Genomic DNA, 113,642 nt, shown 5'->3' on the forward strand with positions numbered 1-113,642 from the left:
ACCGACCTTCTGCTGGATGAACGAGCGGACGATGTCGGCCTGGGCGGCGGCATCCGCCGACGTCGGCCCCTGGTACAGCCAGGTGAAGCCGAGGTCCTTGGCAGCCTTCTGGCCGCCGGTGTTCATCGCCTCGAAGTAGGGAATGCCCTGCAGCTTCGGGACGAACGCGACCGAAACCTCGCCGCCGCCGTTGCCGGTGCTGGCGGAAGCACCGGGATTGTCACCGCTGCTTCGCTGCGTGCACCCCGTCAGCGTCATGGCCACGACCGCTGCGGCCGCGGCCATGACGGAGATCGTCTTCACGATTTTCACATCAACCTCCTTGTCGTCGTGCACCGTCGCTCACCATGGGCTGGTCTTCGGCCGGCCGGTCCGCGCGGCATATCCGCGGCGAATCAGCGTCGATACGTCGTCATACTAACGACGGGTTCCGGCGAGCCCAGCATGGATCCGCGTCACAGCATTGTAACGATTCAATTCACCGTTTCACCCGGAGGTCGTCTGCCGCTTCACCAGTTCCGGCCGGAACCGCACGTGCTCCTCGTGTCGTGGATCGCCGGACTGGATTGCCCGCAGCAGCAGCTCGACCGCCGTCCGGCCGATCAACTGCGCCGGCTGACGAATCGATGTCAGGGGAACGACGGTGGCCGCGGCGAAGTCGATGTCGTCGTAGCCGATCAGCGCAATGTCGTCCGGAACCTTGAGTGGTCCCATGATCGTCAGCGCCTGCAACAGCCCGACGGCCAGCAGATCGTTCGCCGCGAAGATGGCATCGGGGCGTTCGCCCGGCGCGCGCGCGAGGATGCGCTCGCCCGCCTCCCGGCCGTGCAGCACAGTCAGCGCCGGCATCTCGATGACCTCGAGCGTGGCATCGCCGACCCCGGAGACCGCGGCGCGGGCCCCCTGCAGGCGGTACGCCACCTGCGGGATGGCGAGGGGGCCCCCGATGAAGCACAGCCGCCGGCGCCCGGTCTGCAGCAGGTGGGCGGCGGCCAGTGAGCCGCCTTCGACGTCGTCGACGGACACCGAGCTGTAGGGGCCGTGCGGAAGCTCGGCGTCTACCAGCACGACCGGAACACCGGCATCCTGCAGCCGGCGCAGGCGGCGGTCATCCGCGGCCGCGGGCGTGATCAGGACGCCGTTGACGCGCTGCTCGCGGAAAAGATCGAGGTAGCGGCCTTCGCGTCGCGCGTCTTCGTCGCTGTTGCCGAGCAGCAGCGACAGCTCCTCGGCCGCCGCCCGCTCCTCGGCCCCGCGGGCGACGTCCGCGAAGAACGGGTTGGCGGCGTCGAGCACGACCATCCCAATCGTGCGACTGCGCCCGGCGCGCAGCTGCCGCGCGGCATCGTTGCGCACGAAGCCCAGGCGGTCGATGGCCGCCTGCACCCGGGCCACCGTCGACGGCGCCACCTTCTCGGGGCGGTTCAAGACATTCGACACGGTCCCCACCGACACCCCCGCCGCATCCGCGACATCCCGTACGCTTACCGCCATGTCTTCCTCTCGTTGACGCCAGCGTATCGACGCCCTTATAGTTTGAAACGATTCATCGCCGTCCGCCATCGACCCGTGCACGAGGAAGTGAGATGACGCGCATCTGCTTCGAGCTGCAGGTCCGCCCCGAGCTCGTCGGGGAGTACATCGTCCGGCACCGTTCGGTGTGGCCGGAGATGCTCGCCGAGATCGCCGCCGCGGGCCGGCGCAACTACTCGCTGTTCCTCGGCGACGGCGGCCGGCTGATCGGCTACTACGAGACCGATGACGACGCGGCCGCTCGGGCATATCTTGCGGCATCCCCCGTCGCTGCCCGGTGGGAGGCCGAGATGGGCCGCTTCTTCGCCGGCCTGGACGGCCGCGCCGACGAGGCAGCATCGCTTCCCGAGGTCTTCCACCTCGCGGGCCGACACGTGACATCCCACACCGACACCGACACCGACACCGCAGAAGGCTCCGCATCATGACCACGCTTACTCCCGACACCCTCGCCGCGCTCCAGCAGCAGGCGATCGAACTGCCCAGCTGGGCGTTCGGCAACTCCGGGACGCGGTTCAGGGTCTTCGGCACGCCGGGCACGCCGCGCGACCCGTTCGAGAAGATCGCGGACGCCGCTCAGGTCCACAAGCACACGGGCCTGGCTCCCACGGTCGCCCTGCATATCCCGTGGGACGTCGTCGACGACTTCGCCGCACTGCGCCGCCACGCCGAGGACCTCGGGGTGGCGCTCGGGACGGTCAACTCCAACACGTTCCAGGACGAGGACTACAAGTTCGGCGCCCTCACGCACGAGGATGACACGATCCGCCGGAAGGCGATTGACCACCACCTCGCGTGCATCGACGTGATGGATGCCACCGGCTCGCGTGATCTGAAGATCTGGCTCGCCGAGGGGTCGAACTACCCGGGACAGAACGACATGCGGGCGCGGCAGGAGCGCCTGCACGACTCCCTCTCGACGATCTACGCGCGGCTGGGTGAGAACCAGCGCCTCGTCCTGGAGTACAAGTTCTTCGAGCCGTCGTTCTACCACACCGACGTCCCGGACTGGGGCACCTCGTACGTGCAGGTCGCCGCGCTCGGCGAGCGCGCGATGGTGTGCCTGGACACCGGCCACCACGCCCCGGGCACGAACATCGAGTTCATCGTCATGCAGCTGCTGCGGCTCGGCAAGCTCGGGTCGTTCGACTTCAACTCGCGCTTCTACGCCGATGACGACCTCATCGTGGGCGCCGCCGATCCGTTCCAGCTGTTCCGGATCCTGGTCGAGGTCGTCCGCGGCGGCGGACTGAACAGCCCCGACGTGGCGTTCATGCTCGATCAGTGCCACAACATCGAGAAGAAGATCCCCGGGCAGATCCGTTCGGTGCTGAACGTCCAGGAGATGACGGCCCGGGCGCTGCTGCTCGACCGGGCGGCGCTGACCCGCGCGCAGACCGAGAACGACGTGCTCACGGCGAACGCGATCATGATGGACGCGTTCTACACCGACGTGCGCCCGGCGCTGGCGCAGTGGCGCGAGTCGCGCGGACTGCCGGCCGACCCGATGGCCGCCTACGCGGCGTCCGGATACCAGGAGAAGATCGAGGCCGACCGCGTCGGCGGCGTGCAGGCCGGATGGGGCGCCTGAGCGGCATCCGAGACTCTGGAGAACACCATGACCAACCCCACCGTTGATGACCTCATCGCCCGCAGCAACCGTCTGGGCGCCGATCCGAAGAACACGAACTACGCCGGCGGTAACACGTCCGTCAAGGGCACCGAGACCGACCCGGTCACCGGAAAGCCGGTCGAACTGCTGTGGGTGAAGGGGTCGGGCGGCGACCTCGGCACGCTGACGCCCCAAGGGCTGGCGGTGCTGCGGCTGGACCGGATGCGCGCCCTCGTGAACGTGTACCCGGGCGTCGACCGCGAGGACGAAATGGTCGCCGCGTTCGACTACTGCCTGCACGGAAGGGGCGGGGCTGCGCCGTCCATCGACACCGCGATGCACGGGCTCGTGGATGCCGCACACGTCGACCACCTGCATCCGGACGCCGGCATCGCCATCGCCACGGCCGCCGACGGCGAGCGCCTCACGCCGGAGATCTTCGGCGACAGGGTCGTGTGGGTGCCGTGGCGCCGGCCGGGATTCCAGCTGGGCCTGGACATCGCCGCCATCAAGGAGAGCAACCCGCAGGCCGTGGGCTGCATCCTCGGCGGGCACGGCATCACCGCGTGGGGGGACAGTTCCGACGAGGCCGAAGCGAACTCGCTGTGGATCATCGCCACCGCGCAGGCCTACATCGACGAGCACGGCGCCGCCGATCCCTTCGGCCCGATCCGGCCCGGGTTCGAGGCCCTCCGCGCGCCGGCGCGGCGCGCGAAGGCGGCCGCGCTGGCCGCCACGATCCGCGGCCTCGCGTCCACCGACAAGCGGATGGTCGGCCACTTCACCGACGACCCGGTCGTGCTGGATTTCCTCGCCGCAGCGAAGGCCCCTGCCCTGGCGGCGCTCGGCACCAGCTGCCCCGATCACTTCCTGCGCACCAAGGTCATGCCGATGCTGCTGGACCTGCCCGCGGACGCGACCGTCGAGGCATCCATCACCCGGCTGCGCGAGCTGCACGGGACGTACCGCGCCGATTACGCCGCGTATTACGAGCGACACGCCGACGCCGACTCGCCCGCGATGCGCGGCGCCGACCCGCTGATAGTGCTGGTGCCGGGGGTGGGCATGTTCAGCTATGGCGCGAACAAGCAGACCGCGCGCGTGGCCGGCGAGTTCTATGTCAACGCCATCAACGTGATGCGCGGCGCCGAGGCGCTGTCCACGTACGCACCGATCCCCGAGGCGGAGAAGTTCCGCATCGAGTACTGGGCGCTCGAAGAGGCGAAGCTGCGCAGGATGCCGCAGCCGAAGACCCACCAGGGGCGCATAGCGTTCGTCACCGGGGCCGCCTCCGGCATCGGCAAGGCCATCGCGACGCGCCTGGCCGCCGAGGGCGCCTGCGTCGTGGTCGCCGATCTGGACCTCGCAAAGGCGCAGGACGTCGCCGCCGGTCTCGGGTCGACGGATGTCGCTATCGGCGTCGCCGCGAACGTCGCCGACGCCGGCGGCGTGCAGGCGGCGATCGACGCCACCGTGCTCGCGTTCGGCGGCATCGACCTGGTCGTCAACAACGCGGGATTGTCGCTGTCCAAGCCGCTGCTGGAGACCACCGAGAAGGACTGGGATCTTCAGCACGATGTCATGGCGAAGGGCTCGTTCCTGGTCTCGAAGGCGGCCGCGAAGCCGCTGATCGAACAGGGCATGGGCGGCGACATCGTCTACATCTCGTCGAAGAACAGCGTGTTCGCGGGTCCCGCGAACATCGCCTACTCCGCCACGAAGGCCGACCAGGCGCACCAGGTGCGGCTGCTCGCGGTCGAGCTCGGCGAGCACGGCGTGCGCGTGAACGGCATCAACCCGGACGGGGTGGTGCGCGGGTCGGGCATCTTCGCCGGCGGGTGGGGGGCGCAGCGCGCCGCGACGTACGGGGTCAAGGAGGAGGACCTCGGTCAGTTCTACGCGAACCGGACGATCCTCAAGCGCGAGGTGGTGCCGGAGAACGTCGCGGACGCCGTCTATGTGCTGACCGGACCGGAGCTCAGCCGCACGACCGGCCTGCACATCCCCGTGGATTCGGGTGTCGCGGCGGCATTCCTGCGATGAGTCCCGGGGAGGTCGCCGCTATCGACCTGGGCGCCACCAGCGGCCGGGTGATCGTGGGCCGGGTCGGGACCGACACCCTCGACGCCACGACGACAGCACGCTTCCCGAACGCTCCGGTGCGGGCGGGCGACGGGCTGCACACCGACATCCTGTCCCTGTACGGCGCGGCGCAGGACGGGCTGCGCACAGCGCTGCGCGACCACCCCGGCATCGTGAGCATCGGCGTGGACTCCTGGGCCGTGGACTACGCCCTGTTGCGCGGCGGGCGTATGCTCGGCTCCCCGTTCCACTATCGCGACGAGCGCACCGCGCGCGGCGTCGCGGCGGTCCATGCCCGGATGCCGCACCCGGCCCTCTTCGCCCGCAACGGCCTGCAGTTCCTGCCGTTCACCACGCTGTACCAGTTCGCCGGCGAAGACCCTGACGTGCTCGCTTTCGCGGACACCGCGCTGCTCATCCCGGACCTCGTCGGCTACTGGCTCACGGGACGCGCCGTTGCGGAGCGCACGAACGCGTCGACCACCGGCCTGCTGCGCGGCGGCGCCTGGGACGACGAGCTCATCCGGGCACTGGGCTTCCCCCGCGGCATCCTCCCCGAGCTCGTCTCGCCCGGGGATCGGATCGGGATGCTGCGCCCCGACGTGACGGCGTCCCTGGGCGCGGGTCCCCGGTTGGCCGTGACGGCGGTGGGGTCCCACGACACGGCGTCCGCCGTAGTGGCGGTGCCGATGCGCGCGGGCGAGGCCGCCTACATATCATGCGGGACGTGGGGGCTGGTCGGGGTGGAGGTAGAGCGGCCCGTGCTCACCGACGCTGTGCTCGCCGCGAACTTCACTAACGAGGGCGGCGTCGACGGACGGGTCCGCCTGCTGCACAACGTGATGGGGATGTGGGTGCTCAACGAGAGCGTGCGGGTGTGGGAGCGGGACGGCGAGCGCGTGGATCTGCCGTCGCTGCTGCGCGCCGCCGCGGCCGTCGACGCGGCGACGGTGCCCGTCTTCGGTGTGGACGACCCGCGCTTCCTGCCGCCCGGCGACATGCCCGCGCGCATCGACGCGTGGTGCGCGGAGCACGGTGTCCAGGCCCCGCACACGCGCGCCGAGTACGCGCGGTCGATCATCGAGTCGCTCGCGCAGGCCTTCACGGATGCCGTGGCCACGGCATCCCGTGTCTCCGGCGTCGCGGTGCGCACCATCCACATCGTGGGCGGCGGGGCGCACAATGACCTGCTCTGCCAGCGCACGGCCGACCGCTCCGGGCTGCCCGTGCAGGCCGGTCCGATCGAGGCGACCGCGCTCGGCAACATCCTGGTCCAGGGGCGCGCGACCGGGCTCGTGACGGGAACGCTCGAGGCGCTGCGCGACCTTGTGGCCCGCACCCATCCGCCGCGGCGGTTCCACCCGCGCTAGAACGCGACCGGCTCCAGGCGCACCAGGCGCGGCCGGCCGTCGAGCAGGCCCGCCAGGCCCGGCACCGCGCCGGCCGGGGACATCCGGAAGTCGCGGTACGCCTGCTCGGCGTCCCACGAGGACCACTCCTCGTACAGCAGCCACAGCGTCGGGTCGTCCCGATCGACGAGCCAGTCCAGGCGCAGGCACCCCTCGAACGCGCGCGACGTGTCGAGCATCGCGGCGAACACCGGCTTCGCCTCGTCGTGCCGATCGGCGCGAATCCGGAACTCCACGATGGCCCTGTGCGTCATCCCCATCCCTCCGTCGGTCATCAGCCAAGCACGCCGGCGCGCCCGCGGCGCGCGGATCTCTCACAGGGTGGAACACGCGGGATCACGCGTCGGCGCCCGTTTCCGGCATCCGCTGCGCCGATCGATGGCGCGGATGCCGCGAACTGGCGCAGTCACGGGATCGATGCGCGCGCACAGCGAACCCACACACCGCGCGCGCCCGCGCGGACGTAGGCTCGCACCGTGAACGGGTCGATACGATGGCGCGCGGCGCTGGCCGGGATCGCCGCGGTCGTGCTGGGAGTCGGCGCCGGGGAGCTCGTGGCCGCGTTCGCCGCCGCGGCCGGACCCGTCACGGCGATCGGCGGCGCGCTCATCGACCTCGCGCCGGGATGGGCGAAGGAGACGGCGATAGCCCTGTTCGGCCGGTCCGACAAGGCCGCCCTGATCACCGGGATCCTCGTGGTCCTCGTCGCCGTCGCGGCGGGGCTCGGCATCCTCGAACGCCGATACCGGCGCATGGGCGCCCTGCTGTGCGCGGCGCTCGGGATCGTCGGCATGGTCGCGGCGACCACGCGGGCGGATGCCGGCGCCCTCGCGCTGCTTCCCTCCGCCGTCGCAGGTGCCGCGGCGGCGTTGACGATCGGCCCGCTCGTGACGCTCGCGGGCCCGACGAGCACCACCCCGACGCGGACCACCCCGACGAGCATCACCCCGGTGAGCGACGACCGCGTCGCCGATCCCGGCCGCCGCCGGTTCTTCGCGTGGACCGGCGCGGCCGTCCTGATCGGCGCCGCGGCGGCCCTGGGCGGCACGCTCCTACAGGGCGGGGCGCGCGCGGCCGAGGCGGTGCGGCGCTCCCTGCACCTGCCCGTGCCCGCGCGCACGGCGCCCCCGATCCCCGCGGGAGCGGATCTGCGCATCACGGGACTTGCGCCCCTGATCACCCCGAACGACCGGTTCTACCGCATCGACACCGCACTGCTGGTCCCGCAGGTCGACCCCACCACGTGGGCGCTGCGCATCCACGGCATGGTCGACCGCGAGGTGACGCTGACCTGGGACCGGCTGCTCGCGCTGCCCCTCCAGGAGAGCTACACGACCCTCACCTGCGTCTCCAACGAGGTGGGCGGCGACCTCATCGGCAACGCCAAGTGGCTGGGCTATCCGATCCGGCACCTGCTCGCGCGGGCCGGCCCCCACCCGGATGCCGACATGGTGCTCTCGCGCTCGGCCGACGGGTTCACGGCATCCACTCCCCTGCCGGTGCTCACCGACGAGCGGGATGCGATCCTCGCGGTGGGGATGAACGGCGCTCCTCTGCCGGCCGAGCACGGGTTCCCGGTGCGGATGGTGGTCCCCGGGCTGTACGGCTACGTGTCGGCGACGAAATGGGTCGTCGACCTCGAGGTCACCCGGTTCGACCGCGCCACCGGGTACTGGACGACGCAGGGCTGGGCGCCGCGCGGACCGGTCAAGCTCCAGTCGCGCATCGACGTGCCCTCTGCGGGCCGCACCGTCGCCGCTGGCGACACCGTGATCGCCGGCGTGGCCTGGCAGCAGCACGTCGGGGTGTCCCGCGTCGAGGTGTCCGTGGACGACGGGCCGTGGCAGGACGCGCAGCTCGCGCCGGCGATCTCGGTGGACACATGGGTGCAGTGGCACCTGCCGTGGCGGGCCACCGGCGGCGACCACGTCATCCGATGCCGTGCCACGAGCCGGGCCGGTCAGGTGCAGACCTCGCGGGAGGCGCCGCCCGCGCCGGACGGCGCCACCGGGTGGCCGCAGGTCTCCGTCCACGTGGCATGAGAACGGCGCCGTCCTCCCGAAGGAGGACGGCGCCGTTTCCGATCGGTTTCAGTGCTCGGCGGGCAGGATGACGCGTTCCACGGTGACCGCGGTGCTCTCCAGCGCCGACGCCATGATGGCCTGCATCACGGGCGGCGGGACCAGACAGTCCGCGCACGCTCCCTCGGTCGCGTCGATCTTCACGACGATCGCGTCAGGCCCGGAGGGCTCCCATCCCAGGACGTAGCCGTCCGCGCGCATCATCGTGCGGAAGTCTGCGAGCGCCGCGTCGATGGCCGCGGCGTCCGCCGTCCCGGTCATGCTGTCCCGCCGATCTTCGCGGTCGAGTACGGGATGGCCCGCGGCGGGTTGAGCGTGAACACCTCGACCACGGACGACACACCCGCGTTGTTGGCGCCGGCGACCATGACCTGCACGGACGTCGGGTGGCTCATCAGGTGCACGGTGTCCGGGGTGGCCGACCCGGCGGCCGAGTCGGGCATCGAGTCCGGGTGGTCGGAGGGCAGACGCCAGCGGGTCTTGTGCGAGACAGCGTCCTTGCCGGATGCGGCCAGCTCAGCCCGCGTGCGCACGACCCGCTCGAACACGGCGTTGCGCACGTCGTCCTTGCTCCACCCGGCGTCCGCGAACAGGTCCGCGTGCTCGGGCACGAGCACCAGCAGCGCGCTCGTGTACTCGTGGATCAGGCCCCCGGTACGACGGATGCTGTCGGCGAAGTCCTCGATCAGCTGCTCCGGCACCATCGTGTGACGGGCCTCGATGTGCATGACCGACCGGATCACGTACGCGGTGACCACGTTGTCGGACGCCTCGAAGCCGTTGTCCACATGGAACGGCGGCCACGGGCTCTGCTCCTCGTTCTCGCCGATGCACGCGGAGTACTTCGCGGGGGTGCCCTGCGTGGCCTGGTCGAGGGCGTGCGGGTGCAGCCCGAACACGTTGATGCAGCCGAGCCGGATGGCGCGTCCGATCGTCGCGTTCGCACGGAAGCCGGAGCCGTAGATGTTGCCCTGGCTGTTCAGCTCGATCTGGTTGCGGATCGGCCCGTTCACGACGAGGAACGGGGCCGTCCCGGTCGTGGACTGCCAGATGCCGCGGTGCGGGTGCGGCTCCTTCGCGATGGCCTCCCACGCGGCGACGACCACGGGGAAGTACTCCGGCTTGCAGCCGGCCATCGCGGCGTTGATGGCCGCCAGGCGCACCGTCATCGAACGGTTCAGGTGCGGGATGTGGAACAGCACATCCTCCGGGTCGCGCTCGGTCGCGGCAAGGAACGCCGCCAGCGACGACTCGGTCACGGGGACGACGGGAAGCCCATCGGTCCAGCCGCGGTCGTAATAGGACTCCATCGCCTCGGCGACGACGTCGGCATCCACCGACAGGTCACGGGTCAAGGTCGCAGCATCCATCTCAGCCCTCCACTCCCAGAATGCGCAGCACGTCGGGCAGCGCCGTCATGGCGCGCTCGCGGACTTCGTCGGCGTCCAGGCTCGCGAACGGGTGCTGGACGGCGTAGAAGTCGAAGCCGGGGAAGCCCTGCACCTGCGCCATCGCACGGCCGGACGCGTAGAACGAGTCCGACGTGATGGCGACGGTCGGGATGCCGGCGCGCTCGAACTGGATGCCGTCGGCCACCGTCGCGGCGCTGCACGACCCGCAGTCGCCCACGCCGGTGATCAGGACATCCACCTCGGCCACGATCTTGTCACGCAGCTCGGGCTTGGCCGGAGTGCCGAAGTAGTCCTTCGTGTACAGCCGGGAGCCGGCCGCCCCGTACGTGCGCTGCAGCTCGTCGCCGATGGCCTGCAGCAGGTCGGTCGTGTTGGGCTTCGTGTTGTCCAGCAGCCCCACCGTCAGTCCCCGCAGGGACGCGGTACGCCTCGACAGCGTCGCGTCAGCGGAGTCCTCGGACATGCCCGTGGGATCCAGTACCAATTCTCGTACCATCGAAAGACCTCCTCGTCTCAAAGTCATTTGTGCCCTCTCAGACTGGCAGTGGGACCCGTTCGGCACACCCGGATTTTCGGCGTGCGAAAGACGGCGGGGATCCCGGGCGTGTCAGGAGGCGGCCGGGTCGGCCTGCGCGGCGCGCGCGACGATGGTGACGGTGCCGGCGTCTCCGTCCACCCGCACGATGTCGCCGGTGCGGATGGTGTGCACGGGGTCGGGCGAGGCGGCGATCACGGTCGGCACACGGGTGACGATGGCGCCGAGGGCGGCCTTCGTGGTCATCACGCTGATCACCATCGCGGCGGGCGCCGTGCCCATCAGTCGGGTGGCCTGGAAGTGGCCGGACCAGCCGGACGAGCCCTTCGCGCTCGGGAACACGAGCACCTTGCCGGTGAAGCACTGCCCCACCAGCTGATGCCGGCGCTCGACGATGGTGCCGTTGGAGGAGTCGATGCCGCCCCAGCCGGAGATGCCCTCGTCCGTCACGAGGGCTTCGGCCTCGACGACGCCCGGCACGATGCCGCGGCCGTGCATCACGGCGCTCATGCCGCCGCCAGCTCGCCGCGCCAGCGACCGGTCACCGCGGCCGAGATGCACTCGTCGAGGGTGCCGAACCAGGCCTCGATGCCGAGGATCGCCGGCAGGTAGTGCGCCTGTTTGGCGGAGTCCGTCGCGAACACCCGCGTGCCCGCCGGGGCCGTGCGCGACATCGCCGGGCACGAGTCGGTGAGCAGGTGCCCGCCGGCCTTCTCGATCACCTCGGTGTACCCGTTGCGGTCGGCGACCGAGCGCAACGCGCGCGGCGTCATGATCCACAGTTCGGTGCCGCTGTTGAGCTTCTTGCCGTCCAGGAGCCGGGCGATGTCGGCCAGTTGCGTGAGCGACGCGTGCGGGCACCCGAGCAGGATGAAGTCGACGTCGTCGGACGTGCCCTGCGAGTTCAGCTCCTCGTACACCCGCCGGCGCTCGGCGGGCCCGTACGTGATCGCCTCGGGAATCCGCGCACCGCCGAACGCGGCCTCCAGGGTCGGCGCCTCCGGGGTGAGGCCGGGGATGTGGTAGATCTCGACGCCGCCGGAGGTGGCGGTCGCCGCGCCGAAGTGCTTGAGCTCGTCGATGATCGGCTGGCCGAGCGACCCGACGACGGCCGGGCGCTCCTCCTGCACAGCTTCGCCGACGAAGTAGCCGAGCATGCCCCAGTCCTGCATGGACTGGATGGGTGTCTCCGCGCGCACCAGCCGGTTCGCGTACCGGTTCTCGGGGACGTGGTTGCCCCAGTAGGGGATCTTCCCGGTGAGGCTGGCGGCGCCGGTGGATGCCGCGCCCTCGCAGTTCGTGCGCGCACCGAGCACGGAGTTGCAGTAGACGACCGCGGAGGACTCCATCCACGCGCAGTGCTCGCCGCGCACCGGCAGGTTGCCCACCTGGTACGGCGTGCAGGTGGCCAGCACGTTCACGCCGCGCTCGCTGAAGAACGACTCGGCGTCGCCCTGCAGCTCGATGTTCTTCGTGGGGTAGGCCGACAGCGTCGCGATCTCTTCGCCGAAGCCGTGCTGCAGCTGGCAGGTGGGGACCTTCATCCGCGGGATCTCGATGTCGTCGTCGCAGTCGAGGTTGATCACGGCGTAGGACTTGGCCCAGCCGCCTTCCGCGAACAGCTTCGCCTTCGCCGGGGAGGGCTGCGTCATGGTGCCCGCGACGTTGCGCGTCTCGCACAGCCGTTCCGCGCCGAGCGCCTCGCCGTAGCGAATCAGGAGGTCCATCGCGGCGGCGACGGCATCGCCCTCGTCGCCGGCGTGCATGCTCTTCTCTTCATCGGTCAGGAACATCTGTGCACTCACCCTTGCGCGTCACGCCGCCCACGGCTCGTGGAAGGACGCGTCCACGATAAAGCCTCCCATCGCGCGGCCCGCGCGCGCGATGGCTTTTCATTCCACGGAAACTCAGCGGGTCGAGAACGGGTCCTGCGGGCGGCCGGTGGATTTCAGCAGCAGCGAGATCCGCCGTGCCGTGACCCGGACGAGGTCCACCTGGGTGAGCGGATTGACATCCCGGTCCGTGAAGGCGACCGACAGCGCGGCCACGACGGCGCCGCTCTGTCCGTAGATCGGCGCGGCGACGCTGCAGTGCAGCTCGTCGACGTGCCGGTCGCAGATGGCGTAGCCGACGTGGCGGACCCGCTCGATGACGCCCTCGATGTCGGCGCGCGTGGTCAGGCTCCGACTCGTGAAGCGCTCGAACGGGCCCTTGAGGACCTCTTCGCGCACCTTGAACGGCGCGTACGCCAGCAGCACGTGGCCGATCGCGGTGGCGTGCATCGGGTAGCGTCCGCCGACGATGGGCCGGGGCACGGGACGTCGCCCACCGTGGAACCGCTCGACGGAGACCAGCTCGAGCCCGTCCCGGATCGCGAGATGCGTGGCGTGGCCGGTGGCCTCGAACAGGTCCTGCATGAACGAGCGCGCCACGCGCTGCAGCCGCGACGGCTGCGGCGCGAGGGCGGCGACCTCCCAGAGGCGCAGGCCTATGTAGTAGCGCCCGTCCTCGCCCTTCTCCAGCGCCCCCCACTCGGTGAGGCGCTGCACGATGCGGTAGCACGTCGCGATCGGCAGCCCCGTGGACCGGCTGATCTCCGACAGCGTCTGCCGGCGCTGCCGGTTCTGGAACGTCCCGAGGATCAGCAGCGTCCGATCCACCATGGACTTGGGAAGACCGCGTTCTTCCGTCGAATCGTCCGCGCGGTCGTCGGCGACCTCGCTCATGAACATATTCTATTCGCCACCCTTCGCCTCCTCCCCCCGTATGACGAAGGGAGCGAGCTCATACGATCTCGCTGACCAGATCCTCGCTGGACGTGTCCTCGGTCAGCACGTAGCGCTGCGCCATCAGCCACGACGGGAAAGTCGCGACCTTCGCGTCGATGACCAGGGGCCGGTCGCGAGGGCCGTCGATCCAGCTCTGCACCGCCGCGACATCGTCCATGCTGCGCACCGTGATGCCCTCGGCGCCGAACCCGCGGGCTATCCGCGCGATGTCGGTGTCCGGGAAGCGGACGATGTCCAGGTCGTCGGTGTACGGCTGGAACAGGTTCACCTCGGCCCCGTAGGCCGAGTCGTTGTAGACGATGACGACCATGCCCAGGCGCTCGCGCACGGCGGTGTCCAGCTCTGCCAGCGACATCATGAACGCGCCGTCGCCGGTGCCGACCACCGCCATCCGGTCGGGCTGGGCGATGCCGGCGCCGATGCCGGCGGCAAGCCCCATCCCGATCGCCTGGAACGCCAGCGGGAAGCAGAAGCCCCGCTCGTCGGGCACCCGCAGGTGCGCCGCGGGGTAGCAGTTCACGTTCCCGCCGTCGGGGATCACGACCCGCTCCAGCGGCAGCATCTCGTCCAGAAGATTCGTCAGCGACCGCGGATCCACGCAGCCGGTCTCGCGGAGCGCCTCGAACGGCTGGTCGCGCCAGTACCGCGCCGCCGCGACCCGGCGACGCACGTCGGGGGTGCGGTATCCGCGGGCGGGGCCCCGCTTCTCGAGTGCCTCGGCGGCCTGCGCGGCCACGATGGCGGCATCCCCGATCACGGCGAGGTCCACGGGGCGGTGCTTGCCGATCGCCGCCGAGCGGTCGTCGACGTGCACGACGGTCGCCGCGCGCACCAGCGCGCCGTCGCGGGCGGTCCACTTGTTCAGCGACGCCCCGAAGCCGACGATCACGTCGGCGGTGGCGATGAGCTCGGCGGCACCCTCGGTCGAGAAGCCGCCCATGATGTCCAGCGCCCAGTCCTGGTCGGCGAACAGCCCGCGGGCACCCGCCGAGGTGACCAGGAGCGCGCCGACGGTCTCCGCGAGCCGCACCAGCTCGTCCTTCGCGTGCACGGCGCCGCGGCCGCCCACGATGACGGGCCGGCGAGCGCCGTCGAGCACGCGCACGAGCTCGGCGAGCGCGTGCGGCGCGGGGCCGGAGCGCAGCGGCTGCGGGCGCTCGAGCGTCGACTCGTCGAACTCGACGAAGTGGTCCTGGATGTCGACGGGCACCGAGAGCACGACGGTCTCCCGCTCGGTCACCGCGCGGGCCAGCGCGCGGGCCGCGTCGGCCACCGCCGTCTCCGGCGAGTACACCCGCATCGGGGTCGCGCCCATCGCGGCCACCGCGGCGTCCTGGTCGACCTGGAAGTTGGAGTTCTCATCGCCGGCTGCCGTGTCGCCGGTGATCACGAGGATCGGCGTGTGGCACTTGGCGGCCTCCGCAATGCCGGTCAGCGCGTTGCTGAGCCCGCATCCCTGGTGCAGGGACACGGCGGACACGCGGCCCGACGTGCGGGTGAAGGCATCGGCCATCACGGTCGCGCCCATTTCGTGACGGGATGCCGTGAACGGCACCCCCGCGTCGATCATGGCGTTCGTCAGGTGGAAATTCCCGCTGCCGACCACGCCGAACACGTGGCCCACCCCCAACGCGGCCAAGGCCCGGCCGATCGCCACGGATACCGGCATCATGCTCATCGTGCGCTCCTCCACAACTCCCGTGTCGCGGTTCCGGCAACGCTACTGACAGCGTCACCGGGCCCGCATGTCTTTTTCGCTCACCGGAAGAATCCGCGTCCGCACCGTCCGATCAAGCGTGCGCGTCCTGCTGCAGTTCGTCGGCGACCTCGGCGCGCAGCCGCGCCATGTCGACCTTGCCGCTGACCCCGCGGGGGATGCTCGCGCGGAACACCACGGCCCGCGGCTTCTTGTACGCCGCTATCCGCTCGCCGACGTAACCGGCGAGGTCTGCCTGGGTGGCCTCCTGCCCGTCGCGGAGCACGACGAGGGCGGCGACGATCTCACCGAACCGCTCGTCGGGCACTCCCACCACTATCGCGTCCTGGACCGCGGGGTGCGAGAGCAGCGCATCCTCCACCTCGTCGGGATACACCTTCTCGCCGCCGGTGTTGATGACCGCGCTGCCGCGGCCGAGGAATTCGACGTGCCGGTCGTCCTCGACGATGACCCAGTCGCCCGGCATCACGTAGCGCACGCCGCCGATCGTGGGGAACGCCGCCGCGGTCTTCTCCTCGTCCCGGAAGTACCCGAGCGGGATGGCCCCGGCGCGGGCGAGCATGCCGCGGGTGCCGGGCTCGTCGGCGACGGGCCTGCCGGTCTCGTCGATCACGACGGCGTCCGGGTAGAGCCGTGCGCGTCCGGGCACCTCGTCGGCGCTGCGGGTGACGGTCACGGCGAATCCGCCCCCCTCGGAAGACGCGATGATGTCCTGGATCACGAGGTCACCCAGGCGGTGCAGCCGCCGCTTCGTGGGGGCGCTGAAGCGCATCCCGGAGCTGACCACGCTGGTCAGCAGCGGCAGCGCCGCGTTCATCCGCTCGGCGGCGTCCACGAGCGGGATCGCCACCGCGTCGCCGGCGACGACGATCTGCGTGGCGTCCTCACGGATCGCCAGTCGGACCGCGGCCTCCGGGTCGAACCGCGGCGACGACGTGATGAGCACGAGCCCGCCCACGGCGAGGGCGTTGATCGCCAGCGACAGGGCGGTGCCGTGCATGAACGGCGCCAGCGGCAGATTCACCAGCTGGGTGCGCTGATACCGCACCGCCGCGGCGACGGCCTCATCGACGTCCGCGGGCTGCTCGAGCCCGTTCATGTCGTAGATGCTGAACAGCTTCGAGCGGAACATGTCCACGACGCGCCAGCGCACGGCCTTGGGGCGACCGGTCGTCCCGCCGGTGTAGATCCACATCTCGCCGTCGGCGGGCGCGCGCTCGGGCATCGTCCCATCACCCGCGACGGCATCGTCCCACCCGACCGCCGCGGGTGAGGCGACGCCCTCGTCGGCGACCTCGATGAGGGCCGTGGCGCTGTGCGCAATCTCCACGGCGTCGTCGACGAGGGGCCGGAACGACCGTGTGTACACGAGCGCCCGCGGCTCGGAGTCCATCAGCAGCCCGGCCAGCTCGATGCTGCGGTAGCGGAAGTTCATCGGCACCGGCGTGAACCCGTACGCGAGGCACGCGAACATCGTGACGAGGAACTCGGGCCGGTTGTACAGCACGATGCCGACCCGGTCCCCCGGTCGCAGCCCCTGCTCGGTCAGGTACGCGCCGAGCCCGCGCGCTTCGCGCGCGAACCGGCCGTACGTCCAGCGGTGGCCCGACGGGGTCGCCAGCGCCTCCCGGTCGGGGGCGACGCGGGCGATCCCCTGCCAGACGTCCGAGAAGCCGCCGTCGAACACCGGTCTCATGCTTCCTGCAACGCGTACACCGACTCGTGCCACGGGATGAACAGGCGCTTGGACTCGTTGACGATGACGTACAGGATCAGGCCGATCAACGACAGCAGCAGGATCAGCGCGAACGTCCTGGCCGCGTTCAGCGAGCTCATCGCGCTGACCACCATGGCGCCGAGGCCGGAGCTGCCGCCGAGGAACTCCCCGACGATGGCGCCGGTGGTGGCGAGCACGATGGCGACCTCCATGCCGGCGAAGAGGTACGGCAGGACGCTGCGCAGCTCGAGCTGACCGAAGGTCTGCATCCGCGTCGCGTTCAGGCTCTGCATGAGCTCGCGCTGGCCGAGGGCGACGGACCTCACTCCCAGCAGCGCGTTCAGCATCACCGGGAAGAACGCGAGGATCGCGGCCAGCACGACCTTCGAGGTCATCCCGAACCCGAACCAGATCACGAACAGGGGGATGAAGGCGACCTTCGGGGCGACCTGCGCGATGATGATCAGCGGTCGCATGCTGGTCTCCAGCCACGCTACCTTGCCGAGCACGATACCCACGGCCAGGCCCGAGACCACGCCGATCACGAAGCCCATCAGGACCTCGCTGACGGTGATCAGGGTCTGCGCCCAGGTGTTCGGTTCGGTCAGCAGTACGCCGAACTCCTTCCCGAGTGCGATCGGGCTCGGCATGATGAACGGGTTCACGTCCATCAGCGTGACCCAGGCCTGCCAGACGATAAGGATGACGATGATGGTCGCCGGGGCGACGATCCACGGAAGTGCTTTTGTGCGGTTCATCTGTCTGCTTCTCTCATCCGTCCTGGTCCAGCGCTGTGCGCAGGTCCCGCACTATCTCGTTGAATTCCTGCCCGGTCTGCACGATCACCTCGCGCGGCTTCGGGATGTCCACCGACACTGTCTGGTGGACCCGTCCCGGGCGAGGGGTCATGTGCACGATGCGGTCGCCGAGGAACACGGCCTCCGGGATGTCGTGCGTGACGAAGACGACGGTCGACTCGGTCTCGCCGACGATGCGCTGCAGCTCGAGGTTCATGCGCTCGCGGGTGAGGGCGTCCAGCGCCCCGAACGGCTCGTCCATGAGCAGGAGGTCGGGCTCGGTGCTGAGCGCCCGCGCGATCGCCACGCGCTGGCGCATGCCGCCGGAGAGCTGACGCGGGTAGGAGTGCTCGAACCCGGCCAGGCCCACCAGGCCCGCCAGGGTCGTCGCCCGTTCGCGGCGCTCGGCCTTCGACACGCCGCGCAGCTTCAGCGGCAGCGCGATGTTGTCGATCACGGTGAACCACGGCAGCAGGTTGCTGTCCTGGAACACGAAGCCCAGCCGGGCGATGGCGGCGCTGTCTACGCGACCGTTGCGCCACAGCTCCTTGCCGTCGACGTGCACGGTGCCGCTGGTGGGGGCAAGCAGGCCCCCGATCATGCGCAGCAGCGTGGTCTTGCCGCAGCCGGAGCGGCCTACGAGCGTGACGAATTCGCCGCGCTGGATGTCCAGGCTCACGTTCTGGACGGCGTTGGTCACGCCCTTGCTGGTGCGGAAGTCCTTGCAGAGATTCTCGATTTTGACGCGAACGGTGGGGGTGCTGTTCGCTATCGGGGCTGAGGCATCCACGATGTCCCCTTGGATCTGGTTCATGCTCACTGTCCTTCTGGTGTTCGTTGCCGGCACCGCGCCCCGGGGGTCCCGAGGCGCGGTGCCGGCACCCGACTCAGTTGGCGGGGATGAAATCGTTCGTCAGCCAGGTCATGGGGTCGTTCTTCCCCGTGACAAGACCGCTGGACGTGTACAGCTGGTACGCCTTCTTCCAGGTGTCATCGGCGTTCGTGAGGATCTCGCCGCTCGAGTTGACCCATCCGTGGGCGATGTACTCGTCCAGGACGCTCGGCGCGATCGGCTTGTCACCCTCGATGGACGGGAACGACCACTTCTTCTTCATGATGTCGAGGACGTTCTTGTAGCCGTTCTTCGCATCGTCGCGAACGAACGCGATGGCGTCGTGCACCGCCGCCATCACACGCTTGAGCTCATCGGCCTTGGTCTTGTCCTTGATGGAGTCGTCCATGGCGATCCACACCTGCATGTCGGGCGCGCTCAGCAGGTCGGTGCCGCCGATGACGGCGTCCTTGTTCTGCTCCTTGATCGCGGCCGCGGTGTCCATGCTCACGATGTAGCCGTCGAGCTTGCCCTGGCGGACGAGTTCCAGCGTCGCGGCGCTGACCGGGACGACCTCGCGCTTGACGGACTCGCGGGGGATGCCCGCGCTGTCCAGCGTCAGATCGAGCGTGCGCTCGCTGGTGCCGCCGGTCGAGCCCATGCCGATCGTGGCGCCCTTGAGGTCCGCGGCGGTGCGCAGCGGCTTCTTGTCCACCGACACCAGGCGCAGCGTGGTGCCGTACGACATCGTGCCGATGCCCTTGACCTTCTGGCCCTGGTCCATCGCCGGCTGGATGTCGATGCTGCTCACCCGGGTGGTGAGCGCGGCGCCGCCGAGCACGGACTGCACCGCGGCGGGGGCGCCCTGCACCGGCTGGACGGTGACGTCCAGGCCGTGCTTCTCGAAGAAGCCTCCGGCGGAGGCGACCATCTCGGGCGTGAACGTCAGCGACTCCAGCGGGAGGAACGTCGTGATGGTCACCGCCTTCAGCGGCTCGTTCGCGGAGCCGGTCTTCCCACCGTCTCCGCCGGTGTTGCCGCCGGCGGCGCATCCGGTGAGCGCGAGCGCTCCGGCCGCGGCGATCACCGCGATCCGACGGGCGATGCGTGTGCGCCGTGGCTGCCACGGTGTCGAATTCTCTGGCCTCATTGCTCGCTCCTTTGCGGTCTTTCTTGCGTCATCGCAATCGCGGGGCCCGCCGATCCACCCGGGGAGTGAAAAGACGGCAGCGATGTCATTCGATCGTGCGCGGCCGCCAACATCCCGTGTTCACCTTTTTCGATGGCCGGAAACCAGTTGTCCCGACGATACCGGAACGACGTCATCGACCGCCCGCCGGAAACACGCAGACGGCGCCCCACCCGAAGGTGGGACGCCGTCTGGCGGCGGGGGCGGTCGGCGTCTCAGGCCACGGCCGCGTCCTCGGCGGCGCCGGCACCGCGCTTGGCCCGCTGGATCTGCTCGTACACGTCGTGGCGCAGTTCGATGAACCGCGGCATCGACCTTGTCTCCAGTTGGTCGCGCTCGTCCGGCAGATCGATCGCGAGGTCCTTCTGCACCACGGTCGGCGACGCGGACAGCATGATCACGCGCTGCGCGAGATACACCGACTCGTCGATGTCGTGGGTGACGAACAGGACGGTGATGCCCAGTCGTCGCCACACCTGGCGCACGAGGTCCTCCAGGTCGGCACGCGTCTGCGCATCGACGGCGGCGAACGGCTCGTCCATCAGCAGGATCTCCGGCTGGTACGCGATGGCGCGCGCTATCGCGACACGCTGCTGCATTCCGCCGGACAGCTGCCAGGGGTACGACCGCGGCACATGCGCGAGTCCGACGGCATCCAGTGCCTCGGCGACCAGGCGCGCGCGCTCGGCCTTCGGCACGCCCGCGTTCTTCAGCGGCACCTCGACGTTCTCGTACACGCGCATCCACGGGAACAGGGACCGCCCGTACTCCTGGAACACCACCGCCATTTTCTTCGGCGGCCCGGAGACGGCCTTCCCGTCCAGTGTCACGCGGCCGGAGGTCGGCGTGAGAAGGCCGGCGATGCATTTGAGCAGCGTCGTCTTTCCGCACCCGGATGGTCCGACCAGGCACACGAACTCTCCGCGGGCCAGCTCGAACGTCAGATCCCGCACCGCCTCCACGGCGTTGCCGTCGGTCGTGTAGACCTTGCGGACGTGTTCCACCGACAGCAGCGGCGCTTCGGTGCTCGTCGTGTCAGGCACCACGGTTCTCCACTTCTCGCTGGCCTCGATACCAGCGCAGTACGACTTTCTCCACCTGCGCGAACAGGAATGCGAGCACCAGACCGATGATCGCCAGCAGCACGATGCCCGACCACATCTCGGGGATCTTGAACGTGCGCTGGAACACCACGATCTGATAGCCCAGTCCCGACACCGCAGCGAACATCTCCGAGATCACCACGAGGATGATCGCTATCGACAGCGCCTGCCGCACTCCGGTCATGATCCGGGGCATCGCACCCGGCAGCACCAGATACCGGAACCGCGACATCCCCGTGAACCCATAACTGCGGGCGGTCTCGGTGAGTACGGAATCCGTGGCGCGCACGCCGTCGACGGTGTTGAGCAGGATCGGCCACATGCAGCCGATGATGATGACGGTGACCTTCATCTCGTCGCCGATGCCGATCAGCAGCATCAGCACCGGGATGAGCACCGGCGCGGGCAGCGCCCGGAAGAACTCCAGCACCGGCTCCAGTAGATCGCGCAGCACGCGGCTGGAGCCCACGGCCAGGCCCAGGGCGATGCCGACCACTATCGCCCCACCCAGACCCAACGCGAGCCGGATGAGGGACGGCACGACCTGCTCCGTGAACGCCGGCCCGACCCAGACGTCGCCGAACGTCTTGACGAGACTCAGCGGCTCGGGCACGAAGACACTGGTCTCCTGCCGGGTCGCGGCGAACCAGATGGCGATCAGGATCACCGGCAGCGCGAGCGTGGACAGCAGCACGGAACCCATGCGCTTCATACGATCGCCTCCCCTCTCACGGACGAGTGCCAGGACAGGATCCGGGTCTCCGCCGCCCGCATGAGCATGTTGATGATGAGCCCGATGAGTCCGGTGGCGACCGTCAGCGCGTACACCGTGGTCACCCGTGCACCGTTCTGCGCGAGCGTGATCGAGGTGCCCAGGCCCGGGACGCCGATCACCAGCTCGGCCGTGATGGCCAGCACGAGCGCTATCGTCGCGGACAGCCGCAGCCCCGTCATCAGATACGGCAGCGCCGACGGCCACACCACGTACCGCAGTCGGGCGAACCAGCCGAGCCCGAACGTGCGGGCGGTGTCGACGGCGACCGGATCCACGTCACGCACGCCGTACAGCATCTGGATCAGCATCTGCCAGAAGCAGGCGTACACGATCAGCAGCAGCGCCGACTCCACCCGTACGCCGAACACCAGCACCGCGAGCGGAATCAGCGCCACGGACGGGATCGGCCGCAGGAACTCGATGGTGGATGTCGTATAGCGGCGCAGGAACGGGCTCAGCCCGATCACGAACCCGAACACGACGCCGGCGACCGTCACAATGGCCAGGCCGATCACCCATGTCCGCATCGTCAGCCCCAGAGCGGTCCAGAAGGACACCGAGCCGAGCTGATGCACGAACTCGCCGGCCACCTCGGTGGGCGGCGGCAGGTACCGCGCGTCGACCAGGCCCAGTCGCGCCGTCGCCTCCCAGACCACCAGCAGGCCGACGATGCCGACGATGCCGAGCACCATCCGCTGGCGACGCCGCCACGCGCTCACCCGCGGGCGCAGGGGGCTCTGTGCCCCTGCGCCCGCGGTGACACGAGCAGCGTTGGATGTCGAGGTCTCACTCACGTCGACCACTCACCGCTCCTCTCGAATCCGCCGATGTCACGGCTTCCAGATCAGCGACGGCAGGTCCGGCTCCTTGGCCAGCAGGCCCGTGCGCACCGCCGCGGTCGCCATCGGCTGGAGCGTGTCCAGCGTGAGCGGCGTCGCGTAGTTGCTGAGCCGGATCGAGTCGGCGATCTTCGGATCGATGCCGGCGAAGTCCGGGATGATCTTGCGCAGCTGGTCCTCGTGCTCGACCGAGTACTTCAGCGAGTTGTTGATCGCGCGCTGGATCTTCTCGAACAGCTGCGGGTTCTTCTCCGCGGCGGCGCGGCTGGCGAACCACGTGCCCAGCAGCCATTCCTTCGGCGACACGTCGTAGAGCGTGTTGGTCAGCGTCACCTCGCCGTCCTCGCGGGCCAGGGTGCCGAACGGCTCGCCGGCCACGAAGCCCTGGATGCGCCCGGACTGCAGCGCGGGAAGCTGGTCGGGGAACCCGAGCTGGACCCACTGCACCTTGGCCGGGTCGCCGCCGGCCTGGATGACGGCGTTCTTGCCGAGCATCTCCGCGAACCCGCCGGCCGCGTTGACCGCGACCTGCTTGCCCTCCAGGTCCTTCGCGCTCTTCAGGCCGAGGTCGGGCGAGGTGATCAGGTCATTCGTGCCCTTCGCGGGATCGTCGAACGATCCCGACGCCGGGGCGATCATCGTGAGGTCGTTGCCGCCGGCGACGGCCTGGAAGACCGACAGCGTCGCGCTGTAGCCGACCTCGTACTCGCCGGCGATCACCGCGGCGACGACGGACGAGCCGCCGGCGGCCGGGTTGCCGAACTCGACGGTGAGCCCTTCATCTTTGAAGAATCCCTGCTTGTCGCCGAGCACCACGACTGCGGCGTCGGTGACCGGGATCGAGCCGATCTTGATGGCGGTGAGCGCGCCGGGGCCCGCGGTGGAGTCCGGGTTGGTGCCGCCGTCGGCGGCGCAGCCGGCGAGCGTTGCCGCCGCGACCAGTGCGATGGACGCCAGCGCCACGGGGCGCCTCAGTCGAGTTGATGTCACGTCTTCCTCCGTTGCAAGGGTGGTGAATGCTGTGTTCTGCCGCCCGGAGACGCCCCAGAGGCCGCACCCAGACCGCGCTCTCCCCGCCCGGGTGGACGACAGCGTCGCGCGCGGGAGGTGCGCTGTCCCCAAGGATTGTGAGCGTCGCCCACGCGGCAACATCGCTTTTCACACAGTGAAAGGAATAACAAACGCCCTGGCGACCCTTTTCACCAGTCGAAATGCCGCTGACCGGGGCATTGACGGACATGGTCGGCTGGGCGCACCCGTCACCTCGACCGGCTGCGGCCGGCTCGAACGGTGGACGCGTGCGCATTTCCCTTTTCCCCAACAACGAAGTTCGGAGGCACTCATGAGAAGTCGTACCGCCCGTGGAACGGCCGTCGTCATCGCGACGGCGGCGGCCCTGGCCCTGGCCGGCTGCGCCGGCGAGGCATCCCCCGGTGACACGAAAGGCCCGGCCGAGACCATCACGATCGAGGTCGGCACGCTGCCGGTCATCGAGACGGCACTGCTCATGGTCGGCGAGGAGCAGGGGTTCTTCTCCAAGCACAACATGAAGCTGAACTACAACTACGCGCAGGGCGGCGCGGCCATTGTGCCGGCCGTGGTCAGCGGACAGTATCAGCTCGGCTACAGCAACTCGATCTCGGTGTTCCAGGCGATGGAGCGGGGCCTTCCGCTGAGCCTGCTGAACGTGTCGGCGGCCAGCAACGGCAACGAGGCGACCGGCACGAACGACCTCGTGATCCGCGATGACGGCAGCGTCACGTCGGTGAAGGATCTGGAGGGCAAGAAGGTCGCCGTGAACACGCTCGGCAACCTGTCCGACGCCCTCGCGCGCAACGCCGTGGACGCCGGCGGCGGCGACTCCAGCAAGGTGAAGTTCGTCGAGCTCGGCTTCGGCGACATGGTGCCGGCCCTGAAGTCCGGCGACATCGACGCGTTCCTGGCCGGTGAGCCGTTCGGGACGATAGCGAAGAGCCAGGGCTACAAGACGCTCGTGAACACGCACCAGGCGCTCTCGCCGAACGACAAGTTCATCTTCGGCGTCTGGTTCGTCAACACGGACAAGGCGGACAAGGACCCCGCGCTGTACGAGAACCTGCGGCAGGCCATCGAGGCGTCCAACAAGTACGCCAACGAGCACCTGGACGAGGTCCGCAACAAGGTGCCGGCGGTCACCCCGATGGATGCCAAGGTCCTGGCGGCGATCCACATGAACGGGTACGAGGCGACGCTGACGCCGGCCGGCCTGAAGCCGCTCGCCGCGGCGGCCGTGAAGTACGGGCTGCTCAAGACCGAGCCCGACTACCAGAACGACATCTGGAAGAAGCCCTGACACAGGGCCGCTGACAGACATGCCGCTGGATCGCGCGACGCGTGACCACCTCGAGCGCTCGGGGAGCCTGACCGCCCCCCGAGTGCACGAGGTGGGCGCGGCGCCCGCGCGGGCGGGGATGACCGCCCGCCAGCTCAGCGATCCGCCCGGTCCTGCCGTCGCACGGGTGGTCGACACGACCACCCGTGTCGACGGCGGCCGGATCACGCTGCGCTGGCTGCTTCCCCGCCGGGCCCAGGGCGCGCCGGCCCCCGCCGTGCTGGTCTACCTGCACGGCGGCGGGTGGGTGCTCGGCGAGCTGACCGGGTTCGAAGGAACCGCACGTCGGCTGGCCGTCGGCTGCGACTGCGAGGTCGTGGTCGTCGACTACCGGCTCGCCCCCGAGCATCCGTATCCGGCCGCGGTCGACGACGCATGGCGGGCGCTGCTGGCCGTCCGCCAGGCGCGGCCGGGCCGGCGTCTCATCGTCGCCGGCGACAGCGCCGGCGGCAACCTTGCCGCCGCGCTCGCGCTGCGAGCGAAGGCCGCCGGGATCGAGCTGGCAGCCCAGGTCCTGATCTATCCGGTGGTGGACGCTGATTTCCATCGGCCGAGCTACCGGGATCCGCAGAACCAGCTGATGCTGGATGCCGCCGCGATGCGGTGGTTCTGGGACCAGTACGTCCCCGACGAGGCCGCACGCCGGCATCCCGACGCGGCGCCGCTGCACGCCGCCGACCACCGCGGCCTCGCCCCGGCGATAGTGCTGACCGCCGAACACGACGTCCTCGTCGACGAGGGCGAGGCGTACGTCGCCGTGCTGCGGGCCGCCGGCGTGCCGGTGGCGCACCGGCGCTTCGCGGGACAGATGCACGGCTTCCTCGGGATGCCGAACCTGCCCGGCAGCGCCCGGGCCCTGGCCTTCATCGGCGAGCAGATCACCGCACTGCTCGCCGGCCGGCCTCTTGACGACGCGGGACAGGAAGGACACACACCGTGAGCGAGCACACTGCGACGACGTCGTGGGCGACGGCATCCGTGGCGGAGCAGTCGGCGGCGCTGCGCGCCGGACAGATCACCGCACGGGACCTGGTGGACGTGTACCTGGAGCGGATCGACCGCCTGAACCCGCAACTGAACGCCGTGGTCACCGTGGACGTCGACGGCGCCCGGCGCGCCGCGGACACCGCCGACGCCCGCCGTCGCGACGGCGGAGAGCACTCACCTCTGCTGGGCATCCCGTTCACGGTGAAGGACGCCATTGCCACCGCCGGCGTGCGCACGACCGCCGGTTCCGTGGCGCTGCGCGAGAACGTCCCGGCCGAGGACGCACCCGCCATCGGCCGGCTCCGCGATGCCGGCGCTGTTCTGCTCGGCAAGTCGAACCTGCCCCAGTGGTCGAGCAACATCCAGACCCGCAACGACCTGTTCGGCACGACGAGCAACCCGTGGGATCCCGCGCGCACGTCCGGTGGCTCGTCCGGCGGTGCCGCCGCGGCCGTCGCCGCGGGCCTGTCCGGATTCGACATCGGCAGCGACCTGGGCGGCTCCATCCGCATCCCCTCCCACTTCTGCGGCATCGGCGGGCACCGCCCGAGCGTCGGCCTGGTCCCGCAGCGCGGGTACATCGACCACATCGGCGGCGGCACCACCGGCACCGACCTGAACGTGCTGGGCCCGATGGCCCGCAGCGTCGCGGACCTGCGGCTTATCCTGCTGGCTCTGGCAGGACCCGACCCGCACGATGCCCCGGCGTGGCGGGTGGAGCTCCCCGCCGCGCGCCACCGCGACCCGCGCGAGTGGCGAGTCGGCGTGTGGCTCGACGACACCCCGGGCACGGTGCTCGACGACGACGTCCGGCTGCTCGTCGACCAGGCGGCAGCGGCGCTGGCGGCGGCGGGACCCCGCGTCACCACGCTGCGCCCGGCCGTGGACATCGACGCGAGCCGCGCGGTGTGCGCGGAGCTGATAGCGGCGGCGATCCTGCCCTCGCGCGATGCATCCGCCGTCGGAAGCGCGGCGGACAGCCACCTGCGGTGGTTGCGCAACCGCGAGCGCGTCGCGCAGCTGCGGGCTGCGTGGCGGGCCTGGTTCGCCGAGTACGACGTGCTCATCTGCCCGGTGATGAGCGTGCCGGCGTTCCCGCACGACGACGGCGGCGGCATCGGCGAGCTGTCGCTGCGAGTGGGCGACCGCGACGTGTCGCACCGCGACTTGGCTCACGCGTGGAACGCGCCGTCGGGGGTGGTCGGCCTTCCCTCGACGACGGTTCCGGTGGGCCTGACCCCGGACGGACTGCCCGTCGGGGTGCAGGTGATCGGCCCGTATCTGGAGGATCTGACGGCGCTGGCCGTCGCGGAACTGCTCGAGACGGCGACCGGTGGATACCGGGTGCCGCCGCTCGCGGTGTGACAGGTGGCATCCACCCTCCGGCGGTTTCCCCGATAGCGTGACGGGCATGGTCCGACCCGCGCCTGATCCGCGCACGCACCCCTTGGGGGATCCGACGGCGGTGGTCCGCGAGCCGCTGCCCACCCGCTTCCCGCCGGAGGAGCACATCCCCGCGCTGGTCACGCTGCTGAACGGGATGCTGCTGTGGGGCGGATCGCGCATCTACCGCGCCCGCTTCGGGATCGGCGTGAACGAGTGGCGCATCCTCGGCGAGCTCAGCAACATCCCCGGCGCGACCGCCGCCCGGGCCGGGCGCGACCTCGGCGTCAACAAGGCCATCGTCTCGCGCAGCATAGCGACGCTGCTGGAGAAGGGTCTGATCGTGCAGGAGGCGGCCGGGCGGGCGCGCCGCCTGTACCTGACCGGGGCCGGTGCGGCGCTGTTCGACGCGGTCAAGCCGGTCGCGGGCACACGCGAACAGCTCCTGCTCGACGGGTTCACCGAGCAGGAGGTGGCGCAGCTGCGGGCCGCGCTGGTGCGGATGGTCGCGAACGGGCAGGGCCTGCGCGCTTTCGACGACGGCATGATCGTCGGCGGCACAGGCCCCGGCCCGGACGCGCAGGGCTAGGAGCGCGGGATCACGGCGAGGCGCGCCGCGGCCCCCATCCCGCCGTCGATGCGGTAGGTGGCGCCGGTGATGTAGCCGGCCTCGTCCGACAGCAGGAACGTGACGAGGTTCGAGATCTCGTCGGCCTCCGCGGGACGGCCCAGCGGAATGGCGGCGGCCATGCGGCGCCCGTCCGCGTCGGGGTCGGCGGGGTTGCGCTGCCGGCGGATCTCCGTCATCATCCCGGTGTCCACCGGACCGGGATGGATCGAGTTGACGCGGACGCCGCGGGCCGACGATTCGAGGGCGGCGACCTTGGTCAGGCCCGCCACGCCGTGCTTGGAGCTGTCGTACGCGGCGGTGCCGAGCGTGGACTCCAGGCCCGCGATCGACGAGGTGTTCACGACGGCGCCGCGACCCTTCGCGTACAGCACCGGCAGCACGTGCTTGAGGCCGAGGAACGAGCCGACGAGGTTCACGTCGATCACGCGCCGGAACTCCTCCTCCGACAGGTCCACGAGCGGCGTCATCGTCCCCACGATGCCGGCGTTGTTGAAGAAGGCGTCAATCGTCCCGAAGCGCGCGAGCGCCTCGGCGACGTAGGCGGCGACCTCGGTCTCGTTCGTAGTGTCGGCGGCGAAGGCGTGGACGTTCTCGCCCGACGGGTCCGTCTCGCGGGCGACGCGCGCGACGGCATCCGCGGCGCGGTCGACCGCGAGCACCCGCATGCCCTCGGCGGCCAGGCGTCTGACGACCGCGGATCCGATCCCACCGGCCGCGCCGGTGACGATGGCGACTCTGCTGCGAAGCTCCGGATACGGCATGTGCGTCCTCCTCGACGCTCTTCCGCGACGCGGTGCGCGCCGTGGAAACTAATGTTGATATATCAACATTACCGCTCTATGCTCGCAATGGCACCGCCCGATGCGCGTGTTCCGCGTCTTCGAAGGAGAAGCATGTCTGCACCCGACGGCTCCGCCGACCCCCAGTCCCCGCTCGACGTCGTCGTGATCGGCGCCGGATTCGGCGGGCTGTACGCGACCTATCGGCTGGCGGCGTCGGGACGCCGGTTCCGCGTGTTCGAGAAGGCCCCGGATGTCGGCGGCACGTGGTTCTACAACCGCTACCCCGGCGCCCGGTGCGACGTGGACAGCCTCCAGTACTCGTATTCGTTCTCGGACGACCTGCAGCAGGAGTGGGAGTGGACGGAGCGGTTCGCGGGGCAGCCCGAGATCCTGCGGTACATCCGCCATGTCGCACAGCGCTTCGACCTGTACCGGCACATCTCGTTCGACACCCGCGTGACGTCGGTGGTGTGGGATGACGCGGCCCGGTGCTGGGAGGTGTCCACCGATCGGGGCGACACGGTCCGGGCGACGTGGGTGGTCACCGCGGTCGGATGCCTGTCGACGCCGAAGGAGCCCGAGATCGACGGGCTCGCCGACTTCGCCGGCGAGAGCTACTACACGAACAGCTGGCCGCACGACGAACCCGACTTCCGCGGCAAGCGCGTGGGCGTGATCGGCACGGGATCCTCCGGCATCCAGTCCATCCCGCTGATCGCCGAGACCGCGGCCGAAGTCACCGTCTACCAGCGCACTCCCGCGTACACGATGCCGGCGATGAACCGTCCGCTCGAACCGGACGAGGTCGTCGCGCACAAGGCGCAGTACGCGCAGCACCGGGCGCAGGAGCGCGGATCGCGCAGCGGCACGCTCGTCGTGGGGCACACCGATCCCGCGCTCGCGGCGAGCGACCAGGAGCGCCGCCGCCGCTTCGAGGAGTGCTGGCGCGCGGGAAGCTTCGGCTGCGCGCTCGTGTCGTTCTCCGACATCGTCACGCACCGCGACGCCAACGACCATCTCGTGGACTTCCTGCAGGAGAAAGTGCACGCGATCGTCGAGGACCAGGAGGTGGCGTCCGCCCTCGCGTCGTGGGAGTACCCGTTCGGGTCGCGCCGCGTGTGCCTGGACACGGACTACTACGCGACGTTCAACGCGCCGCACGTGCACCTGGTCGACGTGAAGCGGGATCCGATCATCGCGGTGACCCCGGGCGGCGTGCGGACGCAGTCCGGCGAGCGCGCGCACGACGTGATCGTGTACGCGACCGGGTTCGACGCCTTCACCGGGACGCTGTTCCGGCTCGGGATCCGCGGTCGCGACGGCGTGCGCCTGGCGGATGCGTGGGCGGACGGGCCGCGCACCTACCTGGGCCTTCAGACGGCCGGGTTCCCGAACCTCTTCGTCGTCGTCGGCCCGCAGAGCCCGTCGCTGGTGGTGAATGTCGTGCGCGCGATCGAACAGCACGTGGACTGGATCATGGACGCGCTCGACCACGCCGACGCGCACGGCATCGGCGTGGTCGAGGCGGACCCCGCGGCGCAGGACGACTGGGTCGACCACGTCGCCGAGGTAGGGCACGCGACGCTGTACCCGGTGGCGGACTCGTACATGACGAACGCGAACATCCCCGGCAAGCCGCGCGTGTTCATGCCGTACCTGGGCGGCTTCGGCGCGTACGGCGAGCGCATAGCGCAGGTCGCCGCCCAGGGGTATCCCGGGTTCGTTCTCTCCGCGTGAGCGCGGACGCGGAGCCCGGCTATACCAGCCGGTTCTTGAACGACATCGACTCGGTGAGCTCGGGATCGTCCACGACCACCCCGGAGAGGATGTCGTCGATCGCCTGACGGGTCTGGGCGTCCAGCGTCACACCCGACGCCTTCACCGTGTCGCTGAGCTGTTCCGGGCGTGAGGCGCCCACGATGGCGGAGGCGACGCCGGGATTCTGCAGCACCCAGGCGATGGCCAGCTGCGGCATGGTTAGGCCCACGCGCTCGGCGACGGGTCGCAGCGCCTGCACGGCCGTCAGCGTCCGCTCCCCCATGAACCGCTCCAGGAACCGCGCGCCCTCCTGGGACTCCGCAGCGCGAGACCCCGCCGGGACAGGTCGCCCTGGGACATACTTTCCGCTGAGGACGCCCTGCGCCATCGGCGAGAAGACGAGCTGGGAGACGCCGATCTCCGCGCTGGTCGGGATGATCCTCCCCTCGATCACCCGCCACAGCATCGAGTACTGGGTCTGGCTGGAGATGAGCCGGACGCCGAGCTCCTTCGCCAGCGCATGGCCCTCGCGAAGCTGCTCGGCCGTCCACTCGGACACCCCGACATAGAGCACTTTTCCCTGCCGGACGAGGTCCGCGAACGCCTGCATCGTCTCCTCCAGCGGCGTCCCGTAGTCGAACCGGTGCGCCTGGTAGAGGTCCACGTAGTCCGTGCCCAGTCGCCGCAACGACCCGGCGATCGACTCCATGATGTGTTTCCGGCTCAGGCCGGTGTCGTTGGGCCCGAGGCGACCGGTCGGGAAATAGACCTTCGTGAAGATCTCCAGGGATTCCCGCCGCCGGCCGGCCAAGGCGCCTCCCAGCACCGCCTCCGCGCGACCGTTCGCATAGTTGTCGGAGGTGTCGAACGTGGTGATCCCCGCATCGAGCGCCGCATGCACGGTGCGGGTGGCGACCTCGTCACCGACCTGCGAGCCATGCGTGATCCAGTTGCCGTAAGTGATCTCGGAGACCTTGAGTCCGGAATCGCCGAGGTATCGATAAGTGACCATGAGAACGCCGAGGGGCGATCACATCCTTTCCGTGGGGAGTTGCATCGGCGCAGATGCCGGTGGGTGCCCGGGCTGTGGCACCCGGGCACCCACCGTTACGCCGATGCGTCAGCGGCGCGTGAGGTAGACCCCGCCGAGCTCCAGCTGGTTGGCGGGCGAGAACGACCATCCCTGGACGGCATCGCTGAGGGCGAACCGCCCGATCTTCGTGTACAGACCGGTCATCCACGAGTTGTCGATGAGCGCCGCGCTGAATCCGGCGTTGGCCGACGAGATCTCGTCCGGGGTGAGCGCGTCGCGTGCGGCGTCCAGCGCCGCGCGGTAGTCCGCGGGAACGCCCTTGCCGAACCACCAATAGTTGTTCTCTCCGCCGCTGAATCCGCGGTTCGTCGCGAGGCTCGCGACGCTGCGGAACGGGTTCACCGTCGGGAACATCGCGACCTGCGCCTTTCCGTCACGCAGCAGCGTGGCGAACGTGGCCTGGTCCATGTTCTCCAGCTTGAGGTCGAAGCCGACGGCGGCCAGATCCGCCTGGATGATCGTCAGACCCTGCGCGACACCCGTCGACGGGGTCGAGGGCGCCACAGCCGTCGTCGTCGCGCAGGATGCGGCGATGCCCTTTGCTGCGGCATCGGCGTCGTACCCGACCTTCTTGAAGAGCGCTTCGTCGAACGCGGGGGAAGAGGGCGGGAAGGGCCCCGGGACGACCTGTCCGGACTCGCCCTGGATGCTGCGCAGCACCTTCTCGCGGTCGATGGCACGGATCACGGCCTGGCGGCAGTCGACGTCGTCGAAGGGCGCCATCGTGGGATTGACGTAGAAGAGCATCGTCTCCGCCGACGGCGACGCATCGATCAGCTGGAACGAGTCCTTCAGCTGAGCGTCGTAGCGCAGCTCCTGCCAGACGGTTCCGTCGAGGTCTCCGGACTGCAGCGCGGAGACCATGCCGTCCTGGTCGCTGAAGAACCGGTAGACGACCTCGTCCAGATACGGCTGCTTCGGATCGTAGTAGTTCGGGTTCGGCACCAGGGTCAGTTCGGTGCCCGGGGTGTAGGACTTGACCATGAAGGGACCCGAGCCGGCCGCCCGGGTCTTCAGGGCGTCGGGGTTGTTCTTTGCCGCCTCCACGACGGGGAAGTAGAACATCCAGTCCAGGACGCGATCCTCGTTGGTGGGTTCGGTGAAGTCGACGCGCACGGTGCGCTCGTCCACTGCCGTCGCGGAGTCGATGAACGACGCCACACCGGCCTGCGTGAGGGCGATCTTCGGATCCTTCGCCCGCGCCACGCCGGCGACGACATCCCCGGCCGTGACGGGCGTGCCGTCGGCGAAGCCGGCCTCGCGCAGCGTGACCGTCACCGATCGGTGATCCTCGGCGATCTTCCATTCGGTTGCCAGGTCGGGCTCGGGCTTCAGGTCCGGCGTGTACCGGATCAGATTCGAGTAGAGCGCCTTCGTGACGATGTAGTTCTGGTTGGTGCCGTTGAACGGATCGAAGTCAAGGAGCTGGAGTCCGACGCCGAGGGTGAGCGTGCCGCCCTTGACCGGATCTCCGGTTGCCGCCGGTTCGCTCGGGCCGGCGGTCCCGCACGCGGTGAGGACGACGGCGACCGCTGCGGCCAGGGCGATGCCGGCGAGGTGTCGGGCCCGCCGTGCGCGTGGCACGCGGATTGTCGGTGGCGCTGTGTGCATGGTGTTCTCCTATCGGTGGGTGGTGCGCGGGTGCTTCGCCGCACATCGCGGGGACGACGACGTCATTTCAGGCGGATCCGTGGATCCAGAACCGCGTAGAGGACGTCGATGACGAGATTGATGACGAGGAAGACGACGACGACGAACATGATCGTCGCCTGCAGGATCGCGTAATCCCGCTCGGCGACGGCGTTGAACAGCAGACGCCCGATTCCCGAGTAGGAGAACAGCACCTCGATGACCACGGCGCCGCCCAGCAACGACCCCAGCTGCAGTCCGCCGACCGTCAGGGCGGGCAGGAGCGAGTTGCGCATCGCATGCCGGACCACCACACGCGTCGGGGAGGCACCCTTCGAGCGCGCGGTCCGGATGTAGTCGCTTTCCATCACCTCGGACAGCGATGCAGCGACGAAGCGGGCGAGCACACCCCCGGAGTAGACGCCGAGCGCGAGCGCCGGCAGGATCATGTTGCGCAGAGCACCCGCTGGGTCCTCCCACACGGGGACGAAACGTGATGCCGCCGGGAGGGCGCGCAGGCCGACGCTGAACGCGATGACCAGGAGCAGGCCCATCCAGAACGGCGGTGTGGCAAGGCTCAGCGAGAGCCATCCCTTCACGATCCGGCCTCCGGCGGCGCGTGGGGCGAGCGCGGCGATCATGCCCAGGGGAATCGCCACGGCGACGGTGATCAGCATGGCGAGCACCGCGAGCTGGGCGGTGGCGGGGATCGCACCGGCGAGGATCTGCGTCACCGGGAATCCCGATGTGCTCGATGTTCCGAGGTCCCCTTGAAGCGTGTGCGTGAGCCACGTGAGGAACTGGAGGTGCACCGGTTGATCCAGCCCGAGTCGTTCGCGGATCGCGGCGATCTGCTCCGGTGTCGCATCAAGCCCGCCCAGCACCGTCGTCGGATCGCCGGGGAGCGCGTAGACGACGGCCCACACCGCGATGGCCGCCAGGGCGAGCACCGGCAGGAACTGGCCGAGTCGACGCAGCAGGAACCCGGTCATCGCGCCGCCTTTGCGGTCTCGGTGGTCTGGATGCCCATGGCCACGCGCAGACTGTTGCCCAGGCGATCCAGGCAGAGCACGGTGAGCATCAGGGCGACGCCGGGGAACACCGCGTACCACGGGTTCTGATAGAGGTACGACTTGGCCGTCTGGAGCATGCCGCCCCAGGAGGGCGCGGGGGCCGCGGGGCCGAGGCCGAGGAAGCCGAGTGCGGCGGACACCACGATGGCGACGGCGGCGGTGATGGCGAACTGGACGATGACGGGGCCGAGGACGTTCGGCAGGATCGTGCGGAACATCGTGTCGGTGCTGCCGGCGCCCATCGCCTTCGAGGCCTGGACGTAGGCGCGCTCGCGGACGGTGAGGACGGCGGCGCGGGTGACCCGGGCGAAGATCGGGATGAAGGCGATTCCTATCGCGATGACCAGGTTGAGGTTCGTGTTGCCCAGCGCGGCGACGATCACGAGCGCCAGGACGACATCGGGCAGGGCGAGCGCCACATCCATGATCCGCATCGGCACGGCGTCCCACCAGCCGCCGAGGTATCCGGCCACCAGGCCCGTGGTCACGCCGATCACGGCCGCGAACACCGCCGACCCGAAGCCCACTTCCAGGCTCACGCGCGCACCCACGATCAGTCGGGTGCCGAGGTCCCGGCCGAATTCGTCGGTCCCCAGCCAGTGCTGCAGCGACGGCCCCCGAAGCACGTCTGCCGACTGGGCCGCGGCATCCAGCGGAAGAACCCAGGTCGCCGACAGCGTCGCCACCAGCAGAGCCGATAGAAAGATGATCCCGGCCAGGGCTGCCTTGTCGCGCAGCAGGTTGTGCATGACCGCGAACCGCTCGGCACGGGAGGAGAGATCCACGGTGCCCGGCCGCGGGAATCGGCGGCGCGCGAGTCGACGCCCGTTCGCGTCCCGGCTCATCGGGCCACCTCCATGAGCATCGGCTCGGCGTGATGGCACGCCGTGAGGTCGGCGGCGTCGTCTCCGGCCGCACGCAGGAGCGGCTCGACCTCGGCGCACTCGGACGTGGCGATCGGGCAGCGCGAGCGGAAGCCGCACCCGCGGGGCGGGTCGATGGGGCTCGGCGGGTCGCCCTGCAGCGGGGCGCGCCGCGTGCGCCCTCCGTCTGCGGGGATCTCCGGCGAAGGCACCGATGCCCGCAGCGCCTTCGTGTATGGATGCCGGGGCGCGGCGAAGATCCGGTCCGCCGACGCCGTTTCCACGATCCGTCCGAGGTACATCACCGCGACCCGATCGCTGACGTGCCGGACGACGCTGAGATCGTGGCTCACGAACAGGTACGCGAGCCCGAGCTCCCGCTTCAGATCGTCGAGGAGGTTCAGCACCTGCGCCTGGACGGAGACGTCGAGTGCGGAGACCGGTTCGTCCATCACGAGGAGCTTCGGCCGCAGCGCGAGGGCTCGGGCGATGGCGACGCGCTGACGCTGCCCGCCGGACAGCTCGCCGGGCCTGCGGTGCAGGTGCGCCTCCCGCAGCCCGACCTGGTCGAACAGCTCGCGGACGCGCCGATCACGGTCGACGCGGGTCCACCCCGCGATCCGCAGCGGCTCCGCCGCATTCTCGCCGACCGACAGCCGGGGGTTCAGCGAGTCCTTCGGATCCTGGAACACCATGGCGATCTGCCTGCGCAGCTCTTGCAGCCGGCGGCCGGAGGCGCGTCCCAGATCCTCCCCGTCGAATCGGATCGTCCCGGCGGTCGGCGTCTCCAAGCGCATCAGCAGGCGGGCGGTCGTGGACTTCCCGCATCCCGACTCGCCGACCAGCCCAAGCGTCTGGCCGCGGTGGATCGTCAGGTCCACTCCCTGGACGGCTCTCAACACGGACCTCGAGCCGCCGGGCCCGGCGATGCGGAAGTCCTTCACGAGTCCCTTCACCTCGAGCAGCGCAGGCTCCGGTGAAGGGTTCGTGGGTGCCGGGGCCGTCCTCACCGCCACGACCGGCAGCAGTGGCCGCCCGCCCGTTGAGGCATCCACGGGACCCCGGTCGACCTCGTCGATGAAGTGGCACGCCGCCCGCCGGCCGGACCCGGTGGAGCCCTGCAGGATCGGCACCGTCTCCACACACACTCCGCGGCCCGCCCGGACCGCACAACGGGGCGCGAAGGCGCATCCCGCACCGATCTCCTGCGGTGTCGGCGGCTGTCCCGGGATCGGAGTCAGACGAGTGAGGTCGCCGTCCAGTCGCGGGATGCATGCGAGCAGCCCGCGTGTGTAGGGATGTCGCGGCTCACGCAACACGTCGGCGGCGAGCCCCGATTCGACGACCCGCCCGCCGTACATCACGCAGATGCGATCGGCCATCTCGGCGATCACTCCCATGTCGTGGGAGATCAGCACCGTGGCGGCACCGGTTTCGGCGGCCGCGACCCGGATCACCTCGAGAATCTGCGCCTGCACGCTCACGTCGACGGCCGTCGTCGGCTCGTCGGCGATGAGCACCTTCGGACGGTTCGCGATGGCGAGGGCGATCATCGCCCGCTGACACATGCCTCCGGAGAACTCGTGCGGGAACTGGCGCGCGCGCACATCCGGCCGGGGTACGCCCACGAGGTCGAGCAGCTCGATCGCACGCGCCCACGCCGCGGCTCGGCGCACCCCCGGGGTGTGCAGCCGGATCATCTCGGTGAGCTGGTCGCCGATGCGCTGCACCGGGTTCAGCGACGAGATCGGGTCCTGGAAGATCATCGCGATGTCTGCGCCGAGCACGGCACGGCGACGCTGGTCCCCCATCGTGAGCAGATCTTGCCCGTCCAGCAGCGCCTGTCCGGTGACGGTCGCGTTCGCGCTTCCGGGCAGCAGGCCGAGCGCCGCCAGGACAGTGACGGACTTGCCCGAGCCGCTCTCCCCGACGACCCCGAGCGTCTGGCCACGATGCAGCTCGTAGTCGACTCCGGCCACGGCGACGGCCGAATCGTCCTCGGACCCGAACGTGACGCGCAGATCGCGTACGGCGAACACAGGTCGATCGGCGGAGGTCCGAGCGTCGCCGCTCGGCCGTGGTGGGTTGCCCGCCCGGGTTCGCATGACCTCAGCCATCTCCTTCAACGCCGTCGTCGATCAAAGTTTAGCTCTAAACTAGGTTTAGTTCTAAACCTGCATTATGCTCGCTGAAGGTTTCAATATCAACTGCGAGTCCGGACGATGGGAAACGAGATGTCAGCAGTCGACACAGCGCCGTTCGCGATCGCCAATCGAGTGCGTGAACGCGTCGCCGCGGGCGCGATCGCCTTGGGTATCGGCGTGCGGGCCGTGCGCTCGGGCGAGATCGCGCTGTTGGCCAAGGCCACCGGCCACGACTTCCTCTACATCGACACGCAGCATGCCGTCTTCGACGGTCAGCAGATCACTCAGATCGCCCAGGCGGCGCTGGGCGCGGGCGTCGCCCCATTCGTACGGGTCCGCTCGGCCGCCGATCCGGACATCTCGCGGTACCTGGACGCCGGCATCCTCGGCATAGTGGCACCTGACGTCGTCTCGGCAGACCAGGCTCGACAGCTCGTCGCCGCTGCGAAGTACGGCCCGATGGGGCGTCGGTCGGTCGCCGGGATGTCCGTCCACTACGACTTCCGCGCCGTCCCGGCCGACGTGCAGATGCGCGCCGAGAACGACGCCGTCATGGTGTTCTGCATGATCGAGTCCCGTGAAGGCCTCGACAGCATCGAGGAGATCGCCGCGGTGCCGGGTGTGGACGGACTCTATCTGGGGCTCGGCGACCTGCTCGCCGACATGGGCATCCCGGGCGAATTCACCAGTCCTGAAGTCGGCGACGCGCTGCGCACCCTCGTCGACGTCACGCGGCGGCACGGCCTGGTGGCGGGATCCGGTGGAGCGCCCTCGCCGCAGCTGCAGCTTCGGGCCATCGCCGCCGGGGTGCGCTTCCTCATGACATCCAGTGATCTGGGCCTCATCCGCAGCGGAGCAGACCGAGCCCGACGCGAACTGCTCGCGGGGCTCCCCGACGGCATCCTCGCGGACGTCACCGCCGGGGCGGAAGGGAGCCGCTGATGGCGAACCGGTTCCCGCAGACGATCGCCGAGAAGGTCCTCTCCCGTCAGAACCGCGCAGGAGCGGCCGTGCGCGCCGGCGAGATGATCGACGCCGACATCGACGGACTGCTCGTGGTGATGTACCAGTTCTTCCGCAACGCGTTCAAGAAGATCGGGTTCGTGGACGGTCCGCCGACGGTCTGGGACCCCGCCCGCGTCTACCTCATGAGCGAGCACGTGCAGCCGCCGCCCACGGTGCTGGAGGCCTACACGAACCTGTACGCCCGCCGTGACGCAGAGCGGCTCGGCCTCGAGCACTTCATCGACTCCGAACCGGGCGTATGCCACCAGATGATGCTGGACCACGGATTCGTCCGCCCGGGTGAGCTCATCGTCGGCTGCGACTCGCACACCATCTCATACGGCGGCATCAATGCTGTCTCCACCGGCATCGGCACGAACGAGGCCGCGTACGCCTGGAGCTTCGGTCAGCTCTACTTCACGGTTCCCGAGACGATCAAGATCGTCCTGCACGGCGAGCCGAAGAATCACCCGTTCGGCAAGGACATCATCCTCTACCTCGCGGGCCGATACGGCGAGACGTTCGCGCAGGGCCGGGCTCTCGAGTTCACGGGTCCGCTCGCCGAGAAGATGGATATAGCCACGCGTCTGACGATCGCCGACCACGCGGTCGAAGTCGGCGCCAAGTTCGGCGTGTTCGAGGCTGACGCGAAGACCCTCGAGTATGTGCGCGCGCGCACCGACGCTCCGTTCGAACCGGTGGCAGCCGACCCGGGCGCCGCGTACGCCGAGGTCATCGAGATCGACTGCGACGAGATCGGCTTCCAGGTCGCCAAGCCCTACCGCTTCGACAATGTGGTCCCGGTCGGCGAGACCGCCGGCGTGCGCATCGACCAGGCCCGGTTGGGGTCGTGCGCCAACGGCCGGTTCGAGGACATCGAGATCGCTGCACGGATGCTGGCCGGGCGCAAGGTCGCCCCGGGGGTGCGGTTCTACATCTCGCCGGCATCGATGGGCGTCTACCGGCAGTGCGTCGAGGCGGGTCTGGTCGCTGTCCTCCTCGAGGCGGGTGCACAGGTGCTCGAACCGGGATGCTCGATCTGCCAGTCACCGGGCATCGTCCTGAACGAGGAAGTCTGCATCACGGCGACCACACGCAACTATCGCGGTCGTTTCGGCGGGTCGCAGACCGCCGACGCGCAGATCTATCTGGCAGGTCCGGCAACCGTCACGGCGTCCGCGATCGAAGGATGCATCACCGATCCCACGGAGTACCTGCAATGACCGCACTCGAGACGATACTGACCGGACGCGCGTGGAAGATCGGCGACTCCGTGGACACGAACCAGCTGGCCGGTGGCGGGCTGGAGGGCGCCACCCGGGACGAGACGCTGCGGCTGAACTGCCTGCGCGGAGTGCGGCCGGACTTCCCGGACGGCGTCCGTGAGGGCGACATCGTCGTCGCGGGGCAGAACTTCGGATGCGGGTCGGCGCGGCAATCGGCCGTCGAGGCGCTGCAGCTCTCGGGCGTGGCGGCCGTGCTCGCCGAGTCGGTGGCCCGCATCCATCGGCGCAACAGCATCGCACTCGCGCTTCCCACGTATGCGATCACCGGGATCCAGGACTTCGTCGACGACGGCGACAGGATCCAGATCGACTATCCGGCGCGGGTGGTGCGCAATCTGTCGCAGCAGACCGAGCTGCCCCTGCCGCAGATGCCTGCCAGCGTCGCGGACGTTTATCGCGTGGGAGGAGTGCTCGAGCTGATCAGGGAACGGCTGGCCGAGGCAGGGATAGTGCCGCCCGACGGGGCGGACTCCACGCCGGTCAGTGGGTCGGCTCGCTGACGTCAGCGACCTCTGCGGCGCTGTCCTCCGCCGATGAGCCGAGCTGCTCCATATCGAAGCTACGCAGCGCGGGGCCCCGGCCGGCGATACGGGCGAGATAACTCCGGAACGCGGAGATCTCGTCCTCGTCGAGTGCGGCGAGCATGATCCGCTCACGCTCCTCCGCGATCGGGCGGATCCGTTGATACAGGTCGGCGCCCTTCTGCGTCAGATACATGCGCCGGGTGCGGCCTTCGTTCTCCGTGACGATGAGGCCCTTCTCGAGGAGGGCCGTCATGGCGAGCGAGACCGTGGACTTGTTCATGCCGAGGTCCGTCGTCGCGTCCGCGGCGGTGCTGCCGGGGAACGTGCTCAGCTTGCCGAGCATCCGCCACTCGTTGATGCCGATGCCGAACCGCTGTCGATAGATCTCGGACGCGCCCCAGACGAAGACGCCGTTGATGTACGAGATCGGGGCCGGAGCATACGTCGTGCGCTTCAGGTTTCCCTCGAGGGGCTCCCGGATGGGCGCCGCCTCGAGGGAGGGATCTGCACCGTGTGCGGACTCTGCCAATGCCATTCCTCCCGGCGGTGATCAGCGTCTCACAGTTTAGATCCAAACCGCTGCGAGCGCGTCAGTCGTCGAGGACGAGCTTGAGCTGCTCGATGGCCCAGTCCAGCTCGGTGGCGCGGATCGTCAGCGGCGGCGCGATCCGGATGGTCTGGCCGTGCGTGTCCTTCACGAGCACGCCGCGCGCCAGCAGGCGCTCGGCCACCTCCCGGCCGGTCCCCACCGCCGGGTCGATGTCCACCCCCGCCCAGAGCCCTGCCGCGCGCACCTCGGTGACGCCGTGCCCGATGAGCTCATCGAGCTTTGCCTTCAGGTGCTCGCCGAGCGCCACCGCGCGCTCCTGGTACTCGCCGGTGGCCAGCATCTCGACGACCTTGAGGCCGACCGCCGCGGCGAGCGGATTGCCGCCGAACGTGGACCCGTGCTCGCCCGGCTGGATGACGCCGAGGACGTCGCGGTTCGCCGCTATCGCCGAGACGGCGAGGATGCCGCCGCCCAGCGCCTTCCCCATCAGGTACACGTCGGGGACGACGCCCTCGCGATCGCACGCGAACGTCGCGCCGACGCGCCCGAGTCCGGACTGGATCTCGTCGGCGATGAACAGGACATTGTTCCGCGTGCAGATCTCCCGCACGGCCTTCAGATACCCCTCCGGCGGGATGATGACGCCGGCCTCGCCCTGGATCGGCTCGATCAGCACGGCCGCGGTGTTCTCGTCGATCGCGGCATCGATGGCTGCCGCATCCCCATACGGCACGCTGATGAAGCCGGGCGTGAACGGCCCGAAGCCGTCGCGCGCAGTCGGGTCGTCGCTGAAGCCGACGATAGTGGTGGTGCGGCCGTGGAAGTTGCCGTTCGCGACCACGATCGTCGCGGCATCCGGGGCCACGCCCTTGACCCGGTACGCCCACGCACGCGCGGTCTTGATGCCGGTCTCGACGGCCTCCGCGCCGGTGTTCATCGGCAGGACGAGGTCCTTGCCGCACAGGTCGGCGAGCGCGGCGGCGAACGCGCCGAGCTTGTCATTGTGGAACGCGCGGCTCGTGAGCGTGAGCTTGCCGAGCTGCTCGGTCACCGCGGCGACGAGCGCAGGATGACGGTGCCCGAAGTTCAGCGCCGAGTAGGCCGACAGCAGGTCGAGATACCGCTTGCCCTCGACATCCGTGACCCACACCCCCTCGCCCTGGGAGACGACGACCGGCAGCGGGTGGTAGTTGTGGGCGAGGTGCTCGTCCTCGCCGCGGATGATGCGGACCGCCGTGGTGTCCAGCGTCGGTGCGGTGGTCATCGCGTGCCCCCTCGCAGTTCGAGCGTGCAGCACTTGATGCCGCCGCCGCCCAGCAGCAGTTCGGACAGGTCGACGTGCACGGGGTTGTAGCCGCGCTCGCGCAGCTGCGCGTCGAAGCCCTTCGCGCGCGGCGAGATGAAGACGTTGCGTCCGTCGCTGGCGGAGTTCAGCCCGAACACGTCGCCGTCGGCGTCGTCGACACGGATGGCATCCGGATACCGCTCGGCGAGGATGCCGCGGCTGGTGTCGTCGAACGCGTTCGGCAGGTACGCGATGTTGGCCTTGTCCACACCGCCGGGTCCCTGGACCGGGTCCAGGACGCTGATCGCGGTGTCGAGGTGGTAGAAGCTCGGGTTCACGAGCTTCAGGGAGACGACCTCGCGTCCGAACAGGTCGGCGACCTCGCGGTGGCTGTCGATCGAGGAGCGGAAGCCGAACCCGGCCAGGATCGTGTCCCCGACGAGGAGGATGTCGCCCTCGCCCTCTTGCGCGGCGATCGGCTCGGTCACCTCGAACCCGTGCGATGCGAACCAGTCCATGAACGGGCGCTCTTCGCCACGGCGCTCGTTCACGGAGAACTTGACGCCCAGCGCCTTGCCGTCGATCACGAATCCGCCGTTGGCGGTGTACACCATGTCGGGCAGACCCGGGATGGGGTCGATCAGCTCGATCTCGTGGCCGAGCGACAGGTACGTGTCGTACAGCGTCTGCCATTGCCGCACGGCCTTCGCGGTGTCGGTGGGGATGGCCTTGTGCATCCACGGGTTGATCTCGTAGCTGACCGTGAAGTGCGCCGGCTTGCACATCAGGTATCGACGGTGCTGCTGGATGCGGTCGGATGCCGATGGCTGTGCGACGGCGGTCTCGGAAAGGGACATTCTGCTCCTCACTGAACGTGATAGGCGGACGCCGTCCTCGGGCCCGGCGGAAGTTCAACCCGACGATGGGGAAGATGCGACACGGGCACGCCACGTTCATTCTCCCACGACCGACGGCAGGAATGCTCGGCACGCGCTGAGTGTGGTGGTGCGGGCGTCGCCCGCAGATACTTTCTCCACAGGAGTCGAATCAAGGCATTGTTATTAGTATCTATTTACGGTAACCTTGATACCAGCGAACACCGACGATCGAACAGGAGGGGGACCCGATGTCAGCATCGCTCAGTGCGGGCCCGTCTCCCGCGATCTCGGAACTCGATGAGATCGTCGATCTGCTCTCCCAGTCTCGGGAGCGCGCAGCATCCGCTTTCGCGGCGGAGATGTTCTTCTTCGCTCGCGTCACCGATCTGGTCGACAGGCGTGAACGAGAACGCGCCGCGCGGACGGACGGCGCTCTCACGAACACATCGCAGCTGGGTATGCGGGAGGTGTTCGCCGAGATCGGCGCCGCCCTGCGATTGAGCGAGTGGCAGGTGGCCCGGAAGGTCTCCATCGCGTGGACGCTGACGAACCAGTTCCACGAGACGCTGTGCGACGCCAGTTGCGGACGCATCTCTCCGGAGCACGCGACCGCGATAGCGGACACCGGTGTCGCTATCGGGGACGACGCGGTCCGCCGCGAATACGAGGCCGTCGCCCTCGACATGGCAGGGGAGATGACTCCGAGCCAGCTGAAGCCGGCGCTGGAGGGACTCGTCGTGCGCCTTGACCCGGAGGGCACCGAGCGACGCGTGCGCGAAGCCGTCGAGCGCCGGAAAGTGACGGTGCGGGCGCTGGAGCCGGGACTGGCTCGGATCAGCGCCGACGTGCCGACCGCGCAGGGTGTCGGCGTGTACAACCGCCTCCGCGACATGGCCGCCGAGCTGTTCGAGCAGAACGCGGCGGAGAAGGCCGACGCAGCGGCCGCCGCTCTCGCGGACGCGACGGCGGATGACGAGGCTGTCACCGGTGCTGGCGGCGATGCCCCGGCCGACAGCGACGCGGATGCGCCGGTATTCGACGAGCGCACCCACGCGCAGATCATGGCGGACGTGCTCTGCGACCTGCTGCTGACCAGCGCTGCCGACGGGCACGGCGCGACCGACCAGGGCCGGGACGCTCTCGGCGCCATCACCGCAACCGTGCAGGTCACCGTCCCCGCAACGGCACTGACGGGGACGACCGTCGGCGGCGCGGCCGTCACCGGGTTCGGGCCCATCGACGACGACACCGCGAAGCACCTCGCGGGAATGGCCCCGACGTGGACGCGGGTGTTCACCGATCCGTGCGGCGGGGTTCCCATCAGCGTCGACCGGTACCGGCCCTCGAAGCGGCAGAAGCTGTTCCTGCAGGTCAGAGACGAACAGTGCCGATTCCCCGGATGCCGCCGCACCGCGCAGAAGTCCGACATCGACCATACGATCGCGTACGCCGACGGCGGGCCGACGTGCCTGTGCAATCTCGAGCATCTCTGCAAGAGGCATCACACTCTCAAGCACGACACGGACTGGTCCGTCGAGCAGCTGCCGGGCGGGATCCTCCGCTGGACCGCGCCCACCCGCCGCATCCACCTCACCAGGCCACCCGGCACCGTCCGATTCACCCCGGTCGCCATGATCGACCCGGGTCCCCACCGGGACCACGAGATGGCCCACGCGCTCGTGCGCGACCCCGTGCCGTTCTGACGCCGCGCCGCCGGCTCAGCCCCGCACGCGCAGCGTCGCTATCTCGAACGGGCGCAGCGTCAGCTGCACGGTCCCGTCGACGACCGGCACGCTCTCCCCCGGCCGCTCCAGCAGGTCGGCGCGGACCAAGTCCCCGGCCGGGATGGTGAGGGATGCCGCTGCCCGGCCGCCGGTCGACTCGTACACGCGCACGACCAGGTCCCCGGAACGGTCGTCGGCGAGCTTCACCGCGCTCAGCGCCGCCCCCGCCACCTCGACGAGCGGGCGGACGTCGCCGCCGAAGGCCTCGACGGCCGGCGCCGTGAAGCGGGATGCCGCAGTCGCGGCATCCCGGACATCCGCCGCCACCACGAGGCCGAACCGCATCCGCTGCGTGCCCTGGTCGGTGCGCGGATCCGGGTATCGCGGCGCGCGCAGCATCGAGAACCGCGCGTGCGAGACGATCCGGCCCTGGTGCTCGCGTCGGGTGACGTCGAAACCGTACGTGCTGTCCGAGAGGAACGCGACGCCGAAGCCCGGCTCGGCCAGCAGGAACCAGCGCTGCGCATGCTGCTCGAACTTCGCGGCGTCCCACGACGTGTTCTCATGCGTGGGCCGGCGGTGGTGTCCGAACTGCGCCTCGGCGGTCACCTCGTCCGTGAACACGTCGACCGGAACGGCGAGCTTGAGGAACCTCTCGGTCTCGCGCCAGTCGACGGTGTTGTCGATCTCGAGCGTCCGCCCGTCGTCGGACAGCGTCAGCCGCTGCGTGATCGACGACGCGCCGAACGCTGTCTCCACGACCACCGCGTCGCCGTCCAGGTGCGCACGCCCGGTGAGGTCTTCGTACCGGCCGCGGTAGTGCGCGTCCACGTCCCATGCATCCCACTGGCTCGGGAAGTCCTGGTGCAGCTGGAGGAGATTGCCGGCGAGGCCCGCCGGAATCGCCTCCCGTCCGGTCGCCAGGTCGCGGGCCGACACGATGCGTCCGGCGGCATCGACCACGACCCGCACATGGTCGCTGGACAGGACGAAGCCGTCGCCGGACGCCTCCGCGCGGCGCGCCACGGGGGCCGATCCCACGCCGACCCCGCCGGCGGGCACGCCGCGCTGCGGCACCGTCGCGGGATTCACGAGCACGGCGTCGCCGCCGATCCCGACGCCGAGGGCCGCCAGCGCGTCGCCGATCACGCCGCGCAGGGTGCGCTCGATGCGCGCATACCGCTCGCGCGCCTCGCGATGCACCCACGCTATGGACGACCCGGGCAGGATGTCGTGGAACTGCAGCAGCAGCACCTCGCGCCAGACATCGTCGAGCACCTCATACGGGTACGGACGCCCCGCCCGCAGCGCCGCCGTCGCCGCCCACAGCTCCGCCTGGCGCAGCAGTTCCTCACTGCGCCGGTTGCCCTGCTTCATCGCGTGCTGGGTCGTGTACGTGGCCCGGTGCAGCTCGAGGTACAGCTCGCCGCGCCACACCGGCGCGTCGGGCAGCTCGGCCCGCGCCCGCGCGAAGAACGCGTCGGGCGTCTCCCACGCGACGCGCGCGCTCCCCTCCAGATCGGCCAGCCGGCGCGCCCGGGCAATCGCCTCGCGGGTCGTCCCGCCACCGCCGTCGCCGTATCCGGTGGGCGCGAGGGACGAGGATGCCGCGGCCTTCTCCGCGAACTGCCGCGTGGCACGGGCGATCTCGGCCCCGGTCAGCTGGGACTCGTACGTGTCCATCGGCGGGAAGTGCGTGAACACCCGGGTGCCGTCGATGCCCTCCCACCAGAACGTGTGGTGCGGGAAGCGATTCGTCTGGTTCCACGACATCTTCTGCGTGAGGAACCACTCGAAGCCGGCACCGGCGAGGATCTGCGGCAGCGCGCCGGAATAGCCGAAGCTGTCGGGCAGCCAGGCCCCGCGGCACTCGATCCCGAACTCCTCGCGGAAGAACCGCTGACCGTACGCTATCTGCCGGATGAGGGACTCGCCGCCGGGCAGCACCGCGTCGCACTCGACCCACATCCCGCCCACCGGCAGGAACCGCCCGTCGGCGACGGCCGCCTTCACGCGCGCGAACACCTCGGGCCGCTCGTCGCGCAGCCACGCGTACTGCTGCGCGCTGGACATCGCGTACACGAATTCGGGGTGCTCGTCGAGCAGCCGCGTCATGGACGTCGCGGTGCGGGCGACCTTGCGGACCGTCTCCCGCAGCGGCCACAGCCACGCCGAGTCGATGTGCGCGTGCCCGATAGCGGTGATCCGCTGCGCGCTGTGCTCGGCCGGGGCCGCCAGCGGCTGGGCGAGCACGGCTCGCGCGGCGCCGGCGGTGCCCGCGACATCCTGCAGGTCGACGGCGTCCAGCGCGTCGTCGAGTGCGCGCAGGATGCGGGCGCGCCGGGTGGATGCATCCGGGAGCTGCTCGGCCAGCTGCAGCAGCACCTCGACGTCGTGCACGAGCTCGAACACCTCGGCCTCGAACACGCACAGGTCGGCGCGGGCGAACCGGTACAGGGGCCGGTCGCCCGCGGTGTCCCACTCGCCCTGCTCGGTCGGCCGGAACGGCGCGGCGGCGTCGAGCACGACCGGATTGGCGGCGGCCTCGACGAAGAACTCGACCTCGCCGGCCGCGTCGATCGGCACCCATTGTGCGCGCGGGTGGATCGCCCGGACCGGGGTGCCGTCGGCGAGGTACACGAGCCCCTCCGCCTGGAACCCGGGCATCGCGGCATCGAACCCGAGGTCGACGACGGCCTCGACGCGCCGGCCGGCAAAGGATGCCGGGATGCGACCGGTCACCCGGAACCACGTGGTGTCCCACGCCCGTCCCCACTCCCTGCCGATCTCGAACGGCGTGAACGGTCCGGCCAGCCCCTCCGCCACCGGGATCGGCTCCCCGCCCACCGTGTGCGCGGCGATCCCGAGCGGGTGCGGGTCGCTGTGCACGGCGGGCCGCAGGCGCTCCTCGAGCACGCGGCGCACGCGTCGGATGGTGAGGGACTGCTGCTCGTGCATCATCCCCTCCTGGCGGGGACGCTGGTCTCGCGCACGACGAGCCGGCTCGGCATCGGCGGCTCGGCCTGTTCCGGGTCGGCGTCGATGGCGTGCAGCAGATTCCGCGCGCTGCGCTGGCCCTGCACGTCGGGGTGGCGCGCGAGCGCGGTGATCGAGGGGGCGGAGATGTCGCACAGCATCGAGTCGTCCCAGCTCACGAGGGCCACGTCGGTCCGCCCGGCCACGGTCAGCGAGCGCAGGATCCCGAGTGCCATGACGTCGTTGGAGCTGATCACGGCGGTCGCCTCGCGCCAGGACGGCAGCCGGTCGGCGACGAGGCGCTCGGCGCCCGCGCGTGTGTAGTCGCCTTCCACGACCTGCACCCGGATGCCGCAGACGGCGGCCTCGGCGGCGACGGCGTCGCGCCGCTCCACCTCATGGGCGAGGTTCAGCGGGCCGGTGACGTCGACGATGTCCGTGTGCCCGAGCGACGCGAGATGGTCGACGAGCACGCGGGCGTCCGTGACGAGGTCCTCGACGACCTGGGTGCCGGTGGCCGGGTCAAGGCGCAGACCGTGCATCACGAACGGCATCCCGAGCGAGCGCAACAGGGCCGGTCGCGGATCCTCGACGAGCCGGTCCAGCACTATAACGCCGTCGACGCGGCGCTCGGCGCTCCACTGCCGGTACACGTCCAGGTCGCGGCCGGGAGCGGTCCCGACCATCCGCAGCATGAGCGACTGTCCCGCTTCGGCGAGGACGGATTCCACGCCGCTGAGCAGGCTCATGTAGTACGGCTCCTGGCCCAGCAGTTCGGGGTCGCGGCGCAGCACCATGCCTATCGTGTCGGTGCGCGAGCGGGAGAGGGCGCGTGCGGACGAGCTGGGATGCCAGTCCAGTTCGCGTGCGAGGGCGAGCACGCGCTCCCGGGTGGCCTCGCCCACTCCGGGCCGGCCGTTCAGCGCGTACGACACCGATGCGGCCGAGATCCCGAGTCTGCGGGCCATCTCGTGGATGGTCACGTGCGCCGCGGCCCTCTTCTTTCCACTGCTCATCGATGCCAACTCTTCCACGCCGCCGGTCGGTGGCGCATCAGCGTTCAGCGGATCTCGCGCACCGCCGTGCCGTACGGGCCGAGCGCGACGACGGGATCGGGGGTGCCGTCCAGGTGGTGCAGGGCGCCGGATGCCACGACCGGCGTCACGTCGGCGGCGTCGGGGTGCTGGCTGGCGAACACGGCGAACCGCCGGCCGTCGGCGTGCGCGACGGTGTCCGCGAACACGCGCGGGTCCTCCACCGTGAGCGGCCGGTCCGCCCCGGCGAGGGCGGCGAGCGCGTCGTACAGCCGCCACGTGTCCTCGGGGTTCACGCGCGCGCACCGGGCGGCGAGGTACTCCAGCGGGTAGGTGCAAAGGACGGCGTAGCCGGCGCCGTGGCGGCGGCCGACGAGGGCCGGACGGCCGTGGCCGTCCACGGCGAGCACGTCGCCGGCCGTGACATCCACCGGCAGGTACGCGCGCGCATCCGGCGTCCCGGACGCACGGAACCGCAGCCGATCGCCGGCCCGGAGGGCGCCCAGCCCGGCGGTCATCTCGATCGTCACGACGTCGTCCTCGATCGGCTCCACGAGCCCGTACGAGGTGCCGACGGTCACGCCGAACAGCTCCTCGGTGAACGCCCACCACGGTCCGCGCTGCGCGGGCGCCTCCCCCGCGCAGTACGACGCGTAGACGACGGCGCCGTCGTCGGTCAGCGTGACCAGCTGGCGCCAGGTCGGGCCGCACAGCTGCTTGACCGACGGCAGCAGGTACAGCCGGTACCCCGGCGCCACACCCCCGTCGGCGCTCTCCCGCTCCACCGTCACCGGCAGGTGCGCCTCGCGCGTGGCCGCATACGCCTGCTCGCCGACCGCGACGATGTGCTCGCGCTCGGACTCCCGGCTGAACGGGTATCCCTCCGCCAGGTGCGACGGGATGACCAGGGCGGTGTCGGCGGGCGCGCGTCGCAGCCCGGCCGCGTCCATCGCCGCCAGGTCGGCGGCGAACAGCTCCAGCTCCTTCAGGGCGGGTTTGGGGGCACCGGTGGCATCCGTGATGCCGAAGTGCATCTCGAACGGGTGGTGCGAATACGGTCGCTCGGCGACGAGGTCATCGAAATCGGTGTTGTTCCACGCAATCCACCCGCGCACGCCCGCGACGAGAGTGTTGTGCAGCTGCTGCCGGTAATACACCGCCGCGTTCGCCGCAGACACGTACGCGTCCGTCACGCCGAACTCCTCCAGCACCACCGGGAGGCCCGCGATGCCGCACAGCTGCGCGACCCACGCGGCCTTCAGGTGCTGACGGATGACGTCGGCCTCCATCCGGTACACATGCGGTCCGACGAACTGCGACAGCGGTGCGAGCTCCCGCAGCCGGAATCCGCTGTCGTGCCCCGTGGTCTCGATGCCCCACGCGCCGTCCCCGGTGGACACCGGCAGGGTCGAGCCGACGGCGCGGATGGCATCGACGAGGATCTGCGCCCACGCGGCGACGGCGTCGTGCGGCGCCTCACCTCCGTAGATAGGGACCTCGTTGCTGAGCAGCCACCCGGCGACGGCGGGATGCCGGTGGAAGCGCGCGGTCAGCTCGCGCACGTACCACGCCTGCCGGGCCACGAACCAGACGTCGCGGTACAGGTCGCGACCGTCGCGCCAGGTCGGGTCCCAGTTCTCGCCCGACATGTGCCCGACGATGAACGTCGGGATCGTGGTCATGCCGGCCTGAACATGCGCGTCGAGGAAATCGGCGAACCGCGCGACGCAGTCCTCGTCGAGCCGGTCGGGCTCGGGCTGGAAGTCCGGCCAGAAGAAGAACGACCGGGTCACCGTCAGCCCATGCGCGGCCAGCACCGCCAGCTCGTCGCGGACGACGGCGGGGTCGTAGCGGTCGGTCCACATGCGCGGACCGCCGGCGCGGGACCAGAAGTTCGCGCCAAGCCAGAGCGGGAGGGTCGCGGCATCCGTCATTTGACCGCTCCCGCTGTCAGCCCCGCGACGAAGCTGCGCTGCAGCAGCAGGAACGCGACGACGATCGGGACGCTGACCACGAGCGATGCCGCCATGATCTGGTTCCAGTACACGTTCACCTGTGTGGAGTACTGCTGCAGGCCGATGGCGAGCGTCTGGGTGGGGCCGTTCGTGAGCACCGAGGCGAACAGCAGCTCGCCCCAGCTGGTCATGAAGCTGTAGATGCCCACCGCGACCAGTCCCGGACGTGCGGCCGGCAGCAGCACGTGCCAGAGCGCGCCCATCGACCCGGTCCCGTCGACCTCCGCCGCCTCGTCGAGATCCCGCGGGATGGCGTCGAAGTAGCCGGCCAGCATCCAGATCGAGAACGGCAGCGAGAACGTGAGGTACGTGATCACCAGTCCCAGCCGGGTGCCGATCAGCGGGATGCCGGTGGCCTGCGTCACGTTGATGAAGATGAGGAACAGCGGCAGCAGGAACAGGATGCCGGGGAACATCTGCGTGGACAGCACCGTGGTGGTGAACACGCCGCGCCCCCGGAACCGCCACCGGGAGACGGCGTAGGCGGCGAACACGGCGATCACGAGGCTGACGGCCGTGGCCGCCGTGCACACGATCAGGCTGTTCGCGAAGTACTGCGCCAGCGGCACGGTCCGCCAGATGTCGATGTACGGCTGGAAGGTGATGTGCTGCGGCCACCACGTGAAGCTGTCGAGCACCTCGCCGAGGGGCTTGACCGAGGAGGTGATCATCACCCAGATCGGGAACAGCGTGAAAAGGCTCAGCACGACGACGGTGACGATGCGGAACACCCGGGCACCGGTGGTCTCACGCACGCTGGGACCTCCGGTTCACGAACAGCAGATACGCGACGGTCACCACGAGCAGGAACAGCAGCAGCAGCACCGACATCGCCGAGCCGTAGCCGAAGTTGAACGTGAGGAACGACGCGTTGTAGATGTGGAACGAGATGAGGTCGCCGGCGGGTGGCTGCGCGGTCTTCCCGAACAGCACGAACGGCGTGTTGAAGTCGTTGAACGTCCACAGGAACATCACGAGCACCAGCACGACGTTCACGGGTCGCAGCATCGGCACCGTGATCGAGCGCCACTGCCGGAACGGCTTCGCCCCGTCGACCGCGGACGCCTCGTACAGGTCCTCGGGCACCGACTGCATGCCCGCCATCAGCATCAGGAACGCGAACGGCCACAGCCGCCAGATCGCCACGATCACGAGCGACCAGAACGCGTTGCCGCCGATCAGCCAGAACGGCTTCTCGCCGGGCAGGCCGAGGTTGTCGAAGAGGAGATGGTTCAGCGCGCCGGTGTCCTTCTGCAGAATGAACTTCCACGCGATGATGCCCGCGTAGATCGGGATCGCGTACGGGACCAGGAACAGCGTGCGGAACAGCCCCCGCCCGGGGAACTTCCGCTGCAGCGCGACAGCCGCCGCCATCCCGGCGATCCAGGCGATGCCGACCACGAGCACCGTGAAGGCGCACGTGATGAGGAACGACTGCAGCAGCGCCCGCCCGACCGCGCCGTGCACGTCGAGCGACACCCGGTAGTTGCCCAGGCCCAGGAACGGCGCTTCGCTCCAGTTGCGCAGGTACTGCTGGGTGAGCTTCACGAGGCTTATCCAGATGCCCGTGACCATCGGGATGAGGTGCACGAGCAGCTCGAACACGACGGCCGGGACCAGCAGGACGTACGGCAGCCACCAGCGTGAGCGCAGGCGCCGTCGTGGCGCCGCGTTCGGTGGATCGGTGACGTGTCCGGGCGAGATGCGGGCGGGTGCTGTTGCGGACATGACGCGATCAGCCGGCGGCTTCGACCTGCTGCTGGGCGTTGTCCAGCATCGCGGAGATGTCGGCGTCGGTGACGGTCTTCCCGGTCGCTATCTGCGCGAACAGCCCGCTGATCCCCTTGCCGATGGTGCTCTCGAAGTCGCCCTCGCTGGCCACCTGCGGCAGCGGCTTGGACCGGTTCTGATAGGCGTCCATGAAGACCTTCGCCTCGTCGGCGTCGGTGGTGAACTTCGCGTCGGCGCTGCCGAGCACCGGCAGCACCGAGTACGGGACGGCGAGCTTCGCCTGCACGTCAGGGCTCGTCATGTACTTCACGAACTCCAGCGCCTGCGGCAGGTGCTTCGTGTAGTCGAAGACCGAGATGTTGATCCCGGCGGGGAAGGTCGAGATCTGCGCCTTGGCATCGCCCGGTGCGGGAAGCGGCACCACACCCCAGTCGCCGGGCTTCATGCCGTCGGCCTTCAGCGTCGAGTCGGCGTTGTTCTGGCTGAGGAACATGGCGGCCTTGCCGGAGGCGAGGTCGGCCGCCGAGGAGGACGCGTTGTCGTACTGGGCGTCGGCGGGGTTGGCCGCCTTGTGAAGCTGCATGAGGTCGAGGTAGCGCTTGATGCCTGCGACGTTCTCGGGCGTGTCGAACGTGGGCTTGCCGCTGGCGTCGTAGAACTCGCCGCCGTTCTGGGCGGAGGTCAGGAACGCGAAGTGGATGTTCTCCGTGTAGCTGCCGGCGGCGAGGGTCAGGCCCCACTGGTCGCCGTGGGTGAGCTTCTTCGCGTCGGTGACGAGCTCGTCCCACGTCGTCGGCGGCTGCAGCTGCGCGGCCGCGAACATCGCCTTGTTGTAGTACAGGCCGTACGCGAGCCCGTACAGGGGAACGGAGGTGGGGGTCTTGCCGGGGGCTCCGCCGGCGTCCAGCGCCGTCTTCACGAAGCGGTCGAGGCCCCCGATCGCGGACGCGTTCTTGCCGTCGAACTGGGTGAAAGCGCCGGTGGACTGGAACGCGGCTCCCCACGTGTTGCCGATGTTGACGACATCCGGTCCCTGTCCGCTGGTGACGGCGGTCTGGATCCGGGTCTGCAGGTCGTTCCAGCCGATCACCTCGAGGTCGACGGTGATGCCGGTCTGCTTCGTGAACTCCTGCAGGATCGGGGTGAGCACCTGCTTGTCGTTGTCGAGGCTGGTGCCCTGGTTGCTGGCCCAGTACGTGATGGTGGTCTTGCCAGTGCCGTTGTCGGCGGCCGTACCGCCGCCGCCCGCGCACCCTGCCAGCACCATCGAGAGTGCCGCCACGGCCGTAGCCGCCGCGATCGCCTTGTTCTTCGCTTCCACCTCTTGACTCCTTCGTCTCGCACTTCCCTGGCGGGAATCTGAGCGCTAGCCTAACTTAACCGGTTCGGTTCAAGATCACGATTCGGTCTCGGTCCACGACGGAAAGACGACGAGGCAGCAATGACGACATCCACCGCGGCATCCATCCCGTTCCCCGACGGCTTCCTGTTCGGCGCCGCGACGGCCGCCTACCAGATCGAAGGCGCCGTCGACGAAGACGGGCGGGGCCCGTCGATCTGGGACACGTTCAGCCACACCCCCGGCCGCGTGGCGCACGGGGATACCGGCGACGTCGCGTGCGACCACTACCACCGGCTGGACGAGGATCTGGACCTCATGGCGCGGCTCGGCCTGGACTCCTACCGGTTCTCGATAGCGTGGCCGCGCATCCAGCCCACCGGTCGCGGAGCGGCGAACCAGCAGGGCCTGGACTTCTACGCGCGTCTCGTGGACGGGCTGCGCGACCGCGGCATCCGGCCGCTGGCGACGCTCTACCACTGGGACCTGCCGCAGGCGCTGCAGGATGCCGGCGGGTGGGGCGTCCGCGAGACGTCCGAGGCGTTCGCCGACTACGCCGCGATCGTCGGCGAGGCGCTGGGCGACAGCGTCGACGGCTGGACGACGCTGAACGAGCCGTGGTGCTCGGCGTTCCTCGGACACGCCTCCGGCGTGCACGCGCCGGGGATCACGGACCCCGCCACGGCGCTGCGGGCCGCGCACCACCTGAACCTCGCGCACGGGCTGGCGCTGCAGGCGCTGCGCGGACGCGTGCGGGGGGACGCGGAGTTCTCGATCGCACTGAACCTGCATGTGGTCCGCCCGGACCGGCCCGACCACGCCGGCGACCGAGACGCCGTCCGGCGCATCGACGCGCTGGGCAACCGGGTGTTCACGGGTCCGCTGTTCGCGGGCGCGTTTCCCGACGACCTCATCGCCGACACGGCATCCGTCACGGACTGGTCGTTCGTGAAGGACGGGGACCTCGCCGACGTGAACCAGCCGCTGACCACGATCGGCGTGAACTACTACTCGACGAGCCGGGTGCGCGAGTGGGACGGCACGGGGGACCGCAACCAGAACACCGGCCACAACGCCTCGGCGGCGTCGCCGTGGCCGGGCGCCGAGTCGGTGCAGTTCATCCGCGAGCCGGGGCCGTACACGGAGATGGGCTGGAACATCGACCCCACGGGACTGTACGAGCTGCTCATGCGGATGCACCGCGAAAACCCCGGGATGTCGCTGCTGGTGACCGAGAACGGCGCCGCGTACCCCGACGCCGTGCACGATCCGGACCGGATCGACTATCTGCGCCGGCACCTCGCGCAAGTGCAGCGGGCCATCGCCGACGGCGCCGACGTGCGCGGGTACTACGCGTGGTCGCTGCTGGACAACTTCGAGTGGGCCTACGGCTACGAGAAGCGCTTCGGCCTCGTGCGCGTCGACTTCGACACGCAGGAGCGCACCCCGAAGGACAGTGCCGCCTGGTACGCGCAGCTCGCACGGACGCGCGTCCTCGCGGGCTGAGGCACGGTCAGATGACGGCCTCGCTCCACGGGTCCGGGTTGCCGAACCTGTGCGCGGTGATGGCAATCGCCTGCTCGTGCAGGAACGGCAGCAGCTCGAGGCGGCCGGCGCTCGTGGTCTCGTTGTCGTAGACGGCGAGGTCCGGGTCGCCGTGCACGGCCTCGGCCAGCGCACGGTGCAGCGCGGCCACGCTTTCCGGCCGGCCCACCAGCCGCACGCGGCCCGGGCGGGACGTCCCGCCCATCCGCTGCATCCACTGGGCATCGGTCTCCACGAACACCGGGACACCCTGCTCGTCGAGCACCCGCCGGACCGCGGCCGGCAGCCCGGTGGTCAGCGACAGTGTGAACGCCGCGCCGGAGCGCACGCCGGCGATGGCGATGCGCAGCACCTCCTGCCGCGATGCGTCAGCGGTGGCGCGGACGGCGACCGGCAGCGACCGGTAGCGGAACAGGTTCCGCTCCACGCCGAGGCCCGACACGTCCTTCACCTGGCCGAACTCGCGGTCCCACGCGACGGCGTCGGACAGCGCGGACCGGCGCAGCCACTCGAACCCCGCGTAGTCCAGGGATGGCTGTGCGGCTTCGATCACCGCGGTGATCCGCGCGTCAAGTCCCCGCAGGTGCAGCGTCTTGGATGCCGCGGCCCCCTCCGAGGCCCGCCACGACCCGAGCCCGATCAGGTAGTTTGGCCCGCCGGCCTTCGTGCCGGCGCCCACCGACGAGCGCTTCCAGCCGCCGAACGGCTGGCGCTGCACGATGGCGCCGGTGATCCCGCGGTTCACGTACAGGTTGCCCGCCTGAACGTGCTCCAGCCACTGCGCGAGGTCTTCCGGGCTCTGCGTGTACAGACCCGCGGTCAGGCCGTATGCCACGCCGTTCTGCAGCTCGATCGCCTCGGCCAGCGAGGCGGCGTGCATGACGCCCATGACCGGCCCGAAGAACTCCTCGAGGTGGAACCGCGATCCGGGGTGCACGCCGACGCGCACGCCGGGCGTCCAGTACCGACCCTCGGTCTCGGGGCCGAAGTCGCGCGGCTCCGGCTCGACGAGCCAGCTCTCCCCCTCATCGAGGGTCATCAGCGCCCAGGCGAGCTTGCCCTGCGGCTTTTCGATGACCGGGCCCACCTCGCTGGTCGGGTCGGACGGCACGCCCACCCGCAGGGAGCGGACGGAGTCGATCAGCTGCCGGCGGAACCGCTCGCTGCGCCCCACCGGGCCGACGAGGATCGCCAGGGACGCGGCCGAGCACTTCTGGCCGGCGTGCCCGAACGCGCTCTTGACGAGGTCGGATGCCGCCAGGTCGAGGTCGGCGGAGGGCATCACGATCATCGCGTTCTTGCCGCTGGTCTCCGCCAGCAGCGGCAGGTCGGGCCGCCATGAGCGGAACAGCGCCGCCGTCTCCCAGGAGCCGGTGAGGATCACGCGGTCCACGTCCGGGTGCGTGATCAGCTGCTCCCCGAGCCCGCCCTCGTCGATGTCGACAAGCGCGAGGACGTCCCGGGGAACGCCGGCATCCCACAGCGCCTCGCAGATCACGGCCGCGCAGCGGCGCGCCTGCGGCGCGGGCTTGAAGACGACTCCCGAGCCCGCCGCGAGGGCAGCCACCACGCCGCCGGTGGGGATGGCGACGGGGAAGTTCCACGGCGGAGTGACGACGGTCACGTTGGACGGCATGAACACGGCGCCCGGGACCCGATCGAGCTCGCGGGCGTTCGCCGCATAGTAGTTCGCGAAGTCGACGGCCTCGCTCACTTCGACATCGCCCTCGCTGAAGACCTTTCCGGTCTCGGATGCCGCGACCTCGATGAGCTCGCCGCGGCGCGCTTCGAGGGCGCGGGCGACGGTCTGCAGCACGGTCGACCGGTCGCCGGCGGGACGCGCGCCCCACCGGGCTCCGGCATCCCGCACCCGGGCGACGATGGCCTGCAATGCGTCCGAATCCACGACCCGCGCCTGCGCGAGGGTGGTATCCCCGGCCGTCGAGGCCTCGATGCGGGCGAGCACCGCGTCGGCCCACTGCCGGTTCGCCGGCAGCGCCGGGTCGGAGTCGGGCATGTTGCGGAACCCGGGTGCGCCGAGTGCGCGGGTGCCGGACTCGCGCGGCGCGAACACGGCGGTCTCCTCGTCCGCGTCGGCGGAGCGGGCGATGTCCAGCACGGCCTTGGTCAGACCCTCGTCGAGGTCGGACGCAGTATCCCGCCGCAGCCGCGGTCGCAGCTGGTCGCCGACCTCGTCGGTGCGATCTTGTGTCCGGAACGGGCTGGCGTGCAGAGCGGGGTCGGCGGCGCGCTCGACGGAGGCGAGGAATCGTCCGCGCTCGCGCTCGAACAGCGCCGTGTCGTCGTGCAGCTCGAACGCGGCTGAGAGGAAGTTCTCCGTCGACGCGTTCTCCTCGAGGCGGCGCACGAGGTAGCTGATGGCGACGTCGAACTCGCGCGGCTTGACGACCGGGACGTACAGCAGCACCGGGCCGACCTCCCGGGAGACGGCCTCGACCTGCCCCTGCGCCATGCCCAGCAGCATCTCGAACTCGACGTCGCCCCGGACGCCGCGCTCGCCGGCGAGCAGCCACGCGTAGGCGATGTCGAACAGGTTGTGCCCGGCGATCCCCATCCGCACCGCGCGGGAGCGCTCCGGGCGCAGCGCCGCGTCCAGGCACCGCAGGTAGTTCGCGTCGGTGTCGAGCTTGGAGCGGTAGGGCGCCTGCGGCCAGCCGTGCATTGTGGCATCGACGTGCTCCATCGCGAGGTTCGCGCCCTTGACCAGGCGCACCTTGATGCGTGCACCCCCCTCGTCGACGCGCTGGGTCGCCCACGCGGTGAGGCGGTCCAGGGCCGGTCCCGCGTCGGGCAGGTAGGCCTGCAGCACTATCCCCGCCTCGAGGCCCGTCAGCTGCGGGTCGGCGAGGATGCGCGTGAACACCGCGATCGTCAGGTCGAGGTCGCGGTACTCCTCCATGTCGAGATTGATGAACGTTCCGGTGCGCGCGGCTGTGAGATACAGCGGCTTCAGGCGCTCGACAACGGTGTGAACGACCTGCTCGAACGCCCACATCGACAGGTGGCTGACGATCGCGGAGACCTTCACCGACACGTAGTCGACGTCGGGCCGTTCGATGAGCTCGTGGATGCCGTCGAGCCGGCGCTTCGCCTCGGCCTCGCCGAGCACGGCCTCGCCGAGAAGGTTCAGGTTCAGCCGGTGGCCGCTGGCGCGCAGCGTCGAGATGGCCGGGCCCAGCTTCTCCGGCCGGGCGTCGACGATGAGGTGCGAGACCATGCCGCGCAGCACGCGGCGCGCGATCGGGACGACCGGGTACGGCAGCACGGGGGCGACAGCGCCGCCCAGGCGCACCGCCGCGCGCAAGGGCCACGGCAGGAATCCGGGCACGAGCGGGGCGACGCGACGGAGATTGGATGCCGCGGCGGCGAGCGACTCGGGCCGCATGACGCCGTCGACGAACCCGATGGTGAACGGCAGGCCGTTCTTGTCCTGCAGGACCCCGGCCAGCCGCTGCGCGGCGGGATCGACGTCGGCGGCGGCGGACTCGTCGACCCAGCGCTGGGCCAGGGCGACGGCCTCCTGGGCCGTCTGTGCGGACATCTGCACTCCCGTCTGGCTCATTCCAGACTGCACGCCATCATGATTCACCTTCCCAGCATGCGCCACCCAACTCATTATGAATAACGATGATCTATGATGGATTCCGTTCGATTTTCACGATGATTCGAGGTCAACGTGTACGATCTGCGGCGGCTGCGGATGCTGCACGAGCTCTCGCTGCGCGGCACTCTCGCGGCGGTGGCCGAGGCGCTCGCCTACAGCCCGTCGACGATCTCGCAGCAACTCGCGCTGCTGGAGCGCGAGGCGGGCGTGACGCTGTTCGAGCCGGACGGACGCGGCGTGCGGATGACCGCGCACGGGCGGCTGCTGGCGGCGCACGCGGGCCGGGCGCTCGAGCTCGACGAGCAGGCGCGCGGCGAACTGGAGCGCCTGCAGCCGGGGGCCGCGCCCGTCCGGGTCGCGGTGATGCAGACGGCCGCGCAGGCGATCCTCGCCCCCGCGCTGTCGATCGTCGCGGCCGCCGAGCCGACGCTGCGCGTCGAGGTCGCGGAGGTGCCACCCGAGGAGGGGCTGTTCGAGCTGTCCGCGCGCCGGTTCGACCTTGTGATAGCGGAGCAGTATCCGGGTTCGTCGCGTGAGCATCGCGCGGACCTGGACCGTGTCGTTGTCGGCCGCGACCCGATCCGGCTCGCGGTGGCGCCGACCGACGCCGCCGGGGGGCTGACCGACCTCGCAGGGCGCGCCTGGGTCATGGAGCCGCGGGGCACGGCCGCGCGACGCTGGGCGGTCGACCAGTGCCGGGCCGCGGGTTTCGAGCCCGATGTGCGGTTCGAGGTCGCCGACCTCACCGCGCAGGTGCGGCTTATCACCACCGGCCATGCGGTGGGGCTGCTGCCGGATCTCGTCTGGTCCGGCGCGGCGCCCACCGCGCGGCTGCTGGACCTGCCGGAGGCCTCGCACCGCGAGCTTTTCACGGCCGCGCGGCGCACGACCGCCGATCGAACGGGCATCCGCACTGTCCGCGCGGCGCTGAAGCAGGCCTTCGCGGGCCGGTGAGCCCGCAGATCAGTCCCACACGCTGGGCGCCGGACGGCGCGTGGACGGCAGGCGGGATGCCTTGGCCCAGTCGCGCATCCACGGCTCCACATCCGGCATGGTGCCGGGGCGTCCCGTGGCCGCGAACACCTCGTCGTGCGGCACGGTGCCGCCGGTGCGGCGCAGGATGCGGGCACGGACGACGACCCGCGCGTAGATCTCACCGTCCACGACAGCCCGATGCTCCAGGTAGAACGCCCGATCATCGTGCCCGAGCATCCGGGACTCGACGTCGAACCGCTGCCACAGCTGCAGCGACCTGCGGAACGCGACGGTCTCGGCCGCGACGACGGCGTACCAGCCTTCGCTGCGCATGGCATCCCACAGCCGGGTGCGCACCAGCAGATCCCACCGGCCGAGGTCGAACAGCGACAGGTACCGGCCGTTGTTCATATGACGCAGGATGTCGATGTCGGTGGGCAGCGTCGTCAGTCGCAGCCTGCTGATGCCGTCAAGCGGCAGGGTCCTGCCGCGCCGCACGCGCAGCCGTGCCTGCAGGTGCACCAGGATCGTCCGCCAGATCACGTTCACGACCCGCGATGCTACCGGATGCCGCGTTCATCGAGTGCCGTGATCACACCGCGTAACACGACGATTTCGTCCCGGCGACGGGGCCGCGTAGAGTCTCGCCATGGACGCCCAACTGCAGACTGACATCGTGGTCCGTCCGGTTCGCGACGTGGACGCCGAGGCCCTCGGCCGAGTGCACGCGACGTGCTGGCACGAGACCTACGACCACCACATCAGCGCGGCCGCGCTCGAGCGCATCTCGCCCAAGCGGCTCGCGGAACTCTGGACGCACTGGGCCTCGCAGGGCCCCGAGTACCACATGAGCGCGGCGCTCGTGGACGGCGAGATCGTCGGATTCGTCGGCTCCGGTCCCGCGCGCGACGAGGACGGGCCGCGCGAGCGCGAGCTGTACTTCATCTACCTGCTGGCGAAGTACCACGGTTCCGGCATCGGCAAGCGGTTGTTCGACGCCGCCGTCGCCGAGGGTGAGCCGCTGTACCTGTGGGTTGCCGAGAACAATCCGCGCGCGCACCGCTTCTACGTGCGCAACGGGTTCGCCCTGGACGGCGCACGGCACACCGAGCCGTTCCTCGGCGAGCAGCTCACCGAGGTCCGCTTCGTCCGCTGACCCCGTGCTGCAGATCTGGCCCCTGAGGGGCATCCCCGAGATCACCGCCGGCGCCGACCTGGTACGGATCATCGCCGACGCCGCAGACGGTGCGCTGACGGACGGCGACATCCTCGTCGTCACGTCGAAGATCGTCTCGAAGGCCGAGGGCCGCGCCGTCCCCGGGGCCGATCGCGAGGATGCCATCACCGCGGAGACCGTGCGGGTCGTGGCATCCCGGACGTCGGAGTCGGGACACACGGTGCGGATCGTCGAGAACCGTCTCGGGATCGTCGCGGCCGCCGCCGGAGTCGACGCGTCGAACACGCCGCACGGCACGGTGCTGCTGCTGCCCACGGACCCGGATGCCTCCGCCCGCGCCCTCGCGGCGGGGCTGCGCGAGCTGCTCGGTGCCACGGTGGGCGTCATCGTGTCGGACACGCTGGGCCGCCCCTGGCGGGAGGGCCAGACCGACACGGCGATCGGCGCCGGCGGGGTGCGGGTGTTCGAGGATCTGCGCGGGACGACGGATGCCGAGGGCCGGCCGCTCGCGGTCACCATGCCGTGCGTGGCCGACGAGGTGGCGGCGGCGGCCGATCTCGTCAAAGGCAAGGCGGCCGGGCTCCCGGTCGCCGTGGTGCGCGGGCGCGGCGACCTCGTCGGGAACCTCGACCTGCCCGGAGCCCGCTCGATCGTCCGTCCGGCCGAACGGGACATGTTCCGGCTCGGCGCGGACGAAGCCTACGACCTCGGCTATGCCGCCGGCGTCGAGGACGTGTGGGAGCAGGACCGCCCCGGCCGCTGACCGGCGCCGGTCAGCCGGCCGCGTCCAGGATCACCCGGCCGGCCGACACGTCGACCTCCACGGTGCTGGAGGCACCCGGCGTCGAGCCGATCCTGTTGTCGAACGAGCCGGCCGATGTGTCGGCCGTGACCGTGTAGTCCCCGCGCGGCACGCTCACCTGCATCGACCCGGCGCTTGCGGACAGCTTCACGCGCTGCGGCTGCGCACCCGTGAAGACGGCGTCCAGGTCGCCGGCGCTGACCGTCAGATCGGCGGAGCGCACGTCGGCCAGCCGCAGATTCGCCCGGCCGGCGCTCATGTCGGTCGTGATCTGGTCGGCTGACCCGCGCACCGTGAGCTGCCCGGCGCCGGCGCTGAGCTGCAGGCGTCCGAAGTCGCCGTTGGCGGTGAGCGAGCCGGCGGACAGGTCCAGCGCGGCATCCAGCCCCTGCAGGCTCTGCGGCAGCAGCAGCACGGCGCTGCCGTTGCCGTTGCCGCCCCACCAGCCCGGCCACCACCGGAACGGGCCCTCGGGCGTGCGCACAACGAGCTCGGCGCCGTCGCGGCGCATGGTCCACTGGTCGGCGCGCACGCCCGAGGTCACGGTGAGCCGGGCATCGTCCACGTCCGCGAACTCCACCCGCAGCGCGCCCGCGGACAGGTCGACATCCAGTGCGTCGACGCCGGTGACCGGCAGCGACCGGCTGGTGGTGTGCACGGACGCAGACGCGACGGTGGATGCCGCGGCCGAGACCGCGCTGCCGGTGGCCACGAGTCCGCCGAGGACTATGGCGACGATGGCTATCGCCTTCGCGGCGGAGGTCGGCTGGGTGGTGCTCATCGGATCTCTCCCGTCTGCGGCGCGTCGCCGCTGTGTGCAATGTGGACGAGTGCCGCGAGCACCCGCCGGTTGCCCGATTCGTCGGGCTCGAGGTCGAGCTTCTGGAACACCGAGGTGATGTGCTTCTCGACGCTGCCCTCGGTCACGTACAGCGTCTGTGCGATGGCCTGATTCGACTTGCCCTCGGCGATCAGGGCGAGCACGGTGGATTCGCGGTCGGTGAGCCGCTGCATCCTCTCGTCCTGCGCCCGGCGGCCGAGCAGCTGCGCGACCACCTCGGGGTCGAACACCGTGCCGCCGGCGGCGATCTGGTCGACCGTCTGCAGGAAGTCCGCGACATCCGCGACCCTGTCCTTCAGGACGTACCCGAGCGCCCCGCCGCGACCGGCGATGAGGTCCGCCGCGTAGCGCTCCTCGACGTACTGGGACAGCACGAGGATCGGCAGCTCCGGCTGCCGGCTGCGGATGCGGAGCGCGGCGCGGATGCCTTCGTCGGTCCGAGTGGGCGGGAGCCGCACGTCGAGGATGCACAGGTCGGGATGCTGCGCGGCGATGGCCTCGTCGATGCCGTCGGCATCGGGGAGGGCGGCGACCACGTCGTGGCCGGCGTCGGCGAGCAGCCGGATGAGGCCCTCCCGCAGCAGGACGGAATCCTCGCAGATCAGAATGCGCATGGGACGCTCACCTCCACGCTCGTGGGTCCGCCGACGGGGCTGTCCAGGCGGAAAGTGCCGCCGACGCCGAGCACCCGATTCGACAGGCCGTCCAGGCCTCCGCCGGGGACGATGGTCGCCCCGCCCACGCCGTTGTCCTCGATCCGCGCCCACAGCACGCCGCCCTCGCGCTGGCGCACGACGACGCGGCACTCCGCGGCCCGCGAGTGCTTGGCGGCGTTCGTGAGCGTCTCGGCGATCACGAAGTACACGGCGGCCTCAGCCTGGCGGCTGCAGCGCTGGGTGACGCGTACGTCGAGCACGACGGCCACCGGCGAGCGCGCCGCGAGGGCCGACAGGGCCGCATCCAGTCCCCGGTCGTCGAGGACGGACGTGTGGATGCCGCGGGCCAGCTGCCGCAACTCGGTGATGGCGGCCTTCGTGGAGGTGTGCGCTTCGGCGATCAGCGCCCGGGCCGCCTCCGGGTCGCTGTCGATCTTCTGCTGGGCCAGGCCCAGCGTCATCCCGACCGACACGAGCCGGGGCTGGACGCCGTCGTGAAGATCGCGTTCGATGCGGGTGCGCTCGACGTCGGCCGCGCGCACCGCGCCCACGCGCTGCGCCTGCGAGGTGCGGGCCTGCTCGGCCAGCTGCGCCTCCCGCGAGGGCACGAGGATGACGCGGGTCAGCACGCCGTGCAGCGCGGCGATGCCGACGAGCCCGGCGAGCGCGGCCAGGGTGGCGAGGATGCCGACGAGCACGGCGAACGCTATCGGGACGTCGAATCCGGTGCCCTGGAGCCGCACGGTGTCCTCGTCGCCCCGCAGCAACGGCGCGAACGCCATCGCCGCGCCGGACGCGGCCACCGAGATCAGGGACAGCGTCGCCCAGCCCAGCACCGTGGCGACGGCGGCGCTGGCGATGCCGCGCCACATCGACCCGTCGGTGAACTGCGCCCAGACCGTGCGCAGCCAGCCGGTGAAGCCGGGCCGGCCGCTGGTGCGAGGGCGCAGCGGCGCGATCCCGAAGCCGTAGAGTCCGTCCACGCGTGCGGTCTCGATCCAGGCGAAGCCGTACAGCGCGTAGACGACGGCCAGCAGCAGGAGGACGCCGACGCCGAGGGCGAAAAGGAGGCCGATGCCGGTGGCGAACAGGCCGATGATGAGGCCGAACGTCACCGCCCAGAGGACGCCGACCAGCGCGAGCTGGGCGATGGCGCCGAGGACGCGGGACGGCGTGAACAGCCGCGGCGTCGTCGCGGTCGTGGTTGTGGTCATGCCTCCACGGTAGGCGGCGGCAGCCGCGGGCACAGCCCGGAGATCCGCCCACTCTCCTTCGGGTTATCCCCCGCAGCCGGCGTCCGGCGGTCAGCGTCCGCTGACCGTGCCGAACAGTCGTGCGATGGGGGCGAGGACGAGGGGGCGGGCGGCGACCCAGCCGATGGCGACGACGAGCATCGCCCCGGCGAAGAACCAGAACCCGACCCAGCCGTCGCCGCCGTTCGCGGCGAACATGCTGTTGAGGTTGTGCAGCGCGCCGGTGGTGAGCACGAGCGTGACGTGTCCGATGATGAACAGGACGAAGAAGATCATCACCGGGAAGTGCACGGCCCGCGCCCACTCGATCGGGTACGCCCGGTTCAGCGCCTTCGCGTCCTTGGGCCACACCCCGCTCATCCGCACGCCGGTGAGGGCGGCCAGCGGCGCGGCGAGGAACACCACGGCGAAGTAGGCCAGCTGCTGCAGGCTGTTGTAGGTGATCCAGCCGTCCTCGACCGGCCAGTCCAGCGACACGTACTGCAGACCCGCGGACAGCGCGTTCGGGAACACGTCCCAGCTGGTGGGCACCAGCCGCATCCACTGCCCGGTGGTGAACAGCAGCACGACGAAGACGACCCCATTGACCAGCCACAGGATGTCCAGCCCCTGGTGGAACCACAGGGCGAGGCTGATCTTCCGCTTCGGGTTGCCGCGCCGGCTCCAGAACACGGTGGGCCGCTTCTGGTTCCGCACCGTGAGCCCGGACCGGATGATCAGCACCATGAAGAAGATGTTCAGGAAGTGCTGCCAGTTCAGCCACGCCGGGAATCCGACCGGCGCGGCCGCGGGCAGGTGGTACGCGCCGGGGTAGGCCGCCAGGAAGTCCTGCATGAACGACAGGCTGAGGAACCACCGCGTCAGCAGCACCGCCATGCCCGCCGCGAACAGGAGCCCCGCCCCCGCGACGATCACCGCCCCCGCCCATTGTCCCCGCGTGAACGGGCCGTACCGGACCGGGGCGGGTGGTGTGATCGGCTTGCGTGAGGCGATCATGCGGGCGCGGTCGGCCTCCCACCGCTGCGCGGCTGGCCCCGCGAACACGGTGGGGACGAACGGCAGCGGCGCGAGCGGCGCGGCGACCGGCGCCGGTGTCGGCGCGGCGGGTGCCGGCGCAGTCACCGTGGCCGGGGCCGTGGCGCCGGGGCGCGGCAGGCCGCGGCGCACGGCGGCGGGAGCGGGAGCGGGCGCAGCGACCGGGGCGGGCGCGGCAGCCGGGGTGGGCTCGGCGACCGGGGTGGGCTCGGCGCCGGATGTGCGGGGCAGCCCGCGGCGGATCGTGCGGTCGTTGGTGGCCACGGCTACTGTTTCCGCGCTTTCAGTGTCTGGATCAGTTGCGGCACGACCGTGAACAGGTCTCCGACCACGCCGAAGTCGGCGATCTCGAAGATCGGGGCGTCCGCGTCCTTGTTGATCGCGACGATGGTCTTCGCGGTCTGCATGCCGGCCTTGTGCTGGATCGCGCCGGAGATCCCCACCGCGACGTACAGCTGCGGCGAGACGGACACCCCGGTCTGCCCGACCTGGTACGACTGCGGCACGTAGCCGGCGTCCACCGCCGCGCGGGACGCGCCGACCGCGGCGCCCAGCACGTCGGCGAGCTCGTCGACGAGGGCGAACCTGTCGCCCGAGCCGAGCCCGCGGCCGCCCGAGACGACCTTCGCCGCGCCGCGCAGCTCCGGCCGCGACGAGGTCTCGGTGGCCTCCTGCACGGATTCGACCACCGCGGCCCGGCGGCCCGACGCGGGAACCGGCAGCGCCTGCACGGCCACCGGCTGCGCCTGCGCGCGCGCGTCGACCGCGCCCTGGCGCACCGTGATCACCGGGGCGCCGAACGTGGCGGCCGAGGACACGTCGTACGTCCCCCCGTACACGGAGTGGTGTGCGACGATGCCCTCCTCGTCCCGGGCGACGCCCACCGCGTCGATCGCGAGCGCCGTGCGGGTGCGGGCGGCGTACCGGCCCGCGACATCCCGCCCGTCGACCGAGTTCGAGATCAGGATCGCGTCCGGGGCCACCGCCTCGGCCGCCGCGGCCAACGCGTCAACGACGGGGACGGTCAGGGCGTCGCCGCCGCCCGCGACCAGGACCCGGGCAGCGCCCAGGCCCGCGGCGGCCCCGGCCAGCGTCTGGTCGCCGACGATCAGCGCGACCGGTGTCCCGATCCCGGATGCCGCACCCAAAAGGCCCGCGGCGCTCTTGGCGAGCTGGCCGGACGGGGTGACATCCAGCAGGACCAGGATCGAATCTTCAGCGTACTCAGCCATCTGCGCCCCTCAGGCCAGTCGGTTCTGGATCAGGAACTCCGCGAGCTTCACGCCCGCGTCGCCCTCGTCGACGATTTTCGTGCCCGCCGCCCGGGGCGGCTTCGCGCTGACCGCGACCATGATCGAGCGGGACGCCGCCGGGTCACCGGGGTCCACACCCAGCTCGGCGAGCGACCGCGTCTGGAACGGCTTCTTCTTGGCCGCCATGATGCCCTTGAAGTTCGGGAAGCGCGCATCCGGGAGCCGCTCCGTGATCGAGATCACCGCCGGCAGCTGCGCGCGCACCCGCGCGGTGCCGCCGTCCACGGCGCGTTCGCCGGCCACCTCCGTCTCACCGATCTCCACCGTGTTCAAGCTCGTCGCCTGCGGCACGTCCAGGAGCTCGGCGAGCATCGCCGGCAGCACCCCACCGGACCCGTCCGTGGACTGATTGCCGCAGATCACCAGGTCGAAGCCGGTCTCCCGCAGCGCCGCGGCCAGCGCCTCCGCCGTCACGCCCAGGTCAGCCCCCGGCAGCTGCTCGTCGACGATCTGCACCGCCGCGGCCGCACCCATCGCGAGCCCCTTGCGGATCGTGGCCTGCGCGGACGCGGGTCCCATCGACATCACGACCACCTCGGTGCCCGGGCTCTTGTCCGCGTGCGCGAGGGCGACCTCCAACGCACGACCGCCGATCTCATCCAGCACCGGCTCACTCGCGGCACGGTCGGCGATCCCGGTCTCCAGATCGAGTTTGCGGTCCCCATACGTGTCCGGGACCTCCTTGAGCAGCACGACGATCCTCATGGCCCTCCTCCGTCAGGGTCGAGTCTATTCGGGCGTCCGGCGCGGCACAGTCGGCAGTGGGGAACCGACTACCGTGGACAGGGAGAATCGGAGGTGGTTGTGGCTCGCGTGAAACGACTGCCCGTCGATCCGATCGCCGAGGCCAAGCGTCAGTGGCTCGCGCACGGGTGGACGGATGCCGCTCCCGGCATGACCCTGGTGACCTCGATCATGCGCGCGCAGCAGCTGCTGCTGGCTCGCGTCGACGCCGCGCTGAAGCCGTTGCGGCTCACGTTCGCCCGGTACGAGATGCTGACCCTGCTCAGCTTCACGAGGGACGGACGGATGCCGATGGCCTCGGCCACCGCGCGCCTGCAGGTGCACCCGACCAGCGTGACCAACACCGTGGACCGGCTGGAGGCGTCCGGCCACGTCCGTCGCGAGCCGCACCCCGAGGATGGCCGCGCCACGCTGGTGGTGCTCACCGACTCCGGCCGGGCCCTCGCGCAGCGCGCCACGGCGGCGCTGAACGCGCAGGTGTTCGAGCATCCGGGACTCGCCCGCGACGATGTCGAGGAGCTCGTCGGCCTGGTCGCGCGGATGCGTCGCAACGCCGGCGACTTCGAGGACCCGCGCCCCGCACCCGATCCGCTCTGACGCCGGCCCGTTCAGCGGGTGGGTGCCGCGTCCTGCAGCGGGTCGGACTGCAGCCACCGCGCCGCCCGCCCGGACTGCACGAAGGAGCGATGCATGGCGGTCTGCGACAGGGCCGACAGCAGGTAGAAGCCGGCGAGGTTCGCCCAGCCGGCGCTCCAGGTCAGCCGCATGGCGACATCCCACACCGACAGATCCGGGTCCGCGCGAAGGGCCGCTGCGACCTCGCGGGTGCGGCGCAGGTGGTGCTCGGCGGTCGTGTGCAGGCGCTGCGCGAGGCCGCGGAAGCGGTACTCGTGACCGGGTGCGACCTCGAGGTCGGCGTACGGCGCGAGCCGCTCGAGACCGCCGAGGTACTCGGCGATCGGGTTCGCGTCGGTCTGGCCGCCGAGGCCTATGCCGCCGTGGATCGTCGGCAGGACGTGGTCCCCGGTGAAAAGGAGCCCGGTGTCGGCGTCGAGGATGCAGATGTGCCCGGCGGTGTGGCCGGGAGTGTGGATGACCTCGAGGCGCCGCCCGGGGATCGGCAGCACATCGCCGTCGCCCGCCGGTGAGGTCGGCACGGACGACAGTGGACCCTCGTCGCGGTGATCGGCCGCGAGCATCGCCGCGGCACGGTCCGCGGGGACGCCCCACTGTGCGAGAGTGTCCGGGTCGGTGCGGTGCCCGCGCGCGCGGAGCGTGGCAAGGCCCTGCCGGTCGCGGTCGTGCAGCAGCACGGTGGCGCCGCTGGCGGCATGCACGTGGTCGGCGAGGCCGATGTGGTCGGGGTGCAGGTGCGTCACCGTCACGGTGGCGACATCCGCGGTGCTGCGGCCGATGCCGCGGAGGTGGCCGGCGAGCACGTCCGCATTCTGGTCGCCGGACATTCCGGTGTCGATGAGATGGATCCCGCCGCGGTCGTCCTCGACCGCGTAGCAGAAGCTGTGGGTGAGCCGGGTGCCGGAGGGCATCGGCAGCGGGAACGAGTGGACGCCGTCGCGGATGGGTCCGGCCTCCGGCACGCGCTGCTGACGCCAGGCGCGGAACTGGACGGGATCGGTGGGCTCGATCACGCGGCATCCTCCTCACAACCGGCCGGCGCCGATCCGGCACTAGCTTTCTCCTTCCCGCAGGGGATGTCGAATCGGTGCCAGGCCGTCACCCGGTACGGCGCATGTCGGCCGCGCCGTGGTCTCCGGCGGTGTCCGGCTCGACCCGCACGCCGCTGACCCAGAAGAAGTCGATCTCGGGCGCGTCGGCGTCCTGCGCGCGGTCGTATTCGGCGACGACCTCGTCGACGCGTCCGCGCAGCTCCTTGGCACGCTCCCTCGTCAGCCGCATCCGGGTATGCGCGTAGGCGGCGGGCCAGGGTCGCTCGGCGGGATCGGCGGGGGGCGGGGCGGCGACGACCTTCGTGAGCGCGGCCATCAGGTAGCGCATCATGACGCTCCCGACGAACTCGTCCGGCTGCGCAGACATCCGCAGTCCCGTGCCGCGGGCGCGCCAGGGCCGTTCGCGGCCGTCGCCCGACGTCGCGGCGCGCTCGACGAGACCCAGCTTCGCCAACTGCTGGAGGTGGTAGCTCATCGCGGACGGTGTGTAGCCGGTGAGGACGGCGGCCTGGGTGGCGGTCAGGGGGTCGCCTTCGTACAGTGCCATCAGCACCGCCCAGCGCGCAGGGTGAACCATCGCCCGCATCTGCGCGAGGTCGGTCACCTCGATGTCGCCGACGGGCTCCTGGGTCACGGGCCCAGTCTACTTGCGCGGGCGAAATCTGAAACATATCCTTCATAACCGTGAAGCGTTCCCTTCAGAGTTCGGTGTGGGCGATCCGCGATGCGCGGATCGCGCTGGCCGCGCGCGCCGTGAGCACGGCCGGGACGTCGGTGACCTCGATCGCCGCGATCCTGCTCCTGCACGACGGCGGGGTGGGCGCGCTCGGCGTCGCGGCGTTCCTCGCCGTGCTCGTGATTCCGACGGTGGCGACGATCGGGATCGCCGGCCGGGTCGCCGACACGGTGGACTCGCGCGTCGTGCTCACCGTCACGGCGCTCGTGCAGGCGGCGGCGGTGTGCGCGCTCGGCTTCGCACCCGCGCCGGTCATGATCTTCGTCACCGGGGTGCTCATCGCCCTCGCGCAGGCGTTCGCGCAGCCGACATGGCAAGCCCTGGTCCCCCGCATCGTCGGCGAGGAGCGCATCGGGCAGGCCATCTCGTGGCAGCAGGGGCTCGCCGCGGTCGCCTCGCCGATCGGGGCGGGCCTCGGCGGGCTGCTGGTCGCGCTCGACGGCGTCGCCTGGGGGTTCTGGGCGGATGCCGCGACGTACGCGGCCCTGGCGGGCGCCGCCCTGCTGATCCGCACGCGCCGGCACGGCGGCGCGCACGCCGAGGCGGCGAGCACCTCGTGGACCGCCGGCATCCGGGTCGTCGCACACGACCGCATCCTGGTGCCGCTGTTCGCGTCGATCCTCGTGTTCGTGGTGCTGGTTGAGGGGGTGAACCCGGTCGAGGTGTTCCTCGTCCGCGATGCGCTCGGCGCGTCGGACTGGCAGTACGGGCTCACCGAGTTCTTCGCCGGCGCGGGCGGCCTCATCGGCGCGGCGATAGCGGGCCGGATCGTGGGCAACACCGTGCGCGCCCGGGCGGCCACGGTCGGCTTCGGCCTGGCGGCGGCGGTGCTGGTGGGCATCGGCTTCGCGCCGGGGTACTGGGTCTACGCCGCCCTCATCACGCTGCTGGTCGCCGGGTTCGGCACCGGCAACGCGACGTTCGGCGCGCTGCTGACCTCGCGCACGCCGGAGGCGCAGCGCGGCCGCGTCTACGCCGCGCTGAACGGGCTCGCGCGCACGGCGTCGCTGCTGGCGCTCGGCCTCGGCGGCGTGGCGAACGCGCTGCTGGGCCCGCGGCCGACGTTCGTGGTGGCCGGGATCGCCGGCGCCGTGACCATGGTGGTCGCGGGATTCGCGGTCCTGCGCGCGCAGCGCGCCGAGGCATCCGCGCTCATCCCGGCCCCGTGAGAGCGGGTCACCGGTTCACATCGCAGGATGATGGGCACGGCCCGGCCCGGCACGCCGCCTGCGGGGGCGCCACGGACTGATATTCCTGCCAGATGAACGGCGGCGGATCACCGGTTCTCAAAGGAGGGGTCACGCTTCTCGCGGAACGCGGCCATGCCCTCCTTCTGGTCGTGCGTGTCGAACAGCGCGGCGAAGACGTGCTTCTCGAAGCGGAGTCCTTCGGCAAGCGTTGTCTCCATCGCGGCATCCAGCGCCGCCTTGGCCGCTAAGACACTGGGCAGCGACTTTGCGGCGATAGCGGCGGCGACCTTCCCGGCCTCCTCGAGCAGGTCGGCGGCCGGCACCACCCGCGAGACCAGGCCCGCGCGCTCGGCCTCGGCCGCGTCCATGAAGCGCCCGGTGAGCACGAGCTCGGCTGCTTTGTAGTAGCCGACCGCGCGGATCAGCCGCTGCGTGCCGCCCATGCCCGGGATGACGCCGAGGTTGATCTCGGGCTGCCCGAATTTCGCGGTGTCGGCGGCGAGAATGATGTCGCACATCATCGCGAGCTCGCAACCGCCGCCCAGCGCGTACCCGGCGACCGCGGCGATCACGGGGGTGCGCACGCCGGCGAAGTCCGCCCAGCCGCCGAAGTGGTCGCCCATGACCATGTCCAGCCCGGTCTTGGACTCCATCTCCTTGATGTCGGCGCCCGCCGCGAACGCACGCTCGGAGCCGGTCACGACGATGGCGCCGATGCCCGGATCGGCGTCGAACGCGGTCGCGGCCGCCACGACATCCCGCATCACCTGCGCGTTCAGGGCGTTCAGGGCGTCCGGGCGGTTGACGGTGATCCAGCCGACGCGGCCGTGCGTGGAGGTCAGGATCGTGGCGTACTCGGTCATGGCTCCCATCGTGTCACCCTCAGTCGTTCAGGACCGCGCGGCCGACGATGACCCGCATGATCTCGTTCGTGCCCTCGAGGATCTGGTGCACGCGCAGGTCGCGGACGACCTTCTCGATGCCGTAGTCCTGCAGGTAGCCGTAGCCGCCGTGCAGCTGCAGCGCCTCGTTCGCGACCGCGAAGCCGGCGTCGGTCGCGAACCGCTTCGCCATCGCGCACTGCACGGCGGCATCCGGTGCATCCTCGTCGACGGCGGCGGCGGCATCCCGCACCAGCGCGCGCGCCGCGGTGAGTTCGGTCGCCATGTCGGCCACCGCGAACATCACGGACTGCTTCTCTGCCAGCGGCTCGCCGAACGTGAAGCGCTCGTGCACGTACCGGACGGCCTGATCCAGCGCCCACTGCGCGCCGCCGAGCGAGCACGCCGCGATGTTCAGGCGTCCGCCGTTCAGGGCCTTCATCGCAATCTTGAAGCCCTGGCCCTCGCCGCCCAGCACCGCCGATGCCGGCACCCGCACCTCGTCGAGGATCACCTGGCGGGTGGGCTGCGCGTTCCAGCCCATCTTCTTCTCGTTCGCGCCGAACGACAGACCCGGCAGGCCGTTCTCGACGATGAAGGCGGTGATCCCGCGGGCGCCGGGCTCGCCGGTGCGCGCCATCACGACGTACACGGATGCCTCGCCGGCACCGGAGATGAACTGCTTGACGCCGGTGAGCACGTACTCGTCGCCGTCGCGGATCGCGCTCGTGGTGAGGGCGGCGGCATCCGAACCCGCCCCCGGCTCGGTCAGGCAGTACCCGCCGAGGTCGCCCATCGTCACCAGGCGCGGCACCCATTCGCGCCGCTGCGCATCGGTGCCGTAGCAGTCGATCATCCACGCGACCATGTTGTGGATGCTGATGTACGCGGCGATGGAGGGGTCGCCCTTCGCGAGCTCCTCGAAGATGGCGACGGCCTCGCTGCGCCCGAGCCCGGCGCCGCCGACGTCCTCGCGGACGTAGATGCCGCCGAGGCCGACCTCGCCGGCGCGCGCGATCACGTCGCGCGGGAAGTGCTTGGCCTGGTCCCACTCCTGGGCATGCGGGGCGAGCTCTGCCTCGGCGAAGTCCCGGACCGCCTCGAGGATCGCGTGTCGCTCTTCCGTCGTCGTCATGCTCATGTCGAACCGCCTTCGATAACCCCCGCTGGACGTCATCGTGTGACGGCGAAGGGATGCCCGCGTTGGCATCATGCTCATTTTACATGGACATCCGACTATCTGCACGGATGCCCGATAGGGCGGTGGGGGTCAGAGCCGCTCGATGATCGTGGCGTTGGCCATGCCGCCGCCCTCGCACATCGTCTGCAGGCCGTAGCGTGCGCCGCTGGCCTCCAGGTGGCCCACGAGCGTGCCCAGCAGCCGGGTGCCGCTCGACCCGAGCGCGTGGCCGAGGGCTATCGCCCCGCCCCAGGGGTTGAGCCTTGCGGGATCGGCGTGCAGCTCGTGGGCCCAGGCCAGCGGAACCGAGGCGAAAGCCTCGTTCACCTCGTACGCGTCGATGGCGTCGATCGACATCCCGGCGCGGTCGAGCACGCGCCGGGTCGCCGGGATCGGGCCGGTGAGCATCATGATGGGGTCGTCGCCGACGACGGCGAACGCGTGGAAGCGGGCCCGCGGCCGCAGCCCCAGCGCGGCGGCCTTCTGCTCGCTCATGATCAGCACGGCGGAGGCGCCGTCGGTCAGGGGGGAGGAGTTGCCCGCGGTGATCCGCCAGTCGAGGCCCGGGAAGCGGGCGGCGGTCTCGTCGGTGCGGAACGCCGGGTTCAGCCCGGAAAGGCCCGCGACGGTGGTGCCGGCGCGCACTGTCTCGTCGACGGCGAGGTCGACGCCGGGAACGCCGATCACCTGACTGTCGAACAGGCCCTGGGCCCAGGCATCCGCGGCCCGCCGGTGCGACGCGGCGGCGTACGTGTCGAGATCGGTGCGGGACAGGCCCCAGTGCCCGGCGATCAGCTCGGCCGAGATCCCCTGGTTCACAAGGCCGTCGGGGTAGCGCTCCCGCAGTCCCTCCGAGGGCGCGCCGCCATGGGCGGAGGATCCCAGCGGCACGCGGCTCATCGACTCGACGCCCCCGGCGATCACTATGTCGTAGGCGCCCGCGATCACGCCCTGCGCGGCGAAGTGCGCGGCCTGCTGGCTGGATCCGCATTGGCGGTCGATCGTGGTGGCGGGCACCGTCTCGTCGAACCCGGCGGCCAGCACGGACTGCCGGGCGACGTTCATGCTCTGGTCGCCGACCTGGCTCACGCACCCCCAGATGACGTCGTCGATCTGGCCGGACTCCAGGCCGTTGCGCTCCAGCACGGTGCGCAGCACATGTGCCGACAGGTCGACGGGGTGCACGCCGCTGAGCGCGCCCCCGGGCTTGCCGCGCCCGACCGGGGTGCGCACGACGTCGACGATGACTGCGGTGTTCATACGCCCATCATCACCCCACGCGAGGCCGCCGGCTCAGCCGGCCGCCTCCTCCGGGCGGGACGCGACATCCACGGCGGCGGTGTCCGGCGCGTAGCCGTCGATGTGCCGCTCGTCCGGGCCGTTGTACGCCGACAGCGGCCGGATCAGGGCGTTGGATGCCTGCTGCTCCATGATGTGCGCGGTCCACCCGGTGATCCGGGCGGCCACGAACAGCGGGGTGAACGTGAGAGTGTCGAACCCGATCAGGTTGTACGCCGGGCCCGACGGGTAGTCCAGGTTCGGGTAGATGCCCTTGCGCGCGACGAACTCGGACTCCAGGGTCTCGTACAGCGCGAGCACCTCGGGCCGGTCGTAGTGCTCGACGAGGGTGTCCAGCGCCGCCTTCATCGTGGGCACGCGCGAGTCGCCGCGCTTGTAGACGCGGTGGCCGAACCCCATGATCTTGCGCTTGGCGGCGAGCGCATCATCCAGCCACGGCGCGACGTTGTCGGCCGACCCTATCTCGTCGAAGATGTGCAGGACGGCCTCGTTCGCCCCGCCGTGCAGGGGGCCCTTGAGGGCGCCGATCGCGGCGACGACGGCGGAGTACAGGTCGCTGAGGGTCGAGGCCACGACGCGAGCGGTGAACGTGGACGCGTTGAACGAATGCTCGGCGTACAGGATCATCGAGCGGTTGAAAGCGTCGACGACAACCTCGTCCGCCTCTTCGCCGAACGTCATCCAGAGGAAGTTCGCGGCGTAGTCGAGGTCGTCGCGCGGGTCCACGGCATCCTGGCCCCGTCGACGGCGCTGCCCGTACGCGACGATCGCCGGCAGCCCGGCGTACAGCCGGATGCTGCGGTCGAGGTTCTCCTCGGGGGTCCCCACGGCGTCCAGGACGTTGCCGATGCCGGAAAGCCCGGCGGCGCCGATGACGGATGCCGCGGTGCGCACCTCGTCCATCGGGTGCGCGTCCAGCGGCAGCAGGTCGATGACCCGCTTCACGTCGTCGGCCAGCGCGCGGTGCTTCCGTTCGGTGGCGCGCAGGTCGGCCAGTTGCTCGGCGTCGGGCAGCTCGCCGTGCCAGAGCAGGTACGCGACGGCCTCGAACGGCTGCGTCGCGGCGAGCTCCTGGACCGGGTAGCCGCGGTACAGCAGCGAGTTCGTGTCGGGGTTGACCTTGCTGATCGCGGTGTAGTCCACCGTGACCCCGGCCAGCCCCTTCTTGATGTCGTCGGACATGGTGCTCCTATCGGGAAACCTGGAAGTTGAACACGCCGTTGTCGAAGCGGTTGTACGCCTCGTAGTCCACCAGATCGTAGAGGTCGGCGCGATGCTGCATCTCATCGAGCCGCCCGGTGAGCTGCCCGTCCTCGATCAGGGTGTCCAGGGCCCGGCTCGCCGCCCCCATCGCCATGCGCAGCAGCGACACCGGCCAGATCACGATGTTCACCCCGACGCTGCGCAGCTGGTCCACCGAGAAGAGGTCGCTCTTGCCGAACTCGGTCATGTTGGCCAGGATCGGCACGTCGACGGCCGCGCGCATGGCGGCGAACTCGTCGAGCGTGCGCATGGCCTCCGGGAAGATCGCGTCGGCACCGGCATCCACCAGCGCCTTCGCGCGGTCGGTGGCGGCATCCACTCCGTCGACCGCGCGGATGTCGGTGCGCGCCATGATCAGGAAGTTCGGGTCGCGGCGGGCGTCGGCCGCCGCGCGGATCCGTTTGACCGCGGTGTCCAGGTCGACGACCTGCTTGCCGTCCAGGTGCCCGCATCGCTTCGGGTTGACCTGGTCCTCGATGTGGGTGCCGGCAAGTCCCGCGTCCTCGAGCGTCTGGATCGTGCGGGCGACGTTCATCGGCTCGCCGAACCCGGTGTCGGCGTCGATGATGGCGGGCAGCTCGGTCATCCGCGCTATCTGCGCGCCGCGGCCGGCGACCTCGGTGAGCGTCGTCAGGCCGATGTCGGGCAGGCCCAGGTCGGCCGAGAGCACGGCGCCGGAGACGTAGACGCCCTCGAACCCCTTGCGCTCGATGAGTCGGGCGCTGAGCGGGTTGAACGCGCCGGGAAAGCGCAACAGCTCACCGGAGGCGAGCCGCTCCCGGAGCCGCCGCCGCTTGTCGGCGGCCGGCGTGGTCGCGTACAACATCAGAACAGCCCCTTGGGTGCCGGCGCGGTCGCGAGCACGCCGTGCTTGGCGACGATGGTGAGCTGCCGCACCTCGTCGGCGGACAGCTCGGGCAGCCGCTGCGCGAGCTCGAGGAACCGCTCGATCTCCGCGGGCTCGAGCACCGGCTCTGCCAGCATCCGGAACTTGCGGATGTAGTCCTCGCGGGCAAAGGGCCGAGCGCCCAGCGGGTGGGCGTCGGCGACGGCGATCTCCTCCGTGAGCGTGCCGCCGTCCCCGAACGTGATCTCGACCCGGCCTCCGAACGCCTTCTCGGCCGGGTCCTCGGAGTGGTAGCGGCGCGTCCACTCCTCGTCCTCGGCGGTGGTGACCTTCTGCCAGAGCGCGACGGTGTCCTCACGTGCGGCGCGCTCGGGCAGGTAGGAGCCGACGTGGTCCCATGCGCCGTCCTGCAGCGCGACCGTGAAGATGTACGGGATCGAGTGGTCCAGGGTCTCCCGGGATGCCGCGGGGTCGTACTTCTGCGGGTCGCCCGCGCCCGAGCCGATCACGTAGTGCGTGTGGTGGCTCGAGTGCAGCACGATCGACGTGACGTTGTCGGCCGTGAAAGCGTCGGGATGCTCGTTGTGCAGCCGGCGCGCGAGGTCGATCCAGGCCTGCGCCTGGTACTCGGCGGAGTGCTCCTTCGTGTATGAGTCGAGGATCGCCCGCTTGGCTTCGCCGGCGGCGGGCAGCGGCACGTCGTACGCGGCATCCGGTCCGTCCAGCAGCCACGCGATGACGCCGTCCTCACCTTCATAGATGGGGCTCGGGCTGGTCTCGCCGCGCATCGCCCGGTCGACGGCTTCGACCGCCATCTTGCCGGCGAACGCGGGGGCGTGCGCCTTCCACGTGGAGATCTCGCCCTTGCGCGACTGACGGGTCGCGGTGGTGGTGTGCAGCGCCTGGCCGACGGCCTGGTAGATGGTGTCGGCGGGCAGCCCGAGGAGCGTGCCGATGCCGGCGGCCGCCGACGGACCGAGGTGGGCGACGTGGTCGATCTTGTGCTTGTGCAGGCTTATCGCGCGAGTGAGGTCGATCTGGATCTCATAACCGGTGGCGATGCCGCGGACCAGGGCCGCGCCGTCGCGGCCGGCGTGCTGGGCGACGGCGAGGATCGGCGGGATGTTGTCACCGGGGTGCGAGTAGTCGGCGGCGAGGAACGTGTCATGGTAGTCGAGCTCGCGCACCGCGACGCCGTTGGCCCACGCCGCCCATTCCGGGCTGGTGTGCCGCTCGAGCGCGCAGCCGAACACAGTCGCCCCGCCGCCGGACACTGACACGGCGTGGTCGAGGGCCTGCTGGCGGGCCGCGCTCACCGGCGCGCGGGTGAGGGATGCCGCGGCGACGGCCGCGTTGTCGATGACGCGGTTGATGATCATGTCGACGACGTCGTCATCCACCGGGACCGGATCGGCGGCGACCTCGGCGATCTTGTACGCGAGCTGCTCGGCGCGCGGCAGGTTCTCCTCGCTCGTGTGGACGCGGACGTGATGCGTGACGGTCATGCTGCTCCTTGGTCGGACGTGGCGTGCTCCTGCTCGAGCGAGAAGAGGATGCTCTCCAGCGCGTTGTGCAGATGCAGATGGGTCGCATGCGCGGCGCGTTCGCCGTCGCGGTCGGCTATTGCACGGGCTATCGCGTGGTGCTCGGCCACCGCGGCCGCCAGCCGTGCCGGGTTCTCCCGGGCGAGGCGCCGCACGCGCACGAGGTGCGTGCGGATGGTGCGCAGCGCGGCGGTGAGGTAGTCGTTGGCGGCGGAGGCGTCGACCTGGGCGTCGAAGCGCGCGAAGAGGTCGTCGTGGGTGGGTGCGGGATTGATGTCGTCCAGGCGCAGCCGGTCGAACCCGTCGGCGAGGGCGGCGAAGACGGCGGGGTCGCCGCGCTGGGCGGCCAGGCGCGCGGCGCTCTCCTCGAGCGCGCGACGCACCTCGAACAGGGCGCGGATGTCGGCGACGTCGATCTCGCTGACCACGGTGACCCGCGGCGACTGCTGCACGACGAGACCGTCGGCGGCCAGGCGCCCGAGCGCTTCGCGCAGCGGCGTCCGGCTCACTCCGAGCCGTGCGGCCTGCTCGACCTCGCCGATCACGGCGCCGGGCGCCAGCACGCCGGACTGGATCTCGTCCAGGAGGGTCCGGTACGCTCGGTCGCTCGCCCGCATCGCCACCCCCTCGTTCACACGTTGAAGGCTAGTGTATACACAAGCGGTTCCCATCGCGACATCGGCGGGGTTGGTCGCAGGTAGCGTATACATAGTCGGCGCACGCAAAGGGCGCGGCATCCGTCGTCGACGACTCGGGATGCCGCGCCCGGCGCGGATCGGGGTCAGACCGCGGCCCGCGCAGGTGCCGCCTGCTCCAGTGGCGCGTCCTCGTCGCCCTCGTCCGCGAAGGGCAGGCCCTGGCGCGGCGCGTTGTACAGGCCGAGATCGAGGATGCCCTCGCGCTTGGCGACCAGGGTCGGCACGAGCGCCTGGCCGGCCACGTTCGTGGCGGTGCGGCCCATGTCGAGGATCGGGTCGATCGCCAGCAGCAGGCCCACGCCCTCCAGCGGCAGACCGAGGGTCGACAGCGTCAGCGTCAGCATCACGGTGGCGCCCGTGGTGCCCGCGGTGGCAGCCGAGCCGAACACGGCCACGACGATGATCAGCAGGTACTGGATCGGCGAGAGCGCGATGCCGAAGAACTGCGCCACGAAGATCGCGGCCAGCGCCGGATAGATCGCGGCGCAGCCGTCCATCTTCGTGGTCGCGCCGAACGGCACCGCGAACGACGCGTACGCGCTGGGCACGCCGAGGTTGCGCTCGACCACGCGCTCGGTGACCGGCAGCGTCCCGATCGACGAGCGGCTCACGAAGCCCAGCTGCACGGCGGGCCAGACGCCCGAGTAGTACTGCTTGATGGACAGCCCATGGACTTTGACGAGGATCGGGTACACCACGAACAGGACGAGCGCGAGCCCGATGTACACGGCGACGGCGAACCAGATCAGGGAGGCCAGCTTGTCGGTGCCGTACTTGATCACCGCATTCGCGATCAGGCCCAGCGTGCCCAGCGGCGCGATCCGGATGATCCACCACAGCACGCGCTGGATGACCTTCAGGAACGAGTCCACGAATGCGAGGAAGGGCTCGGCCTTGCGTCCGGCCTTCAGCGCCGCGATGCCGATGACCGCCGAGACGACGATGACCTGCAGGATGTTGAAGCCGACGGCGGATGCCACGCTGTCTCCGTCGAGCGAGCTGGACACCTGGATGCCGAGGAAGTTCTGCGGGATCAGACCGATCAGGAAGTTCCACCAGGTGCCGACGGTGTGCGGCGCGCCCGGCTCGAGTCCGTCTCCTGCGCGCGCGCCCGGCTGGATGACCAGACCCAGCACGATCCCGATCGATACCGCGATGAACGCCGTGATCGCGAACCACAGCAGGGTCTGACCTGCCAGCCTCGCGGCATTGCGCACGCGGCGCAGGTTCGAGATGCTCGCCACGATCGCCGCGAAGATCAACGGGACGACAGCCGCCTTCAGCAGCGTGACGTACGCCGATCCGATGACGCCCACCGTGGCGGCCAGGCCGTTGGGGTTTCCCGCGCTGTCCGGGCCGAGGGCCAGCGCCCACCATCCCAGGACGATGCCCAGGACGAGGGCGAGAAGAATCTGGAATCCGAAATTGGTCAGGAGGCGGCCGACGGGGCCGCGCTCCGACTTGGCGTCTCGTGACGCGGTCTGGGTGCTCATCTGGGTCCATTCATAGAGGGCACGAGGTGAGCCCGATGCTATTGAGTCCACGAGCGCCCGCGCACCGGTGTGACGAACGGTGACGTCACAATCGGCGACCCGTCCGGGCACGGCATTCGTTCCAAACATTCACAACTTTGTGAAATCGGCGTACACTCGCGCCTCATGACCACCGTGATCGACACTCGCGACCTGCTCAAGCACTACGGTCGCGTCCACGCCCTGGACGGCCTCGACCTCACCGTCGAGTCCGGTCAGGTCCACGGTTTCCTCGGCCCGAACGGCGCGGGGAAGACCACCGCTATCCGCATTCTGCTGGGACTGGCGCGCAAGACCGCGGGCGAGGCATCCGTGTTCGGGCTGGACCCCTGGACCGATGCCGTCGCCGTCCACCGCCGCACCGCATACGTGCCGGGGGATGTCAGCGTCTGGCCGAACCTGTCCGGCGGGGAAGCCACGGATCTCATCGCGCGGCTGCGCGGGGCCGGACGCGCGGATCGCGCGTACCGGCAGGAGCGCGAGCGGCTGATGGAGGCGTTCCAGTTCGATCCGCGCAAGAAGGGTCGCAGCTACTCGAAGGGCAACCGGCAGAAGGCGGCGCTGATCGCCGCGTTCGCGGTGCCCGCCGAACTGTACATCTTCGACGAGCCGACGAGCGGCCTGGACCCGCTGATGTCGGTCATCTTCCACCGCGAGGTGGCCAGGGTGCGGGATGCCGGTGCCACCGTGCTGCTGTCCAGCCACATCCTCTCCGAGGTCGAGCAGCTGTGCGATCGCGTGTCGATCATCCGCGCCGGCAGGATCGTCGAGTCCGGCACCCTGCCCGAGCTGCGACACCTGACGCGCACGGAGATCTCGTTCGCCGCCGACGGGGTGGCGGCCGACCGGCTCGCCGCGCTGCCCGGCGCGCATGACGCGACGGTGCAGGACGGCCGCGCGCGCTTCACCGTCGACAGCGACCGGGTCGCGCAGACCCTGCCGGCGCTCGCGGAGCTCGGGGTGCAGGGCCTGCGCGTCGCGCCGCCGTCGCTCGAGGAGCTGTTCCTGCGTCATTACGGCGACGACCTCGCCGAGCTCGAGGCCGCCGAAGCAGGGCAGGGGCGATGATGCTGTTCACGGCTCTGCTGCGCCAGCGTGCACGTCGCGACTGGCTGCAGGTGCTCCTGTGGGTGCTCGGCACCGCGCTGCTCGCGTACGGCGGATACGCCGGCGTGACCCAGTCGTATGGGACGCTCGCCGATCGGCAGAACATCCTCGCCGCCGCGCTCGCGAACCCCGTGATCCTGATGTTCCGCGGCCTGCCGTCCGGGGCCAGCGAGGGCGGGTTCCTCGCGTTCGAGATCCTGCCGTGGCTGGCGATCCTCGCGGCGCTGATGTCGACGTTCCTCGCCGTGCGGCACACCCGCGCGGACGAGGAGGCCGGGCGCGCCGAGCTGCTGGCCGCGACGCCGGCGGGCCGGACGCTGCCGACCGTCGCGACGATGGTCCACGGTGTGCTCGCCAACGTCCTGCTCGGCGTGCTGAGCGCTGCGGCGCTGGTCTCCACGGGGTTCGACCCGGCCGGCTCGTGGCTGACCGGCGCGGCCGCGACGGCGGTGGGCATAGCGTTCCTGGGCATCGGGCTGGTCGCAGCGCAGCTGGTGCGCACGTCGCGCGCGGCCAACTCCCTCACCGTCTGGGTGCTCGTTGCCACATTCCTGCTGCGCGGCATCGGCAACGCCGGCGGCACCCCGTCCGACGACCTCACGCACACGGCGAGCGCATGGCCGGCGTGGGCCTCGCCGTTCGGGTGGGCCGAGCAGGCGCGGCCGTTCGACGAGAACCTGTGGTGGCCGGTGCTGGTGGCCGTGGCCGTCGGACTGCTCCTGGCCGCCGCCGCGACAGTGCTGCAGTCGGTGCGCGACATGGGTGCGAGCTTCTTCGCCGGCCGGCCCGGCCGCGTGCACGCGCGGCCGGCGCTGGCCTCGTCCCACGCCCTGGTCTGGCGCCTGACATCCGGGGCGATAGTGGGCTGGGCGATCGGGGGGGCCCTGACCGGCATCCTGGCCACGACGCTGGGGAGCGTCGTGGACCAGGTGGCCGGTCAGAACCCCGCCGTGGTCGCGATCATCACGAAGCTCGCGCAATCCGGCTCGCTGGACGAGGCGGTCATCACGGTGTTCTTCACGATGCTCGGCATCGTCGCAGGATGCTGCGCCGTGCAGACCGTGGTGCGGGCGCGGCAGGAGGAGGCGCACGGGACGGCGGAGCCGGTGCTGGCGGCGCCGGTCGGACGGGTGCGGTGGCTCGCGGACCACCTCATCGTCGCGACATCCGCGGTGCTGATCATCGCGGTGGCGGCGGTCGCGGCGGGATGGCTGGGAGTGGCCGCGAACGGGGGCAGCGCCGACCTGTACCGGACGGTGCTCGTGGACGGGGCGGGACAGCTTGTGGCGGCCTCCGTGTTCACGGTGATCACGGCCCTGGTCTTCGTGCTCGCGCCGCGCGCGACGATCGCGATCGCCTGGGCGCTGCTGCTCGTTGCCACGATGCTCGGCATGTTCGGTCCGCTGTTCGGCCTGCCCGAGTGGACCACGAACCTGTCGCCGTTCGGGCTCACGCCGGTGGTCTCGGGCAGCGACGTGGACGCGCGGGGCGTGTGGTGGCTGATCCTCGCGATCGCCGCCGGGGCGGCGGCATCCCTCGCCCTGATGCGGCGACGCCAGCTCGCCGCGTCCGGATAGATTCGATGCGATGACCGAGCACCGTGCTATCGAGGCCGCCGAGCGGGCCGCCGCGATCATGACGGCGGCGGGGATGCCGCGCATGCCCGCGCGCGTCATGATGGCCCTGGTCGCCGCGCCGGAACAGGGGTACACCGCCGCCGACCTCGGCGATCGGCTCGGCGTGAGCGCCGCAGCGATCTCCGGGGCCGTGCGGTACCTGGCGCAGCTGCACTTCATCAACCGGCGGACGCTGCCCGGCGAGCGGCGCGAACGGTTCTTCCTCGTGACGCAGGGCCTGTACCGGTCCGTCACGCAGAACCGGCCCGTGTACGAGCGCTCGGCCGACGAGATGCTGAACATAGCGGCCGAGCTCGAGCACGGGCCGGCCCGCGCCCGCGCCGAGGAGATGGCGTCGTTCTTCCGGTTCATGGCGGCGCGGATGCCGCAGCTGATCCAGGAGTGGCAGACGGAGCGTCAGGCCGGCTCCGTCTCCCCGTCGGCTGCGCCCACGAGCTCCTGATCCGCGTCGAGGTCGGTCGCCGCCTGCTCGAACTGCGACTGGTACAGCCGCCAGTACGCGCCCTGCGCCCCGATCAGCTGATCGTGGGTGCCCTGCTCGACGATGTCGCCGTGCTCCATCACCAGGATGAGGTCGGCGTCGCGGATCGTGGAGAGCCGGTGCGCTATCACGAACGACGTGCGTCCCTGCCGCAGCACCGCCATGGCGTGCTGCAGCAGCAGCTCGGTGCGCGTGTCGACCGAGCTCGTCGCCTCGTCGAGGATCAGCACGGACGGCTGCGCCACGAACGCGCGCGCTATCGTGATCAGCTGCTTCTCACCGGCCGACACGTTCGACGCGTCCTCGTCCAGGACCGTGTCGTACCCGTCCGGCAGCGAGTGCACGAAGCGGTCCACCCGGGTCGCCGTGGCGGCACCCAGGATCTCCTCGTCGGTGGCGGACTGGCGCCCGTACCGGATGTTCTCGCGGATGGTGCCGGCGAACAGCCATGGGTCCTGCAGCACCATCCCGGTGCGGGCGCGCACGTCGTCGCGGGTGAGCTCGGACACGTCCTGCCCGTCCAGGAGGATCCGGCCGGCGTCCAGCTCGTAGAACCGCATCAGCAGGTTCACGAGCGTCGTCTTGCCGGCGCCGGTCGGCCCCACGATGGCGACCGTCTGCCCGGGTTCGACCCGGAAGGAGAGGTCGCGGATCAGCGGCTGGTCGGGATCGTACGAGAACGCGACGTGCTCGAACGCTATGACGCCCCGGCCGGGCTCCAGCGCCGGCGCATCCTCGGCATCCGGGTCCTGCTCGTCGGCGTCGAGCAGATCGAACACCCGCTCGGCGGACGCGGTGCCGGACTGCACGACCGCGGCCATGCCGCCGAGCTCGCTCAGCGGCTGCGTGAACTGCTGGGAGTACTGGATGAACGCCTGCACGTCACCCAGGCGCAGATTGCCCGACGCGACCATCAGCCCGCCGAGGACCGCGATTCCGACGTAGGTCACGCTGCCGATGAACATCATGCCGGGCATGATGATGCCGGACAGGAACTGCGCCTTGAACGACGCCTGGTAGAGCTCCTCGTTCTCCTCCGCGAACTTCGCCCGCGAGTCCTGCTCGCGCCCGAACACCTGCACGAGCGCGTGCCCCGAGAACGACTCCTCGACGCGGGCGTTGAGCCGGCCGACCTTGCGCCACTGCAGGCTGAACGCCTTCTGCGACTTCGGGCCGATGACACCGAAGATCACGGCCATCAGCGGCAGCGAGACCAGTGCGATCAGGGCCAGCTGCCACGAGATCGAGAACATCATGACGAGGACGCCGACGACGGTGAGCACGGACGTGAGCGCGCCGGACAGCGACTGCTGCATCGTCTGGGTGATGTTGTCGATGTCGTTCGTGACGCGGGAGATGAGCTCGCCGCGCTGCACCTTGTCGAAGTACGACAGCGGCAGGCGGTTCAGCTTCGCCTCGACGTCTTCGCGCAGCCGCCACATGGTGCGGACCATGATGACGTTGATGACGTACCCCTGCACCCAGCTCAGCAGCGCCGACACGACGTAGATGGCGAGCACCGCGACGATGACCCCGCGCAGCCGGTCGAAGTCGACGCCGACGCCGACATGGAACTCACCCATCGCGGAGACCATGGCGGCGACGTCGGTCTGCCCGTTCCGCTGCAGCAGCTGCACGACCTGCGCCTGGGAGGTCCCGGTCGGGATGCCGGCGGCCGCCAGGGCCAGCGACACCACGCCCTCGAAGATGATGTTCGTGGCCTCGCCGAGCACCTTGGGCGCCACGACCGCGAGCACGACGCCCACGGCGCCGGCCAGCGACACCAGCGAGAACCCGACCCAGTGGGGCCGCAACAGCCCGATCATGCGGGCGAAGCTCTTGCCGAAGTTCGCGGCCTTGCCCGGTGCGACGCCGCCGCTCCAGTCGTCGGCGCTCAGCCGCGCCTGCTCGGCGAGCTCGAGCTCGAGCCGCTCCTCTTCGGTCTGCACGTCCGGCGCGCTCATGCCTGCACTCCCAGCTGCGAGTCGACGATCTCCCGGTAGGTCGGGCACGTCTGAAGGAGCTCCTCGTGGGTGCCCAGGCCCACGACCCGGCCGTCGTCGAGCACGACGATGCGGTCGGCGTCGGTGATGGTGGACACCCGCTGGGCCACCACGATCTTCGTGACGTGCGGCATCCGCTTCCACAGCGCCTGCCGCAGCCGCGCGTCGGTGGACAGGTCCAGGGCGGAGAACGAGTCGTCGAACACGAGCAGGTCGGCTCCGTGCACTATCGCGCGGGCTATGGCGAGCCGCTGCCGCTGCCCGCCGGACACGTTCGTGCCGCCCTGCGCTATCCGCGCGGACAGGCCGCCCTCCTTCTCCGCGACGAAGTCGCGCGCCTGCGCGATCTCCAGCGCGTCCCACAGCTCGGCGTCGGTGGCCTCTTCGCGGCCGAACCGCAGGTTCGAGGCGATCGTCCCGGTGAAGAGGAACGGGCGCTGCGGAACGAGCCCGATGCCCTGCCACATCGCGTCGAGGTCGGCCTCGCGCACGTCCACGCCGGCCACGCGCACGGCGCCGGACGTCACGTCGAAAAGCCGCGGGATGAGGGAGACCAGCGTGGTCTTCCCGGATCCGGTGGACCCCACGATGGCGACGGTCTCTCCCGGCTCGGCGCGGAACGTGACGTCGTGCAACACCGGGGCGTCGGCGCCCGGGTAGGCGAACGTGACGTGGTCGAACTCGACCGCGCCGGGCCGGCCGAACTCGCGGATCCCGTCGGCGGGGCGGGCGAGGGAGGTGTCGGCGTCCAGGACCTCGCCGATCCGCTCGGCGGAGACCGCCGCGCGGGGGATCATGATCGTCATGAACGTGGCCATCAGCACGCCCATCAGGATCTGGCCGACGTACTGCATGAACGCGAACAGCGTCCCGATCTGGACGTTCCCGTCGTTCACGGCGATGCCGCCGAACCAGATCACGCCCACCACGGTGACGTTGAGCACGAGCATCGCGACCGGGAAGAGCAGGACGAACAGCGACCCGACCCGGCGCCCGACGACCATGATGTCGGTGTTGGCGCCGCGGAACCGCTCCTCCTCGATGCGCTCGCGGACGAAGGCCCGGACGACCCGGACACCGGTGAGCTGCTCGCGCATGATCCGGTTCACGGCATCCAGGCGCACCTGGTAGCGGCGGAACAGCGGCACCATGCGGCTTATCACGAGCGCCGCGATCACCAGCAGCAGCGGCACCGACACCGCGATCAGCCAGCTCAGCCCGACATCCTGCTGCAGCGCCATGATGATGCCGCCGATCGCCAGCAGCGGGGCGGTGACGAGCATCGTCGCGCCCATCATCGCCAGCATCTGCACCTGCTGCACATCGTTCGTGTTGCGGGTGATCAGCGACCCGGGCCCGAACGCGGAGATCTCGCGCTCGGAGAACGCGCTGACCCGGTCGTACACGTCGCGCCGGATGTCGCGGCCGGCGGCCATGGCCGCGCGGGCGGCGAAGTACGTGGCGATCACGGATGCCACTATCTGGCCGAGCGAGATCATCAGCATGAACGCGCCATGCGACCAGATGAAAGCGGTGTCGCCCTTGGCCACGCCGAGGTCGATGATGTCGGCGTTCAGGCGCGGCAGGTACAGCTGCGCCATCGCGGAGGCGAACTGGAAGACGATGACGCCCAGCAGCGGCCACCGGTACGTGCGGAGGTAGCGGAAGAGGATTCTGGCGAGCACGGGACTCCAAAGTGGGGATCGCGCGAATGCGCGGACGTACTAGAGTGCCACGATCCACCAACATCGGTCCACTCCTCAGGCGACGGCGGCGAGGGCGTCCAGCGCGGGCCGCTGCCCCTTCACGAGCCGGACGCGGGCGGCATCCAGTCCCGTCCATTCGGCGCGGTCCACCTCGGGGAAGGCGACGGTCCGGCCCGAGCGCGGTGGCCATTCCAGCTCGAACGTGCCGAACGTGAAGGCGGATGCCGTGAACCCGGCGCCGTCGGCCGCGAACACCGTCACCCGCTTGCCGGACGCGTACGCCCACGTGCCCAGGTGCGCGTACGGTCCGGCGGGCGGATCGACACCGAGCTCCTCGCGGAACTCGCGGACAGCGGCATCCTGCGCCTCCTCCGCCGCGGGGTCGAACTCGCCCTTCGGGATCGACCACGCGCCGTCGTCCTTGCGAGCCCAGAACGGGCCGCCCATGTGCGCGATGAGCACCTCGAGCCCGTCGTCGCCGCGGCGGTGCAGCAGGAGCCCGGCGCTGGTGATCACGGCCGGGACTTGGGCGAGACCTCGTCCGTCTTGGCGGAGTCGCGCACCACGGTGTCGCCGAGCGCGGCGTCGATCGCCGCCATCACGGCGGGCTCGAGCTTCACGCCCGACGCGGCGACGTTCGACGCTATCTGCTCGGGGCGGGATGCGCCGACCAGCGCCGCCGCCACGTTCGGGTTCTGCAGCACCCACGCGATAGCCAGCTGCGGCATCTTCAGACCCACCTCGTCGGCGATCGGCTTCAGGCGCTGCACGGCCGTGAGCACGTCGTCGCCGAGGTAGCGCTGGATGAAGCGCGCGCCGCTCTTCTCATCCGTCGCACGCGAGCCGGCGGGCACCGGCTGGCCGGGAAGGTACTTGCCGGACAGCACGCCCTGCGCCATCGGGGAGAACACCACCTGCGACAGGCCGAGCTCGGCGCTGGTGGGGACCACCTTCTCCTCGATGACCCGCCACAGCATCGAGTACTGCGGCTGGTTCGAGATCAGCGGCACGCGCAGCTCCTTCGCGAGCGCGGCGCCCGCCCGCAGCTGCTCGGCGGTCCACTCGCTGACCCCGATGTAGAGGGCCTTGCCCTGGCGGACGACGTCGGCGAACGCCTGCATCGTCTCCTCCAGCGGCGTCTCGTAGTCGTACCGGTGCGCCTGGTACAGGTCGACGTAGTCGACGCCCAGGCGCTGCAGGGATCCGTTGATCCCCTCGAGGATGTGCTTGCGGGACAGTCCGACGTCGTTCGGGCCCTTCGGGCCGATCGGCCAGTACACCTTCGTGAAGATCTCCAGCGACTCGCGGCGCTGCCCGGACAGCGCCTTGCCCAGCACGACCTCGGCGGCCGTGTTCGCGTACGTGTCGGCGGTGTCGAACGTCGTGATCCCGGCATCCAGTGCCGCGTGCACCGTCGCGATCGCGGCGGAGTCGTCCACCTGCGACGCGTGCGTCACCCAGTTGCCGTAGGTGATCTCCGAGACCTTGAGCCCGCTGTTACCGAGGTAGCGATATTCGACCATGCCCCCACGCTACTAGGGACCCGCAAGCGCTCAGGCCTCGACGGGAGTGGCCGCGGCCGCCTGGACGTCGGATTCGGTGGCCACCAGCTGGCCGCACGCGCCGTCGATGTCCTTGCCGCGTGTGTCGCGGATCGTGGTGGGGATGCCGTGGGCCTCCAGCCGCCGCACGAACTCGTCCTGCGCCGCGACGGTGGATGCGGTCCACACCGATCCCGGGGTGGGGTTCAGCGGGATCGGGTTCACGTGCACCCAGCCGCGGCCGCGGGCGTTGAGCTTTTCGCCGAGCAGGTCGGCGCGCCACGCGTGGTCGTTCATGTCCTTGATGAGGGCGTACTCGATCGAGACGCGGCGGCCGGTCTTCTCGAAGTACTCGCGCGCGGCATCCAGCGCCTCATCGACCTTCCACCGGGAGTTCACCGGGATCATCTCGTCGCGCAGCTCGTCATCGGGCGCGTGCAGCGACAGGGCGAACGTGACCGGGATGCCCTCGTCGGCGAGCTTGCGGATCGCCGGGACCAGGCCCACCGTCGAGATGGTGATGCCGCGGGCGCTCATACCCAGGCCGTGCGCGGGGTCGGTCATCACCCGGACAGCGTGCAGGACGCGGGCGTAATTGGCCAGCGGCTCGCCCATGCCCATGAACACGATGTTCGAGACGCGCTCGCCGTCGTGCCCGACGCTGCGGGGATCGCCGAGCTCGCCGTCGGCGATCACGCGGTTCGCGCGGACGACCTGGGCGACGATCTCGGCCGCCGACATGTTGCGGGTCAGGCCCGCCTGGCCGGTCGCGCAGAACGGGCAGTTCATGCCGCAGCCGGCCTGGCTCGACACGCACAGCGTGATCCGGCCCGGGTAGCGCATCAGCACCGACTCGACGAGGGCGCCGTCGTGCAGCTTCCACAGGAACTTGATGGTGTCGCCGCGGTCCGTGGAAAGGCGCCGCACCTCGGTCAGCAGCGGCGGCAGCAGTCCGTGGACGAGCTCGTCGCGTCCCTCGGCGGGCAGGTCCGTCATCCGGGCGGGATCGTGCGTGAAGTGCGTGAAGTAGTGCTTCTCCAGCTGCGCGGCACGGAACCGCGGCATCCCGAGCTCGACCACCTTCTCCACGCGCTGCGCGGGCGTGAGGTCGGCGAGGTGCACGGGCGGCTTGCCGCGGCGGGGGCTGGCGAACTGCAGGAGCGGTCGGCCTTCGGCATCCTTCTTCTGCGTCCAGCCCTCGGTCTTCGGCCGCACCTGCGCGCGCGGAGTCTGGGACGTCATGTCTCCAGGGTAGGGGTGCCGGGTGCACGGATGCTGTGCAGGGCCGCGCCTGCCCCCGATGCGCGCCGAATCTGCTTACCATCGGTCATGGGGTATCACGCACCCGCCGGGACCATGGTCGCGATAGTGGGGGATGCCGCGGACGAGGCGCTCGCGAGCCTCGAGGGCATTGCCGGTGTCGAGACGCTGTCGGTGCGCGGCGGCGAGCCCGGCCTGGCCGGGCGGCGCATCGCGGCGACGGTGACGCCGTGGGTGGTGCACGACGCCGACCCGCTCGCGCATGTGGCGCAGGCGTGGATCGAGCTGTTCGAGGAGCGCGCGACGATGGGCGCGCTGCAGGCCGAGGTGGAGGATGCCCTGGCCCGGTTCGCGAGCGGTGAGGCGCTGATGCCGGACTACTACGTCGTGCTCGCGCCGGAGCAGGCTCCGGATGTCTGGCGGCACTGGTGGTGCGGCGCCCTGGGCCGGCATGCGCCGCGGCGGGTGCTGCCGGTCGCCGCGCGCGGCGCGGCGGGCGACGAGAGCCTGCGCCACCTGCTCACGGTGCTGCCGCCGTCGCGGCCGTGGCCGGACCCGGCGCAGTGGCTGCCCGATCTGCCGTTCGCGATCCCGGACCGGGTGGGCCTGCGGGCCTGAGCCTTGTCCGGGCCGGTTCAGGTCGCAGGACTTTCCGCGACGGCGCCGGCGACACGCCGGGCGACACGCCGTCGGCCGGCAGATGCTCCTGCGAGATGAACCGGGATGCCGCGGCTCAGTCGAGGAAGATGTCCGGGAACAGGGCAGTGTCGGGGGTGCCGGGCACGGCGGCATAGCCGGAGAAGTCGGTGACGCCGGCCGCCGCGAGCACGTCCTCGACGATGAGGCTCTGCCCGGTGTACGACCGGGACGGCTGGGTGAGGACCTGGTACGCGGCGTCGGCGTAGATCTCCGGCGTGCGGCTGGCCCGCATCATCCGCTCGCCACCGAGCGCGAACTGCACGGCCGCGGTGGCGATCGTAGTGCGCGGCCACAGCGTGTTCGCGGCGATCCCGGCCTCGGCGAACTCGGCGGCGATGCCGAGGGTCGCCATCGTCATCCCGTATTTCGCGAGCGTGTACCCGGTGTGCGCGCCGAGCCAGCGCGGCGACAGGTTCAACGGCGGTGACAGGGACAGGATGTGCGGATTCTCGGCATCCCGCAGCACCGGAATCGCGGCGCGAGAGAGCATGTAGGTGCCGCGCACGTTGACGTCCTGCATGAGGTCGTACTTCTTCGCAGCCAGCTCCAGCGAGCCGGACAGGTCGATCACGCTCGCGTTGTTGACGACGATGTCGATGCCGCCGAACTCGCCGCGCGTGGTCAGCACGGCCTGGGCGATGTCGCTGTCGTTGCGGACGTCGCCGACGATGGGCAGCGCCCGGCCGCCGGCGGCGCGGATCTGCGCGGCCGCGGTGTGCACGGTGCCTTCGAGCTTGGGGTGCGGCGTGTCGGTCTTCGCCAGCAGCGCGATGTTCGCGCCATCGCGGGCGGCGCGCAGCGCTATCGCCAGCCCGATGCCCCGGCTGCCGCCGGAGAGCAGGATCGTCTTTCCGGCCAGGGTCGTCATGTCATGCCTCCGGATCCGGCTCGGGATGCCGCGCCGAGCGCGATCGCGACGTGAAGGCGCGGATGCGCGCCTGCGCCTCGGGGGTGTCGAACGCGGCGCCGATGGAGCGGGCCTCCTCGCTCAGCTGCTCGGCGAACGAGCGGCCGCGCTGCGAGCGGATCAGCCGCTTGGCCTCGCCGTACGCGCGGTGCGCGCCGGTCAGCCACGACCGGGCCACTTCTTCGGCCCGCAGCCCGACCGCGTCCGGCGCGGTGATCTCGGCGACCAGGCCCCATTCCAGCGCCTCGGTGGCCGACAGCATCCGGTCCTGCAGCACGAGCTGCAGCGCCCGCCGCTCCCCCACGGCGCGCGCCAGCTGTGCGGTCACCGACAGGTCGGGGGTCAGCCCGATGTTCGCGTACCGGCTGCCGATCTGCGAGTCGGTGGCGATGATCGCGTAGTCGCTGGCCATCAGGATCCCGAGCCCGCCGCCGGCGGTCGTGCCGTGCGCGGCGGCGACGACGGGGATGCGCGACTCGGTGAGCGCGCGGATGCCGGCGTTGATGACCTCGGCGAACGCCGTGATCTCGGAGCCGGAGCCCATCTTCTCGGCCATGTCCTGCACGTCGCCGCCGGCACAGAAGGCGCGGCCGGCGGCATCCAGCATGATCGCCCCCACGTCGTCGCGGTGCGTGGCCTCGCGGGTCAGCTCAGCCCACGCGTGCGCAGCGTCCGCGTTGAAGGCGTTCAGCCGCTCGGGACGGTTCAGCGTGATGCGCGCGAGCCCGTCCTGCACGCGCAGCAGGACCGGGTCGCTCACTTGGGCGCCATTCGGATGGCGCCGTCCAGGCGGATCGTCTCACCGTTGAGGTAGCCGTTCTCGATGAGGTGCTGGACGAGCGCGGCGTACTCGTCGGGGCGTCCCAGCCGCTGCGGATACGGCACCTGCTGACCGAGCGAGTCCTGCGCCGCCTGCGGGAGCCCGGCGAGCATCGGGGTCTCCATGATCCCGGGGGCTATCGTGCACACCCGGATTCCGTACCGCGCCAGTTCCCGCGCGACCGGGAGGGTCAGCGCGTGGATGCCGCCCTTGCTCGCGGCGTACGCGGGCTGGCCGATCTGCCCGTCGAACGCGGCGACCGACGCGGTGTTCACGATGACGCCGCGGTCCCCGGAGTCGGTCGGGTCGGTGCGGGCCATGGATGCCGCGGCCTGCGAGAGCACGTTGTAGGTGCCGATCAGGTTGACCTGGATGACCTTCGTGAAGGCGGCCAGCGGCGACGGCGTCCCGTCGCGGTCCAGGACCTTGGCGGGCGGCGCTATCCCGGCGCAGTTGACGACGACCCGCAGCGGCGCGGCGGCGGCCGCGACGGCGGCGGCGACCTGTTCCGGGTCGGTGACATCGGCGGCCGCGAAAGTACCGCCCAGCTCGGCGGCGATCTCGGCGCCGGCCGAGGTCGGCAGGTCGACGATAGTGACGTTCGCCCCGCCGCGCGCGAGCCGGCGTGCGGTGGCCAGGCCCAGGCCGCTGGCACCGCCGGTGACGAGGGCGGATGCCCCGGTGATCTCCATGTGTTCTCCTTCGAACGACAGGTTCGACATTCCGTGCCAGCATACGCGGGACCGAGTGTCACACCGACCCGAGGGCTGATCCCCCAGGGTAGCCGTCACGGGTGTTGACTGGACAGATGCAGATCCTGAGCAAGCGCGTCTACGAGGAGCCCGCCGCAGCCGACGGATTCCGGGTCCTGGTCGACCGGCTGTGGCCGCGCGGGCTGTCCAAACAGCGGGCGGAGGTCGATCTGTGGGACAAGGATGTCGCGCCCAGCGCCGAACTGCGCACGGCCTACCACCACGACGGCATGCCGTTCGAGGACTTCGCGACCGCGTACCGCGCGGAGCTGAAGGCGAACGCGGATGCGGTGGCGGCGCTGCGCAGGCAGCTGGAGGGGAAAGACGTCGTGACCCTGCTGTACGCGACCAGCGACACCGAGCACAACCACACCGGTCTGCTGCGGGAGGCGCTGCGCGCCTGACAGCGCCCGCACGCAGCAACGGGACGGCCAGGCGCCGTCCCGTCGCTTGCGCGGATATCAGTCGAACGCGTCCTTGACGTCGTCCTTCATGTCCTCGGCGGCGTTCTTCATGCCGGCCTTGGCCTGGTCGAACTTGCCTTCCGTCTCGAGGCCTTCGTCGTCGGTCGCCTTGCCGACGGCTTCCTTGCCCTTGCCCTTGACGTCTTCCGCGGTGTTCTTGATCCGGTCGTCGATTCCCATGGTGGTCTCCTTCGCTTTCAGGGAGAGACGGTCTTCCCGTGCGCCCCATCTCAGCGGTCCGCGCCGTCCTTGACGAGAGGGTTGACGTAGGTCGATTCCCGTGTCAGGGGCCGCCGATCCGGTCAGCTCGCGCGCCAGCGCGCGCGAGCCTCGCCCGACTTCAGGGTGCACGCCATCGGGGTGCCCTTCGAGGTGACCCCGTGCGCTCCGACCGGTGCGCAGTAGGCTCCCGGGTGCACGACCAGGGGCGCCGCGGGCTTGCTCGGTGCGGGCTGGGACGGGGCGACCGGCTTCGGCGCGGGCGCCGGTGCGGTGCCGACGGCATCCGGCATCAGGGTGATCGAGCCCGCCGTCGCGACCTTCTGGTCGGGGCACGTGCTCAGGATCTGCGCCATGGCGTCGTGCTCGGGCTGCGTCACCCACAGTGTGTATGCGGCTTTCACCGTGATCTGCCGTGCGAGGTACGCGCAGCGGTATCCCTTGACCGGGGGCAGCCACGTGGCGGCGTTGCCCGCCCCCTTCTGCTCGTTCGACGGGCCGTCGACTGCGAGCAGGTTCAGCGGGTCGTTCGCGAGGGCCTCGCGCCGGGCCTGCCCGATCTGTTGGGCACCGCTCTGCCAGGCGTCCATCAGCGCCACGACGTGATCGATCTGCACGGCCGACGAGGTCGTCTGCCCGCGAACGAACGAGATCTTCTTCCCGGTGTACGGGTCAGCGAGACTGCCCGCCAGGACGAGGCACCCGTGCGTCCCGGCCTTGATCGTGACGTTCGTGAGGTCGCGGCGCAGGATGTCGTTGCGGGTGTCGCAGCCGTTGCGGTCGACGTCCTTCCATGCGGGGCCGAACACGCCGGTGCGGTCATAGCCTGTCTTCGGCGCGCGTCCCTTGACGGGCAGGGTGGCCAGCAGCGCCAGCGCCGTGTCCGCGGCGGCCGCCGTCGGGGTGGGGGATGTCGTCGGGGTGGCGGTCGCGGTGGGAGACGCGAGCGTCGGTGCAGGCGTCCGGTCGACGGCCGCCTGCTCCGCGGGCGGCGTCGTCGTCGCGGCGGGCATGCCGGTGGCGCCGTAGACGCTGCTGCCGACGACGACGGCGACGAGTGCCCCGATAGCGAGGCCCGCCCCCGTCTTGCGGCCGGCCAGCGCAAGCCACGAGCCGCGGCTGGTGACGAGCGTGTAGGCGCCCGTGACCAGTCCGATCACGCCCGCCATCATCAGGGCGCCGCCGAGACCGGTGGACACCGCGGCGACCACGATGAGCACGGCGGACAGGCCGAAGCCCAGCCAGGTGGACGGGCGTCGCAGGAACGTCTTCTTCATCCGATGCCGGCGCGCAGCTGCGACGCCGCTCTCCTCTCCCCAGGCTAAGTGAGACTGCTCTCACAATAGCGAGGCAGGCCTGCGCTCACAGCGCCCAGACGAAAGTCCACGTGCCGGCGGCGAGGGCGATCGCGGCGGAGGCCGCGGCGATGGCCACGGCGATCAGCACGAGCACCGTGTCGCGGGGCCGCAGCACCGACGGGCGCGCCCAGGTGCGCGCGCCCGGCGCCCCGAAGCCGCGCGCTTCCATGGCGGTGGCGAGCTTCGTGCCGCGGCGGATCGCCAGGACGAACAGCGCGAACGACTGACCGAGGAACCGGCGCAGCCGCCCGGTGTCGGCGACTCCGCGCGCCCGGCGGGCGAGCGAGAGCTCGCGCCAGTCCTCGACGAGAAGCCCCACCAGCCGGAGCCCCGCCAGCGCTCCCAGCACGAACCGCGCCGGCAGGCGCACGCGCTGCGAGAGCCCGTCGGCGAGGTCGGTCGGGTCCGTGGTCGACAGCAGCACGACCGCCGGCAGCGCTATCGCGAGGACCCGCAGCAGGATCGCGAGCGCGAGCTGGAACGACCCGTCGGTGACGTGCACGAGCCCCCACTGCAGGTATGTGTCGCCGGCGGGCCGGCCGTACAGGATCGTCGCCGCCGCGCCCAGCACCGCAGCCGTCAGGAGCGGCCAGGAGCGCAGCCACAGCACGCGCGCGGACAGGCCCGTGAACGGCATCAGTGCGAGCACGCACACGAGCGTCACCCCCGCCGAGACGGCATCGATCGACAGCAGCAGCGTCACGGTCGTGACAAGGGTCGCGGCCAGCTTCGCGACGGCGTTGAACGACGAGACCCGCGCGGCCCTGTCGACGGCCAGCATGCTCATCGCGACGCCCCCGGCACGGAGACTCCGCCGATGCGCAGCTCGTCGTCGGCGAGAGCGTCGACGAGGTCGCGGTCGTGCGTGACGAGCACGAGCGCAGTCCCGGCATCCCGCACCTCGTCGATGAGGTCCGCGAGCTCGCGCCACGTGCGGGCGTCCTGGCCGTACGTCGGCTCGTCGAGCACGAGCATCCGTGGGCGCGTGGCGAGCGCCGCCGCGACAGTGAGCCGGCGCTTTTCGCCGCCGGACAGCGTGAACGGGTTCACGGCGGCGAGCCGCCGCAGCCGCAGTCGGTCCAGGAGCGGGTCCACGCGCGCGGCGACGGCGGCGTCGTCCAGACGCAGCGCCCGCGGGCCGACGGCGAGCTCGTCGCGCACGCGCGCGGTCAGCAGCTGGTGCTCCGGTTCCTGGAACACCATCCCGATCCGCGTCAGCAGCTCCCGCGACCGCCAGCGCGCCGGGTGCGGGCCGAGGCCGCCCGCGAGGGGCGGCGTCGCCTCGAGCGTGCCGGCGGCGGGCTCGATGAGCCCCGCCAGTGTCATCGCCAGCGTGGACTTGCCGGCGCCGTTCGGGCCGGTCACGGCGAGCGCGCGCCCCGCCTGCACCGCGACGGCGAGGTGGGATGCCGCGACCCGCAGCATCCCGCGACCGAACCCGCGCCGCCCCACGGCGAGGTCCTGCGCGTGCAGCAGCGGCGCGGCGCCGTCGGCGCGCCGTGCCCGCGGCGAGCGCCATGGGGCGGCGTGGGGCACCCAGACGCCGGCGGCGGTCAGCTCGCGCTCGTAGCGGGCGAACACGTCGGCGGGCGCGCCGTCGGCGATGAGCCGCTGGTCGCCGAGCACGACGACCCGGTCCATGTGCTCCGCCCACAGGCCCACCCGGTGCTCGACGACGACGAGGGTCGCGCCGCGCGCGGCGGCGAGCACGGCGTCGCGGACCTCGACGGCGCCGGCGGGGTCCAGGTTCGCGGTCGGCTCGTCCAGCAGCAGGAGCCCGGGCGCCATCGCGAGCACGCCCGCCAGCGCGAGCCGCTGCTTCTGCCCGCCGGACAGCTGGGTGGTGGGGTGGTCGCGGCCAAGCCGCAGGCCCACCGCGTCCAGTGCCGCATCCACCCGCCGCCAGATGTCCGCGCGCGGCACGCCGAGGTTCTCGCATGCGAACGCCACGTCGTCGCCCACGCGGGCGAGCACGACCTGCGAGTCCGGGTCCTGCAGCACGAGTCCGGCGCGCCCCCGGGCCTGGGCGGGGATCCGGCCGTCCACGAGCAGCCGTCCAGTCTGCTCGCCGTCCTCCTCGTCGCCGAGCACGCCGGCCATGCCGCGCAGCAGTGTGGACTTGCCGGCGCCGCTGGCGCCCAGCAGCAGCACGCGCTGCCCCGCGGGGATGTCGAGGTCAAGGCCGGAGACCGCCCAGCGGCGGCGTCCGGCGTGCCGCCATCCCCACCCGGAGGCGGTGACGGCGGCGGGGCGCAGGGTCATCGGCTACGCGGCGTCGGGGTCGTCCGCGTCACGCGAACGGGCCTGGCGTCCGGCGCCGAACCGGTCCAGCGCCCCGGTCGCGGCGAGCGCCCGCACGATGAGCCAGGAGACCAGGCCCGCCAGCAGGATGCCGGAGACGATCGCCGCCACGAAGTAGATGGAGCGGTATCCGAGGGCCTGCGCGGCGATCGACGAGAAGTTCGTGTCGAGGATCGCCGTGGACAGTCCGGCGAGAGCGCCGGACACGAGCGCTCCCAGCAGGCGCCAGTTGCCGTACAGCAGCAGCGCGAAGCCGAGTTCGGCGCCGACGCCCTCCACGACGCCCCAGATGAACGTCTCAGGTCCCCACTGCGTGCCCACGGCCATCGAGACCACCGCGGCGACGATCTCGGTGTACAGCGCGGCGCCGGGCTTGCGGATGACGAGTCCCCCGAGCACGCCGGCGAACAGCCAGCCGCCGGCGAGCAGGCCGTCCAGGCCCGGCAGGAACATCAGGGCAGTCGACAGCGGCGTCCAGGCCTGACCCCAGAGCCAGAAGATCACTCCGGCGGCCACGCCGATCACGCTGGCCACGACGATGTCGACGACCCGCCAGCGGTACCGCGACGTGCGCGGCGAGACGACGGCGGATGCGGACGTGGTTGTGTGCATTCCTGCTCCCTTCCTGCGCTGGCATGACCCAGATCAGGTTCGACGGTCGAAGCGCGGTCGCTTCCTCTCAGCCCGGCACACCGGACTCCCGTGGTTGTGCCGGTCAGTATAGTCGGCGGTCGGGTACCGTGGCCTCGTGACCTCAGCCGACGTGACCGAGCCGGACGCCGCGTCCGGCGCGACCTCGACGGCGACCCCCGCGCAGGCCCTGGTCTGGTGGGACGGATCCCCCCTGACTGCCGTTCACGCCCGCACGTCATCGACGGCGACGGCGGGGGTGTCGCCGGACGCCACCACGACGCTCGTGCCCACGACCGTCCCGCTGCTGGGCGACCGCCGGCGCCGCCGCGGGCTGCGTCCCGGTGCGCTCATCCCGCTCCTGCTGGTGGTGCTCCTGGCGGTCGCGTACACCGGGACCATGGCGCTGTGGCCGCTGACCGCCGTCCCGCCGACCGTCAGCGCCGCCACCGTGACCGCGCACGCCGCCCCGACGGCATCCCTGACCTGGCCCGCGGCGGGCGCCGCAGGCGTCGCCGTCGCCGGGTTCGGCGATCCGGTGGCCTCCACGACCGAGCAGAGCTCGATGGCGAGCATCACGAAGATCGTCACCGCGCTGCTCGTGCTCGACCGCAGCCCGGTCACGGCGGACGACCAGGGCCCCGCGTTCCGCTTCTCCTACCGCGACGGCATCGATTACTGGACATATCTGCGCCGCAACGAGTCGGCGCTGAACGTGCCGGTGGGAGGCACGCTCACCCAGTATCAGCTGCTGGAGGGCATGCTGATCGGATCGGCCAGCAACTATGCGGCGCGGCTGGCGGGCAACTGGTGGCACTCGAACGCGAGCTTCGCGGATGCCGCGCGCACGTGGCTGGATGAGCGCGGCATCGAGGGCGTCACCATCGTCGACCCAACGGGGTTCGACGCAGGCAACACCGCCACCCCGCGCGCCCTGATGACCCTGGCGCAGCTCGCGATGGACAACCCCACGATCGCCGGGATCGTCGGCACCGCCTCGGTGACGCTGCCGGGCGCCGGCACCGTGAAGAACACGAACACGCTGCTGGCGGACCCCGGCACCGTCGGCATGAAGACCGGGGTGCTGGACGGGTTCAACGTCCTCGCCGTCAAGAACCTCACGATCGGCGGGGTGACCGTGCAGGTTGACGCCGTCACGCTGAATCAGCCCGACTCGAAGACGCGGTGGGCGAGCGCCCGCGACCTCTTCGCGCAGGTTGAGAAGCAGCTGCAGCCGACGGCGGCGGTCACCGCGGACACCGTCGTGGGCTCCGCGAACACGGTGTGGGGCGAGACAGTGCCGGTGGTCGCGGCATCCGACGCCCGCCTGGTCCTGTGGAACGGGTCCCGCGCCTCGGCGACAGTGACGCTGCGGCCGACACAGACATGGACGAAGGCGGCGCCGGTGGGCACGGTGACCGCGACCGGCCCGGCGGGGTCGGCGACGGTGGATGCGGTGCTTTCCAGGGATGTCGCGGGACCCGGACTGTGGTGGCGCGTCACGCACCCGCTCGAGCTGCTGGGCTGGGACTGACCCGGGTCAGGCGAAGCGCACGGCCTGGTTCAGCCGGGTCCGCACGTCGAAGATCTCGTTGCCGCCGATCTCCCGGGCACCGCTGATGCCCCGGCGCAGCACGTTCGCCAGCGAGCCGCGTGCGCACAGCACCGTCCGCACGCCGTGGACCTTCCCCAGCTCTTCGACGGGCTGGATGACGTCGTCGTCCGGCAGCACGACGACGGCCCCGCCGAAGCGCACCCGCGCCGCGCGCGAGATGGTCCGCACACCGGCGATGAGGTCCGCTATCGGGGTGCCGGCGACGGCATCCCCCACCAGCTCCCCGCGGCGCACGCGCACCGGGCCGCCGGCGTCCTCGGACAGCAGCGCGTACAGGCCGCTGGGCGCGAGCACTATGTGATCGATCTTGTCGTTCGGGCCGGTTCCCGTGGCGACGTCGTGCCAGACGGTGTACCCCATCCCGAGGTCGGCGACAATGCGCGCGGTGGCCTCCTCGGCGAGCGCATCGGCCAGCAGCCGCCGGATCTCCACGGGCGCCGACCGCACCAGCGCGGGGGCGTACGGATCCGGCACCTCGACACCGCGGCCGGCCCACTCCCGGATCAGGGCGAGGTACTGCTCCCGTCGGCGTCCGCCGGGATGTCCGTGCGAGCGGGCGCGGGGACGGGTGTCGGTCCGGCGGGCCGGCGCGCGCCATCCGTCACCGGGCGGCGCCGGAACCTGCGCGAACCCGTGGCCGCCGTCGTACGCTGAGCGCGCCTCGGGGGTGCCCACCAGGGCCCACGCGCGCTGCACCTGGATGAAGTGCGCGGCGTCGCCGCCGGTGTCGGGATGCGTCTGGCGCAGCCGCCGCCGGTACGCCTTGCGCAGCGCCTCCGCGTCAATTGCGGGATCGACGCCCAGCACGTCGTACGCCGACGCGGACAGCGGGCTGTCGAACACCGTACCTCCCTCTGCGCCAACGGCGGACCGGGTACAGGGTACCCGGTCCGCCGTGGCACTCAGGCCGGCACGGCCGTCACTGCATGTGCACGGCCGCGCCGCCGGGGGTGACGGTGATGCTGTTGCGCGAGATCGCCGGGGCGTCCGGTCCCTGCGTCCAGATTCCGAAGAACTCGTCGCTGATGACGTTGCGCGTGACGACCGTGTCCACGTTGGCCTGGCCGAGGTCGGCGGGGATCACCCGCGAGTCGACGACCACGCCCATCGTCTGCGGCGCGGACAGCCAGCCGTTGCCGGCCAGCACATTGCGGGTGACGGTCACGTGCTTGGTCATCGACCCGGCCGCCGCGGCGTGCACGATGACCCCGCCTTCCCCGGAGTCGGTGACCCGGTTGCGGCTTATCAGGATGTCGCTGACGGTGCTTGCCACCCCGTTCGACTGGGCGACGATACCGCCGACGTCGGGCCCGGTCGGGCCGAACGGCTGTGCGCCCTGCCGGATCGTGTTGCGGGTGATCGCGACATGGCTGACGGTGTTGCCGGTGTTGAACGCGGAGACCACTATCGCGCACCCGGCGAAGTTGGACCACAGCGCGTTGCGCGTGACCGTGACATCGTTGACCGGGATGTTGTGCGCGTAGGTGGGCAGTCCGACGACGCGGCCGGGATCGAACGGCCCGTTGTCCATCACGCCGATGCCGCCGCGCCCGTTGTTGTACACGGTGTTGCGGCTGACGGTGGCGTGCGAGACCCCGAACAGGCTGATCGCGAACGCCTGGTCCAGCTGGCCCGTCGTCGGCGGCGTTCCGGGAGGCTCCGGCGCCGCGGGGGCGTGGAACCCGTTGCCGGTGACCGTCGACCGGGTCACGGTGATGTGCGCCGTGTTCTCGACGAGGATGCCGGCGGCGTTCGCCCCGGTCACGGTGACGCGGTCGATCGTCACCCACGGCGCGTCCACGTAGATGCCCACGTCGCACCCGGTAGCGTCCACCGTCCGGTGCGCGATGGACTGTCCCCTGGTCGCGACGACCGCGGCGGTGAAGCCCGAGGCGCCGGCCGGCTGGCAGGCCGGCGCGGTGTCTGCGAGCGCCGCCGTGGCGCCGGTGACGGCGAATCCTGCCCCAGCGATCGTCACCCCTGCGGCGATGGCGGAAACTGCCCGCAGCGACCACCGCCGATGTTCTGACGTCTTCATCAGATTCTCTCCCATGTTCCCGATACGTCACCGGCGGGTCGTGCGACGTAGGCGGTGTCCGTGGGCGTCGGAGAGCGACCGTGCGCGATGCGCATGTGTCGGTGTCCCAGTACTGCGCGAAGCGCCCGGTCGGGCGCCGCGCAGGTGTTGCGCCGAGTAGCCTAGCCCTCGGTCGGCGCGCGCAACAGAGGGCGGGGCTGCCGGTCAGTCCCAGAGCGGAACGGCGGGCGCGTGGGTGAACGCGGATGCCACGGTGTCGCGCGAGACCTGGGCGGAGGTCGCCGGCGTCCAGGCGGGAGTGCGGTCCTTGTCGACGAGCTGTGCGCGGATGCCTTCGACGAGGTCCGGCTGGGTCTGCCCGAACCACATCACCAGCCGATACTCCTGTGCGAGGTCGGCGCGCAGGTCGGGCAGGTCGCGCGCCCGACGCACGGCCTCCAGTGTGACGGCCATGCCGGTCGGGGACAGGTCGGCCATGAGGTCCAGGGCCGCGGCCGCCTCCGGTTCGGGGCGTGCACGCAGGCGCTCGATGACCTCGGGCACGGTGTCGGCGGCGAAGGCGTCATCGATCCACGGCCGGGCCGCGGCGAGGCGCGACGGGCCGGGGGTCTCGTCGAACAGCAGCACGATGCCGGTCGGCGAGGGCGGGTCGGCGCGCGTGGCGAGCGCCTCGCGCAGCGCGTCCAGGCGGGCGCTGGGAACGACATGGTCGGCGAAGCCGGCGTAGACGGCGTCCGCGGCATCCATCACGGCGCCGGTGACGCCGAGGTACTCGCCGATGCGCCCCGGGGCGCGGCCCAGCAACCAGGTGCCGCCGACGTCGGGGGTGAACCCGATCCGCGTCTCCGGCATCGCGAGCTTCGACCGCTCCGTCACGATGCGGATCGCGGCGTGCCCGGCCAGGCCGATGCCGCCGCCCATCGTGATGCCGTCGGCGAGGGCGAGGATCGTCTTCGGGTATTCGGCGATGCGGGCGTTCAGCGCGTATTCCGCGCGGAAGAACGCGGCGGTGTCCGGCGCGTTCCCGGCCGTGATCTGGTCGTAGAGGCTGCGGACGTCGCCGCCCGCGCACAGCCCGCGGTCGCCCGCGCCGTCCAGGACGACGAGGCCGACATCCGGGTCGTGCTCCCACTCGTCCAGGATTCGGGCCATCTGCTCGATCATGTCGAGGTCGAGGGCGTTGATCGCGCGGGGCCGGTTCAGGGTGATCCGGCCCAGGCCGCCCCCGCGGTGGGAGAGGACGGTGGGCTCCAGGGAAGCGCGCGGCTCTGTCACGAGGGCAAGGGTACCGGGTGCGTTCGGACGGTGCCGGGCGACGACTCGCGCACATCCCCGTCGATTCAGCGCACCGAACGCGGGTTTATCCGCCAAGATGAAGACGTACTGCCCGCGACGACGAGAGGTTCGGCATGCCCGAAGGCCAGGTGCTGGAGTTCGCAGGGCTCTCCAAGCGGTTCGGTTCGGTTCTCGCCGTCGATGATCTCACCGCCCGTGTGGAGCCCGGCATGGTCACCGGCTTCCTCGGACCCAACGGCGCCGGCAAGACCACGACGCTGCGAATGCTGCTGGGTCTTGTCCGTCCCACCGCGGGCCGCGTGACGATCGGCGGCGTGCCGTACGCGAAGCTGGATCGGCCGATGCAGACCGTGGGCGCCGTGCTCGAGGCATCCAGCTTCCACCCCGGACGCTCGGCCGCCGACCACTTGAGGGTGTACGCACGGGCGGCGGGCCTGGCCTCCTCGCGGGTGGACGACGCGCTCGGGACCGTGGGCCTGGCCGACGTCGCCGGGCGCAAGATCGGCGGATACTCGCTGGGGATGCGTCAGCGCCTGGGCCTGGCGGCGGCGCTGCTGGGCGACCCGGGCGTGCTGATCCTCGACGAGCCGGCGAACGGCCTGGATCCGGAAGGCATCACCTGGATGCGCGGCCTGCTGCGGGAACTGGCCCGGCAGGGGCGCACGGTGCTGGTGTCGTCGCACCTGCTCGCCGAAGTGCAGCAGACGGTGGACAGCCTGCTCATCATCGCGCAGGGCCGGCTCGTGTTCCACGGCGGAATGGACGAGCTCTCCGACCCGTCGGAGTTCGCGACGGTCGCCGATTCGCCCGATCGCACGGGGCTCGCCGCCGCGTTGGCTGCCGCCGGCATCGGCTTCGAGATCCTGCGCAGCGGGCTGACGATCCGGGGAACGGATCCCGTTCTCGTGGGCGAGGCGGCCGTGCGGGCGGGCGTCCCGCTGTCGCTGCTGCAGCGGCGCGGCCCGGCGCTCGAGGACATCTTCTTCGACCTCGTGAACGGACTGCGCGTGCACGCGTCCGCCGAAGGTGCCCAGGAGCAGGCTCCGGAGCCCGAGGGGGCGGAGGCTGCGGAGGCGGAGCCCACCGAGGAGCCGACCACCGAGGAGCCGACCGCCGAGGAGCAGACCACCGGAGGCGGGACGTCGGGTGCGGCGTTCGCGGTCGCTGCGACCGGGGTGATCGACATCGTCCCCGTCGAGGAGGCGGACTCGCTGCAGGACGAGGACGAACGGGTCTTCGCTATGCCGGCGGGCGATGCCGATGAGGCGGCACCCGAGGACGAGGACGAGCCCCAGGGCGCCGACGAGGACGACGCTGTGGCGGCGCCCGTGGAGGAGGATGTCGTGGCCGGCGAGCCCGACCATCTCCCCGACGACGACGATCCGCACGCGACGAAGACGGACTCCGACGTGGCGGCAGACGAGTTCTTCAGCTCGTACGACCACGAGAATCCGGCCCCGCCGGACGAGGATGCCGTCCCGGCGGCATCCGATACCGACACCCGAGACGGAGGTGACGTGCGATGAGCCTTGCCGCAGCCACCCGCTCAGAATCGACCAAGCTCTTCACCACGGCGATGTGGTGGATCCTCGCGGTCGTCCTCGTGGTCTACATCGGCATGACCGCCGCCGGCCTCGGATTCGTCTTCGCGGCATCCTCCACCGGCGCTCTGCCCGGATCCGGCCAGAGCGCGCAGCTGCCCACCGAGGGCATCGCCGTGATCCTGTACAGCATCGCGGCGTCGATCGGTTACGTCTTCCCGCTGCTGATCGGGACGCTGATGGTGACGAGCGAGTTCCGGCACCAGACGCTCACGCCCACGTTCCTGGCCACGCCCCGACGCGGCCTGGTGCTGTGGGCGAAGGTGCTCGTGGGCATCGGCGTCGGCGTGCTGTATGCCGTCGTCGCGCTGATCTCGTCGGTGGGCCCGGCCGCCGGGTTCCTCACCGGCTTCGGAATCCAGACCGAGCTGACCTCGTCCGACACCTGGGCGATGTTCGGCCGCATCGTCATAGCCTTCGCGCTGTGGGTCCTGATCGGCATCGGCGTGGGCGCCCTGGTGCGGAACCAGGTCGCCGCCGTGGTCGCCGTCCTCGCGTTCACGCAGTTCATCGAGCCCATCGCGCGGGTCGCGGCATCCTTCGTGCGGGGCATGGACACTGTCACGCAGTACCTGCCGGGGGCCTCCAGCGATGCGCTCGTGGGCACCAGCATCTATGCGGCGATGGGGCCCTCGACCGGTGCGCACCCGCTCGAGTGGTGGGTCGGCGGCCTCGTGCTGCTCGGCTACGCGGTGGTGCTGATGATCCTCGGCCATGTCACGAGCTGGCGCCGCGACGTGAGCTGACGCCGCGTCAGGCGGTGGCGGGCCGGGGCCCCACAGCGCGCGGCTTGCGCGCCGGCTTCGCGGCGATCTCGGCGACGTCCGCGGGCTTGTCGCCGGTGTCCATGCGCAGTGCCTTCACAAGCGCCAGGCCGTGCCGGGTCGTGAGGATCACGCGCTGGAACTCGTCGTTGGCCTCCAGGTCGATCACGACACTGGGACGCCGCCGACGGATGACGGCGAAATCCTTCCCGCCGATCGACTTCCACGTGCCCATCGCCAGCGCGGAGGGCAGATACGTGCCCGGGTCGGGAACGCCCCGCAGCCATGTCCACGCGTCGTCGGTGAGCTGCACCTTGACGATCTGCGACCGCTCGATCGCCACATTCTGCTTTCGGAATGCGAGGGCGCGTTCGGCGAGGGAGAGCACGACCTCGAGCTGCGTCGAGTCGAGCAGCAGCGTCACCATTCCCTCAGTCTGCCATCACCCGCCGCTCTTGGCGCCCCCGGGTGCGGCGCCCGCAGGGTGAGCCGGTGCGAGACTGGGACCGTGATGCCGATCGACACCGCGACCTCCCCCGCTCCGACGCCCGCCACGGCGCTGGACGCGGCCGCCCGCGGCATCCGGATCGACGTCGACGAGGCCGAGGCTCTGCTGCACGCCGAGGGAGCCGACTTCGACCAGCTCCTGCAGGTCGCGGCGTCGCTGCGCGACGCCGGGCTGGCCGCCGCCGGCCGGCCCGGTGTCATCACGTACTCGCGCAAGGCGTTCGTGCCGCTCACGACGCTGTGCCGGGACCGCTGCCATTACTGCGTGTTCGTCGACACGCCGGGACAGCTCGCGGCGCTGCACAAGCCCGTCTACATGTCCGCCGAGCAGGTGCTGGCCGTCGTCCGCCGCGCGCAGGCGATGGGATGCAAGGAGGCGCTGCTCACGCTCGGCGACCGGCCCGAGGACCGCTGGCCGGTCGCGCGCGCCTGGCTCGACGAGCACGGATACGCCTCCACCCTCGACTACGTCGGTGCGATGGCCCGCCTGATCACGGCCTCCACCGGGATGCTCGCCCACCTGAACCCGGGCGTCATGTCGGCGGACGAGCTGCGCGCGCTGCGCCCCACCGCCCCGTCGATGGGGATGATGCTGGAGACCACGTCGCGCCGCCTGTACGAGGAGCCCGGCCAGGTGCACTACGGCTCCCCGGACAAGGATCCCGCCGTGCGGCTGCGGGTGATCGAGGATGCCGGCGCCGCCCGCATCCCGTTCACCACCGGCATCCTCGTCGGCATCGGCGAGACGATCCGCGACCGGGCCGAGTCGCTCGTGGCCCTGCGCGGCGCGCACGAACGGCACGGGCACGTGCAGGAGGTCATCGTTCAGAACTTCCGTGCGAAGCCGGGGACGGCCATGCGCGGCGCACCGGACGCCGACCTCCGCGAATACGTCGCCACCGTCGCCGTGGCGCGCCTGGTGATGGGGGCGCACATGCGGATCCAGGTGCCGCCGAACCTCTCCGACGTGACCGAACTCGCGCTGCTCGTGCGTGCGGGCATCGACGACTGGGGCGGGGTCTCGCCGCTGACCGCCGACCATGTGAACCCGGAGCGGCCGTGGCCGCAGATCGACGACCTCGCCGCGCGCACCGCGGGGTGCGGCTTCGCGCTCCGCGAGCGGCTCACCGCGCACCCCGAGTACGTGCAGGACGCGGCGACCTGGATCGATGCGGGACTGCACGACGCGGTTGCGGCCCTCGCCGACCAGGAGACGGGGCTGGCGCGCGCCGGCGACGTGCAGAACTCATCCGACCCGGGTCACGATCGGCTCCCGGAGCCGCGTCGGGGGCTGCGTACCGCCGATCGACGGAGTCCTGAACACGACGGTGCGATGACCCGGCTCACGGAGGCGGCGGCGGCCGACCCGCTGACGCTGGACGACGGCGACTGGGTGCGCCTGCTGCGCGCGACCGGCGCCGACCTCGACGCGGTGACCCAGGCCGCCGACGACGTGCGCCGCTACACGGTCGGCGAGGCCGTGAGCATCGTCGTGAACCGCAACCTGACGACGACGGGCCTGCGGGCCGGGCGCGAGGACGACCCGGCCACTTTCACGCTCGACGACGTCGCCGCCATCGCGGCCGACGCGTGGGAGCTGGGCGCCACGGAGCTGTGCATTCAGGGCCGGGTGCCGGATGCCGCGGACCCGGCGGCCTACCTCGACGTCATCCGCGCGGCCCGCGCCGCCGCCCCGCGCCTGCACCTGCACGCGTACCGGCCGCAGGACGTGTGGGACTTCGCCGACCGCTCCGGGCTGAGCCTGGACGCCGCCCTCACCGCCCTACGGGGCGCCGGCGTGGACACGGTCCCCGGCACCGGCGTGAAGGTCCTCAGCGAGCGGGTGCGGGCGCTCGTCGCGCCCGGCGACCTCGCGATCGACCGCTGGCTCGCCGGGATCACCGCCGCGCACCGCGCCGGCCTCCGGTCGACGAGCGTCCTTTTCTACGGTCACGTCGAGACCGCGGCGGAGCGCGTCGCGCACCTGCGGCGGCTGCGGGCCATCCAGGACGACACCGGCGGATTCACCGAGTTCGTGCCGATCCCGCTGCCCGGCGGCGACGTGCCGCTCGTGCCCGGCCGGGCGCCGATCGACGAACACCGGGCCATGGTCGCGGTGGCGCGGCTGATGCTGGGCGGCAGCATCCCGCACCTGCAGATCCCGTGGACGCGGGTGGGGACGGATGCCGCGCGGACGCTGCTGCAGTCCGGCGGCGACGACCTGGGCGGCACACTGCTGGACGGCCGCGTGCGCCCGCACGCCGGCGTGGAGCAGGGCCTCCAGCTGCCGGTGGCCGAGGCCGCGCGGCTGGCCGCGCACCTTTTCCGTCCGTTCCGCCAGCGCACCACCGACTACCGCACGGCGGTGCGGCAATGACCCGTGCCGGGGTCGTCGTGGTCGGCGCCGGGTTCGCGGGGCTCGGGGCGGCGATGGCGCTGCAGAAGCAGGGCATCGACGACGTCGTCGTGCTCGAGCGGGCGGCGTCGATCGGCGGGACCTGGCGCGACAACACCTACCCCGGCGTCGCCTGCGACGTGCCCAGCCACCTGTACGGCTTCGCGCGGCATCCGCACCCCGGCTGGTCGGGCGTGTACGCGCGCGGCGACGAGATCCGCGCGTACCTCGAGCGGGTGGCGGCCGCGGAGGACATCCGGCCGTGGCTGCGCACCCCGATGCTCGAGGCGCGGTGGGATGCCGATCGCTGGCGGGTCCGCACCGGCGGCGCGCGACCGGACGAGATCGAGGCCGCCGCGCTGATCCTGGCGTGCGGCCGGCTCACCGAGCCGCGCATCCCCGGCATCCCGGGGCTCGAGTCGTTCCCCGGCCCGATGTTCCACACCGCCCGCTGGAACCACGACGCGGACCTCGGCGGCGCCCGGGTAGCCGTCGTCGGCACCGGCGCATCCGCCGTGCAGCTGGTGCCGCGCCTGGCCGCCCGCAGCCGCGTGACGCTGTTCCAGCGCACGCCCGCGTGGATAGTCCCCCGCGGCGACCGTGCGTACTCCCCCGCTGAGCGCGCCGCGTTCGCCGCGCACCCCGGCGACCTGGACCGGCTGCGGGAGGAGCTGTACCTCGAGGGCGAGGCGCGGTACGCGTCCCGTTCCGGGGACCCGGATGCCGCGGCCGCCGCCCGCCGCGTCGCCCTGGACCATCTCGCCGCGCAGGTCCCCGACCCGGCGCTGCGCGCGGCGCTCACCCCCGACTACGCGTTCGGCTGCAAGCGGGTGCTGCTCTCGGATGAGTTCTATCCCGCCCTGGCCTCGGGCGCGGTGCGCCTGGAGGCATCGCCCCTCACCGCCGTCGAGGGGCGCACGCTGGTGGCCGCGAGCGGCGCCCGGCACGAGACCGACGTGCTGGTGCTCGCGACCGGGTTCCAGTCCACGCGGCAGCCGTACGCCGAGCTCGTGCACGGCGAGACGCAGACGCTCGCCGCGCACTGGTCCGCGGGGATGACGTCGTTCGCGTCGACGGTGGTCGCGGGGTTCCCGAACCTGTTCGTCCTGGACGGCCCGAACGCGTCGCTCGGCCACAACTCCTCCGTGCTGATGATGGAGGCGCAGGCCGACTACGCCGCCCGCACGCTGGCGACCCGGTCCGGCGTGCTGCGGGTGGCACCGGAGGCGGAGGCGGCGTACACCGCGCAGATCGACGCGGCGGCGGCATCCACCCCCTGGATCGCGGGCGGATGCCGCAATTGGTACGTCGACGAGCGGTCCGGCCGGCTCACGCTGCTGTGGCCGGGCACGGTCGACGCGTTCCGCCGCCGGCTCGCGCAGGCCGACGGGTCCGAGTTCCTGCCCGTGACCGTGGAGAGGGGGGCCCGGTGAGGCTTCGATTCGGGTATAAGGCGTCGAGCGAGCAGTTCGGCCCGACCGAGCTGCTGCGCTTCGGGGTGCTGGCCGAGCAGGTCGGGTTCGACTCCGTGTTCCTGTCGGACCACTTCCAGCCGTGGATGCACTCCGGCGGCCACGCGCCGGCGGCGCTGCCGTGGCTGGGGGCGCTCGGGGCGCGCACGTCGCAGGTGCTGATCGGCACGTCGGTGCTCACCCCGACGTTCCGTTACCACCCGGCGGTGATAGCGCAGGCGTTCGCGACGCTCGGGGTGCTGTACCCGGGCCGGGTGATCCTCGGCGTCGGCACCGGCGAGGCGCTGAACGAGGTGACGCTGGGCCTGGAGTGGCCCGACCCGCCGGAGCGCTTCCAGCGGCTGAAGGAGGCGATAGCCCTCATCCGCGCGCTGTGGGAGGACGAGCGGGTCACGTTCGACGGCAGGTTCTGGCATGTGCAGGATGCCACGGTGTACGACCGGCCCCAGCACCCGGTGCCCATCTACATCGGCGCGTCCGGGCCGGCCGCCACCCGGCTGGCCGGCCGGATCGCCGACGGGTACATCACCACGAGCGGCAAGGACCCCGCCCTGTACACGGACACACTGCTGCCGGCGTTCCAGGAGGGGCTCGCGAAGGGCGGCCGGGATGCCGCGGACATCGACACGCTGATGGAGGTGAAGGTCTCGTACCACCCCGACCGGGCCACCGCGATGGAGAACACCCGGTTCTGGGCGCCGCTGGCGCTGTCGGCCGAGGAGAAACGCGACGTGCACGACCCGATCGAGATGCAGCGGCGGGCCGCCGACCTGCCGATCGAGCGCGCCGCGGCGCGGTTCATCGTCTCGACCGACCCCGACGAGCACGTCGCCCGGATCGGGCAGTACATCGAGCTCGGCTTCCGGCACCTCGTGTTCCACGACCCGGGCGCCGACCAGGAGGGGTTCCTGCGCCGCTACGGCGCCGAGATCCTGCCCCGGCTGCGCGCGGCATACGGGCAGTGAGCCGCGACGCGGGCCGCAGCGTGGCCAGAACTCACCTCATCCGGGTACCGGACCCCCATTTCAGCTCCGCGGAGGACGATCATCGCCGGATTGGATGAGTTCTGCACGGAGTGGACCGTCGTCGTCCCGGTCAAGCACACGGCCCATGGCAAGTCGCGCCTTGGCGGCGTGGACCGGGAACGGCTTGCGGCGGCGATAGCGCTGGACACGATCGCGGCGGCGTGCGCGGTGTGCCCTGTCGTGGTGGTGACCGCTGACGCGACCGTCGCCGGGGCGGCGCAGGAGCTCGGCGCGACGGTGGTCCCCGAGGACGGCCCGCACGGGCTGAACGCGGCCATCGCCGCCGGGATCGCCGCCGTTCCCGACGGGCACCGCGCCGCTCTCCTGGGGGACCTGCCCGCGCTGCGCGGCGCCGACCTCGCCGCCGCGCTGCGGGAGGCGGCATCCGTCGACCGGGCGGTGGTGCCGGATGCCGAGGGCACCGGATCGACGCTCGTGACCGCCCGCGCGGGAGTGTCGTGGGCCGCCGCGTTCGGCGACGGGTCGCTGGCGCGGCACATCGCGCTCGGCTGCACCGTGTTGGAGGCGCCGGAGGCGCTGCGCCGCGACGTGGACACGTCCGCCCAGCTCGCCGCCGCCGCCCGCCTGGGTCTCGGCCCGCGTACCGCCGCCCTGTGGTGCGGCGCGGGGCGCCGAGCCTAGGCGCTCAGGGCCGTCTCGACGATAGCGGCCGAGGCGTTGACGTCCGTCATCCACAGCGGCGCGACCACCGCGCGGATGCCGCGGGCCTCGACCGCGGGGGCGAGGGCGGCGTCCTCCTCCGCCAGGACCCAGGCGTCCAGCAGCCCGCCGGCGGTGCGCGCGCCGTAGTGCGCGGCGACGGCGTCCGCGCGGGTGTCGACCCCGATCGCGGCCAGGCACACGTCGGCCATCCCGCGCACCACGTGGCCGCCGATGATCCCGGCCACCCCGACCACGCGCGCAGGGGTCTCCCGCAGCGCCGCGCGGATGCCGGGCACGGCGAGGATCGGCCCGATCGACACGACCGGATTGGACGGGGCCAGCAGCACGACGTCGGCGCCGGCGATGGCCTCGAGCACCCCCGGGGCCGGCGTCGCCGCCTCGATCCCCGGGTTTTCGAACGCGAGCGGCGGCAGCGCGGCGCGGTGGCGGGTCCACCACTCCTGGAAGTGCATCCGCCCCTGTGCCAGCACGACCCGGGTGTCGACCTCGGCATCGGTCATCGGCAGCAGCCGGACCCCGAGCGGCCAGCGCTGCGAGAGCCGCTGCACCACCTGCGTCACGGTCAGTCCGTCGCGCAGCCACCCGGTGCGGGCCAGGTGCGTGCCGAGGTCGAGGTCGCCGAGCGTGAACCACGGCCATCCCGCACCCCACGCCTGCAGCTCCGCGTTCACGCGCTCGGTGTCACCCGCGCGTCCCCAGCCGCGGACGGTGTCGTTCTGACCGGCCAGGGCGTACAGGATCGAGTCGACGTCCGGCTGCAGCCGCACCCCGGCCAGCCACAGGTCGTCGCCGGTGTTGACGACGACGGTCGCCTCTGGCGCACCCCGCCGGGACAGCGCCGCGCGGACGCCGAGCGTGAACTTCGCGCCGCCGACGCCTCCGGCCAGCACGACGACGGATGTCATGGTTCGAGATTATCCGTTCGCATCACGGTCCTCGGCTCGGCCGAGGGGATCGGCCGGAGCGAGGGCGGAATCGGGCCGCGGCATCCTCTGCTCGGCCATTCTCCTCGGCGCGGCCGAGGGTCACGCCCGGGCGCGAGGGCTCAGAAGTGGAATTCGTCGGCCGCGTGCGGCAGCGGGAACCCGGACACCGCGTCGATGAGGGCGTCGACGGTCTGCTTGGGCGCGACGACGTCCACATTCAGGCCGACCTTGCGGGCGTCCTTCGCGGTGCGCGGGCCGATGGCGGCGATCACGGTGGTCTCGGGGATGTCGCTGAACTGCTCGCGCACCTGTTGGGCGACGGATCCGCTGGTGACGAGGATCGCGTTGATCCGGCCGTTCGCGACGTCGCGGGCGATCCGCTCGGTGACCGGCACGCCGACGGTGCGGTACGCGACGACCGAGCGCACGTCGTGACCGGCCGCGATGAGCCGCTTGGTGAGGACGGGCTTGGCGATCTCGCTGCGCAGCGTGAGGATGCGCCGCGGCTCGCCCTCGAGGGCGACCATCTCGTCGGCCATGCCGGCGGCGGAGTTGTCCTTCTCGGGCACCAGGTCGACCCGGTAGCCGACGGCCTGCAGCGCCGCGGCGGTGGTCTCGCCGACGGCCGCCACCCTCGTGGTCGCAGGGATGATGGCGCGGTACGCGAACAGCACGTCCACCGTGGTCGCGCTCGTGAGCGTCAACCAGTCGAACGTGCCGGCGGCGAGGTCGGCGAGCGCCTTCTCGAGGGCGGTCAGGTCCTCGGTGGGCGCGAAGTTGATGAGAGGGGCCACGACCGGGACGGCGCCCTGTGTCCGCAGCGTCGCCGCCACCGAGTCGCCCCATGGACCGCCCCGGGGAACGAGCACGCGCCACCCTGCCAAGGGCTTGGCGCTGGCGTCATCGGGATGCGATGTGGCGATTGTCATCATGTGGTGTTCGGGGTTCGGTGTCGGTGTCCACGTCGGCCGCCCCACGTTCGAGCAGCCGACAGGCGTCTTCCACCCGGCGCGCGCAACGCGCGTTTCGGGTTCGCGCCGTCGGCAGCACTCGCACCATTGCCACTGCCTGACCTCTGAGCATACCCCGCGCGGCTGGATGCTGCGTCCGCGCCCGGTTTGCGGGCG

General features: G+C 71.0%; 102 protein-coding genes and 1 riboswitch (1 of these 103 cut by a window edge). Of the genes, 32 read left to right on the forward strand and 70 right to left on the reverse strand.

What is annotated here, in order from left to right; genetic code table 11:
- Both GH740_RS01675 and GH740_RS01680 read right to left on the reverse strand, forming a co-directional pair.
- A protein-coding gene (locus tag GH740_RS01675; RefSeq protein WP_216644884.1) for an autoinducer 2 ABC transporter substrate-binding protein crosses the window boundary here: on the reverse strand, positions 1-312 show its beginning. The gene continues 726 nt to the left of window position 1, outside the view; the window shows 312 of its 1,038 coding nt (coding positions 1-312); the start codon lies at positions 310-312; the stop codon falls past the left edge of the window.
- 174 nt (positions 313-486) lie between these two features.
- Complete coding sequence (locus tag GH740_RS01680) at positions 487-1,494, reverse strand: LacI family DNA-binding transcriptional regulator (RefSeq protein ID WP_153744910.1); 1,008 nt, start codon at positions 1,492-1,494, stop codon at positions 487-489.
- A 92-nt stretch (positions 1,495-1,586) separates the two neighbouring features.
- Here GH740_RS01680 and GH740_RS01685 point away from each other — a divergent pair, with 92 nt between their 5' ends.
- The 4 genes from GH740_RS01685 to GH740_RS01700 are packed head-to-tail and all read left to right on the forward strand — an operon-like array spanning position 1,587 to position 6,597.
- Entirely contained in the window at positions 1,587-1,961 is a 375-nt protein-coding gene (locus GH740_RS01685; protein WP_153744355.1) for an L-rhamnose mutarotase, read from the forward strand.
- Positions 1,958-3,124, forward strand: a complete 1,167-nt coding sequence (rhaI, locus tag GH740_RS01690) for an L-rhamnose isomerase (RefSeq protein ID WP_153744356.1) — start codon at positions 1,958-1,960, stop codon at positions 3,122-3,124. The genes GH740_RS01685 and rhaI overlap by 4 nt, the downstream gene beginning before the upstream one ends.
- 27 nt (positions 3,125-3,151) lie before the next feature.
- Entirely contained in the window at positions 3,152-5,188 is a 2,037-nt protein-coding gene (locus tag GH740_RS01695; protein WP_153744357.1) for a bifunctional aldolase/short-chain dehydrogenase, read from the forward strand.
- Positions 5,185-6,597, forward strand: a complete 1,413-nt coding sequence (locus GH740_RS01700; protein ID WP_153744358.1) for a rhamnulokinase family protein — start codon at positions 5,185-5,187, stop codon at positions 6,595-6,597. Before GH740_RS01695 ends, GH740_RS01700 begins: the two co-directional genes overlap by 4 nt.
- On the opposite strand, the gene GH740_RS01705 is transcribed toward GH740_RS01700, so the two are convergent.
- Positions 6,594-6,890, reverse strand: a complete 297-nt coding sequence (locus GH740_RS01705) for a putative quinol monooxygenase (protein ID WP_172978248.1) — start codon at positions 6,888-6,890, stop codon at positions 6,594-6,596. The genes GH740_RS01700 and GH740_RS01705 overlap by 4 nt on opposite strands.
- 222 nt (positions 6,891-7,112) lie before the next feature.
- Here GH740_RS01705 and GH740_RS01710 point away from each other — a divergent pair, with 222 nt between their 5' ends.
- Positions 7,113-8,678 (forward strand): molybdopterin-dependent oxidoreductase, encoded by a 1,566-nt coding sequence (locus tag GH740_RS01710; RefSeq protein ID WP_367640289.1) that lies wholly within the window; start codon positions 7,113-7,115, stop codon positions 8,676-8,678.
- Positions 8,679-8,726: 48 nt separating this feature from the next.
- Here GH740_RS01710 and GH740_RS01715 read toward each other — a convergent pair whose 3' ends face one another.
- The 15 genes from GH740_RS01715 to GH740_RS01785 all read right to left on the reverse strand — a co-directional run bounded on the left by GH740_RS01715 (position 8,727) and on the right by GH740_RS01785 (position 23,385).
- Positions 8,727-8,978: a hypothetical protein gene (locus GH740_RS01715; RefSeq protein WP_153744360.1), complete on the reverse strand. Its 252-nt coding sequence runs from the start codon at positions 8,976-8,978 to the stop codon at positions 8,727-8,729.
- The gene (locus GH740_RS01720) at positions 8,975-10,072 is read right to left on the reverse strand and encodes a hypothetical protein (RefSeq protein ID WP_153744361.1); all 1,098 of its coding nucleotides are present in this window, start codon (positions 10,070-10,072) and stop codon (positions 8,975-8,977) included. The genes GH740_RS01715 and GH740_RS01720 overlap by 4 nt, the downstream gene beginning before the upstream one ends.
- A gap of 16 nt (positions 10,073-10,088) precedes the next feature.
- Positions 10,089-10,592 carry a UGSC family (seleno)protein gene (locus GH740_RS01725; RefSeq protein WP_153744362.1) on the reverse strand — a complete coding sequence of 168 codons (504 nt, stop codon included), beginning with the start codon at positions 10,590-10,592 and terminating at the stop codon, positions 10,089-10,091.
- 144 nt (positions 10,593-10,736) lie between these two features.
- Positions 10,737-11,174: a DUF126 domain-containing protein gene (locus GH740_RS01730; protein WP_153744363.1), complete on the reverse strand. Its 438-nt coding sequence runs from the start codon at positions 11,172-11,174 to the stop codon at positions 10,737-10,739.
- Complete coding sequence (locus GH740_RS01735) at positions 11,171-12,469, reverse strand: aconitase X catalytic domain-containing protein (RefSeq protein WP_216644885.1); 1,299 nt, start codon at positions 12,467-12,469, stop codon at positions 11,171-11,173. Before GH740_RS01735 ends, GH740_RS01730 begins: the two co-directional genes overlap by 4 nt.
- 102 nt (positions 12,470-12,571) lie before the next feature.
- Positions 12,572-13,390, reverse strand: a complete 819-nt coding sequence (locus tag GH740_RS01740) for an IclR family transcriptional regulator (RefSeq protein WP_172978249.1) — start codon at positions 13,388-13,390, stop codon at positions 12,572-12,574.
- A 58-nt stretch (positions 13,391-13,448) separates the two neighbouring features.
- On the reverse strand, positions 13,449-15,131 hold the full coding sequence (locus tag GH740_RS01745) for a thiamine pyrophosphate-binding protein (RefSeq protein ID WP_367640293.1): 1,683 nt from the start codon (positions 15,129-15,131) through the stop codon (positions 13,449-13,451).
- Between the two features lie 112 nt (positions 15,132-15,243).
- Entirely contained in the window at positions 15,244-16,866 is a 1,623-nt protein-coding gene (locus GH740_RS01750; protein ID WP_153744366.1) for an AMP-binding protein, read from the reverse strand.
- Positions 16,863-17,645, reverse strand: coding sequence for an ABC transporter permease (locus tag GH740_RS01755; protein WP_153744367.1), 783 nt, complete (start codon positions 17,643-17,645; stop codon positions 16,863-16,865). The genes GH740_RS01750 and GH740_RS01755 overlap by 4 nt, the downstream gene beginning before the upstream one ends.
- Before the next feature lie 13 nt (positions 17,646-17,658).
- Positions 17,659-18,498 (reverse strand): ABC transporter ATP-binding protein, encoded by an 840-nt coding sequence (locus tag GH740_RS01760; RefSeq protein WP_153744368.1) that lies wholly within the window; start codon positions 18,496-18,498, stop codon positions 17,659-17,661.
- Between the two features lie 73 nt (positions 18,499-18,571).
- Entirely contained in the window at positions 18,572-19,666 is a 1,095-nt protein-coding gene (locus tag GH740_RS01765) for an ABC transporter substrate-binding protein (RefSeq protein WP_153744369.1), read from the reverse strand.
- A 254-nt stretch (positions 19,667-19,920) separates the two neighbouring features.
- Positions 19,921-20,751: an ABC transporter ATP-binding protein gene (locus tag GH740_RS01770; protein WP_367640297.1), complete on the reverse strand. Its 831-nt coding sequence runs from the start codon at positions 20,749-20,751 to the stop codon at positions 19,921-19,923.
- Complete coding sequence (locus GH740_RS01775; protein WP_153744370.1) at positions 20,741-21,520, reverse strand: ABC transporter permease; 780 nt, start codon at positions 21,518-21,520, stop codon at positions 20,741-20,743. Before GH740_RS01775 ends, GH740_RS01770 begins: the two co-directional genes overlap by 11 nt.
- Positions 21,517-22,386 carry an ABC transporter permease gene (locus GH740_RS01780; RefSeq protein WP_367640299.1) on the reverse strand — a complete coding sequence of 290 codons (870 nt, stop codon included), beginning with the start codon at positions 22,384-22,386 and terminating at the stop codon, positions 21,517-21,519. Before GH740_RS01780 ends, GH740_RS01775 begins: the two co-directional genes overlap by 4 nt.
- Before the next feature lie 27 nt (positions 22,387-22,413).
- Complete coding sequence (locus tag GH740_RS01785) at positions 22,414-23,385, reverse strand: ABC transporter substrate-binding protein (RefSeq protein ID WP_172978250.1); 972 nt, start codon at positions 23,383-23,385, stop codon at positions 22,414-22,416.
- Positions 23,386-23,764: 379 nt separating this feature from the next.
- Between GH740_RS01785 and GH740_RS01790 the strand changes: the two genes are divergently transcribed.
- Genes GH740_RS01790 through GH740_RS01805 form a run of 4 tightly spaced genes read left to right on the forward strand, consistent with a single transcriptional unit; the run spans position 23,765 to position 27,752 of the window.
- Complete coding sequence (locus tag GH740_RS01790) at positions 23,765-24,754, forward strand: ABC transporter substrate-binding protein (RefSeq protein ID WP_172978251.1); 990 nt, start codon at positions 23,765-23,767, stop codon at positions 24,752-24,754.
- Positions 24,755-24,773: 19 nt separating this feature from the next.
- Positions 24,774-25,733, forward strand: coding sequence for an alpha/beta hydrolase (locus GH740_RS01795; RefSeq protein WP_153744373.1), 960 nt, complete (start codon positions 24,774-24,776; stop codon positions 25,731-25,733).
- A complete protein-coding gene (locus GH740_RS01800; protein WP_153744374.1) occupies positions 25,730-27,145 on the forward strand; it encodes an amidase family protein in 1,416 nt (471 codons plus the stop codon). The genes GH740_RS01795 and GH740_RS01800 overlap by 4 nt, the downstream gene beginning before the upstream one ends.
- A 46-nt stretch (positions 27,146-27,191) precedes the next feature.
- Entirely contained in the window at positions 27,192-27,752 is a 561-nt protein-coding gene (locus GH740_RS01805) for a MarR family winged helix-turn-helix transcriptional regulator (RefSeq protein ID WP_153744375.1), read from the forward strand.
- Here GH740_RS01805 and GH740_RS01810 read toward each other — a convergent pair.
- A complete protein-coding gene (locus GH740_RS01810) occupies positions 27,749-28,555 on the reverse strand; it encodes an SDR family NAD(P)-dependent oxidoreductase (RefSeq protein ID WP_153744376.1) in 807 nt (268 codons plus the stop codon). The two genes, GH740_RS01805 and GH740_RS01810, sit on opposite strands and share 4 nt — an antisense overlap.
- Before the next feature lie 132 nt (positions 28,556-28,687).
- On the opposite strand from GH740_RS01810, the gene GH740_RS01815 reads away from it, so the two are divergent.
- A complete protein-coding gene (locus tag GH740_RS01815) occupies positions 28,688-30,313 on the forward strand; it encodes an NAD(P)/FAD-dependent oxidoreductase (RefSeq protein ID WP_153744377.1) in 1,626 nt (541 codons plus the stop codon).
- A gap of 19 nt (positions 30,314-30,332) precedes the next feature.
- Here GH740_RS01815 and GH740_RS01820 read toward each other — a convergent pair whose 3' ends face one another.
- From GH740_RS01820 to GH740_RS01840, 5 genes are all read right to left on the reverse strand, one after another.
- A complete protein-coding gene (locus GH740_RS01820; protein WP_153744378.1) occupies positions 30,333-31,346 on the reverse strand; it encodes an aldo/keto reductase family protein in 1,014 nt (337 codons plus the stop codon).
- Positions 31,347-31,454: 108 nt separating this feature from the next.
- Positions 31,455-33,038 (reverse strand): ABC transporter substrate-binding protein, encoded by a 1,584-nt coding sequence (locus tag GH740_RS01825; protein WP_153744379.1) that lies wholly within the window; start codon positions 33,036-33,038, stop codon positions 31,455-31,457.
- 62 nt (positions 33,039-33,100) lie between these two features.
- Entirely contained in the window at positions 33,101-34,048 is a 948-nt protein-coding gene (locus GH740_RS01830) for an ABC transporter permease (RefSeq protein WP_153744380.1), read from the reverse strand.
- Positions 34,045-34,974 carry an ABC transporter permease gene (locus tag GH740_RS01835; RefSeq protein ID WP_153744381.1) on the reverse strand — a complete coding sequence of 310 codons (930 nt, stop codon included), beginning with the start codon at positions 34,972-34,974 and terminating at the stop codon, positions 34,045-34,047. The genes GH740_RS01830 and GH740_RS01835 overlap by 4 nt, the downstream gene beginning before the upstream one ends.
- Positions 34,971-37,031 carry a dipeptide ABC transporter ATP-binding protein gene (locus GH740_RS01840; RefSeq protein WP_367640305.1) on the reverse strand — a complete coding sequence of 687 codons (2,061 nt, stop codon included), beginning with the start codon at positions 37,029-37,031 and terminating at the stop codon, positions 34,971-34,973. Before GH740_RS01840 ends, GH740_RS01835 begins: the two co-directional genes overlap by 4 nt.
- Positions 37,032-37,226: 195 nt before the next feature.
- On the opposite strand from GH740_RS01840, the gene GH740_RS01845 reads away from it, so the two are divergent.
- From GH740_RS01845 to GH740_RS01855, 3 genes are read left to right on the forward strand one after another with little or no spacing between them, the layout of a single operon-like run.
- Positions 37,227-38,078 carry an HpcH/HpaI aldolase/citrate lyase family protein gene (locus tag GH740_RS01845; protein ID WP_172978252.1) on the forward strand — a complete coding sequence of 284 codons (852 nt, stop codon included), beginning with the start codon at positions 37,227-37,229 and terminating at the stop codon, positions 38,076-38,078.
- On the forward strand, positions 38,078-39,364 hold the full coding sequence (locus GH740_RS01850; protein ID WP_153744384.1) for an aconitase/3-isopropylmalate dehydratase large subunit family protein: 1,287 nt from the start codon (positions 38,078-38,080) through the stop codon (positions 39,362-39,364). The genes GH740_RS01845 and GH740_RS01850 overlap by 1 nt, the downstream gene beginning before the upstream one ends.
- Positions 39,361-39,927, forward strand: a complete 567-nt coding sequence (locus GH740_RS01855) for a 3-isopropylmalate dehydratase (RefSeq protein ID WP_172978253.1) — start codon at positions 39,361-39,363, stop codon at positions 39,925-39,927. The genes GH740_RS01850 and GH740_RS01855 overlap by 4 nt, the downstream gene beginning before the upstream one ends.
- On the opposite strand, the gene GH740_RS01860 is transcribed toward GH740_RS01855, so the two are convergent.
- The 3 genes from GH740_RS01860 to ddaH all read right to left on the reverse strand — a co-directional run bounded on the left by GH740_RS01860 (position 39,908) and on the right by ddaH (position 42,643).
- On the reverse strand, positions 39,908-40,480 hold the full coding sequence (locus tag GH740_RS01860; protein ID WP_153744386.1) for a MarR family winged helix-turn-helix transcriptional regulator: 573 nt from the start codon (positions 40,478-40,480) through the stop codon (positions 39,908-39,910). The two genes, GH740_RS01855 and GH740_RS01860, sit on opposite strands and share 20 nt — an antisense overlap.
- 61 nt (positions 40,481-40,541) lie before the next feature.
- The gene (gene rocD, locus GH740_RS01865) at positions 40,542-41,765 is read right to left on the reverse strand and encodes an ornithine--oxo-acid transaminase (RefSeq protein ID WP_153744387.1); all 1,224 of its coding nucleotides are present in this window, start codon (positions 41,763-41,765) and stop codon (positions 40,542-40,544) included.
- Positions 41,762-42,643, reverse strand: a complete 882-nt coding sequence (gene ddaH, locus GH740_RS01870) for a dimethylargininase (protein ID WP_153744388.1) — start codon at positions 42,641-42,643, stop codon at positions 41,762-41,764. The genes rocD and ddaH overlap by 4 nt, the downstream gene beginning before the upstream one ends.
- A 269-nt stretch (positions 42,644-42,912) precedes the next feature.
- On the opposite strand from ddaH, the gene GH740_RS01875 reads away from it, so the two are divergent.
- Complete coding sequence (locus GH740_RS01875) at positions 42,913-44,367, forward strand: HNH endonuclease signature motif containing protein (protein ID WP_153744389.1); 1,455 nt, start codon at positions 42,913-42,915, stop codon at positions 44,365-44,367.
- Between the two features lie 15 nt (positions 44,368-44,382).
- Here GH740_RS01875 and GH740_RS01880 read toward each other — a convergent pair whose 3' ends face one another.
- From GH740_RS01880 to GH740_RS01905, 6 genes are read right to left on the reverse strand one after another with little or no spacing between them, the layout of a single operon-like run.
- Complete coding sequence (locus tag GH740_RS01880; RefSeq protein WP_153744390.1) at positions 44,383-47,346, reverse strand: glycoside hydrolase family 38 C-terminal domain-containing protein; 2,964 nt, start codon at positions 47,344-47,346, stop codon at positions 44,383-44,385.
- Positions 47,346-48,380, reverse strand: a complete 1,035-nt coding sequence (locus GH740_RS01885) for a LacI family DNA-binding transcriptional regulator (protein WP_153744391.1) — start codon at positions 48,378-48,380, stop codon at positions 47,346-47,348. The genes GH740_RS01880 and GH740_RS01885 overlap by 1 nt, the downstream gene beginning before the upstream one ends.
- Before the next feature lie 44 nt (positions 48,381-48,424).
- Entirely contained in the window at positions 48,425-50,332 is a 1,908-nt protein-coding gene (locus GH740_RS01890; protein WP_153744392.1) for a cellulase family glycosylhydrolase, read from the reverse strand.
- Entirely contained in the window at positions 50,329-51,168 is an 840-nt protein-coding gene (locus GH740_RS01895) for a carbohydrate ABC transporter permease (RefSeq protein ID WP_367640310.1), read from the reverse strand. The genes GH740_RS01890 and GH740_RS01895 overlap by 4 nt, the downstream gene beginning before the upstream one ends.
- On the reverse strand, positions 51,161-52,141 hold the full coding sequence (locus tag GH740_RS01900; protein WP_153744393.1) for a carbohydrate ABC transporter permease: 981 nt from the start codon (positions 52,139-52,141) through the stop codon (positions 51,161-51,163). The genes GH740_RS01895 and GH740_RS01900 overlap by 8 nt, the downstream gene beginning before the upstream one ends.
- A gap of 7 nt (positions 52,142-52,148) precedes the next feature.
- A complete protein-coding gene (locus GH740_RS01905) occupies positions 52,149-53,465 on the reverse strand; it encodes an ABC transporter substrate-binding protein (protein ID WP_367640312.1) in 1,317 nt (438 codons plus the stop codon).
- A gap of 120 nt (positions 53,466-53,585) precedes the next feature.
- On the opposite strand from GH740_RS01905, the gene GH740_RS01910 reads away from it, so the two are divergent.
- On the forward strand, positions 53,586-54,989 hold the full coding sequence (locus GH740_RS01910) for a GH1 family beta-glucosidase (protein WP_153744394.1): 1,404 nt from the start codon (positions 53,586-53,588) through the stop codon (positions 54,987-54,989).
- A gap of 7 nt (positions 54,990-54,996) precedes the next feature.
- Here GH740_RS01910 and GH740_RS01915 read toward each other — a convergent pair whose 3' ends face one another.
- The gene (locus GH740_RS01915) at positions 54,997-58,611 is read right to left on the reverse strand and encodes a proline dehydrogenase family protein (protein ID WP_153744395.1); all 3,615 of its coding nucleotides are present in this window, start codon (positions 58,609-58,611) and stop codon (positions 54,997-54,999) included.
- 114 nt (positions 58,612-58,725) lie between these two features.
- Between GH740_RS01915 and GH740_RS01920 the strand changes: the two genes are divergently transcribed.
- Positions 58,726-59,607 carry a LysR family transcriptional regulator gene (locus GH740_RS01920; protein WP_367640315.1) on the forward strand — a complete coding sequence of 294 codons (882 nt, stop codon included), beginning with the start codon at positions 58,726-58,728 and terminating at the stop codon, positions 59,605-59,607.
- A 9-nt stretch (positions 59,608-59,616) separates the two neighbouring features.
- Here the strand turns inward: GH740_RS01920 and GH740_RS01925 are convergent, their stop codons facing one another.
- Positions 59,617-60,177 carry a thioesterase family protein gene (locus GH740_RS01925; protein ID WP_367640317.1) on the reverse strand — a complete coding sequence of 187 codons (561 nt, stop codon included), beginning with the start codon at positions 60,175-60,177 and terminating at the stop codon, positions 59,617-59,619.
- A 100-nt stretch (positions 60,178-60,277) separates the two neighbouring features.
- Here GH740_RS01925 and GH740_RS01930 point away from each other — a divergent pair, with 100 nt between their 5' ends.
- Positions 60,278-60,784: a GNAT family N-acetyltransferase gene (locus GH740_RS01930; RefSeq protein ID WP_153744396.1), complete on the forward strand. Its 507-nt coding sequence runs from the start codon at positions 60,278-60,280 to the stop codon at positions 60,782-60,784.
- Positions 60,785-60,788: 4 nt separating this feature from the next.
- Positions 60,789-61,568, forward strand: a complete 780-nt coding sequence (gene cofE / locus GH740_RS01935) for a coenzyme F420-0:L-glutamate ligase (RefSeq protein WP_367640319.1) — start codon at positions 60,789-60,791, stop codon at positions 61,566-61,568.
- Between the two features lie 10 nt (positions 61,569-61,578).
- Here the strand turns inward: cofE and GH740_RS01940 are convergent, their stop codons facing one another.
- The 6 genes from GH740_RS01940 to GH740_RS01965 all read right to left on the reverse strand — a co-directional run bounded on the left by GH740_RS01940 (position 61,579) and on the right by GH740_RS01965 (position 67,410).
- Positions 61,579-62,388 (reverse strand): hypothetical protein, encoded by an 810-nt coding sequence (locus tag GH740_RS01940; RefSeq protein WP_153744397.1) that lies wholly within the window; start codon positions 62,386-62,388, stop codon positions 61,579-61,581.
- On the reverse strand, positions 62,385-63,062 hold the full coding sequence (locus GH740_RS01945) for a response regulator transcription factor (protein WP_153744398.1): 678 nt from the start codon (positions 63,060-63,062) through the stop codon (positions 62,385-62,387). The genes GH740_RS01940 and GH740_RS01945 overlap by 4 nt, the downstream gene beginning before the upstream one ends.
- Positions 63,050-64,318, reverse strand: a complete 1,269-nt coding sequence (locus GH740_RS01950; RefSeq protein ID WP_153744399.1) for a sensor histidine kinase — start codon at positions 64,316-64,318, stop codon at positions 63,050-63,052. Before GH740_RS01950 ends, GH740_RS01945 begins: the two co-directional genes overlap by 13 nt.
- A 90-nt stretch (positions 64,319-64,408) precedes the next feature.
- On the reverse strand, positions 64,409-65,656 hold the full coding sequence (locus GH740_RS01955) for a cytochrome b/b6 domain-containing protein (protein ID WP_367640322.1): 1,248 nt from the start codon (positions 65,654-65,656) through the stop codon (positions 64,409-64,411).
- Positions 65,657-65,658: 2 nt separating this feature from the next.
- A complete protein-coding gene (locus GH740_RS01960; RefSeq protein ID WP_153744400.1) occupies positions 65,659-66,624 on the reverse strand; it encodes an electron transfer flavoprotein subunit alpha/FixB family protein in 966 nt (321 codons plus the stop codon).
- A 9-nt stretch (positions 66,625-66,633) separates the two neighbouring features.
- Entirely contained in the window at positions 66,634-67,410 is a 777-nt protein-coding gene (locus GH740_RS01965; protein ID WP_153744401.1) for an electron transfer flavoprotein subunit beta/FixA family protein, read from the reverse strand.
- 99 nt (positions 67,411-67,509) lie between these two features.
- Between GH740_RS01965 and GH740_RS01970 the strand changes: the two genes are divergently transcribed.
- Entirely contained in the window at positions 67,510-68,046 is a 537-nt protein-coding gene (locus tag GH740_RS01970) for a MarR family winged helix-turn-helix transcriptional regulator (protein WP_367640324.1), read from the forward strand.
- A gap of 11 nt (positions 68,047-68,057) precedes the next feature.
- Here the strand turns inward: GH740_RS01970 and GH740_RS01975 are convergent, their stop codons facing one another.
- Together GH740_RS01975 and GH740_RS01980 are read right to left on the reverse strand one after the other, a co-directional pair.
- Positions 68,058-69,098 (reverse strand): MBL fold metallo-hydrolase, encoded by a 1,041-nt coding sequence (locus tag GH740_RS01975; RefSeq protein ID WP_367640326.1) that lies wholly within the window; start codon positions 69,096-69,098, stop codon positions 68,058-68,060.
- An 85-nt stretch (positions 69,099-69,183) separates the two neighbouring features.
- Positions 69,184-69,771, reverse strand: coding sequence for a helix-turn-helix domain-containing protein (locus GH740_RS01980; RefSeq protein WP_153744402.1), 588 nt, complete (start codon positions 69,769-69,771; stop codon positions 69,184-69,186).
- Positions 69,772-69,821: 50 nt separating this feature from the next.
- Here GH740_RS01980 and GH740_RS01985 point away from each other — a divergent pair, with 50 nt between their 5' ends.
- Positions 69,822-71,042, forward strand: coding sequence for an MFS transporter (locus tag GH740_RS01985; RefSeq protein ID WP_153744403.1), 1,221 nt, complete (start codon positions 69,822-69,824; stop codon positions 71,040-71,042).
- Between the two features lie 107 nt (positions 71,043-71,149).
- Here the strand turns inward: GH740_RS01985 and GH740_RS01990 are convergent, their stop codons facing one another.
- The 8 genes from GH740_RS01990 to GH740_RS02025 form a co-directional block, all read right to left on the reverse strand.
- Positions 71,150-71,926: an enoyl-CoA hydratase-related protein gene (locus tag GH740_RS01990; protein WP_153744404.1), complete on the reverse strand. Its 777-nt coding sequence runs from the start codon at positions 71,924-71,926 to the stop codon at positions 71,150-71,152.
- Positions 71,927-71,945: 19 nt separating this feature from the next.
- On the reverse strand, positions 71,946-73,085 hold the full coding sequence (locus GH740_RS01995; RefSeq protein ID WP_153744405.1) for an acyl-CoA dehydrogenase family protein: 1,140 nt from the start codon (positions 73,083-73,085) through the stop codon (positions 71,946-71,948).
- Positions 73,086-73,214: 129 nt separating this feature from the next.
- Complete coding sequence (locus GH740_RS02000) at positions 73,215-74,384, reverse strand: thiolase family protein (RefSeq protein ID WP_153744406.1); 1,170 nt, start codon at positions 74,382-74,384, stop codon at positions 73,215-73,217.
- Positions 74,385-74,417: 33 nt separating this feature from the next.
- A complete protein-coding gene (locus GH740_RS02005) occupies positions 74,418-75,605 on the reverse strand; it encodes a bifunctional 2-methylcitrate synthase/citrate synthase (RefSeq protein WP_153744407.1) in 1,188 nt (395 codons plus the stop codon).
- Between the two features lie 7 nt (positions 75,606-75,612).
- Positions 75,613-76,512 carry a methylisocitrate lyase gene (gene prpB, locus GH740_RS02010; RefSeq protein WP_153744408.1) on the reverse strand — a complete coding sequence of 300 codons (900 nt, stop codon included), beginning with the start codon at positions 76,510-76,512 and terminating at the stop codon, positions 75,613-75,615.
- Positions 76,512-78,038: an MmgE/PrpD family protein gene (locus tag GH740_RS02015; protein WP_153744409.1), complete on the reverse strand. Its 1,527-nt coding sequence runs from the start codon at positions 78,036-78,038 to the stop codon at positions 76,512-76,514. The genes prpB and GH740_RS02015 overlap by 1 nt, the downstream gene beginning before the upstream one ends.
- A complete protein-coding gene (locus GH740_RS02020) occupies positions 78,035-78,694 on the reverse strand; it encodes a GntR family transcriptional regulator (protein ID WP_153744923.1) in 660 nt (219 codons plus the stop codon). The genes GH740_RS02015 and GH740_RS02020 overlap by 4 nt, the downstream gene beginning before the upstream one ends.
- Positions 78,695-78,858: 164 nt before the next feature.
- Complete coding sequence (locus tag GH740_RS02025; protein WP_153744410.1) at positions 78,859-80,268, reverse strand: dicarboxylate/amino acid:cation symporter; 1,410 nt, start codon at positions 80,266-80,268, stop codon at positions 78,859-78,861.
- A gap of 165 nt (positions 80,269-80,433) precedes the next feature.
- Between GH740_RS02025 and GH740_RS02030 the strand changes: the two genes are divergently transcribed.
- From GH740_RS02030 to GH740_RS02040, 3 genes are read left to right on the forward strand one after another with little or no spacing between them, the layout of a single operon-like run.
- Positions 80,434-81,375 (forward strand): ABC transporter ATP-binding protein, encoded by a 942-nt coding sequence (locus GH740_RS02030; RefSeq protein WP_153744411.1) that lies wholly within the window; start codon positions 80,434-80,436, stop codon positions 81,373-81,375.
- On the forward strand, positions 81,372-82,991 hold the full coding sequence (locus GH740_RS02035) for an ABC transporter permease (protein WP_153744412.1): 1,620 nt from the start codon (positions 81,372-81,374) through the stop codon (positions 82,989-82,991). The genes GH740_RS02030 and GH740_RS02035 overlap by 4 nt, the downstream gene beginning before the upstream one ends.
- Positions 82,992-83,001: 10 nt before the next feature.
- Entirely contained in the window at positions 83,002-83,493 is a 492-nt protein-coding gene (locus tag GH740_RS02040; RefSeq protein WP_153744413.1) for a GbsR/MarR family transcriptional regulator, read from the forward strand.
- Here GH740_RS02040 and GH740_RS02045 read toward each other — a convergent pair.
- The 5 genes from GH740_RS02045 to rlmN form a co-directional block, all read right to left on the reverse strand.
- On the reverse strand, positions 83,448-85,496 hold the full coding sequence (locus GH740_RS02045) for an ABC transporter ATP-binding protein (protein WP_153744414.1): 2,049 nt from the start codon (positions 85,494-85,496) through the stop codon (positions 83,448-83,450). The genes GH740_RS02040 and GH740_RS02045 overlap by 46 nt on opposite strands.
- Entirely contained in the window at positions 85,493-87,220 is a 1,728-nt protein-coding gene (locus GH740_RS02050) for an ABC transporter ATP-binding protein (protein WP_367640332.1), read from the reverse strand. The genes GH740_RS02045 and GH740_RS02050 overlap by 4 nt, the downstream gene beginning before the upstream one ends.
- A gap of 75 nt (positions 87,221-87,295) precedes the next feature.
- A complete protein-coding gene (locus GH740_RS02055) occupies positions 87,296-87,757 on the reverse strand; it encodes an NUDIX domain-containing protein (RefSeq protein WP_367640334.1) in 462 nt (153 codons plus the stop codon).
- Complete coding sequence (locus GH740_RS02060) at positions 87,754-88,764, reverse strand: aldo/keto reductase family protein (RefSeq protein ID WP_153744415.1); 1,011 nt, start codon at positions 88,762-88,764, stop codon at positions 87,754-87,756. Before GH740_RS02060 ends, GH740_RS02055 begins: the two co-directional genes overlap by 4 nt.
- Positions 88,765-88,794: 30 nt before the next feature.
- Positions 88,795-90,024 (reverse strand): 23S rRNA (adenine(2503)-C(2))-methyltransferase RlmN, encoded by a 1,230-nt coding sequence (gene rlmN / locus GH740_RS02065; RefSeq protein WP_153744416.1) that lies wholly within the window; start codon positions 90,022-90,024, stop codon positions 88,795-88,797.
- Between the two features lie 87 nt (positions 90,025-90,111).
- Here rlmN and GH740_RS02070 point away from each other — a divergent pair, with 87 nt between their 5' ends.
- Complete coding sequence (locus GH740_RS02070) at positions 90,112-90,660, forward strand: hypothetical protein (RefSeq protein WP_153744417.1); 549 nt, start codon at positions 90,112-90,114, stop codon at positions 90,658-90,660.
- A 115-nt stretch (positions 90,661-90,775) separates the two neighbouring features.
- Here GH740_RS02070 and GH740_RS02075 read toward each other — a convergent pair whose 3' ends face one another.
- Genes GH740_RS02075 through GH740_RS02085 form a run of 3 tightly spaced genes read right to left on the reverse strand, consistent with a single transcriptional unit; the run spans position 90,776 to position 93,160 of the window.
- Positions 90,776-91,609: an NAD(P)-dependent oxidoreductase gene (locus GH740_RS02075; RefSeq protein WP_153744418.1), complete on the reverse strand. Its 834-nt coding sequence runs from the start codon at positions 91,607-91,609 to the stop codon at positions 90,776-90,778.
- Between the two features lies 1 nt (position 91,610).
- On the reverse strand, positions 91,611-92,408 hold the full coding sequence (locus tag GH740_RS02080) for an enoyl-CoA hydratase/isomerase family protein (RefSeq protein WP_367640337.1): 798 nt from the start codon (positions 92,406-92,408) through the stop codon (positions 91,611-91,613).
- The gene (locus tag GH740_RS02085; protein WP_153744419.1) at positions 92,405-93,160 is read right to left on the reverse strand and encodes an SDR family NAD(P)-dependent oxidoreductase; all 756 of its coding nucleotides are present in this window, start codon (positions 93,158-93,160) and stop codon (positions 92,405-92,407) included. Before GH740_RS02085 ends, GH740_RS02080 begins: the two co-directional genes overlap by 4 nt.
- 116 nt (positions 93,161-93,276) lie before the next feature.
- On the opposite strand from GH740_RS02085, the gene GH740_RS02090 reads away from it, so the two are divergent.
- Entirely contained in the window at positions 93,277-93,624 is a 348-nt protein-coding gene (locus GH740_RS02090; RefSeq protein ID WP_153744420.1) for a DUF488 domain-containing protein, read from the forward strand.
- 57 nt (positions 93,625-93,681) lie between these two features.
- Here GH740_RS02090 and GH740_RS02095 read toward each other — a convergent pair whose 3' ends face one another.
- The 5 genes from GH740_RS02095 to GH740_RS02115 all read right to left on the reverse strand — a co-directional run bounded on the left by GH740_RS02095 (position 93,682) and on the right by GH740_RS02115 (position 98,174).
- Positions 93,682-93,864, reverse strand: a complete 183-nt coding sequence (locus GH740_RS02095; protein ID WP_153744421.1) for a CsbD family protein — start codon at positions 93,862-93,864, stop codon at positions 93,682-93,684.
- 122 nt (positions 93,865-93,986) lie between these two features.
- Positions 93,987-95,180, reverse strand: coding sequence for an HNH endonuclease family protein (locus tag GH740_RS02100; protein WP_253941157.1), 1,194 nt, complete (start codon positions 95,178-95,180; stop codon positions 93,987-93,989).
- 85 nt (positions 95,181-95,265) lie between these two features.
- Complete coding sequence (locus GH740_RS02105) at positions 95,266-96,048, reverse strand: energy-coupling factor transporter transmembrane protein EcfT (RefSeq protein ID WP_153744422.1); 783 nt, start codon at positions 96,046-96,048, stop codon at positions 95,266-95,268.
- Positions 96,045-97,523, reverse strand: a complete 1,479-nt coding sequence (locus GH740_RS02110) for an ABC transporter ATP-binding protein (RefSeq protein WP_153744423.1) — start codon at positions 97,521-97,523, stop codon at positions 96,045-96,047. The genes GH740_RS02105 and GH740_RS02110 overlap by 4 nt, the downstream gene beginning before the upstream one ends.
- Positions 97,524-97,526: 3 nt before the next feature.
- Positions 97,527-98,174: an ECF transporter S component gene (locus tag GH740_RS02115; RefSeq protein ID WP_153744424.1), complete on the reverse strand. Its 648-nt coding sequence runs from the start codon at positions 98,172-98,174 to the stop codon at positions 97,527-97,529.
- Positions 98,168-98,276, reverse strand: a riboswitch (TPP riboswitch). Its footprint overlaps the gene before it by 7 nt.
- A gap of 34 nt (positions 98,277-98,310) precedes the next feature.
- Between GH740_RS02115 and GH740_RS02120 the strand changes: the two genes are divergently transcribed.
- Positions 98,311-99,726 carry a D-alanyl-D-alanine carboxypeptidase gene (locus tag GH740_RS02120; RefSeq protein ID WP_153744425.1) on the forward strand — a complete coding sequence of 472 codons (1,416 nt, stop codon included), beginning with the start codon at positions 98,311-98,313 and terminating at the stop codon, positions 99,724-99,726.
- A gap of 6 nt (positions 99,727-99,732) precedes the next feature.
- Here the strand turns inward: GH740_RS02120 and GH740_RS02125 are convergent, their stop codons facing one another.
- From GH740_RS02125 to GH740_RS02135, 3 genes are all read right to left on the reverse strand, one after another.
- Positions 99,733-100,650, reverse strand: a complete 918-nt coding sequence (locus GH740_RS02125) for a DnaJ domain-containing protein (protein ID WP_367640341.1) — start codon at positions 100,648-100,650, stop codon at positions 99,733-99,735.
- A 76-nt stretch (positions 100,651-100,726) separates the two neighbouring features.
- A complete protein-coding gene (locus GH740_RS02130) occupies positions 100,727-101,845 on the reverse strand; it encodes a right-handed parallel beta-helix repeat-containing protein (RefSeq protein WP_172978254.1) in 1,119 nt (372 codons plus the stop codon).
- 204 nt (positions 101,846-102,049) lie between these two features.
- Positions 102,050-103,120 (reverse strand): enoyl-CoA hydratase/isomerase family protein, encoded by a 1,071-nt coding sequence (locus GH740_RS02135; protein WP_367640343.1) that lies wholly within the window; start codon positions 103,118-103,120, stop codon positions 102,050-102,052.
- A 134-nt stretch (positions 103,121-103,254) separates the two neighbouring features.
- Between GH740_RS02135 and GH740_RS02140 the strand changes: the two genes are divergently transcribed.
- Positions 103,255-104,667: an ABC transporter ATP-binding protein gene (locus GH740_RS02140; RefSeq protein WP_153744428.1), complete on the forward strand. Its 1,413-nt coding sequence runs from the start codon at positions 103,255-103,257 to the stop codon at positions 104,665-104,667.
- The gene (locus GH740_RS02145) at positions 104,664-105,488 is read left to right on the forward strand and encodes an ABC transporter permease (RefSeq protein WP_153744429.1); all 825 of its coding nucleotides are present in this window, start codon (positions 104,664-104,666) and stop codon (positions 105,486-105,488) included. The genes GH740_RS02140 and GH740_RS02145 overlap by 4 nt, the downstream gene beginning before the upstream one ends.
- Before the next feature lie 7 nt (positions 105,489-105,495).
- Here the strand turns inward: GH740_RS02145 and GH740_RS02150 are convergent, their stop codons facing one another.
- A complete protein-coding gene (locus GH740_RS02150; protein ID WP_153744430.1) occupies positions 105,496-105,933 on the reverse strand; it encodes a hypothetical protein in 438 nt (145 codons plus the stop codon).
- 84 nt (positions 105,934-106,017) lie between these two features.
- On the opposite strand from GH740_RS02150, the gene cofG reads away from it, so the two are divergent.
- The 4 genes from cofG to cofC all read left to right on the forward strand — a co-directional run bounded on the left by cofG (position 106,018) and on the right by cofC (position 111,547).
- Positions 106,018-108,390: a 7,8-didemethyl-8-hydroxy-5-deazariboflavin synthase CofG gene (gene cofG / locus GH740_RS02155; RefSeq protein WP_153744929.1), complete on the forward strand. Its 2,373-nt coding sequence runs from the start codon at positions 106,018-106,020 to the stop codon at positions 108,388-108,390.
- Positions 108,387-109,841, forward strand: a complete 1,455-nt coding sequence (locus GH740_RS02160) for an NAD(P)/FAD-dependent oxidoreductase (RefSeq protein ID WP_153744431.1) — start codon at positions 108,387-108,389, stop codon at positions 109,839-109,841. The genes cofG and GH740_RS02160 overlap by 4 nt, the downstream gene beginning before the upstream one ends.
- Positions 109,838-110,845 carry a glucose-6-phosphate dehydrogenase (coenzyme-F420) gene (gene fgd, locus GH740_RS02165; RefSeq protein ID WP_172978221.1) on the forward strand — a complete coding sequence of 336 codons (1,008 nt, stop codon included), beginning with the start codon at positions 109,838-109,840 and terminating at the stop codon, positions 110,843-110,845. The genes GH740_RS02160 and fgd overlap by 4 nt, the downstream gene beginning before the upstream one ends.
- Before the next feature lie 90 nt (positions 110,846-110,935).
- Positions 110,936-111,547, forward strand: coding sequence for a 2-phospho-L-lactate guanylyltransferase (cofC, locus tag GH740_RS02170; RefSeq protein ID WP_153744433.1), 612 nt, complete (start codon positions 110,936-110,938; stop codon positions 111,545-111,547).
- Here cofC and cofD read toward each other — a convergent pair.
- Both cofD and GH740_RS02180 read right to left on the reverse strand, forming a co-directional pair.
- A complete protein-coding gene (cofD, locus tag GH740_RS02175) occupies positions 111,544-112,494 on the reverse strand; it encodes a 2-phospho-L-lactate transferase (RefSeq protein WP_153744434.1) in 951 nt (316 codons plus the stop codon). The two genes, cofC and cofD, sit on opposite strands and share 4 nt — an antisense overlap.
- A 140-nt stretch (positions 112,495-112,634) precedes the next feature.
- Positions 112,635-113,444, reverse strand: a complete 810-nt coding sequence (locus tag GH740_RS02180) for a uroporphyrinogen-III synthase (protein ID WP_153744435.1) — start codon at positions 113,442-113,444, stop codon at positions 112,635-112,637.
- Between the last annotated feature and the right edge of the window lie 198 nt (positions 113,445-113,642).

Origin of the sequence: Microbacterium sp. SYP-A9085 (assembly GCF_009649635.1) — a bacterium.
In the GTDB taxonomy this organism is placed as follows: domain Bacteria; phylum Actinomycetota; class Actinomycetes; order Actinomycetales; family Microbacteriaceae; genus Microbacterium.

Bases quoted from the DNA above. Each gene is read 5' to 3' on its own strand.
- GH740_RS01680 (WP_153744910.1), bottom strand. From the start codon at position 1,494: ATGGCGGTAAGCGTACGGGATGTCGCGGATGCGGCGGGGGTGTCGGTG.
- GH740_RS01685 (WP_153744355.1), top strand. From the start codon at position 1,587: ATGACGCGCATCTGCTTCGAGCTGCAGGTCCGCCCCGAGCTCGTCGGG.
- rhaI (WP_153744356.1), top strand. From the start codon at position 1,958: ATGACCACGCTTACTCCCGACACCCTCGCCGCGCTCCAGCAGCAGGCG.
- GH740_RS01695 (WP_153744357.1), top strand. From the start codon at position 3,152: ATGACCAACCCCACCGTTGATGACCTCATCGCCCGCAGCAACCGTCTG.
- GH740_RS01700 (WP_153744358.1), top strand. From the start codon at position 5,185: ATGAGTCCCGGGGAGGTCGCCGCTATCGACCTGGGCGCCACCAGCGGC.
- GH740_RS01705 (WP_172978248.1), bottom strand. From the start codon at position 6,890: ATGACGCACAGGGCCATCGTGGAGTTCCGGATTCGCGCCGATCGGCAC.
- GH740_RS01715 (WP_153744360.1), bottom strand. From the start codon at position 8,978: ATGACCGGGACGGCGGACGCCGCGGCCATCGACGCGGCGCTCGCAGAC.
- GH740_RS01725 (WP_153744362.1), bottom strand. From the start codon at position 10,592: ATGTCCGAGGACTCCGCTGACGCGACGCTGTCGAGGCGTACCGCGTCC.
- GH740_RS01730 (WP_153744363.1), bottom strand. From the start codon at position 11,174: ATGAGCGCCGTGATGCACGGCCGCGGCATCGTGCCGGGCGTCGTCGAG.
- GH740_RS01740 (WP_172978249.1), bottom strand. From the start codon at position 13,390: ATGAGCGAGGTCGCCGACGACCGCGCGGACGATTCGACGGAAGAACGC.
- GH740_RS01745 (WP_367640293.1), bottom strand. From the start codon at position 15,131: ATGAGCATGATGCCGGTATCCGTGGCGATCGGCCGGGCCTTGGCCGCG.
- GH740_RS01750 (WP_153744366.1), bottom strand. From the start codon at position 16,866: ATGAGACCGGTGTTCGACGGCGGCTTCTCGGACGTCTGGCAGGGGATC.
- GH740_RS01755 (WP_153744367.1), bottom strand. From the start codon at position 17,645: ATGAACCGCACAAAAGCACTTCCGTGGATCGTCGCCCCGGCGACCATC.
- GH740_RS01760 (WP_153744368.1), bottom strand. From the start codon at position 18,498: ATGAACCAGATCCAAGGGGACATCGTGGATGCCTCAGCCCCGATAGCG.
- GH740_RS01765 (WP_153744369.1), bottom strand. From the start codon at position 19,666: ATGAGGCCAGAGAATTCGACACCGTGGCAGCCACGGCGCACACGCATC.
- GH740_RS01775 (WP_153744370.1), bottom strand. From the start codon at position 21,520: ATGAAGCGCATGGGTTCCGTGCTGCTGTCCACGCTCGCGCTGCCGGTG.
- GH740_RS01790 (WP_172978251.1), top strand. From the start codon at position 23,765: ATGAGAAGTCGTACCGCCCGTGGAACGGCCGTCGTCATCGCGACGGCG.
- GH740_RS01795 (WP_153744373.1), top strand. From the start codon at position 24,774: ATGCCGCTGGATCGCGCGACGCGTGACCACCTCGAGCGCTCGGGGAGC.
- GH740_RS01805 (WP_153744375.1), top strand. From the start codon at position 27,192: ATGGTCCGACCCGCGCCTGATCCGCGCACGCACCCCTTGGGGGATCCG.
- GH740_RS01810 (WP_153744376.1), bottom strand. From the start codon at position 28,555: ATGCCGTATCCGGAGCTTCGCAGCAGAGTCGCCATCGTCACCGGCGCG.
- GH740_RS01815 (WP_153744377.1), top strand. From the start codon at position 28,688: ATGTCTGCACCCGACGGCTCCGCCGACCCCCAGTCCCCGCTCGACGTC.
- GH740_RS01820 (WP_153744378.1), bottom strand. From the start codon at position 31,346: ATGGTCACTTATCGATACCTCGGCGATTCCGGACTCAAGGTCTCCGAG.
- GH740_RS01825 (WP_153744379.1), bottom strand. From the start codon at position 33,038: ATGCACACAGCGCCACCGACAATCCGCGTGCCACGCGCACGGCGGGCC.
- GH740_RS01830 (WP_153744380.1), bottom strand. From the start codon at position 34,048: ATGACCGGGTTCCTGCTGCGTCGACTCGGCCAGTTCCTGCCGGTGCTC.
- GH740_RS01835 (WP_153744381.1), bottom strand. From the start codon at position 34,974: ATGAGCCGGGACGCGAACGGGCGTCGACTCGCGCGCCGCCGATTCCCG.
- GH740_RS01845 (WP_172978252.1), top strand. From the start codon at position 37,227: ATGTCAGCAGTCGACACAGCGCCGTTCGCGATCGCCAATCGAGTGCGT.
- GH740_RS01850 (WP_153744384.1), top strand. From the start codon at position 38,078: ATGGCGAACCGGTTCCCGCAGACGATCGCCGAGAAGGTCCTCTCCCGT.
- GH740_RS01855 (WP_172978253.1), top strand. From the start codon at position 39,361: ATGACCGCACTCGAGACGATACTGACCGGACGCGCGTGGAAGATCGGC.
- rocD (WP_153744387.1), bottom strand. From the start codon at position 41,765: ATGACCACCGCACCGACGCTGGACACCACGGCGGTCCGCATCATCCGC.
- ddaH (WP_153744388.1), bottom strand. From the start codon at position 42,643: ATGTCCCTTTCCGAGACCGCCGTCGCACAGCCATCGGCATCCGACCGC.
- GH740_RS01875 (WP_153744389.1), top strand. From the start codon at position 42,913: ATGTCAGCATCGCTCAGTGCGGGCCCGTCTCCCGCGATCTCGGAACTC.
- GH740_RS01880 (WP_153744390.1), bottom strand. From the start codon at position 47,346: ATGCACGAGCAGCAGTCCCTCACCATCCGACGCGTGCGCCGCGTGCTC.
- GH740_RS01885 (WP_153744391.1), bottom strand. From the start codon at position 48,380: ATGAGCAGTGGAAAGAAGAGGGCCGCGGCGCACGTGACCATCCACGAG.
- GH740_RS01890 (WP_153744392.1), bottom strand. From the start codon at position 50,332: ATGACGGATGCCGCGACCCTCCCGCTCTGGCTTGGCGCGAACTTCTGG.
- GH740_RS01900 (WP_153744393.1), bottom strand. From the start codon at position 52,141: ATGTCCGCAACAGCACCCGCCCGCATCTCGCCCGGACACGTCACCGAT.
- GH740_RS01910 (WP_153744394.1), top strand. From the start codon at position 53,586: ATGACGACATCCACCGCGGCATCCATCCCGTTCCCCGACGGCTTCCTG.
- GH740_RS01915 (WP_153744395.1), bottom strand. From the start codon at position 58,611: ATGAGCCAGACGGGAGTGCAGATGTCCGCACAGACGGCCCAGGAGGCC.
- GH740_RS01930 (WP_153744396.1), top strand. From the start codon at position 60,278: ATGGACGCCCAACTGCAGACTGACATCGTGGTCCGTCCGGTTCGCGAC.
- GH740_RS01940 (WP_153744397.1), bottom strand. From the start codon at position 62,388: ATGAGCACCACCCAGCCGACCTCCGCCGCGAAGGCGATAGCCATCGTC.
- GH740_RS01945 (WP_153744398.1), bottom strand. From the start codon at position 63,062: ATGCGCATTCTGATCTGCGAGGATTCCGTCCTGCTGCGGGAGGGCCTC.
- GH740_RS01950 (WP_153744399.1), bottom strand. From the start codon at position 64,318: ATGACCACAACCACGACCGCGACGACGCCGCGGCTGTTCACGCCGTCC.
- GH740_RS01960 (WP_153744400.1), bottom strand. From the start codon at position 66,624: ATGGCTGAGTACGCTGAAGATTCGATCCTGGTCCTGCTGGATGTCACC.
- GH740_RS01965 (WP_153744401.1), bottom strand. From the start codon at position 67,410: ATGAGGATCGTCGTGCTGCTCAAGGAGGTCCCGGACACGTATGGGGAC.
- GH740_RS01990 (WP_153744404.1), bottom strand. From the start codon at position 71,926: ATGACCGAGTACGCCACGATCCTGACCTCCACGCACGGCCGCGTCGGC.
- GH740_RS01995 (WP_153744405.1), bottom strand. From the start codon at position 73,085: ATGAGCATGACGACGACGGAAGAGCGACACGCGATCCTCGAGGCGGTC.
- GH740_RS02000 (WP_153744406.1), bottom strand. From the start codon at position 74,384: ATGAACACCGCAGTCATCGTCGACGTCGTGCGCACCCCGGTCGGGCGC.
- GH740_RS02005 (WP_153744407.1), bottom strand. From the start codon at position 75,605: ATGTCCGACGACATCAAGAAGGGGCTGGCCGGGGTCACGGTGGACTAC.
- prpB (WP_153744408.1), bottom strand. From the start codon at position 76,512: ATGTTGTACGCGACCACGCCGGCCGCCGACAAGCGGCGGCGGCTCCGG.
- GH740_RS02015 (WP_153744409.1), bottom strand. From the start codon at position 78,038: ATGACCGTCACGCATCACGTCCGCGTCCACACGAGCGAGGAGAACCTG.
- GH740_RS02020 (WP_153744923.1), bottom strand. From the start codon at position 78,694: ATGCGGGCGAGCGACCGAGCGTACCGGACCCTCCTGGACGAGATCCAG.
- GH740_RS02025 (WP_153744410.1), bottom strand. From the start codon at position 80,268: ATGAGCACCCAGACCGCGTCACGAGACGCCAAGTCGGAGCGCGGCCCC.
- GH740_RS02030 (WP_153744411.1), top strand. From the start codon at position 80,434: ATGACCACCGTGATCGACACTCGCGACCTGCTCAAGCACTACGGTCGC.
- GH740_RS02035 (WP_153744412.1), top strand. From the start codon at position 81,372: ATGATGCTGTTCACGGCTCTGCTGCGCCAGCGTGCACGTCGCGACTGG.
- GH740_RS02040 (WP_153744413.1), top strand. From the start codon at position 83,002: ATGACCGAGCACCGTGCTATCGAGGCCGCCGAGCGGGCCGCCGCGATC.
- GH740_RS02045 (WP_153744414.1), bottom strand. From the start codon at position 85,496: ATGAGCGCGCCGGACGTGCAGACCGAAGAGGAGCGGCTCGAGCTCGAG.
- GH740_RS02060 (WP_153744415.1), bottom strand. From the start codon at position 88,764: ATGGTCGAATATCGCTACCTCGGTAACAGCGGGCTCAAGGTCTCGGAG.
- rlmN (WP_153744416.1), bottom strand. From the start codon at position 90,024: ATGACGTCCCAGACTCCGCGCGCGCAGGTGCGGCCGAAGACCGAGGGC.
- GH740_RS02070 (WP_153744417.1), top strand. From the start codon at position 90,112: ATGGGGTATCACGCACCCGCCGGGACCATGGTCGCGATAGTGGGGGAT.
- GH740_RS02075 (WP_153744418.1), bottom strand. From the start codon at position 91,609: ATGACGACCCTGGCCGGAAAGACGATCCTGCTCTCCGGCGGCAGCCGG.
- GH740_RS02085 (WP_153744419.1), bottom strand. From the start codon at position 93,160: ATGGAGATCACCGGGGCATCCGCCCTCGTCACCGGCGGTGCCAGCGGC.
- GH740_RS02090 (WP_153744420.1), top strand. From the start codon at position 93,277: ATGCAGATCCTGAGCAAGCGCGTCTACGAGGAGCCCGCCGCAGCCGAC.
- GH740_RS02095 (WP_153744421.1), bottom strand. From the start codon at position 93,864: ATGGGAATCGACGACCGGATCAAGAACACCGCGGAAGACGTCAAGGGC.
- GH740_RS02100 (WP_253941157.1), bottom strand. From the start codon at position 95,180: ATGAAGAAGACGTTCCTGCGACGCCCGTCCACCTGGCTGGGCTTCGGC.
- GH740_RS02105 (WP_153744422.1), bottom strand. From the start codon at position 96,048: ATGAGCATGCTGGCCGTCGACAGGGCCGCGCGGGTCTCGTCGTTCAAC.
- GH740_RS02110 (WP_153744423.1), bottom strand. From the start codon at position 97,523: ATGACCCTGCGCCCCGCCGCCGTCACCGCCTCCGGGTGGGGATGGCGG.
- GH740_RS02115 (WP_153744424.1), bottom strand. From the start codon at position 98,174: ATGCACACAACCACGTCCGCATCCGCCGTCGTCTCGCCGCGCACGTCG.
- GH740_RS02130 (WP_172978254.1), bottom strand. From the start codon at position 101,845: ATGAAGACGTCAGAACATCGGCGGTGGTCGCTGCGGGCAGTTTCCGCC.
- GH740_RS02140 (WP_153744428.1), top strand. From the start codon at position 103,255: ATGCCCGAAGGCCAGGTGCTGGAGTTCGCAGGGCTCTCCAAGCGGTTC.
- GH740_RS02145 (WP_153744429.1), top strand. From the start codon at position 104,664: ATGAGCCTTGCCGCAGCCACCCGCTCAGAATCGACCAAGCTCTTCACC.
- GH740_RS02150 (WP_153744430.1), bottom strand. From the start codon at position 105,933: ATGGTGACGCTGCTGCTCGACTCGACGCAGCTCGAGGTCGTGCTCTCC.
- cofG (WP_153744929.1), top strand. From the start codon at position 106,018: ATGCCGATCGACACCGCGACCTCCCCCGCTCCGACGCCCGCCACGGCG.
- GH740_RS02160 (WP_153744431.1), top strand. From the start codon at position 108,387: ATGACCCGTGCCGGGGTCGTCGTGGTCGGCGCCGGGTTCGCGGGGCTC.
- cofD (WP_153744434.1), bottom strand. From the start codon at position 112,494: ATGACATCCGTCGTCGTGCTGGCCGGAGGCGTCGGCGGCGCGAAGTTC.
- GH740_RS02180 (WP_153744435.1), bottom strand. From the start codon at position 113,444: ATGACAATCGCCACATCGCATCCCGATGACGCCAGCGCCAAGCCCTTG.